This is a genomic window from Fictibacillus fluitans (genome assembly GCF_030418125.1).
GTDB classification, from domain to species: domain Bacteria; phylum Bacillota; class Bacilli; order Bacillales; family Fictibacillaceae; genus Fictibacillus_C; species Fictibacillus_C fluitans.
Window position 1 is genome coordinate 1 of the sequence record NZ_JAUHTR010000002.1, and the last position, 115,343, is coordinate 115,343.

The window sequence follows — 115,343 nt, forward strand, 5'->3', positions numbered from 1 at the left end:
GTGCTGTTTTTTTTTATGAAAATGACGTGATATGCAACTAAACTCTGTCGAACCGCAACTAAACCGGGCTCCAATTACTAGTAAATATAATTGGTAAAATATTTAGTAAAATGTTTATTGACACTTTTACTCTGTAACGTTACTATACTTGTAAGCGTTTACTAAAAAGGTTTGAGGAGGATATACATGAAAAAGAGAATGAGTCTTATCTGTTTTGTCATTGTAATGGCTCTAGTTCTTTCAGCGTGCAGTTCCAATAGTTCAGGCGGTGGTTCGAACGGGTCTTCGAAAAAAGAAGTAACCGCATGGGCATGGAACATCAATGTACCGGTGCTGAAGAAGGCTGCAGAGCTTTATGAAAAAGAACATCCCGGATTTAAGCTGAAAGTCACCGAGCTTGGAAGGGAAGATGTGTACTCCAAGCTTACAACAGGGCTGCAGGCTGGCGGAAAAGGACTTCCTGACATTGTCCTTGTGGAAGACGACCATTTTCAAGGCTACATGAATGCATTCCCAAAAGCTTTTGTAAACCTCTCGGATAAAGGCTTTGACAAAAGTAAGGACAAGTTCCCTACATATAAAGCCGACCTTCTTTCCAAAGACGGAAAAATGTATGCCTTTCCGTTTGACAGCGGTCCGACCGGCGTATTTTACCGAAAAGATTTCTTTGATAAGGCAGGCGTGAAGGCAGAAGACATTAAAACGTGGGATGACTTCATCGCAGCCGGCAAAAAGATTAAAGCCAAAGCAGGCGTTGACCTTCTAGGCCTCGACAAGAATGGCGATGACGGATTGTACCGCATGATGATGAACCAGCAAGGCGCGTTTTATTTTGATGAAAAAGGAAAATTGGATCTCACATCCAAAGAATCACAGGCTTCCATGGAAACGATCAAGAAAATGAAGGATGCCAACCTCCTGAAAAATACAGTCGGCTGGGATGCCTGGATTTCGGCGATGGCGAACGGAAAGGTAGCGACAGCACCATCCGGCGCATGGCTGACCGGGTCCATCGAGCAGCAGGCCAAGGATACAAAAGGCAAGTGGGGCGTAATGCCGTTGCCTGCAATGAAAGAAGGCGACAACCGTGCGGCCAACCTTGGAGGAAGCAACTATGTCATCACTTCTGCAAGCGGAAACCAGGACAAAGCCTACAAGTTTATGGAGTTCTTCTCCACATCAGATGATGTTCAGCTTGAAGCGATGAAAGGCGGATTATTCCCGTCCCTTTCCACGGTCTATGACAACGAAATGTTTACCAAACCTGATGAGTTCTTCAGCAACCAGACCATCTGGAAAACCTTCGCTGATGAAATGAAGGACATTCCGGCTGCCAACTATACCGGCGATTATGCGCTCACACAGGATGAAGTGGAGAAAGCGCAGTCTGAAACCCTGGGCGGCAAGGATGCGGCAAAAGCACTGAAGGAAGCGCAAGACCGGGTAGCCAACCGAATAGGCCAATAGAAAAAAACGAAAGGGTTGAATGCACGCATATTCAACCCTTTTGAATTACAAGGGGAGGTATTATGAGAAGCCAAAGAATCTTTTCTTACACGTTTTTAGCACCAGCGCTCCTGTTGTTCGCCGCATTTACGATTTATCCCGTGATCTCTTCGTTGATCCTGAGCTTTCAAAAATCAAACGGAGGCGTCTCCACCTTTATCGGGTTTGCCAACTACACCCGTTTGTTTCATGACGATATCTTCTGGAAAGCCCTGACCAATACGTTCATTATATTTATCATTCAAGTTCCACTCATGATCATTTTGGCGTTGATTCTCGCCAATCTGTTAAACCATCAGCTTTTAAAATTAAAAGGATTTTTCCGCGTTTCCTTCTTCCTGCCGGCGGTCACGTCGCTTGTGGCCTACTCGATTCTGTTCAGCATCATGCTGCAGGAAGACGGCATTATCAATAATGTGCTTGGCATGATTGGAATCGGGCCTGTCGGCTGGCTGTCCACGCCGTTCTGGGCTAAAACGTCCATCATCCTGGCGATGACGTGGCGCTGGACCGGATACAACATGGTCATTTTCCTTGCGGCTCTGCAGAACGTGCCAAATGAAATCTATGAAGCGGCATCGATCGATGGAGCGGGCAAGGTAAGACAGTTTTTCTCCATTACCATTCCAAGCTTAAAGCCGGTCATCTTGTTTGCCGGAATTCTGTCAACGATCGGAACACTGCAGTTGTTTGATGAACCGTACAACCTCACAAAGGGCGGACCTGCCGACTCTACCATGTCCCTTGGTTTGTATATCTACCAAAACGGATTTAAGTACTTTGATTTTGGCTATGCCTCGGCCATCGCCTATGTGGTCGTTGTGCTGGTAGCCATCTTGACCTTCATTCAATTTAAAGTAACAGGAGATGAGTGATATGAGCATGACCGAGCGTGCGGCATCAGGGCCGCAAGTAAGTGTTAAGCCGCGGCGCACCGTGAAAAAACGGGGAGGTGGAGTCGGTAAATACGTTCTTCTTGCTGTGTTTACCGTCGTCTCCATCTTTCCGTTCTACTGGATGCTGATCGGGGCGACGAACCATTCCAGCAAAATGTTTGCCGATACACCGACCCTTCTGCCGGGCAGTGAGTTTTGGACCAACTTCACGAACCTGAACAACTCGATCGGCATTACCCGTGTTCTGGCGAATTCACTGATCGTGTCGCTTCTTTATTTACTGTTTGCTTTAATCGTCTGCACGTGTGCAGCCTACGTGCTTGCCAAGTTTCAGTTTAAGGGACGCAATTTCATTTTCACGATGTTTTTGCTGTCCATGATGATTCCCAACCAGGCGACACTGATTCCGCTGTTTAAAATGATGTCGGATCTTAATCTGTTAAACACGTACTTTGCCCTTATTGCACCGATGCTTTGCTATCCGTTTGCCATCTTTTTAATGAGGCAAAATTTCCTGGCCTTTCCTACCGAATTGCTTGAAGCGGCACGACTGGACGGAGCCGGAGAGGTTCGGATTTTCCTAACCATTGTTCTACCGTCGATGAAACCCGCTCTGGCAGCAACGGCGATCTTTTTATTCATGACGCAGTGGAACAACTTCATGTGGCCGCTCGTTGCCACAACATCCAGTGACATGTATACGTTCCCTGTTGCCTTGTCCAGCTTGATGGGACTATCCATTATTGACTACGGACAGGTGATGACTGGTGTGACCATTGCCACAATTCCTATCATTATTGTCTTTCTTGCACTGCAAAAACACTTTATTTCCGGCATGCTCGGAAGTGCCGTGAAATAGGAGGGGTACCGATGCTAGAAACAAGAAACCAATCCTTTTACCTCAACGGAGAACCATTCAGAATTCTGTCCGGGGCGATCCATTACTTCAGGGTCGTGCCCGAGTATTGGGAAGACCGCTTGAAAAAATTAAAAGCGTGCGGGCTGAATACAGTGGAAACCTACATCCCATGGAACGTGCACGAACCGCGTAAAGGAGAGTTTGTATTTACGGGGATGGCGGATCTGGAAGGCTTTGTTACGGCCGCCCAAAAGCTGGGATTGTATGTGATTCTTCGCCCATCTCCCTACATTTGCGCGGAATGGGAGTTTGGCGGTTTGCCTGCATGGCTCCTGCAGGACAAAAATATGGAACTGCGCTGCTCCCACCCGGCCTTTTTAAAGCATGTGGAAGACTATTACGATGTACTGATTCCCAAGATTGTTCCGTATTTGATTGAAAAAGGCGGACCGGTCATCGGGCTGCAGGTTGAAAATGAATATGGCGGGTATGGTAATGACGCATCTTACCTGCTTTTTTTGAGAGATGCGATGCGTAATCGCGGAATCACAGGGATGCTCTTTACGTCTGACGGACCCGATATGCTGAAAAGCGGTTCTCTGCCGGATGTTCTGCCGACCGTGAACTTTGGCTCCAGACCTGAGGAAGGATTTGAAAAGCTAAAACAATTTCAGTCCGATGCTCCTGCCATGTGCATGGAATACTGGATCGGCTGGTTTGACCATTGGGGCGGGGAACATCATACGAGGGGAGGGGAGGACGCAGCTGAAGTACTGGACGAAATGCTTCGGGCCGGCGGCTCCATTAACTTTTATATGTTCCACGGAGGAACCAACTTTGGATTTATGAACGGAGCGAACCAGTACGAAAGCTATTCCCCGACCATTACAAGCTATGATTATGACGCCTTGCTGACAGAGTCGGGGGATTACACTGATAAATATTGGAAATGCAAGCATATCGTGGGCCGATACACCGATATCCCTGACATGGAAATTCCGGAGATTCCAAAGGTGGCTTATGGCGATGTATTGCTTAGCGATATGGGGAGTTTGTTTGACTATCTGCCAGACACTAATTCCAAAATGAACAGTGCCTATCCATTGACCATGGAGCAGGCCGGCCAGAACTACGGGTATATTTTGTATAAAACGGCTGTCGAATTTCCGGGGAAATATGAGATGGATACAAGAGGCATACATGACCGGGCATTCATTTATGTGAACGGGGAACATCAGCATACGATCTATAGAAATGATGAAAAGCAAACGGTGACTCTGTCATTCTCCCAGTCGGTGAACACGCTGGAAATACTGGTAGAGAACATGGGGCGCGTGAATTACGGCAATAACCTGAAGGATCCAAAAGGGATTACACAGGGGATTTGGCTTAACAATCAGTACATTTATAATTGGGAAATTACCAGCTTCGAACCTGAAATGTTCCTTGGTAATACTAAGGAGTATAAAGGAATGCCGGATGAGCGGTATCCAAGGGTTTTTAAAGGAACATTCACAGCCGATACGGTCGGCGATACGTTTGTATCGCTTTCTGAATGGACAAAGGGCAATGTGTTTGTGAACGGTTTTAATCTGGGAAGGTATTGGTCAGAAGGTCCTCAGGAAACGCTCTACCTTCCAGGGCCGCTTTTGAAGAATGGAGAAAATGAAATCGTTGTGCTTGAACTGGAAGGAAACGAAGGAGCAACCATTACCCTGCTCGACAAACCGCAGCTCGGTTAATACATAAATAAGGGAGGGATTACATCACATGTATTTAGGCGTTGATTACTACCCGGAGCATTGGGATCACAGCATGATCGACAGCGACTTATCACGGATGAAGGAAATGGGTGCCAATATGATCCGCATTGGCGAGTTTGCCTGGCACCTTATGGAGAAATCGGATGGTGAGTTTGATTTCCATTTCTTTGATTATGTCCTAAACAAAGCCAGGCAATATGGTATGATGGTGATGTTTGGAACGCCGACGGCCACCTTTCCTGCCTGGCTTGGCAGGAAGCATCCCGACATTTTTATCGTGGATGAAAACGGACAAAAAATGGCGTTCGGAGGAAGACGGCAGTATTGCTACAATTCGCCGGAATACCGCAAGTACTCGCTTCGCATTGCGGAAAAGCTTGTTTTTCATTATCGGGAAGAAGAAGCTATTGTTTCATGGCAGGTGGATAACGAACTCGGCCATGAAGGCAGCGACATGTGCTACTGCGGTGAATGCCATAAAGGTTTCACGAATTACCTTGAGAACAGCTATGAAAGCATAGATGAACTAAATGAAAAATGGGGAACTATTTTTTGGGGTCAAACGTATAACTCCTTTGACGAAGTGCCGCTTCCTACGAAAACGATTACGGTCCATAATCCAAGCCTTCTGCTGGATTGGGCGCGGTTTCGTTCGAAGTCGCTCGCAGACTTTGCGCACGCCCATATCGAGCTTGTAAAGGAGCGAAAAGGCAGCCATCAAACGGTGACAACCAACCTGCCCGGCGGCTTTTTCCAAAAGTGGTTTGACCACAACGAATTTTCGCGTTCGCTGGATTTTGTTTCTTATGATAACTATCCGGTTTGGGGCGGCATGAAGGAGCCTGTTACGCCGGCTTTCCTTTCCATGTCCCTCGACTATGTCCGGGGATTGAAAAAAGAGAACTTCTGGATTGTGGAACAGCTTATGGGAGCGCAGGGCCATGATGTGATCGGTTATCTGCCGCGCCCAAACCAGGCTAAAGCCTGGTCGTATCATGCATTCGCCCATGGCTGCACCAACATGCTGTACTTTCGATGGAGAGGCATGACGCGCGGAGCGGAGCAGAACTGCTACGGCATTTTGGACGGCAACAACCAAAAAACAAGAAAGTTTCATGAAGTGAAGTCGTTTTTTAATGATATTCAAAAGTATGAAGATATTTTAAATACACCATACCAGGCTGAGGTTGCCGTCCTGTATGACTTCGACAACATCTGGTCGTGGAGGTCCCAGCGGGAGAATCCGCAATTCGATTTCACGTCAGAGCTGATGAGGCTGTACACCCCGTTCCATCGCCTGAACGCAGGGATTGATGTCATCCGGTATGACCTCGATTTTTCCCAGTACAAAGTGGTTGTTGTGCCGGTAATGAAGGTCATTGACGAAGAACTGGCAGCCCGTTTGGAAGACTTCGCGAAAAAAGGTGGAACGGTCATCATGTCCTATCGCGCAGGCGTGCGGGACAAAACCAACAACCTTCGCTTTGGCGAGATGATTCCCGGGCCGTTATCCAGTCTGCTTGGCATTGAGGTCCATGAAGCCGAATCGCTGCATGAAGGACAATCAGCATCTCTTTTGTTCAGCGGAAAGGAATACAGCTGCACGCATTGGCGCGATATGGTTCACCCGACAGACGCCATGAGCCTTGCGAGCTATTCCGATTCTTTTTATAACGAATACAGCGCAGTGACGGTGAATTCGTTCGGTAAAGGAAAAGCCTACTATATTGGGGCTGGTGTGGAGGAAGATTTGTTAAACGTACTAGTCTCGGAGATTGCTGGAGATGTTAACCTAAACGTTTTGGAAACCAATCCGGGCGTGGAAGTGGTGCGAAGAACGTCAGAAGAGCAAGAGTACGCGATTGTCATCAACCACAACGGCACCGCAGAAGAATTTAATGGGGAATCAATTGAACCCTATGGATGCTCCTTCTATCATTATCGTGAAGAAGGAGTCTGGACGAAAATTGAAGCAACGGAACGCTCGCAGGAAGCTGCGCATCTTTAGCTGACAGGCTGCCAGCACCCTGAAAACCGCGCGTTTCTGAATGGAGAGAAAGAGTGATAGAGAATGGCAACGATTAAAGACATTGCAGAACAAGCGGGCGTCTCCCAGGCGACGGTTTCCCGGGTGCTGAATTATGATCCTTCCCTGTCGGTGAGTGATGAGACGAAACGCAGGGTGTTTGAAGCGGCAGAAGCTCTTTCCTATAAAAAGGGCCAGAGCCGGAAAATGAACGGTGCCAAGATTGCCATCTTAAGCTGGTACAACGAAAAGGAAGAGCTGGACGATTTGTATTACATGTCCATCCGGATCGGCGTGGAAAACGAGTGTCAGACCAACGGCATGCAGTGCATCAAATATACGTACAACAGCAACAGCCTGACCCGCATGCAGAATGAGGATATTCAGGGCATGGTGGCGATCGGCAAATACAGCAGTGAACAGGTCAAAAAGCTGCAGCAAATTACCAGTCATATTGTTTTTGTCGATTCATCACCAAATGAAGAGGTCTTCGATGCGGTCGTGGTAGATTTAAAAAAAGCGACAGAGAAGGTGCTGAAGCATTTGATGGAGAAAGGCCATGAGCGGATCGGCTATTTGGGCGGATTTGAAAGTCTGGTCTACGATACCGCACAGACCGAAGACCTTCGGGACCGGGCCTTCAAGGATTATATGGAAGCTGCCGGCATGCTGGATGAACGGTACATCTACCTTAGTTCATTTACCGTGGATGAAGGCTATGCGCTCATGAAAAAGGCCATCGCCGAGCATGGAGATGAGCTGCCGACTGCCTTTTTTGTGGGGAACGATCCAATGGCCATCGGCTGCCTGAAGGCTCTTCACGAGAACGGCATCTCCGTGCCCGCACGTGTGAACCTGATCAGCATCAACGACATCAGTGTTTCCAAGTTTGTGTACCCGTCGCTCAGCACGGTGAAGATCCACACCGAGCTCATGGGAGAAACCGCCGTCGGTCTTCTGCTTGAGCAGGTGGCCGGGCGGAAAGTACCGAAGAAGATTTATGTGGGCACCGAGCTGATCATTCGGGAGAGCAGTTTTTAAGTTTGGGCTTCGGAATGATTGTGTCGAAATTAGTCGAAACCTACTAGGGGTAAACGGTTTGAAAATAAAAGGTGGGTTTTTGAACATGAATTCGGGTTTTTAAAAATAAATCGCCTTTTTTGAAAATAAAATCGCATAATTTGAAAATAAAATCGCGCAGACAGCTTATCCCCACCTAAAAAACCGCGCCGGAACCCAATTCCGGTGCGGTTTTCATCGTTTTATCTGAAATAATACTGATCCTGGAGGCTGATCCACCAGTGGCCGTCCGATTTTTCGGTAAAAAGGACAAGATATCGTCCTTTTATATACGATAATGAATCCTTCGTCTCTTTCGCCGGCTTACTTTTCATCGCTTTTTTAATATCTTCTCGGGAGCTGTCGTACTGCACCTGCATTCGGTTGATTACTCGGCTCATCCCGGAAGAAATGATGATCTGGTAGCCGCCATCCTTATAATAATAGTCGGTCCGCTTCTCATAATCTTTCACTTTCAGCGGCTTGCCATAAACGCTGTTGATGATCGTACGTTCCATCGGACCGCCAAGATAGTACTCCCTGACACCATTGATCATTCCGTCCTCAAATTGGCTGATTGTGTCATCATCCAGATCCACAATTGGCGTTTTTTGTTCCGTCGCCACAGCTTCATGTGCAGCGGCTATTTTCTCTTTTCGGTCAAAGTCCTCCGAAAACTTATGAACGGCAAAGAAACAAAAGCCCACAGCCACAGCAACGATAATGGCAGAAGCGGGATGAAAGTGCTTCTTTCTTCGCCACTGCAAATCTTCAATGGCCCTCTTCAGTCCCTCGAGCATAAGATTCACGCCAAAAATGGATACAGCGAAAAACAGGACAGGAATGACGAGAAGGTACGGACGAAGCATCATTTGCCGGTAATAGGAACCGATGAGGCCGGACCACTCATTGGACATGGACTTCGGTAAAAAATCTCCGCCAAAGACCGTGTATTCTTCACGAACGGTGCCGCCAAAGAAAATTTCGAGCAGCCCGAGGTGTGCAAACAGAATAAGGACATACATGATTTGCTGAATATAGATGAACCACAATTTCGGCAGCATATGCGGGAGGATGTGCCTGGTAAACACATGAAAGCGGCTGCCCCCGAGCACTTTTGCGCTGGTTACAAACTCACGGTACGAAATCAGCTCCATTTCCGAGCCGATCATGACAGACACCGCTGGGACGGCAACAAGCGTTAATATCAGTATGTAAAAGGTGCCTTTTTCCCAGAACGTCAGTCCCTCTGAGAGAATAACCGTAAACAGAATAAAATAGCAGAGCAGCGCAACCGGTATGTAATGGGTGGAATCCACAAGCCCTTTGATCCACTCCTTCAACTTTTGATTCATGATGAAAAACAAATAACCGCCAACAAAGGATAGGAGAAGACGGGCCAGGCTGATGAAAAAGGCAAGTCCGAGCGTATACTTGGCACCTGACGCGATTTTATAAAGCAGTTCATATCCAAACTGGTCCGTGCCAAACCAGAAACGGGAAGAGGGCTCGAATGGCGCGCGTTTAAGAGCGTTGAATCCGTCCTTGGCATAGAGGACCTGGGTTTGCAGGATCTTGTTGTCAAACGCATAATTATGGATCAGGCTTATGACCAGAATGGAGCCGATAATGCAGAACCCTGCCACAAAGAGCGGCTGTGCCCCAACATATTGCAGCGGCCGGATGATTCGAACAAACACATGTTTCAGCATTCGCCATAACGGCTCCAGGTTCAGGCCCGATTGTGCCGCTGCGGTCGCTGCGGCCTCACTTTGCAGGGCCCACCGGCTGGTAAACCATGATCCGAGAGTGAAAAATGCATACATCGGAAGGAAAACGAGCAGGGAGGCGACGGTGAAAATGGACGGATCTCCGTGCTGGTATACAAAATTGGTAATTCCGCGAATGTTGAACAAAATTTCAATGACAAGCAAATTTGAAAGCATGAACCATAGAATCATTTTAGACTGATGAAAAAAGTGAATGAGCGTATTCGGCATGATGTGGTGAATCAGGATATAGAGCCGCGATAGCCCTTTGCTCCTTGCATTTTCGATGTAAGGTTCTTCCCACTCTTCCTCCATATGAAACAGCAGAATGCGCAGGGAAAGGATGGTGGGCATCACGCTTAAACAGAGAATCGGGAGCGTGTACGGCTGTGAATCGCCATAAGCGACTACATCAAAAAGAAGCACATTGGTTTTTTTATAAATCCAGATAATCAAAAACTGGATCAGCACCGTAATTAAAATATCTGGAAAGGATTCAAACAGAAACAGAACCGACTTTGCTCCCCGGTACAATGATTTTGGAAGCAGGGAAATCAGGATGCTGAGCACGATCGCTGCGAAAAGGGCCAAAAAAAGTGCGGCAAACAGCACCGTCATGGAATAGAGGTAAGGCTCCCACAGATCAGGAAAAAGGCCTCGCCGGGCAGCCTCTGATGAATAGGTAAGATCTCCCGGATGAGCCAGCTGACCCAGTAAAGCTTTCAATCCATCCGTATACTTGCTGAATTCAAAAGACGTTCCGTTAAAGGCAAACGGAATGGCCCCCATCAGCACAATGCCAATGATGGATGTAACAAATGTGATGAATATGCGTTTTATCAACATAAGATGAAATAAATCCCCCGTTCAAAAAGGTATATAAGGACACAGTGTATGAGTACCTCTCCCTACAATATGTTCCATTAATTTACACTAATCTCCTTCTTTTGACGCGGGAGTTTTTACGTAAACAATTAATTGGTTTGGCGTATTGTCGAAAACTTACAACCTATTACCTGTAAGAATTGCTACAATTAGCCACTATTTATCTCAATATCTTGTGATAATCTAATAGTGAGTATATACATACAGAAATATGGGGGGATTTTACATTGTCTAGTGAAAAAGAAGCATTGCTTTTCCGATTACAGCAGATGGAGGAGAAGGAACGTTTTTTCATGAAAGAGCTTCAAAAGGAGAGAAATGAAATATATGACCGGCTGCGGGAGATCGACAGCCAGCCAAGCCTTTCCTCATTGAGTGCGTATAAAGAACCGGTGAAGGTGAGGGAAGAAGCTGCAGCTGCTGTAGACCCAGGAGTACTGGAGGAGGAAGCGCCGGCCGCAGTTCCTGAAAAAGAAGAGGTGGTGGAGTCTTTACCCTCAGCAGGCAGCAGTTCTGCTGCAGCTGCTCCAAGACCAAAGGTTTCAAACGTCCAGGCCGTAAGAGATGTTCTGAAAGGCAGCCGCAAGAGTCTGACCATTTCAGAAATCAGACATGAACTGGACAAGCAATTCGGCCTGGCGCCAGCCAACCTGACGACCATCCTTTACAAGCTGAAAAAAGAAACAGATGCCATCACAAGCCCGGGCAGAGGTATGTACTTTTATCAGGAACCTGTAAACAAAGGATCCGAAGAGCTTCAAGAGGAAGAATAGGAATGACGAGGGAAACCCCATGCTGACAGGTGCTGCATGGGGTTTCATCTTTTCTGAAAATGATGTGTTTGGTGAGTAATGAGTTAAAAACGGTGAGTAAAATTTGAATTTCCGAGAGTAAAGTCTTTAAAACGGCGAGTAAGCAAGGTATTTCCGGGAGTAAGCACAGGAAAACGGTGAGTAATCGTCAAAGTCTCCTGCCGGCAAACAAAAAAAGCCGCCCGGGAGGACAGCTTTCTTCGTGTTCTATGAAGAAATCTCCAATTGTTCCTTCAGCATGGTGTGGATGCGGGTGCGTTCTTCGTCAGGGACGATCAGGTAATAGATGCCGTTGATCATTTGGCCGTTTCCTTTGACCTCTACGCTTTCCACGTTGTTGCGGGCACCTTTGTATTTGGACTGGATGTCTTTCATTTCATCAAAGGTCATGTTTGTTTTCACGTTGGATCCGATCACGTTCAAGATGTCGCCCATTTTTGTTACGGAAGAAACCTGGGCTCCTTCGTTCACAATTGCTGAGATGACCTGGCGCTGGCGCTCGTTACGGCCAAAGTCGCCCTGGGGGTCTTCTTTTCTCATACGGGTGTAGGCCAATGCTTCTTTACCGCTCAGCTTCAATTCACCTTTCGGAAAGTTAAAGCCATCGTATTTAAACGCGAGACGCTGGTTGTTGACGGTCACACCGCCAAGCGCATCCACCAGACCCTGGAAGCTTTCCATGTTAACTTTTACATAATAGTCGACCGGAACATCAAGAAAGTTTTCCACCGTCTTGATGGCCATCTTTTCTCCGCCAAACGCGTACGCGTGGTTAATCTTGTCTTCTGTCCCTTTTCCAACCATCTCGGTGCGCGTGTCACGCGGAATGCTGGTCATTACCATTTTGTTTGTTTTCGGATTGACGGTAACCAAAATCAATGTGTCGGAGCGGCCGCGGTCGCCCTGCCGTTCGTCGACCCCGAGAATCAGGATGGAAAGCGGGTCGCCTTCTCCTGGTGCCAGTTTGCCGCTTCGCTTGTCTGAACCACTCCAAGCAGAACCTTCGTGCATTTTGTTGGCTGTGCTTTTAACAGAACCATAGACATAGTAAATTCCGCCTGCGGCTATCAGCACAATTACCCCTATAACGATCATCGCAATCTTGAAACCAGAGCGCTTCTTCTTGCGCTTTCCTGAACGAGTGTCCATTTTATCAACCTCTTCTTTATTAGTAACAGCTAAAATTCCTGGCATAGTAATATCGGATTAAATGCAATTTCTTTTATAATATAACAGAAAATTACAAGTTTGCTAGAGAATATTTAAAGATTGGTACAGCAAAAATTTTATTTGCACACGAAAAAAGCCGACTCTCACTATGAGAATCGGCTTAGGTATAAATAATTATTTAGCGAAAATATGATTGCCGATGCGTGTAACACTTTGACGTGTGAAAATCCACTGGTTGGTTGCGGTATTAGGATTATAGTAGAAAACAGAACCATATGTAGGATCCCAGCCTTTTAAAGCATCAACGACTGCACGATAGGAATCGCTGCCGGGAGACAGATTGTATTGGCCGTCATGAACGGCGGTAAAGGCGTTTGTCTGGTTGACCACACTGTAGGCGTCCTTTGGAAAACGGCGGTCTCCCAAGCGGTTCAGGATCACGGCAGCAACAGCGACTTTTCCAATATAAGATTCTCCGCGTGCTTCTCCGTTGACCACCCTTGCCATAATGTCCAGATCATTTAATTTTCTCAATGTTTTAGGGCCGGCTACACCATCAGGAACAAGACCGGCAGCCTGTTGGAAGTTTGCCACGGAGTTTTTGGTAAGAGGACCAAAATATCCGGTTACCGGGCCATTAAAATAGCCGGCATTTTTCATAGTGTGCTGCAGGGCGGTTACTTCACGGCCGGAACTTCCTTTTCCCAGCATTTGAGCGTACGACAAGCTTGGTGCGGCTACTAGTGCGAACCCAATGACGACTAAAACTGCAATTCTTTTTACAATTTTCATCAATCTACTTCACCTCTCGCTATTTTTTTACGCTACCGTTTCACAGTAACAGACAAATTATACTATAAAATCCAACTTTAGGTTTATTTTGGAATGAGCAGGAAGTACTTTTTTTCTTTTTATCCAGGGACCCAGGCACTATTTACCACGACAACGGAGGCAGGAAATGGTAATCATTACTTTTTTGCTGTAGGCTTAATTGCAAAGAACGATTAAATGATAAAAAGCAGGTGATTAAATGGTTCATCCTATTCGTTTTAGTATCATTGGCGGAGGGAGTTTTCGGGCACTGTACTATTTGCGGATCGCCCGGATGCTTCCACAGAAATTTCACATTGCCGGAATGGTTGTACGGGATGAAACAAAAGGGCGGGAGCTGGAGGAGCGGTGGAACGTAAGAACCTACCGTAACCTTGAGCAGCTTCTGCAAAGTGAACATCCTGATTTTGTGGTTACATCGGTTACCGGCAGTGTAAACGCCAGGTATGTATTGGAACTTGGAGATATGGATATCCCCGTTTTAACTGAGACTCCGCCTGGCAGCACGCTTCAGGAGCTGTATACGCTTCACGATGAACTGACATTGAAAAAGAAAAAAATCCAGGTCGCCGAGCAATATCATCTGCATCCACTCCATGCGGCACGTCTTTCCCTCATTCAGTCGGGAATGCTGGGCAAGGTAACAGAGACAACTGTATCCATTTCCCATTTTTATCACGGTGTAAGCCTGATTCGTAAAATGCTTGGGATTACGTTTGAAGATGCAGAGATTACCGCAAAGCGATTTACCACCTCCATCCTGGCCGGACCTGGACGGGAAGGTCCTCCAAAAGAGGAGAAACTGATTACAGCCGAACGCGATCTCGCCTGGCTTCAGTTTGGTGAAAAACTGGGTATCTATGATTTTACGAAAGACCAGCACCGCTCATGGATCCGTTCCAATCATCTGTCAGTGAGAGGAACAAAGGGTGAGCTCTTTGACGAGCGCATCAGTGTTCTCACAGACTATCAGACACCGCTTCCTCTCACGTTCCAGCGGGTCAACAAGGGTGAACAGGAAAATCAGGAAGGATATTATCTCGATGGAATCCTTGCGGGTGAGCGCTGGGTCTATAAAAACCCGTTTTCGCCCGCCAGGCTGTATGACGATGAGATCGCCATTGCCACCTGTTTGCAAAAGATGGCGGACTACGTTACAGGCGGACCGAATTTTTACAGTCTGCAGGAAGCCTCACAAGATCATTATCTGGGTCTCATGATCCAGGAGGCCATTGAGACGGGCCAAACGGTGATGACGTCCAAACAGCCATGGAGTGAAGAATGATCACCTCATGTAAGAAGCCAGGCCGCTTAAATGGCCTGGCTGTTCTTTACTTCAATACTCCTTTTAGTTCACTGACTACGGCCGATGGCTCCTTGCCGGTTATGGCCGCAACCAAATTCTCAGCGGCAAGCATGGCCATATCAAACCTCGTCAGGTAGGTGGCTGATCCGATATGAGGAAGAGTCACCACATTCGGCAGCTTCAGCAGCGGGTTGGTTGGCGATACCGGTTCCTGGTCGAAGACGTCGAGGCCGGCGGCAAGAATTTCCCCGTTTTGAAGGGCTTCTGTCAGTGCCTGTTCGTCCACCGTCTGTCCGCGCGATGTGTTAATAAAAATGGCCGACTTTTTCATTTGGGAAAATTGCTCACGGCCCATCAGATGCTTCGTTTCCTCAGTAAACGGAACCATCAGCAGCACAAAATCCGATTTCTGCAGCAGCTCTTCCTGTGAAACATAGGACGCATCCAGTTCCTTTTCTGTTTTTGGCTTTCGGTGGCGGTTGTGATACAAAATGTCCATGTTGAACCCAAATTTTGCGCGGCGGCCGATCGCCTCCCCAATTCTTCCCATGCCGATGATGCCCAGTGTTTTGCCGTGGACGTCCACCCCAAACAGCGGCTCATCACCTTTTTTCTCCCATTTTCCTTCCTTCACGAGCTTGTCGAGTTCAGGCACACGGCGGGCGGCAGACAGCATGAGTGCGAGGGCAAGGTCAGCCACGGTCTCGTTCAGCACGTCCGGTGTGTTGGTACCGATGATGTTTCTTCGCTTCATGGCATCGGTATCAAAATTGTTGTAGCCGACGGAGATGTTGCTCACCACTTTTAAATGGGGAGCATGATCTAAGAGCTCATCATTAATCTTTTCCCCGGTAATCAGCAGTCCCTCTGCTTCTCCCAGCTTTGTCAGCAGCTCGCTCCGGGTGATCGGCTCCGAGCTTTCCCATTTATCGTAGAAGCAGTGCTCGGCAATATAGTTTTCTACTTCTTCTGGTACAGGTTTTGCCAGGTAAACATACGGTTTCAATGGTGTTCCTCCTTTTTAGTTTTCAATCGGTTTGTTCACGATGAACCAGTAGCACAAGGCCGCACAGCCCGCAATTACGCCTCCGGAAATAAAGGCAAGGGAGTAGGAGCCGGTCTTGTCGACGATCAGGCCAGCGATGACAGGAGAAAATGCGCCGCCAAAATATCCGCCGAAGTTTTGAATAGATCCGACAGAAGCGACCATGGACGGCGGGGCAATGTCCCCGGCAAGTGCCCAGGCACTGCCAGTCATCGCTGAAATAAAGCAAAGTGCAAGAGTAAGCAAGGCGATGGTCATGGCAAGGCTCTCCACGAACGGAACAGCACACACGACGACAGCAGCACAAATGGCACTGATACTGATGGCGATGCGCTTTGCCTTGATCGGAGTGGTCATTTCTTTATCTACCATCTTTTTCGTCAGGTAGCCTCCGAAAATGTTGCCGAAGATGCCGCCAACCCAAGGAATACCCGCATAGATTCCCAGTTCTTTTAGTGTAACACCATGAACATCTGTCAGGAACAAGGGAAGGAAGACAAGGAAGATGTTCCAGATCCAGATGGTGCAGAAAAAGCCGAGAATCATGCCCCACACACTCCGGTATTTGAAAAGCTCTCTCCATTTGATTTTGGAGGTTTGGAGGCTTTGTTCAGAACCAGCCCCATCCGTCCGGATATAGTCAAGTTCCTGCTTGGTCAGCTTGCGGCTTTGCTCAGGATTTTTATAAAAGATGTAGAACCCGATGGCGAAGATGATGCCCAGCACACCGGTGATGTAAAAGAGGGCTCTCCAGCCAAACGTAACCATGATGAAGACGAGCAAAGGAGGAGCAATGGCAGGGCCCCATTTGGAGGAAGAGTCCCAAATCCCTGTTGCCAGTCCGCGTTCCTTTTTCGGAAACCAATAAGACGTAATCTTTGCCATCGTCGGAAAGCACGGCGCTTCACCGACACCGAGCAAAAGACGTGCGAAAATAAACGAACCCATCTTGGATACGGCGCCTGTCAGCATCGTCGCGCCGCTCCACCAAATCAGCGCAAGCGTATACACTTTTTTCGTTCCGAACCGGTCGATCAGCCAGCCGGCCGGAAGCTGCATGAGGGCATAACTCCACGAAAAAACAGTACCCAGAAGTCCGATTTCCGTCGCAGTCAGCCCCAGCTCTTTCATCATTTGCGGGGCAGCGATTGAAAGGTTTGCGCGGTCCAGATAGTTAATAATTCCCCCAATTAACAGCCAGATAACGACCGTCCAACGAAACTTCTTTGCCAGATTGGCGGTCCTTACCGGCTTTGTTTGCAGATTTGCATCCATAGCCATACCTATCCCTCCTAGAATTATTTATTAAAACGCCTTAATTGGCAGCGCTTTCAAACCATGAAAAGCAAAGGTATTCTTCTGTCAGGACAAGGATGCACATCCTCAAAAGTTTTATAATGTAAAACTAAGTTTTTATACAATAACAAAAAAACAGATAATTCTGTCGATAATCTTATTATGGTCATAAAAGTTTGTCAATCCTTCTGGAAAGAATGGGCAGAAAGACCCGGATTCCTTTAACTCTCAGGATGAAGCCTTTTATACTCTTTAATGATTTCGTCGTACAGCTCTTCAACAGGCTGGGAGCTATCAAGCTTAAGAACAGGGCTTTTTGAAATTTTCATTAGATAAGAATGCTGGGCAAATGTGCCTGCATCGCTTTTATTTTTCGCAGTGTAATAGGTTTTGCACCATTCTAAAAAGTCGTTTGTAAATTCTCCATTTTCATCCTTCCACCAGGGTTTATTTTGGTTTTTCCGTTGGCGCTCTCTATCTCGTAACCGCTTCAATCGAATGGTTTCATCCAGTGAAAGGAAAACCAGGAGCTCCCGGTCGCCAAATCCATTGGGATACCATAAATCAATAGAACCCGAGACCGCATAACTGCTGAAAGTCTCTATGTCTGTCTGATACATTTCAATACGCTTTTCAATCGGGTTGTTTTCGGTAAAGGTATCATCTTTCCATAGGTATTGATCTGTATCAATCCACTTTATCTTTTCTTTTTCACTGATGTATTTGGCCAGCGTGCTTTTTCCGGTCCCCGACCCGCCGATGATTTGTATTTTCACTGACGTCACCTCTTGTTTTTTAAATTAATTTTACGAGATAAGAGATGTTAACTCAACCCGGTAAGCCGGCTGTATTTTTATGAAAATGACGTGATATGCAAGTATTTTTTGTCGAAGAGCAAGTAACAATGGTTGCATCGCAAGTATTTGTTGTCGAACCGCAAGTATTCAAGCCCATACCGCAACTAAATCGTGTCGAACCGCAAGTAAACGATATTCACAGCCCCAAATCTAATCATAATTTCTCTTTGACTTTTATAAAAAGAATAATTATACTGTGTGTAACCGGTTACACAAGAGAAACCGCTTATTTATTTCAACAACATGTAACCGGTTACACATAATTACGGGGTGTTCAGTATGGCAACCATCAGAGATGTCGCCAAACAAGCGGGTGTTTCCGTGGCGACGGTATCCAGGGTGCTTAACAGCAATGGATACGTAAACAATGAAACGAAGAAAAAGGTAGACGAAGCGATCCGGCAGTTGAATTACAAGCCGAATGCGGTTGCCAGGAGCCTTTATAAAAAAACATCAAAAACGATCGGACTCATCGTGCCGGATATTGGGAACCCCTTTTTCCCCGAACTGGCAAGAGCGGTGGAGGATACGGCTCACAAAAAGGGCTACAACGTGGTCTTTTGCAACACAGACGAAAATGTGGAGAAGGAAGAGCACTATCTCGAGGTTCTGCTGCAAAAGTATGTGGACGGTGTAATCATTGCCTCCAACACACTGACCGCCCAAAAAGTGAAAGAGTTGAATATACCGGTTGTCAGCATCGACCGTAAGATTACAGCGGAAATTCCAACGGTGGTCGTAAAAAACAAACAGGGAGCACGCAAAGCGGCAGGCTACCTTAAAGAAATTGGCTGCCAGCGCATCGCCCATATCAGGGGTCCTCACCATATTGATAACGCAAATGAACGGGTCGACGGCTACCTTGAAGAAGTGGGGAGCGAGCCCTGGTTCAAACAAAGTTATATAACGGATGGTAACTATGTGATGAAGACCGCGATTCAGGCAACACTGGAGCTTTTGGAGCGCCACCCCGAGATTGACGGAATTTTCGCGGCGAACGATGTGATGGCAATTGGAGCAGTAAAGGCCGCATATCAATTGGGAAAAAAGGTGCCTGAGGAGCTGGCCATCATCGGCTTTGACGGCATTTCCATGGCCGAGGCGACGACACCGGAGCTCACCACCATTGCACAGCCGATTTACGACATGGGGACAGCCGTTACCGATTTGCTTGTAAAACTCATAGAAAAGAAGCCGGTGGAAAACACCTTCCTTGAACTGGACGTTGAGCTGATCGAGCGGGAATCCACCAGAAAACAGAAGAACAAGGGAGGTCGATAAATATGGCACCAAGGATCACGGTAGTAGGCAGCATTAACATGGATCTGGTCACTCTTTCAGAAAAAGTGCCGAAAATGGGAGAAACCCTTCTTGGCCAGGAATTCAGGACCATACCTGGAGGCAAGGGAGCCAACCAGGCGGTGGCAGCGGCTAAGCTTGGAGCCGATGTCCGAATGGTAGGCTGCGTCGGTGATGATGTGTTCGGAACGGAGCTGCTGAATCATCTGAACAAGCAAGGCGTAGATGTTACTCATGTGGAACAGGTTTCTGGTTCTACGGGAACAGCCACGATCCTTGTTTCAGAGGGAGATAACAGCATTATCGTTGTGTCCGCAGCCAACCATAGCGTGACTCCAGAGTTGGTGGAAAAGAAGCGGGAGGCCATTGCCGGAAGTGATTTTCTGCTGGTACAGCTTGAAATACCGCTGGAAAGCGTGCAGAAGGCGGTAAGCATCGCCAAGGAAAACGGAGTAAAGGTCATCCTGAACCCCGCTCCCATTCAGGAGTTGTCTGAAGAACTACTAGATCAGACGGACTATATCACACCCAATGAACATGAGCTGGAACTGCTGCTTCAGGGCCGTGATTTAGCATCACTTCAGGACAAAATCATTGTAACCAGGGGATCGGAAGGCCTAATGTTTTACCAAGACAATGAGGAAGTAAACATCCCTTCTTATAAAATTGAGGTTAAGGACACGACTGGAGCAGGTGATTCGTTTAACGGCGGATTAGCCGTGGGATTAAGCCAGGGCTTGTCGTTGCAGGAAGCCTGCCAGTACGGAAACGCTATCGCCGCACTTTCCGTCACAAAACTCGGTGCCCAGACCGGCATGCCAACAAAAGAGGAAGTCGAGCGGTTTATTGCCGCTAATAAATAATCATCTTGGTTAGTTGATTGAAGTGGAAAGCGAGCCCTTTGGAACGGAAATCAACCCCCAACAAACAGCACGAAAAAGAGGTGAGGCAATTGAAAAAACACGGAATGCTGAACAGCGAGATTGCGGCTGTTCTTGCACGGCTCGGGCACACAGACACCATCGTGATCGCAGACTGCGGGCTGCCGATTCCTGACGGCGTGAAGCGGATCGACATCTCACTGACCATGGGAACGCCAGGCTTTCTGGAAACCTTGAAGGCTGTCGTGGATGACATGGAGGCAGAAGAAGTTACGCTCGCCGAAGAACTTCAGGAAAACAGCACGTATCTCCAGCAAGTTCTGGACACGGTGCCGGCAGCCAACCAACTGATGGTGCCACACGAAACGTTCAAGCAGTTAACGAAAAATGCGAAAGCCGTCATCCGTACAGGTGAAACTACACCTTACGCCAACATTATTTTACATGCGGGGGTGATTTTCTGATGAATGAAACACCACTTGTTGAGTTAAGCGGAATTTATAAATCGTTTTCAGAGGTACATGTATTAAAAAATGTGAATTTTGAAGTGAGGCCCGGAGAAGTTCATGCTCTTATGGGTGAAAACGGTGCCGGCAAATCAACGTTAATGAAAATTATGGCTGGCATCTACCAGAGAGACAAGGGAACAGCGGTGGTGAAAGGAAAAGAGGTTCATTTTTCCTCACCGAAGGAAGCGGAAGAAATGGGAATCGGCGTGGTCCATCAGGAGCTGAACATTATTCCTTATCTGACCGTCACCGAAAATCTGTTTCTCGGAAAAGAACTGACCTACGGCAAAAGCGGCATTTTACGGACGGGGGCCATGCGGAAGCAGGCAAGAAAGGCACTGGAGGCATTGGGAGTGAATATCGATCCCGATGCGGTCGCCGGCGAGCTGTCCGTCGGGCAGCAGCAGATGGTTGAAATTGCAAAAGTGCTCGAGACCAATTCAGACTGCATCATTATGGACGAGCCGACTGCCGCACTCACCGATAGGGAAATCGAAGCCCTTTTTGAGGTCATAGAAAAACTGAGAAATCAGGGCGTGGGCATTGTGTACATTTCTCACCGCATGGAAGAAATCTTCCGGATTTGTGACCGGATCTCTGTGCTGCGAGACGGCAATTTTGTCGGGACAAAAACAGTCAGTGAAACGAACTTCGATGAAATTGTTTCGATGATGGTCGGCCGTGAGCTTGGTGAACGGTTCCCGGAACGGCAGGCCACGGTCGGACCGGAGCGGCTCAGGGTGGAAAACCTGTCGCGAAACGAGCACTTCAACGACATTCATTTTGATGTCAAACAGGGAGAAATCCTTGGCGTCGCCGGATTGATGGGAGCGGGCCGGACGGAAATCATGGAAGCCCTTTTCGGATACAAGAAAAAGGACCGCGGGACCATTTATCTCGACGGGCAGCGCTTGAACATTTCCAAACCAGCGGATGCGATTGCCGCAGGACTGGCCTTTGTCACGGAGGACCGCAAAGACAAGGGGCTTGTGACCGGGATGACCGTCCGGGAAAACTTCACGCTCACCAATTTGAAAGCGGTCTCAAAAAATGGAATTCTTTCTGCGAAATCGGAACAGGAAGAAACAGACCGGCTGATCAAAAGGCTTCACGTGAAAACATCAGGGCGGGAACAAACCGTCAAGTCACTGAGCGGAGGAAATCAGCAAAAAATTGTCATCGGCAAATGGATTAATAATCAGCCGAAGGTGCTCATTCTCGATGAGCCGACGCGCGGAGTCGACGTTGGCGCCAAGAAGGAAATCTATCAAATCATGAATGAACTGACCGAACAGGGAGTATCGATCATCATGGTATCATCCGAGCTTCCCGAAATCCTTGGCATGAGTGACCGGATTCTTGTCATTCATGAAGGGAAGATCGCCAAAATCTTAATGCGTGAGGATGCCGATCAGGAGAAAATCATGCATGCTGCAACAGGAGGGATGTAAGAATGTCTGCATCAACAAGAAAAATCAGCATTTTTCAGAAACTGGGTCCGCTTATCGGATTGGCTATTATCTTAATCGTTCTATCGATCTTAAGTCCGCAGTTTTTCACATTGGCGAACATTTTAAACGTGCTGCGGCAGGTGTCCATTAATGCGTTGATTGCATTTGGACTCACCTTTGTCATCCTGACGGGAGGCATTGACCTGTCCGTCGGGTCGATGCTCGCACTGTCCGGAGCCATAACGGCCGGACTGATGGCGGGAGGCACCGATCCGGTACTCGCCATGCTTGCCGGATTGGCGGCAGGAGCCGTCATGGGTGCCATCAATGGTTTGATCATCACGAAGGGAAAAGTGGCGCCGTTTATCGCAACCCTTGCCACCATGACCGTATTTCGCGGACTGACCCTTGTGTATACCGACGGAAAACCGATCACAGGTCTGTCTGATAACATGAGCTTTGTGCTGATGGGGCGGGGTTACTTCGCAGGGATCCCGATTCCGGTCATCTGGATGCTGGTTTCCTTCGCCGTTCTTTGGTTCCTTTTGAAAAAGACGACCTTTGGCAGAAGAACGTACGCCATCGGAGGGAACGAGGAGGCTTCACTGCTGTCGGGGATTAAAGTTGACCGCATCAAGGTGATGATCTACTCGCTCACCGGTTTGCTTTCAGCCTTTGCAGGAATCATCCTCACATCCCGGCTGAATTCCGCACAACCTACAGCGGGTACCGCATATGAACTCGATGCGATCGCAGCGGTTGTGCTTGGCGGAACGAGCCTGTCCGGAGGCCGGGGATGGATTTTCGGAACGCTGGTCGGTGCCCTTATCATCGGTGTGCTGAACAACGGGCTTAATCTGTTAAACGTTTCATCCTTCTATCAGCAGGTTGTAAAAGGCGGAGTCATCCTTCTCGCCGTGCTGATCGACCGCAAGAAAGCCGCTTAATTTTTAGTCAAAATAAGGAGGAATACTTTTATGAAAACCATGGTTAAAAGTTTTGTTCTATTGCTGGTAGGGGCTTTGCTCTTGACTGCCTGTTCGACAAAAGCACCAGGATCTGATAGTGACAGCAAGAAAAAAGGCAAAGGTGATCTAAAAATTGGTCTTTCCATTTCCACGCTTAACAACCCGTTCTTCGTTACGTTAAAAGAAGGCGCCCAGAAGGAAGCGAAAAAAGCAGGCGTGCAGCTTAAGTCAGTGGATGCACAGGACGATTCGGCAAAACAGGCCAATGACATTGAGGATTTGGTTCAGCAGGGTGTGGACGTGCTTCTTGTGAACCCGACGGACTCTGCAGCCATTTCCGCAGCGATTGAGTCTGCAAACAGCGCCGGCATTCCGGTCATTACGGTGGACCGCAGTGCGGAAGGCGGAAAAGTAGTCTCCCATATCGCTTCAGATAACGTGGAAGGCGGTAAAATGGCAGGCGAATATATCGCCAAGGAATTGAAAGGCAAAGGAAATGTAGTTGAGCTTGAAGGGATTTCCGGATCTTCTGCCGCACGTGAGCGTGGAGAAGGTTTCCACAAAGCGGTTGATAAAGAAAAGGGAATCAAAATTACAGCGAAGCAAACCGCAAGCTTTGACCGTGCCAAAGGCTTGAATGTTATGGAAAACATCCTTCAAGGCAACAAGAACGTGGATGCCGTATTCGCGCACAACGATGAAATGGCGCTTGGCGCACTTCAGGCACTGGAAGCTGCTGGCTTAAAAGATGTTATTGTCGTCGGATTTGATGCAACCGATGATGCGCAAAAAGCGATCAAAGACGGTAAAATGGCCGCAACCGTTGCCCAAAAGCCAGACATGATCGGTTCAGAGGCCGTACAAACCGCTGTAAAAGTGAGCAAGAAAGAAAAAGTAGAGAAGTTTGTGCCGGTTGATCTGGATTTGATTACAAAATAATCATGCCGGGGTTATGAAAATGACGTGATATGCAAGTATTCTTTGTCGAACCGCAAGTAAGTCTTGTCGAAGCGCAACTAAAAGTTACGGAACCGCAAGTATCGTCAAGAGTACCGCAACTAAATCGTGTCGAACCGCAACTAATCATTCAGCAGGACCCTTTGAAGATTTTCTTCAAGGGTCCTTTTTGTATTTTAGGAAATAAAATGCTCAAATAGTGAAACTTTCCAATTAGTTGCACGTCTAATATAGTGAGTACACAACTTTTATCACGGAAATTAACTAGGGCGAATTGCTACAATAAATGTATTATTTATGTAAAAATTCCTGTTATACCAGGGAAGCACGACTTTAGTTACCGAAATAAACATAGACTATTTAACTATAAAACTAAAAACACAGGTTATTACGTCCTATTTACTGGAATTGTGTAATTATTTATACTTATGTGGGATTAAAACCCATAATTGTAATTCGTTAATAATGATTTTACATATGCATGAGAAAGAAGGAAACGGTCTACTCAAATAAATGAGGAAAGTGTGATTTTCTGAATGTGCGGCTTTATCAGTGTCTTAAGCAATTCCCCAATGAACAGTATCGATCAAAACATTGAGCAGTTTAAAGATATGACCAAGATCATCTGGCACCGGGGTCCGGATGATGCAGGTTATTATTTTGATGATCATGTGCTCTTTGGCTTCAGAAGGCTGAGCATCATTGATATTGAAAGCGGAAAACAGCCAATCGGTTACGAAGATGACCGGTATTGGATGATTTTTAATGGTGAAATCTACAACTTCATTGAAATAAGAGAGGAATTGCAGGAACTGGGCTATACATTTCAAACAGAATCAGATTCCGAAGTGATTGTTGCGCTATACAGCTATAAGCGTGAAGCGGCACTGGACGATCTCAGGGGCATGTTCAGCTTTGTCATCTGGGACAAGAAGGAAGAAGAGCTCTTCGGTGCGAGAGACCACTTTGGCATCAAACCCTTCTTTTATCTGGAAGACCGTGACCTTCTATATTGCGCGTCGGAAAAAAAGAGCATCCTTCTGGCGGCCGATGGCGGAGAGCTCGACAGGGAAAGTGTGCAGCACTATCTTACCTATCAATTCGTACCCGAGCCTCATACGCTGTCAGAAAAGATTAAACGCCTGGAGCCCGGCCATTATTTCAAGAAAAAAATCGGCCAGAAGCTGCAGATCAAATCGTATTGGAAGCCGAAGTTCACGCCAAGAATCCAGGAGCTCGGTGCAGCAATCCAAGACATCCGCCATGTATTGAGGGATTCGGTCAGCCTGCATATGAGAAGTGATGTTCCGGTGGGAGCATTTTTATCGGGTGGGATTGATTCATCAAGCATTGTCGCTCTCGCAAAAGAGCATCACGATGCCCTGAAAACCTTCACGGTTGGATTTGAACGCGAAGGGTTCAGTGAAATTGATATCGCCAAAAAAACCGCTTCAGAACTAAATGTTGAAAACATCCACTACGTCATTCAGCCGGAGGAGTTTCTTAAGGAACTCCCCAAAATCATCTGGCACATGGACGAGCCGGTCGCCGATCCCGCAGCTGTTCCGCTCTACTTTTTAGCGAGAGAAGCGAGAAAGCATGTGACCGTCGTATTGTCAGGGGAAGGCGCGGATGAACTGTTTGGTGGATACACCATCTACAATGAACCCCATTCACTGAGGCATTTCCGGTATCTGCCTTCACCGCTTCGCAGAGCGCTGCCAAAAATCGCCAATGTTCTTCCCGAGGCGATGAAAGGCAAAAGCTTTTTAGAGCGGGGCGCCATGAACATTGAAGACCGGTATATCGGCAACGCAAAAATCTTTTTGGAAGAGGAAAAGGCAAGGCTTCTCACGAGCTATAACGAGAAATGGCCGTTCCAAAAAGTGACGCAGCCTCTTTATCAGAAGGCGCAGTATTATGATGACGTTCATAAAATGCAGTACATCGATATGCATACATGGCTGCGGGGGGACATTTTGGTGAAGGCCGATAAAATGACGATGGCCCACTCCCTTGAGCTCCGTGTTCCTTTCCTGGATAAAGAAGTGTTCAAGGTGGCATCCCGGCTGCACCCGTCTCAAACCATTGCGGAAAAAACAACAAAGTATGCACTGCGCAAAGCGATGGAAGGTACGGTGCCGAATTCGGTGCTCTATAATCGAAAACTGGGCTTTCCGGTGCCTATCCGGCACTGGCTGAGAAACGAGTGGGTAAGCTGGGCGGCGGAACTGATTGAAGAGAGTGAAACCGGTTATTTGTTTGATAAAAACGTCGTGTTTCAAATGTTGAAGGATCATAAAGAAGGCCGGCGCGACAACAGCCGCAAGCTTTGGACCGTACTGACTTTCATGATATGGCACCAAGTGTTTGTGGAGAACAAGTATTCGTTCGGATCCGAGGCGCTGGAGAGAAAAGAAGCAATGGTGCCTGTCTTTAATAGCTAGTTTAAAAAGGGAGCAGTCTGTGGGCTGCTCTTTTTTTTTGTTTCTTTAATTTCAAAAATGAAATTAAGATTTCAAAAATGAAAGACCAGCTCGATCTAAAATAAATAAGAAAATTCTAAAAAGACAATCAAGTAAGCGCTTTAGTCGGATTTCCTCCCTTTTTGCCGGGTTGGCACGAAAGTTGCATAACATATAGTGGGTGAACGCTAACTAACCATGGGAGGTGCAAGATGGCTGAGCAAAAAACGTCCTCGACCCGCTATGAACTTGGCGGTGATGAGTTTATTTTTGTAGAGTTGTCGGAATCCATGAATTTAGAGGCCATGTTTAAAGGAATGGCTATAACCAATGGACTGGCAGAGGAAAAGCTGGATGGCATTATGGATATCTGCCCCGGCAATGCTTCTTATATGATCCGGCTGAATCCGGAAGTAATTCATCCGCAGGAGGTCATTGAAAAATTAAAGAAGCTCGAAGCATCCACTACCGATTATGAAAATATTGCGATTGAGTCGCGCGTTATTGATGTTCCCGTTCTTTTTGAGGATCCGTGGACACATGAAGCTTTGATGCGATTCAGAAAGAACCATCAGGATCCCGACTCAACAGATTTGGAATATTGCGCACGAATCAATGGATTTGATTCAAAGCAAGACCTGATCCGCTCGATTGTGGATTATCCATTTCTTGTGTCGATGGTGGGATTTGTGCCGGGTCTGCCGTTTACGTTTCAGCTGACCAGCCAGGAAAAGCAGATTGAGGTTCCCAAATATGTAACGCCTCGTACCTTTACTCCAGAACGGGCCTTTGGCTTTGGCGGTGCGTTTGCGGTGATCTACCCTGTGCAGGGAGCGGGAGGCTATCAATTGTTTGGAACAGCGGCTGCACCGATCCTCGATGTTCAGCAGCAGCTGCCTGATTTTAAGGAATCGATGGTTTTCCCTCGTCAAGGGGATATCCTGAGATACCGTGATGTTGACAGAGACGAGTATGATTCGATCCGGCAAGAGGTAGAAGCCGGAACGTTCCGCTATAAGACCGAAGAACTTTCCTTTACACCGGGAGAAGTGATGTCTGATCCGCAAGCTTTTGCAGAAAAGGTGATGAGGAGGCTGTACCATGATTAAGGTATTGAAACCAGGATTGCAGACGACAGTGCAGGATAATGGACGAAACGGATATTATGCGCTTGGCATGCCGCCATCCGGTGCGATGGACAAGTTCTCCTTTCTGGCCGCCAACCTGCTTGTTGGGAATGACGAAAATGCCGCGGTCCTGGAAGCGACCTATTTAGGTCCCGAACTTGAATTCCAGACCGACGCAGTCATTGCGATTGCAGGCGGCGAGTTTCCTCCGAAGGTGAACGGACAATGTGTGCCGCTGTGGACAACACTGGCGATACGCGAAGGCGATGTTCTTTCGTTTGATTTTGTTAAGCAGGGAGCCCGCGTTTATATTGCGGTAGCCGGAGGGATTGAAGTTCCTGTGAAAATGGGATCCCGATCCACATACACACTGTGCGGCATCGGAGGATTTGAAGGACGCGCCCTTCAAAAAGGGGATGTTCTCGCTATTGGAGAGCGAACCGGCCCATCACCTGTGGAAGGGACCGCTGTTCCGGTCTATCTAAGAATGAAGTTCAGCAAAAGCAACGAAATCCGGGTGGTCATGGGGCTGTGCAGCTACCGTTTGACAGAAGAGGCCCGGAGGAAGTTTCTAAGTATAGACTGGACGGTTACGCCGGATGCCAACCGGGTCGGCTACCGGTTCAAGGGTGAGCCACTTGATTTTGTACCGAGAAAGCAGCCGTTTGGCGCAGGAAGCGATCCTTCCAATGTGACCGATTTGGGCTATCCGATCGGATCCATCCAGGTTCCGTCTGGGATTGAACCGATTGCCCTGCTGCATGACGCGGTAACAGGGGGCGGTTATGTGACTATCGCTACCATTATCAGCACCGATTTAAATAAAATGGGACAAATTAAATCCAATGAAACCGTCCGTTTTGTCGAAGTTACACTGGATGAAGCGATTGAAGCGAGAAAAGAACTCAACGCAAAGCTGGACGAAATCAAACAAATCATTAGTTAACGGAGGAAAAAAGATGAGCGAACAAGCAGTAATTTCAGAAGTGCCAGGTGTGTTTTACCGAAAACCGAGTCCGGATGAGCCGGTCTATGTGGAGGAAGGACAAAAAGTAAAGGCCGGGGAAACCATCGGATTGATCGAGGTCATGAAAAACTTTTATGAGGTGACGGCTCCGGCAGACGGAACGGTCAAAGCATTCAAGGCGGAAGAAGGAGATGTGGTAGACGCCGGCCAGGAGATTGCAGTCATCGAATAACATCCATGTAAAGAGGAGGCTGGAGAAGTGGGATATTTTAATCGTATGTTAATTGCAAACCGCGGGGAAATCGCGAGAAGGATCATGCGCACATGCAGGGAGCTCGGGATCGAAACGGTCGCTGTTTATTCTGAGGCGGATAAGGATGCTCCGTTTGTAAAAGAAGCGGATCATGGCGTTCTGATTGGCCCTGCACAGGCGAAACAAAGCTATCTGGATGGAGAGAAAATCATTGAAGCCGCAAAGGAAAAGCAGGCAGATGCGATTCATCCGGGCTATGGGTTTTTGTCGGAAAATGCAGCGTTTGCAGAGCGGTGTAAAGAAGAGGGCATCTGCTTTATTGGTCCGCAGCCTGAAGTGATGACGATGATGGGGGACAAGATTCAGGCCCGTAAAAAGATGGATGAAGCGGGTGTGCCGATCGTACCGGGCTATAACGGAAAGCTTGAATCCCTTGATGAAGCGTTGTCGGTTGCGGAATCCCTTGGCTATCCGCTCATGCTGAAGGCGAGCGCAGGCGGTGGCGGCATCGGCATGGAGCTCGTCCGGGATGAAGAAGAACTGAAGAAGGCCTTTGCATCCACAATGAAAAAAGCCGACTCCTTTTTCGGGGACGGAAGCTTGTTTTTGGAAAAATGGATACAGAACCCGCGGCATATTGAGGTGCAGGTAGTGTGCGACCAGCACGGAAACGGAATTCACCTGTTCGAACGGGAATGCTCCATCCAGCGCAGAAACCAAAAAATACTGGAAGAGAGCCCTTCACCGTTCCTGGATGACGCGCTGCGCGCGGAGCTTTGCGAAACGGCACTAAAGGGAGCGCAAAACATTAACTACACGAATGTCGGAACGATGGAGTTTATTTTTGACGATCATCAAAACTATTATTTCCTGGAGATGAATACGAGACTGCAGGTCGAGCATCCGGTTACCGAGGAAATTACGGGAGTAGACTTGGTCGCGCTGCAGATCAAGATTGCTGCCAATGAAGTTCTCGTACTTCAGCAGGATGACATCAAAATAAAGGGCCACGCGATCGAAAACCGGCTTTACGCGGAGGACCCGAAAACCTTTTTCCCTTCCCCGGGATCACTGGAAACGCTGGAGCTTCCAAAGGATGGGGTACGTCTCGATTTTGGCGTGGAGCAGGGAAACAAGGTGACTCCTTTTTATGATCCGATGATCGGGAAAATTATTACGTTCGGAGAAGATCGGAAGGCCGCCATTGAACAGATGAAGAAGGTGCTTGAAGAGATTAAGGTACAGGGCATCAAGACAAATCTGCCGCTGCTCCAGGAAATTCTGGACAGCAAGGCGTTTAGAGACGGAAACTATACCACGAAATTTGTTGAAAACCACTTAACGCTTCAAAACGTTTAAGAAAGGGTGAGAGGATGCTTGCAGTCGATTTAAACTGTGATATGGGAGAAAGCTACGGTCTCTATCAGATGGGCAATGATGAGGAGATGATGAAGTACATTACTTCGGCCAACATTGCCTGCGGCTACCACGGCGGCGATCCTCATATTATGAGGAAAACGGTCGAGCTTGCGAAAAAGTACGAGGTTGCCATCGGTGCCCATCCGGGTTTTCCCGATTTAGTCGGTTTCGGACGCCGCCCACTGAAGGCTACTCCGGAAGAGATAAGAGATTACGTGATCTACCAGACCGGCGCGCTTCGGGAATTTGCAGCTTACCATTCCGTACAACTGCAGCATTGCAAGCCGCACGGCGCACTGTACATGATGGCCATGGAAGACGAGGCGATTGCCAAAGCGATATTGGAAGGGTTGTACAAAATCAACCCGGAGCTCATCGTCTTCGCGCTCAATAACTCTGCTGTTTTGGAAGTAGGCAGGAAAATGGGAATGCGCGTCGCGCTGGAAACGTATGCGGATCGCGAGCATACCGCTTCCGGGTCTATCGTTATGACACGTGCCGGATCGGAGATTAAGGATTATGACGGGATGGCTGACCGCGTGGTGCGGATGGTGAAGGAAGGAAAGGTTCTCACGCATTTGAATGAAGACGCCTCTCTTACAGCGGAAACCATCTGTATTCATGGCGATACACCGGGCGCTTCGGTTCTTGCCCAGAAGATCAGAGAAGCCTTAACGAAAAACGAGATTGAGGTCAAGCCGATCAGCGAAATCCTTTGAATCTTCTTTCTGTGTGATTCCCCAACTAATAATGGCAGCCAATTGTGATAACATTAAGATGACCAAGCAATTTGCCAAGGGGGAATGACTGTGGTGCTGTGGAGAAACCTGCTGAAGCCGATTTCAATTAAATTGGATAAAGATCTGACCAATTCCCAAGTAGTAAACAAACTTATCACCAACAAAAGCGCCATCGGTTTTATTTATGAAGCAGGCGAAATCACCGGCTATGTTTCTTTGCTGTCTTTGATGAACGCCATTCAATCCCCGGCGGATTTTGAGCGGACGGTTGAAGGCAAGACAGACATTTTAAAGGTGCCTGAAAATGCTGCAGTGGAGTTTTATTACCATTGCTCGGTTTTTCTGGGACTGAATGAACAAGAAGAAATCACCGGCTATACGACCGCTGATGAGGCCGAGCGTCTGCTCAACGAGAAGCGGCTCACCGAGATGAACGAAAGCATGGATCATGCCCAGATCGGCATCATCACGACGGACGAAAATTTTCGGATTACGTTCATGAATGAAACAGCAGAAACGATCATGGGTCTGCCGCGTACCTTTTTAATGGAACGCAATTACCGGACCCTGGTCCAGACTGACCGGGATCTCAGTGAGGTACTGGAGGGCAAGCGTCTCTTAAACGTCAAGTCCTCCTTTAACTTCAAGCAGATGAGCGGCCATTTTTCGCCCATTTACAAAAAGGATAGTATTAAAGGAATGGTTCACGTCTTTTTCCTGCAGGAGCAGTTGGAGGAAATTGCGCGTGAGCTCGCCTTTGTTAAAGAAATGAACGAGGACCTGCAGGCCATCTATTCCTCATCCAACGAACAGATACTTACTGTGGATGCAGAGGGAACAATTGTTACGGTTGCAGGTTCTTTCCTCTGCCATTTTTGGGATGCTGAAAACTCTGAAGACATCATCGGCGCCAATGTGTTCCAACTGGAAAAGGACGGGCGGTTCACCCCGAACATTGCAGACCAATGCATCAAGCAGCAGAAAAAAGTATCTCTTGTTCAGCGTACGGATGAAGGCTATGAAATCTGGTCAACGGCCACACCGATATGGGATGAGAAAAACAAGATTAAAAAGGTGATTGTCATCTCCCGTGATATTACCGCCCGGGACAAGGAAAGCAGGAAGGATGAGGAAGCTGTTCTGCCTGCAGATTCCCCATTCACAGCCAGCCATAAACCGAAAAAGCAGCTCATTTACCGGTCCTCCTCTATGACGGAACTGGTGGAAGAGATGAAGCATGTGGCCGGAGTGGATTCCACGATCCTGCTGCTGGGGGAGTCAGGTGTCGGGAAGGAAGTCTTCGCCCAGCATCTGCATTACTACAGCAAGCGAAAGGAAAAGCCGTTTGTGAGCACCAACTGTGGGGCCATCCCGGAGAACCTGCTGGAAAGCGAGCTTTTTGGCTATGAAAAAGGAGCGTTCACGGGGGCGCAGAACTCCAAAAAAGGCATGTTCGAGCTGGCTGACGGCGGAACGCTTCTGCTGGATGAAATCACTGAGATGCCGCTGCTGATGCAGGTGAAGCTTCTTCGCGCCCTTCAGGAGCGGGAGATCATCAGGGTCGGCGGAACCGCGCCGATTGAGGTGGACGTCAGGGTAATAGCCACCACGAACCGCAACATAAAAAAGCTCGTGCAGGAGCAAAAATTCAGGGAGGACCTGTATTACCGGCTAAATGTTGTTCCCATGAGAATTCCGTCTCTCCGGGAAAGGAAGGACGATATCGTGTCACTATCTCTTTTCTTTTTGGAGCAGTTGAACGATAAATACGGAATGGAGAAAAATTTGTCCAGGGATGCCATTCTTTTGCTGGAAAGCTACCGCTGGCCCGGCAATGTACGTGAGCTGCAAAACATGATCGAGCGCCTGGCGGTCACAACGAAAGAGCAGGCAATCAAACACAAGGATGTGTATGACGCGCTCTATAAAACAACCGATTTGCCGACCCAGCCTGTTGTCGTGGAAGGCATCCTCCCGTTAAAGGAAGCCGTTGAGCAGCTGGAAGACCAGTTGATTCAGATGGCTGTGGAAAAATACGGAAAAGCGGCGGATGCAGCCAAAGCACTGAAAATCAGCCCTGCCACCATCAGCAGGCGGATGTCCCGTTTTACGAAGTAAGGAGGATGTCGATTTGTTCACCCTGCCAAAGACCCGCTTTCATTTTAGCGGAGACGAATTTATAGTTGCCGAAATTTCCAGGGAGATGAACGCGGAAAGCAATTTTAAAGCCCTGGCCATAACGAATGAAGTTCGGAACAGAAACATTCCGGGAGTAATTGAGGTCTATCCGGCCAATGCCTCCTATTTGGTGCGCTATGATCCTGATGTGGTCAGTCCGTATGACCTGCTTGATTACCTGAAGGACATCGATATAACCAAAAGCGATATCGGCCAACTCAATTTTCAAAGCAAGATGATCGAGGTTCCTGTCTGGTATGACGATCCGGTTTCGGCCGAGTTCTCCAGAAGGTTCAGCGACCGTAACCCGAAGGACGCTGCGGATGTTACCGATTTTGAATACACGATGCAGCTCAATGGCTACCGTGATAAAGAGCGGTTCATCGAGGCCCATTCCAAGTACCCGCATCTTGTGACTATGCTGGGCTTCAACCCAGGCTTGACCTGGTCATATCCGCTTGGGCCGGCAAAAGAAGAGGTCATCCATGCGCTAAAGTATGCGAGTCCGCGCACAGATACGCCAAAAGGCGCGCTCGGCATCGGGGGTGTGTTTTCGGTTATTTATCCCCTTTCTTCTCCCGGCAGCTACCAGCTGATCGGGGCATCTGCCGTTCCGGTCTATGATCAGAAACAGCAGCTGTCAGATTTCAAGTCTTCTATCATTCTGGTCCGGCCGGGGGATCTGTGGAAGTTCAAATCTGTTGACGAGAAAGAGTTTGTGGCGATCAAAAAGCAAGTAGAGGAAAAGAGCTATCGATACAAGGTTAAAGAAGTAGCTTTTTCTGCAGAGGATTATGTCAGGAGCGGGCGATCGTATATTGAAAATATGATGGAGGGGTTCTAATGTGTTCAACATCATTAAACCAGGACTGAAAACCACGATTCAGGACAATGGGCGCTACGGGTTTTACCACCTTGGTGTTCCTCCTTCAGGTGCCGCGGACAAGTTTTCCTATAGGATTGGCAACATACTGCTCGGCAACCCCCTGGATAGCGCGGCTCTTGAAATGACTCTGCTCGGACCGGTTATTGAAGTAGAGAAGTCTACGGTTATTTCGGTAACTGGAGCGCCTGCCAGGGTTCTTTTGAATCAAAAAGAGATTCCCATGTGGGAGACCGTGAAGGTTGTTGAGGGAGATTTATTGGAGTTTTCGTACCACAGCAGTAAAGCCGGTGTGTATACCTATTTATGTGTGTCGGGAGGGTTTTCGCTGCCGGAAGTTCTGGGCAGCCGCTCGGCCTATTTGCTTAGTGACTTTGAAGGTTACTTGGGAAGGAGGCTGGCGGCAGGAGACGAGGTTGCGGTTAGTGAACCGCTGCCTGGTGCCTTTAAAAGGGCAGGCATATCGCTACCCGATATGCATATTCCCGCTTTTTCAAACCATGTGAACGTGAGAGCGGTGATGGGTCTGACGAGCGACCTTATTACTGATGAGGGAGTGACAGGGTGCCTGAACAGTGAATGGACCACTCAGATGGAATCCGACCGGGTGGCGTTGCGCATGAAGGGAGCGATTGTTCCAAGCGAGGAGTTTCCGCCTCCATTCGGTTCAGGCGGGGGATTCGCCAGCGTAGTGGACATGGCGTATCCGATTGGTGCCATTCTCGTGCCCAATGAGGAGGAAATCATTGTTCTGCTGAATGACGCAACGAGCGGCGGAGGGTTTATTTCCCTCGGTACCGTGATCAGTATGGATCTGGATCTTATCGCACAGGCCCGTCCGCTTACTACGATTCGGTTTCATGCGGTTACAATTGATCAGGCACTGGTTGCGCGCCGTGAGCGGAAGAAGAAGTTGGCGCTAATTTCCGAGATGCTTGGATAAATCGTTCGACTTATTTCCGGGGAAATTGCAATAAAGAGGGGGGCTTCTTGATGGAAGTCTCTTTTTGGTGTGGGCGCTGGGAGATGAATGTAGCGAGTTTTGTCGATATCGGGTGGGGTTAAACGGATTGAAAATAAAAGTGGGGTTTTTGAACATGGATTTGGATTTTTGAAAATAAATGATACAGTTTTGAAAATAAATAGTGCTGATTTGAAAATAAATGAGCGGGAGCGTCAAATTGAGGGCTGAGGATCTTATCGAAAGGCACTTTACATTGACTGTTCGCGGATAATAGAGAGTTTTTCGCTGATAAAGAAGCTCAATTCGCGGATATATCGAAATTTTCGCGGATAAATAATTAAAATTCGCACCTAAGTTAAGATCTGGAAGGTAATAACGCCACGAAACTCTATTAACTTCCTCAATTTGTCTCTCAAAAGGCTAAATATATCCTGTTTAACCTCTCTGCTCATTGATTAACAACTAAATGATCCCGAAATAACCAACAATACAATACAAATTAGTCCCTCTCCCTCACACCAACGTCACTATACCTGCATATTCTATTACTATTACTGGAGCCTTTCTGGACAAGTATAGCGAATATATCAACACGAGGTGATTATCATTTCCAAGTCATCAAAGAAATGCAAAAGATGTGGACATGGCCATTGCTCCTGTACCACCATTATACCGGTTCCTTTACCCGGCACTCCGGGTGCGCCAGGTGCACAGGGTCCACAAGGGCCAGCCGGAACGGCAGCATCCACTGACTACGCCTATATTTATCAATCGGCTGCCGAAAATGTGGCGGCGGGTACCGATGTAACGTTCGACAAAAATGGAACTATTTTTGGAGCGATTGCTCATACGGTGGGGGATGCAGCTATTACACTTAATACCCCTGGAAACTATAAGATTTTCTTTTCTGTAACCGCCCAGGAGGTAAACCAATTTGCGCTATTTTTAGATGGTACTCAGGTACCGGGAACGATATATGGATCGGCGGATACAAGCCAGCAGAATACGGGTGTGGCCATTATTAATGTTGCCGCACCATCTGTCCTTACGCTACGGAACCTCTCAGACACTGCTGTTCAACTGGAAACAATCGCAGGGGGAACGGCGTTCAACGTAACAGCGTCCATTCTCATTCAGCGATTATAAGAAAGGAGTTCCTTACTTGAAGAAAAAACGAAAATCAAAACGCAGTAGTTCTTCTTCTTCGCACTGTTCACTGGCCAGAGGTGAGGTTTGCGGAAGTATTGAACATCGTCCAGTTCTCCCGGCAGTTGGAATTCCAGGTACTCCAGGTGCGCCTGGCCAGCCAGGACCACCGGGATTCTCCTCGGATCATGCGTTTATCTATAATTTAATTACCCAGGCACTGACTGCTGAAGAAGATATCCTCTTTGATAGCAATGGAGTAAATTTTGGAACCATTACGCATACACCCGGTACAGCGGAAATTGTAATCAACGACCCCGGGGATTACTATATTTCTTTTTCCGTAACAGGGGACATTAATAATCAGTTTGGATTATTTAATGGAGGAATTCTTGTTCCCGGAACGATTTATGGATCGGATGATGTTAATCAGCAAAATTTGGGACAAACCATACTCACAATAGATACTGTACCTGCAACATTGACCGTCCGCTATCATACGAATGTTGTTCCGCTGACAGTTACCCTTCAAACGCCGGCCGGGGGAACGCAGACAAATGATACCGCGTCAGTATTTATTCAAAAATTAGGTATGCAAACGACTGCGACAGTGGGCACAAGTGCCGACCTGCTGGTGGCGCTTAACGACAATACGATTAGCCGAATCATTTTAACTCCTGGAACTTATGATATCAGTGCTAGTGCTTTTGTACGGACAAATGCTGTAAGGCTTATTTCAACTGCAGCTACAACTGTGATTTTCAACACCAACCAGGCGTTTAACTTTATTACAATTGGTGAAAATATTGATCCCCAGGCCCTTCGAATTCAGAATATCAGAACCAGGAATACTTATGCTAATATTCGTGCAGCGATTGATGACCCGTTGACACAAGATGGGGACACAATTGAATTATCACCAGGGACCTATACTGAACCCGTTACGCCAGCTTCCCCACTATTAATTAACAAACAAATAACGTTAAGAGGAATATCTGCGCAATTAACAGAAGTAAACTTTACCACCCCACCTTCGAACACTTCATATATGGTTATTTCTGCTGATAACGTCACTGTCGAAAATATTCACTTTATCGGACCTGTAGGGACAACGGACAATGCCCTTTTAAGTGTAAGACTGAAAAGCTCTTCACCCTTTGAACAATATACGAACGATATTATCCGATATAATATACTGGAAGGGGGAAGATATAGCTCACTCCTTGATGTTGAAAATTTTCAATACATTGGAAACACAGTATTATATAATGGAAATACTTACGCATTGGTCCTTCAAACTATCAATAACGGACTCTTTTTGGGAAATGTTTTGAACGGGAACGTAAATGCTGGGCGGGCATTCTCGATTGAGGGCTCACTAGCAACAGGTACTCTTCAATTTTCGAACAACAGTATCTTTAGCTTTCAACAAGGCTGGCTTTTAAACACGAGGACGGTAGCTCCTTTATCGTTCATTGTGACAGAAAACTATATGGACCATAGGGACGCTAGAAGTGGAAGCACGGTTATCTTCGATATGTATCTTGGAGGTGTACAATTTGACAGCTTCCGAGAGATTTTAATTGAAGGTAATACGTTTATACAACCAAAACCGAATCGACTTGCCGTTTTTATTGATTATAGAAACGGTGGTACTTCTACTCCAGTAGAAAAGCAAATCAAAGTCTATAATAATTTCTTTCGTTATGCCGAGCCTTGGGGTGTATTGGGTAGAGACGAGCTTTACCCTGGTTTTCCCGTTGGTTATTCAACACCAGCTCCTGCAGGAATGTCAATTGCTGTTTTTGATATGATTGGGAATCAGAACTTTTAAAGAAAAAAGCACTCCGCTTTATGTGGGCCGGTTGCTTTTTTGTTTTTAGCTATAATAACGGCCCTCCTACAAAACAACATCAGCAGCCCAATTCTTCTCAACAAACCGCTCAGCAGGCTCTAAATCAGTCTCATTCGCAATCTCAATAAGAGCGGGAACGGCGGTTGGATCGGTCTTGGAGAAGTTGGGGATGCGTGGATCCAGCCGATAGAAGCGCTTGCCGAGCAGGTTTTTACTGACCATAGATTCATAATAGGCGGAGCTGCTGCTGGTAATTTGAAGAAAGGGCAGCAGCGGTTCATTTTCGGAATGATCCTGGAGGACTCCCCAGTTCGGAGGCAGGTCCTCCAGGTTTTCGGGACGGATGTTATCTGCACTCACCATTCCCCAGCCTCCGGTGTCTCTTCTTAACTGTGTTGGCTGTTCGCCCGTTCCAATGGATAAAACCGCGATCTTATTTAAAGGAACGCACGCTTTGCCCACTGCAAACGAGATGCAGGCGGTACTGGGATTGGTTGCGACGAGATAACCATCCACATAGTTCTGGTAAGCTCGCTGTGCCGTGGGAGCAGCGCTGCTCCGGAGGACAACATCGCTCACTTTTTCATTTAAATAGGGAGAGCCGGGGAAGTTATTGAACAGCACAGGATTCCAGCGATCCACCTCCGGGTCGTACAGGTGAAACGAAGGGATAACTACTTTTGGATTTAAGTCTTTAAGCCGAAGGTCATCCGGGAAAAACTCCCGTATCGCTTTAATAAAGCGGGAGAGCGACAATTGCTGGTTAAAAACAGGACCTCCAGGCAGCGGATCACTGAATGCCGGCAGAATTTCTTTCTTGAAAAAACGGAAGGTTTCTTTTGGTGTTCTCCCGCTGGCTAACGCCATAGCGGTGATGGAGCCAATGGAATTTCCGGCGAAAACATCTGTTTTTCGAACGAGTTGTGGCGTCAGTTTCGAAAGCCGGTTCAATAGCTGCAAACTCAATGCCCCCAAAACTCCGCCACCATCAAAGGTCATGATTCGGTATGTGCCCAAAGGTGATATCTCCTTTCCAGTCCGATCAAGAATATTCTTCAGTATATGATGAGACGGTGACGGAGTATGAACCTTGGATTTTTCTGTTTTTCTTCGTTGCTGAGAATGTAAAAGAGCGCTCGGAGTTGAGCGCTCTTTTTTAGTGTGCATGCCTTTTAATCGCGCATGGATCCAGCCTCACGGGAAGTTATCGCACCTTGTCCTTCGCTGACATCCTTTTGAATTTCTTGTTTTACTTGTTGTGCATCAGTTCCGGAGACATTTGTTTCCTTCGAATCTTTTTTAGCCTGTGGATCTTGCTGCATATTGTTTCCTCCTCAATTTCTTATTTAAACAAACTTATTATGTTCAAAAACACATTCTGTATGTCCCGAATATAGCAAAAGCCCTCCAAAAGGTCCTGAGTGGAGGGCTTTCTATTGAGCTAATGTGAGCAACCCCAATTTTTCTCTACAAATTTAACAGCAGGCTTTAAATTGGTCTGGTCTGCAATTTCGATGACAATGGGAGCGGAGGCAGGGTCGGTGAGGGAAAGGCTGGGGATGCGCGGATTCAATCGGAAAAAGCGTTTGCCCAGCAAATTGCCGCTCATGATGGTTGAATTATACGATGCACTGCTGCCGGTCACTTGAAGAAAGGGCAATAAAGGTTCATCCGCTGCATGGTCTAACAGGACGCCCCAGTTTGGAGGCAGATCCTCCAGGTTTTCGGGACGGATGTTATCTGCGCTTACCATTCCCCAGCCTCTGGTGTCCCTTTTTAAGCGTGTCGGCGCTTCGCCCGTTCCGATGGATAAAGCCGCGATTTTCTCCAGGGGTACGCCGGCTTTACCTACTGCCAGCGAGATGCTGTCTGCACTGGGGTTCGCTGCGAAAATATATCCATCCACATAGTTCTGATAGGCGCGCTGGGTAGCGGGAGCACCGCTGCTCCTGAGAATGACATCGCTCGCTTTTTCATTTAAATAAGGAGAGCCGGGGAAGTTGTGAAACAGTACCACGTTCCAACGGTCCAGCTCCTTGTCGTACAAGTGAAACGCAGGCACTACTACTCTGCGATTTAAGTCTTTCAGGCGGACGTCATCCGGAAAAAACTGCCGTATCGCTTTTACGAAACCCGAGTACGGTAACTGTTGGTTAAAAACAGGTCCACCTGGCCGGGAAACACTGAAGGCTGGTAGAATTTCTTCCATAAAATAACGAAAGGTCTCTTTTGGCGTTCTTCCGCTGGCCAGCGCCAGGGCAGTGAAAGAACCGACGGATGTGCCGGCGAAAAGATCCGTTTTACGAACGAGCTGTGGCGTTGCTTTCGCCAATCGGTTTAAAAGCTGTAAACTTAACGCCCCCAAGGTGCCGCCCCCATCAAAGGTCATGATCCGGTATTTGCCCAAAGTTGATTTCTCCTTTCGAGTCCGGTCAAACGTATTCTTCAGTTTATGTGAGTATTGCGGGAGCTGTATGGGCAAATTGGGGGCTGGATTTATGAAAATGATGTGAAATGCAACTAATCTTTGTCGATCTGCAACTAAAGTCGCCAATCCCGCAACTAAATCGTGTCGACCACTATAACCATAAAGAGCCCACGGATCACTTACAAAAGGATTCCTTTATCAGGTGTTTTGGCACAGCGATTGCCTTAAAGTTTATAATGGACAATAAGTAGTGTGCCATTATTTGTGCCAAAGGTGGAGATCTGTTGACTTATATTAAAAATATTGGGCGTTTTTGTTTGATGAATGACAATGGTTATATAATAAACGACTCACATTTAGAGAAAGTTAAACCAGAATTTTACAAGGTAATAGAAGAAGTAGTAGAAAATTACCAAAAACACTTGGGCTCCGATCTGCACAGTGTATATATCAGGGGCTCAGTTCCCCGTGGATTGGGCATATATGGGGTTTCAGACATAGATACAATAGCAATAACGAATAGAGAGACGAATGATATCGACTTGAAATGGGTGGATAAAGCAGAAAATGATTTGAATAGAAAATATGATTGTATAAAGGGTGTAGAGTTTAGCTTCTATTACATTGAAGATATTATAGAAACCATCAACTTTTCGATCATTCCGTTTATGATTAAGACTCATAGTATATGTGTATATGGAGAAGATATAGCAGCTCAATTACCTAACTACAAGGCAGATAAAACACTAGGGAACCAACATCTTGTTAACCTAAAGAATCAAATCAAACAAGCGAAAGAGGACCTTGCAGGCAATGATGATAAAGAAGATATATTGGATTGTTGCACTTGGATTATGAAAATTATAGTTAGGGCAGGTCTCGCACTTGTCATTGATAAAGAAAAACAATATACAAGAGACCTATACCCAGCGCATAAGATATTTTCGAAGTATTATCCAGATAAAGAATCTGAAATGAAACAAGCAGTTAAATATGCTATTAATCCTACAGAAAACCGGAATGTGATCATTAATTTTTTAGATAATATGGGAACTTGGATGATAAACCAAGCTGATATATGGTTACAGGTTCATAACCCCCAAAAGGTAAGTAATATGAAAATGATGTAAAAAAATATTTCAACGAGGTATTGAGCGCCCAAAGGGTAATCTATGTTCCCGGGTAATTTTGTTCTTGTAATATGTATCCGAAAGTTTACAAATATCAAATAATCACCTTACTCTATCTTAATATCTTTTGTGTAAGGTTAGTAAGACAACATGATATTAGTAAACTGAGGAGGATGGATAATGAAAAAAGCAATTCTTGCAATAGCAGCCACACTTACTATCAGCACTCTATCAACTGCGTTTGTCTACGCTGATGCACATAATTCGGGGAAAGAAAAAAGTGAAATGGTTGATAAATTCCAAGGTCTTACACGAGATAATGCCTGGGAACAAAAAGGGAAAATCGACCTTAAATTTAATACTTATCATCCACAAGGAATGACGAAAGTTGGAGACGTTTATTATATGTCTTCAGTAGAAATCTTAGAAAAACCTGTGAAATTCAATCAGCCTCAAGAAGGTTATGACCGCACGCCGGGTAAAGGCGTTGGCCACCTTTTTGTATTTAATAATCAAGGTGAACTTTTAAAAGACATTAAGCTTGGCGAAGGCAGTATATACCACCCCGGCGGTATTGCCTATGATGGTAAATCGGTTTGGGTTCCCGCTGCGGAATATCGCCCAAACAGCAAGTCAATCATCTATAAGATAGATCCTCAAACAATGAAATCCAAAGAAGTGTTCCGTACAAATGACCACATTGGTGGAATTCTTCGTGATGGAAAACATGGAGCTTTAAAAGCTGTAAGCTGGGGTTCAAGATCTTTTTATACGTTTAATGAAAAGGGAAAAGTGCTCAGCAAATCAAATAACCCCAGTCATTTCATCGATTACCAGGATTGTGAAAATGCAGGAAAAGACAGCATGATTTGCAGCGGCATTACTGAACTGCCACAAAAAGGATCTGCCACTGATAAATATGAATTAGGCGGACTAGCTTTACTTGATATGAAAACGATGGATATGGTTCACGAATTGCCTACTACTCTGTTTTCGCCTCAGGAACATGTTGTGACACGGAATCCAGTATTTCTTGAAAATACGAAACAGGGAATAAAAATGTACGCTGTTCCCGATGACGATCAATCGTCTATGCTTATATATGAAACAAAAGTTACTAAAACGACCGGGCAGGATAATTAAACAGCGTATGGTGTTATTTTTGTTACAAGAGAAATCTGCAAAACGATAGAAAAAAAGACCAACCGTGTGAAGTTGGTCTTTTTTTCTATTAAATTTATTTCAACAAATTACGTCCCTTAAGCAAATCCTTTTCCAATTTCACCGTCTTACCATCACTTTTAAACACCGCATACTCCACAGCTGGCTGCACCACCACGTTATCTAGCAGCAATTCTTCACCAGTAAACTTCAATTTCAGTTCGTGCACACCCTTGCCCAAATAAACAGGGTGTCCCGCATTAACCAACGTCAGAAAATCGGTATCAGGGGAAGGCTGTACCTTCACATAGCTCACATTTCGGCCATCGACCTGCACATCGAGCTTGCCGGCAGAACTCGCTTCCCGAACCAGCGCACCAGACAACAGGTACAAGCCACTCTTACTAACAGTTACCTTCTTGGAGATCACATCTGAACTTCCTAATCTCACAATCTTCCCGCTGTAGGATGCATCTCCGGTCCATGAACTTTCCGGGGTTAACGTCTCCGGCTTGCCGAGCACTGCGTCAAAATCTTCAGCTTCTTCTACAACGGCTGTATGCCGCTTAACGGTTTTCGCCTGTAAAAGCTTCTCTGCTTTGGGAATGGAATTCACCGTTTGCAGCGCCATCAAAGCCTCGATGGTCGACTCTGCGCCGGAGTTCCAGTTTACTTTTCCAGTTACGCCGTTCAGGCCATCATACCCGCGGCCGGTTTTGGCATCATACATGACAGCATTCGCATCATTATTCCCAGTAAACCAGGAGGCTGCCAACCCTGCATACTTTGCGTACTTCGGATTATGTGTTGCTTTGTACACTTCAGCAAAGCCTTGTGTCAGCATGTTCACGCCATAGGCGATTTGCTCATCCTTCGCCATGGTTGGCGCCATTTCCTTGATCATTCCTGTAACAAGCAGGTGGGAGAAGAGCTGATCCGCTTCCTGCTGTGCGGATTTTACCCATTTCTTTTCATCGAGCACCCGGCCGGCTTTTGCCAAAGCAAAGGATTGGCCGCTGCCCCATGCATGCCAGAGGGTAGGGGAGCCATCCCAGTCCAGATGGGCGCCGTACGGATACTTTGTATAAGAACCATACTGAAACTCATCAAGTCCGCGGCCCACTTTTTTCATCGAATCCTTCACACTTGCAGATGGTGCAGCTTCATAAAAATAAGCAAGACCGAGCAATGCATTGGACATGGCGTCATAGCCGCCGATCCAGGCAGGAACTTTGTAACCGTGTACATTTTTGTATTCACCATAGTTTTCGTTTACTTTTTTCTGCAATGCCTTGTTCGCCAACATAAAGCTATCCTTCAATTGGGCAGCATAAGCGGGATCAGCCTTCTTAAACACGCTGTATCCTTGCCCCATGGCCCACATTGCTCGAGCAGCCCACCAGTCAAACGACTTTTTGCTTGTTCCGCCATCTTTATTGATGGAAAGGTCTTCATAAACAAAGTTATAAAACTCACCGTCATCAGCCTGCATGTGCATGACAAAATTCAGTGCTTTCTTTGCGCTTTCAAGGGATTTCTTATTCCCATTCTGTTCATAATCGTTCAGGTACACGACCGCTGCACGGGCCACATCGTCCACGCAGGCAATCCCTTCACCTGACGCGTCAACCCATTTGTAATCCGGGGCTTCCGAATAGATGTGGGTGATCAGCATGTCCACCCCATCGATCGTTACATCCTCGTTTAAAAAATTGAGGTGCTCCAGATTCACCGGTGTTTCTTCCTCCGACGGTTTCCCCGCCGCATGTGCATACGCCGGTGACGCCAGACAAAAGGCCACCACAAACGCCAAAAGCATTCTAAATCTCTTCATGATCTTCCTCCTTGGTAAAACTTTATGATGTCTTTATAAAAGGTTGTTGCTTTGGAATGTAGGATCTACTTTGATAAGTTGATTGGAGTGGAAGGTGCGAGACTGCGCCCGCTCCGCGAAAGTAGGCGCTCGCGCCGGTAAAAGCGAGCAACCTGAAGCGGAAATCAATTACTCCATTCCGTCAACAGTCAACCTTTTAAAAAGTTAAAGCCTGAATTCATGAAAGCGGTTCCGCAAATCCTCAAGAATCTCTTTTGGTGACTGGTTCGTGGTGTTATATAGATAACGCCGGTTGGCGGGATCATTTTCGAGCTGGTTCAGTAAAAACAGCGACCGGTCAATCAGGTCCGCATTTCCTCGTTCCTGCAGGCGCTGCACAAGCACGTCCTCATCTGCCCGCAGCACAACATAATAAATCTCAACATCATACCCGGACAGCCCGCGGCAAAACCATTCCAGCTCGTCCTCCACCACATAATCGAGCACGATATCCAACCTATGCTCTAGAAAATTTTTCGTGATGGAGAGGGTGTTTTGCCAGACGATGGACAGCTGCTCATCCCAGGGCGGCTGATTTTTCCCGGTAAACATTGAATGAATATCATCCCCATGCACGAGGACCACGTTCTCCATACTCTCAGCCAGCATTTTAGAAATCGTGGATTTACCCACCCCGCACGGCCCGGAAAAAATGTAAATCCGGTTCATGAGCCGGACCGAGCCTTTGCCGTCGACTCCCGCACGATTAACTCTGTCGGAAGAAGCAGTTCGATGATCGGTTCGTCCCGGTGCTGCATGCGCCAGATCAGCTGCTCAACCGCTTTACGGCCGTACAGATCAAGGTCGATGTTCATCGTTGTGATTTTCGGAGTGGTCAGCCGGGAAAGCATACCGTTGTCAAAACTAACCACAGACGCTTCATCCGGTACAGAGATGCCTTGCTGCTGCAGGGCGGACCGGACGAAAAAGCCAAACCCGTCGTTGACGCAGAACCAGGCCGTCGGCTGCACATCCAGCCCCTGCACGAGCGCATTCACATCCAGTTCATCTTCTTCCATAGAACTAAAAACAAACTGATTCTTCCGCTCAATCCCATGCTCGGCGAGCGCCAAATCATAGCCTTCCAGCCGTTCCTGATAGCTTGGTGACAGCTTCGCGTTTCCGACATAAGCGATGTCGCGGTGGCCAAGTTCAAGCAAATGCTTGACCGCGCTATAGGCGCCGAACCGGTTATTCGTTAAAATGGCGTCCGCGTGAATGAGAGGATGGTGATGGTCAATCATAACCGTCGGAATGCCGGTTGCAATTACGGCGTTCGTGTACTCGTTGCTGATATGGGAAAGGATAAGCACACCATCAACTTTGCCTTCAGCGATAAAGGACGGAAGCACAAGGTTGTCACGTGCTTCAGTATTCACCGACTGAATGAGCAGGTTCATGCCGTGCACCGTTACTTCTTTTTCAATACTAAGGTAGATTTCACCGAAAAAGCTTTTCAGCGAAAAGGCGTAATCCGACGCGATCAATCCGATATTGCCGGTGCCCCGGCTGGCATTTTCAATAGATAGAGTCTGCTTTTTCATCCGATAGCCAAGCTCGTGGGCTTTCTGTTCAATGCGTTTCCGGGTGGCGTCACTTACGCCCGGCTTTCCGGATAGAGCCTGGGAAACGGAGTTTTTCGATATATTCAATGCATCTGCGATATCCTGCATGGACACTTTTTTAGCCATAGGGTCTCAAACCTTTCAGTGGATAATGACAATTTAAGTTTGTCACGTTACAAAGTAATCATAACCTAACTGAGAGTACTGGTAAACAGCAATGACGAAAAATCATCCAATAGACTCAGGTTAAAAAGAGTTGACAGAACTTTTGTAATCATGTAAAACTGTAATTGTAAGGTTATTAATTACATTACAAAGTTACAAATAGAATAAAATGTAATGTTTTCCAGCAAGGAAAAAGAAGGCGCTGGATTTTTTTCTACTATTGAATGATAGCGCTATCAAAAAACGTATTGGGGGATATTGTGATGAAAATGAAAAAAGCAGCATCACTATTGCTTGGAGCGTCAGTATTGGCTGGTTCACTTGCAGGCTGTTCAACCGGAAACCCGGCAGGCGAGGATTCGACGTCCAAGAACGGCACGACCACGATTGAATTCTGGGCTGCGCCAAACCCGCCGCAGCAGGCATATTGGAAAGAAACCGCTAAAGCGTTTGAAAAGGACCACCCGAAAATCAAGATCAAGGTGAGCCCGATTAAGGAAAGCCCGACATCCGAAGCAAGCATCCAGTCCGCCATCGCGGGTAAAGAAGCGCCAACCATGTCGGAAAACATTAACCGTGGATTTGCCGCACAGCTGGCAGAAAGTAAAGCAATTGAGCCGCTGAACAAGATGAAAGGGTACGACGATATCCTGAAATCACGAAGCATGACTGACACGATCAAAGGCTGGAAGTTTGCTGACGGCAACCAGTACGTATTGCCGATCTACTCCAACGCCATGCTGTTTGGCTGGAGACTGGATATCCTGAAAAAACTAGGCTATAATGAGCCGCCAAAAACATACAGTGAAGTACTTGATGTAACTAAAAAACTGAAAGCGAAATATCCGGACAAGTACCTGTGGGCAAAGCCTGACCTTGCCGATCCAACCGCCTGGAAGCGCTGGTTTGACTTCTTCATGCTGTATGACGCGGCATCCGGCGGAAACAAATTCATCGAAGGCAACAAGCTTGTCGCGGACGACAAAGCCGGTGTGGATGTCCTGAACTTCATGGACAACATCCGCAAGGAAAAAGGTATCCTGACTAAGCAATCCAAGGATCCATTTGAAACCGGTCTTGGCATCTTTACCGACATCGGACCATGGACCCTTCAATACTGGGCAGAGAAATTCCCTGAAATGAAATATAACAAAACCTTTGCGTTCTCTACGCCTCCGGTTCCGGATGGCACTGATACAAAAAATGTATCCACATTTGCGGATACAAAAGGTCTTGTGATTTATTCCTCTGCTCCTGAAAATGAGAAAAAAGCAGCGATGGAATTCATCAAGTGGGTCTACTCAAAACCTGAAAATGACGTGAAGTGGATGGAGAAAACGAACCTTCCGCCAGCACGTGACGATTTGGCAACGAACGATGCGTTCAAAGAGATTTATGAGAAGAATCCTGCGCTGAAGCCGTATGCCGAAGCGATTCCGAACGCTGTTCCGTCCATTGATAATGCGAAATACAATGAGCTTCAAACGTACATTGGCCAATATGCCGTCAACCCTGTCGTAAAAGGGGAAGTACAGCCGAAGAAGGGCTGGGAAAAGATGAAAGAGGCCATTGAGGGGGATCTCAAGTAATGAGAACCAAAAATAACAACGGTATGGGCTGGCTATTTGCCAGTCCTTACCTTTTATACGGGCTGATCTTCTTTCTCATCCCGCTCGGCTGGTCGTTCTATCTGTCGATCACCGACTGGAACCTGATCGCCCCGGTATTTCATCATGTTGGGTTAGATAACTTTATCAAGGCACTGAAAAGTCCAGGCGTACATGCGGCATTTTTCGTCACCTTCAAATTTATGATCGTGTTCGTGCCGATGGTCATTGCGTCCTCTCTGATCGTGGCACTCGTCGTTCACGGCCTGCCGCGATTCAAAGGTTTGTTCCTGATTGGCTTCTTCCTGCCATATCTTGCATCAGGCGTTGTATCATCTTTTATCGTGAAAGGCTTTCTTTCCTACAACAGCCCGGTGAACACGTTTTTGAGAGGGCAGCTTGGGCTCGACATCAACTGGCTCGGCACGCCATTATCCGCGTTGCTTCTTGTCGCGGTCATTATCGCCTGGAAGTTTACCGGCTATTACGCGTTGATTTTAACGTCAGGCTTTGAATCGATTAACCAGGAAATTTACGAAGCGGCCGCCATTGACGGCGTCAACGGCTGGCAGCGCTTTTGGAGAATCACCCTGCCGCTGTTGTATCCGGCATTGTTCACGACCTTGATCCTTTCCATTGGCGTCACCTTCGGAATTTTTACCGAGGTGTACCAGCTGACAGGCGGAGGACCGAACTTTGGGACCAATACATGGCAGATGGAGATCTACAAGCAGGCGTTCCAAAACCTTTCTGCAGGCTATGCTTCTGCCGTTGCTTTGATCGCATCCGTCGTGACTTTCATCTCGATTTTTATCATTCGAAAATTCTTGGAAATGTGGGGGAAACGAAATGGTTGGACATAAGAAAAAATCACTTACAATCCGCTATATTATCGCGTTCCTTCTGCTCTTGCTTATGATATTTCCGTACCTGTACATGGTGCTCAACTCGTTTGCCGACTGGAGCCAGGTGGACCGCAAGCTGATCCCGACGAGCTTTACGCTCCATTCGTATGAATGGCTGCTGAGCGGCGGGCAGTCCGCAGAGCCCCGTCCGTGGATCCGGGCCTTCTTTAACAGCCTGATTGTTTCTTCCGGCTCGACCATTTTAATGATGATTACCGGTGTGGTGGTTGCCTACGCGCTTGCCAAGCTGCAGTTCCGCGGCCGCAACTTCCTGAACAATGCCATCCTGTTTCAGATGTTTTTCCCGGCGATCATCCTGCTTGTGCCGACGTTCCTGATCATTCAGCGCCTCGGTATGTATGACTCCTACCTGGGAATGATTCTTCCGAAAGCACTGAGCCTGTGGGCGATCTTCATGTACACCAACTTCTTCCGGGCGATTCCGGATACGTTTATTGAAGCGGCAAAACTGGACGGCGCATCCGACTGGCAGATCATCTTCCGGATCATTCTGCCGATGTCCAAATCCATCACGATCGTCGTGTTCCTGTTCTTGTTCATGGAACGCTGGACCGAACTTTTGTGGGATATGATCGTTGTCAAAAGCGACAATATGCTGACACTGAATGTGCTCCTGTCCCAGATGTTCGGGCCGTACGGCGGCTATCCGGGACCAATGTATGCGGCATCCGTGATCCTGACCGTGCCGATCATCATTCTGTTCTTGTTCTTTGCCAAGCAGTTTAAGGAAGGCATGCAATTTACACTGAAATAAGGAGGGTGAATCCTTTGAAACTAACGAAAACCGATATCAAAACGTGCAGCGAGCTGCTGAACCAATATGAGAAAAAAGACAAGCCGGGTTTACCGGAAAAACTTACTTTTGAAGGCGTCGGAAATAACGACGTATACAACATCACCGCACCGTTTGAAGACGACGGCCAGCTCGTGATCGCCGGCCGGGTGGAAGCCCGGGACAGCGAGCAGTCCGAGGTACATTTCTTCATTCAATCCGGTGAAGCCTGGGTGCCAAAAGAAGGCGCTCCGGTTTTGAAGCTGCAGGATCCGTTTTTTACCCATATTGCGGGTGAACTGGTTCTTGGCGGTGTGCAAACCTTTCCGCATCCGACCATTGAAAACGCCCTTGGCTGGCGGACGGTCTTCTATAAAGGAAGCAGCATCAACGACCTTCAGGAATTCTTTAAGGGGCCGGACGGCATGAAGGACCTCCGGATTGCCGAGCTTCTTAACGGTTCAATCGCTATTTTCACAAGGCCGCAGGGCGAAAAAGGCGGCAGAGGGAAGATCGGGTTTACGACCGTTCCTTCATACAATGATTTGAATATCGAAGTGATCGACAATGCGCCATTGCTGGAAAACCAGTTCACTGACGACGAGTGGGGTGGGGCGAACGAGCTTCATGTCCTCTCCAGCGGACTGATTGGAGTCCTTGGGCACATCGCAAGCTTTGATGAACAAGGCGACCGCCACTACTATCCGATGCGCTTTATCGTTGATCCGAAAACAGGTGCACATTCGGACATCGAGCTGATCGCTGTACGAAATGACTTTTTGCCCGGCGATACGAAGCGTCCGGACCTTGTCGATGTGGTGTTCAGCGGCGGATTGGTGCGAAAAGAAGATGGAACGGCCGATCTATATGCGGGCATCTCGGACGCCGAGGCCCATAAACTTACCATTCAAGACCCGTTCCTACCCTATGAGAGATAAGGAGACTGCAGCATGAACGTAAATCGATATGAAGAGAACCCCTTAGTAACACCTAGTGATGTTAAACCTCACCGTGATGATTTTGAAGTGATCGGTGCGTTTAATGCGGGTATCGCCCGATACAAAGATGAAGTCATCATGCTGCTTCGCGTGGCAGAGCGCCCGCTGAGCGACGATCCTAATATTGTGAAGGCGCCGATCTTTAACACAGAAACAAAGGAACTTGAAATTATGGAGTTCAATATATCGGATAAGCGATACAATTTTGATGATCCACGTACAATCCGGAAAGCCGATGATTTGAGCCAATTCGCCTTTCTGACGTCGTTATCGTATACTCGGATTGCCCGAAGCAAGGACGGTCGCAACTTTACGATCGACCCTGCGCCATTCTATTATCCTTCCAACGAGCTCGAGTCGTTTGGCATTGAAGACCCGCGCATCACGCAGATCGGGGACACGTTCTATATCTATTTCAGTGCGGTTTCACCAGTTGGGGTGGGAGAATCGATGATTTCCACAAAAGACTTCCAGACTATCGAGCATCACGGTATGATCTTTGCGCCGGAAAACAAGGACGTACTGATCTTCCCGGAAAAAGTGAACGGCAAATACTATGCGCTTCACCGTCCGGTACCAAAAAGCACAGGCAACCCGGAAATCTGGATCGCCGAATCTCCTGACCTTCTGCACTGGGGCAATCATAAGTATTTGCTCGGACTGCGCGAAGGCATGTGGGATGACGGCCGCATCGGCGGGGGAGCCGTGCCGATTAAGACCGATAAAGGCTGGCTTGAGCTGTACCACGGCGCCAGCAAGGACAACCGCTACTGCATGGGCGCGGTACTCCTTGACCTGAACGACCCGTCGAAGGTCATCGCCCGCTCGGAATCCCCGATTGTTTCACCAGAAGCAGACTATGAAGTGAACGGCTTCTTCGGCAATGTCGTGTTCTCCTGCGGCGCATTGGTTGAGGGAGACATCGTGAAAATGTACTACGGCGTGTCCGATACATCGATGGCATGTGCGGAACTAAGTTTAAGCGAGATTTTGGACTCATTAACCTCATTAATTGAAGCATAAAGAAGGAACGACCTGTAGTGGGCCGTTCTTTTATTGGTTTTTGATCTTTCACTGTTTTCGTTTTTCTCGGAAATACAGATAATCCTTCTTTGTGTGTGTTTGTATAATTATTAGAAAACCAATTACTTTGTCCCATAGTAATCGTTCTACTGTACTATTAAAATAAGAATGTGCTTTCTTCTTATAGGATGGTGATCGTTTGAAAACGGGACAAAATTGGGGGCAACGGAAGAGGTTTGTTCTTTATACTCTTATCGTTAGTATAATTTTCGGGATTTTTTCAGTGATCTCTGATCATTTACCTAACTTAAGGGATGGTGTAACTCCCCTGGAGTTCATCATCTCGTATCTGGCAATCATGATTAATTCCTTACCAACATGGTTTATTATTGCGATGGTAACGGGCTATCTATTTGCCAGTACTATTAAAGAATCAATACTATTTGGAGCGATTTGTATTCTTTGTGCCATTACATCTTATTTTGTCATCGGACAATTATACAGTGGAATCCCAGTCGCAACGTTGAAAGAATGGGTCCTAATATATATTAATTGGTTTGGGATGTCCCTATTGGGCGGCATGATTGGCGGGTGTGCTGGATTTTTACTGAAAAGAACTCCATATGTCTTACTTATCGTTCTATCAGGATTGCTTCTGCAGCTGTATTTAAACGGTGCAAGCAGTTGGAGTGACGTAGTGGGTATTGCGCAAAATGTTACCTTTTGTCTGATGATCGTAGGGATTATTCTTTATCTCGGGATGGTTACAAAAGGCAGGATGACAACTGTTCCGATGTTGAACAGAAAAGAACAATAGATAGTGTGCACATCGAGCAGAAAGAGCAGCAGGAGAGGTTTTACCCTATTGAAAGAAAACGGGGAAATTCCTCTCCTTATTTGTGTCATATTCCAAATGATCACTGCCGTTTTTTCAGCTGCAAATTCCCTTTGTTAAACATGATCAGTCCGTTCATTCGCTCGTATAGTGCATAGAGCGGATATAAGAGACCAATAAAAACAATAACGGAAGGGATTTTTTCAATAACAGGGAGTATACCGGTTAATAAAGAGGTCAATTTTTCAGTTAAGTAAATAAATAAAGGAATGATGGCGACTAACCCAATTAAAAGAAAGGGAGTTACTTTCGTTTCTTTTAACTTCGCTTTGCAGTACGGACACTTCATGGTAAAAGGGGATGAAAAATCTTCAAAATCATCAAGTGTTATTGCCTTTTCACAACTCGGACAGGGTACAGAGGTCTTCATATGAATCTCCTTAAAAAGGTATTTTTCTTAAGTATAATTGGACAGGATATCGTTCGTGAAGAAGAAATAATGATAATTTATAAAGATTTAATAGATGAATTAAAAATGCTGCACGGCAAAACTAGAATTTGTTCAACTTGTTTTGATTCTTTCCTAATTCGAGATAGCGAAGCCAACAAAGTGGTTGTCCAAATATTTAGTGGTAACACCTTGAAACCGCATTCATAATGTTGGGGTGAAGGGAAGAATTCTCTTATAATGAAATAAGAATAACCAAAGTGAGGTGTAAATATTGGGTTTTTTTAATACCATTAAAAATTTGTTTTCAACAACTACACTAGAGTCGAAAACAGAGAAAAAAGAAAACAATACAAAGCCTCCTCTAAAAAAGGAGAAGGTAACAACTAAGAAATCAATGGGAAAATCAAGTGCAGCGTCCAACCCTTATCTAAAACCGCTGTTTCTAAACAACTTTAAGCGTGAATTTAGTTTAGATTTAAAGATGGAGACCCAGAAAAATTGGGATCAATTTTTCTCTTCAGTAAAGAAAAATCCTAAGCTAATAGGTTTTGAGAATCGCTCACGCAGGAAATCCAATCTTCTTTTCCATAACGACCATCTCATGATTGTACAAGCAGCTGGAGTAATTGAGTACGTCGAGGAACATGAAGTACGCCAAATTTCGTTAAAAGAAACACCGTTTGAAAAGATGACTGCACGAGCGGCAAATGCAAAGGGAGTCGTTCTTCAAATGAAAGAAAAGCTGGCATTTATCAATATGCAAAGCCAACAAGGAGTCATGTTTCATTTCGACTGGCAAGCGTTTACGGTGGCAATGGGGGATGATTATTGGCTAGTAGGGACGCGCCAAACCATCAATGGACCAGGAGAGTTATACTGTTTTGATATGCAGGGAGACCTTAAATGGTCGACAGGCTTTAAAGAAAAGTTTGATAGTGTATATGGAGAGATTGAATTCTTCCCTTACCATCTTCAAGTCTCAACGGACTCTACTGATATCTTTGTATCCAGCATGGACCGCATCTATCGGTTAAGTGTAGATGGGACCATCAATGCGAGAGTAGCCATTTCAGAATTAAAAGCAGCAGAGCTGAAACAAAAGCAGAAGGAACTTCAAAGGAAATGGTCTACCCAACCTACAAATGAAGAAGAAGCAAGGAATAGATTAGCAGAACACTTCGCATCTCAATTCACAATCAGTATGCGAATGACGAACATGAACTCTCCGTTTGCAGGCTATGTACATGACCCAGAAACGGATATGCTTTTTGTCCTGGAAGAGGACGGCAGGGTCACTGCATGGGACCGTCATGGGAAGTTAGTATGGCTGACCGCGTTTAAAAACAACAGCAGATTTATCAATTGGGTAGATGGTCTGTTAGTTGTCTCGTTTGAAAAGGGTGAGACGTTCTGGATAAACCGAAAAGGTGAATTTGTTTATGGTGTGCAACTTCCCAAACAAGCTGCAAGTATAGCGGTTATTCCAAACCAGGAGAAGTATTTAATCGTTTGTGAAGATAACCGGCTATATGAGCTTCACAAACAGAGCGGCGATCTTATCATGGGTTCAGATGGACATCCAGGGATGGAGCTCTTCCAACTAAGCGGCAGGAATATCTTTTTTGACGGAAAGAATAATGGTCAGGGGTATTTTTGGAGAGCACATATAGACCACATATGGAGTCATTTTGAGCCTACGTTACTCACAAAAGATGGAGAAATTAACACATTGAGTGAAGTAGCTCCAGAAATATCGGAAACAAAAAGGTTCAGGAAGAAATGGTGGCTCAAAAACAATAGCAAAAATGATTGGTTCGGAAGCCGAGTAATTGATACGGCAGAAAATCGTATTTATCTTGTGGAGAAAGAAAAGTTGGATGTAAACAAATGGATGGACTTGTCCGAATCAGAAAGAAGAAAAGAAGAAAAGAAACACCACCTGGTTTGTTACGACTTTGAGGGCAACGAACAATGGAGAAAACAGATTTTATCGGCAATGTGGTCCTTATTTCTGTCACCCGATGGTGAAGTAATTTATACGAGTGTACCCGATGAACAAGAAATCACATACATGCCTGGGCATATCCTATTGATTTCAAAGGATGGACAGGAATTAGCTAAGTTTAAAGTACCTGCTCAGGGATTTTCTCTTGATTTTGTATCAGATAGTATAGTGACCGTTAACTTAGCTTTTGAACAAAAAGAAGACCGCATGAAAGGGATAATATCGAAAAACAATAACGGTGTATGGAATCTCACTCTAAAACAAGGGGGGGAAGAAAGTGGAAACCCTACTCCGTTTGGTGCAGGCATTCATTATGAAAAAACGCCTCACTTTGAAATTAGCCGTCTAGATAAGAAAAAGTATGTATTAAGAAGCAACGAAGATGAAATGGAGATGAAGGTGACGGCAGCCATTTATGAAGCGTATGAATCCAAAGATAACCTTCTCTTACTACGGTTCGGCAAACGTACGATTCAATGTTTTAATGCTTCTTTTGAGAAAGTGATTGAAATCAAAGAACAAGCAGACATTGTGGAAACGAGCCTGGGTAAGAATACTGTTGTAGTCGCTACAAAGAGTGAAGTGAAAGGATATTCCTTGACTGGCGACATTCTTTGGAAATATAGCTCAATTCCAAATACGTATAGTGCCTCTGTCACTTGGATAGGTGGTAAAGAGGTCTATTTATGGGTGGTAACCAACGATTCAGAATCCATCGTTTCATCGATATCAGAAGATGGAAAAGTGAAGAACAGCCATAAATTTGATAAGCGTTCTTACCGTAGGGAATTCATTGTATCTCCAGAGCGAGAATATTTTGTTGCCCAGACCAATGGATCCATCGAGATATACGGTATAACAAAATAGAGATAGATAAGGTATTATTTCTTTATATCGATAGACCTTTCATTTCAACACCAAGGAGGGGCTTACGCTGAACACGGAGGAATTGCTCAACCTGATCAAGATCCGGACCGAAAAGGGAAACATTCCGCCTGAAATTACAGGCATCCAAACGGACTCGCGGAAAGTGGAGCCGGGGAATATCTTTGTTTGTATGACCGGACATACCGTGGACGGGCATGACTTTATCAGCCAGGCCATTGGGAATGGAGCGACTTTGATCATCGCCAAAAAGGAAAGCGGTCTTATCGATCTTGACCACATCGGGCTTGTGCTGGTGAAGGACACAGTGAAAGTCCTGGCCCGGCTGCTGCACCATTATTGGCGATACCCCACTTCCTCCATGACAACCATAGGTGTTACGGGGACGAACGGAAAAACTACGGTATCTCACTTGATCCATGAACTTATGCTGCTTATGGGAGAACGCTCGGCGGTTGCCGGAACTCTTGGGTTTCACTTGAATGATGCTCATACTCCTACCGCAAATACGACGAGTGATCTCACCTCCAACCTTAACATGGCAAGCCAGGCTGCAGAACAGGAATGCGATGCCATGATCTTTGAGATGTCCTCACATGGCCTGGTGCAAGGCCGGGTTTGGGGAATTGAATTTGATATTGCCGTGTTTACCAACCTCAGTTATGAGCATCTGGAATACCACCAGACGATGGAAAAGTATGAACAGGCAAAAGGGCTGCTTTTCGCCCAGCTGGGACAAGACTTACGCAAGGAAAAATACGCGGTGATCAATGCTGATGACCCAAGGTTTCATACGTATTCCAGCGTTACTCCTTTTGAAGTCATCTCCTACGGGTTTAGCGAGCATGCCGATTTCAGGGCTTCCGATATGATCAGTACGGAAGAAGGAATGGAGTTTATGCTGCATACGCCACAAGGATCCTTTACGATCAGAACGCAGCTGATCGGAACCTTTAACGTCTACAATATAATGGCGGCGATGGCTTCACTTTACGCGAAAGGTGCAGAAGTGAAGGAGATGGCAAGGGTCGTTCCTTTTGCCAAAAGAATAAGAGGAAGAATGGAAAAAGTTTCGTCAGCTCCATCCTCTGAAACGTACATTGATTATGCCCATACCCCTGATGCCATTGAAAAAGCAATGGACAGCCTTTTACACTTGAAAAAAGGGCGTTTGATTATCGTGATTGGCGGCGGCGACTTCCGGGATCATACGAAGCGGCCGATGATGGCGGAAAAAGCCTCCAAGGCAGATTATGTGATTATCACCACCAATAATCCCGGCTACGAGCCGGTGGATAAAATTCTCTCCGATTTCCAGGAAGGCATGCTGCATAACCGTTATCGCATGATCGGTGACAGAAAAGAAGCCATCCATCATGCACTTGAATACGCGGGACCTGATGATCTTGTGCTGGTCACCGATAAAGGTCATCAAACCACACAGCTGGTGGGCGGCACCAAAACTCCTCACAGTGATAAACAAATTGTGATGGAGTACATGAAGCAGAAACTGCCGATGAAATAATGAAACAACGGCCCGAAAAGTAGCCGTTGTTTTTTGCATCGTTGGATTACTTTCAGTAAATATACTTTTATTCAGGGGTTATTGAATCGGTGTTAATCTGACGGTTGCTTCTGTCTGAATCGTATACTCATCGTCTGCTTCAAAGGTATAGGAGGGAGTTCCATTGCTGCCAAGAATGGTATTAACCTCTAAATCTCCGCCATAATCCCAAACCACAAAGTTGCTTCCGGATCCTACGGGCGTCGCTACATAGCGGCCGGCCGGGAGATCTTTTCCTACTGTATATTTACCTGCCTGAAGAACCTTTGGTGCGCCTTTCGCCTTTTGCACCTGCCCGGTTAATGAAGCCAGCTCTCCTTTTTTGCTCTTCACTTGTGATTGTAGATCCTTTAACTTGCCATTGGCGTCATCAATTTCGTCCTTTATGGCCGATATCTTTTCATCCGCTTTTGTCCGTGTGTCTTTAAGTTGCTGATCAATTTTGGCACGGCCATTTTTCAATTCAGTTTCCAAGGTTCCCTTGGTATCCTCAAGTTGATCTTTTGTATCCTTTAGTTCGTCCTCCACCTGGTCACGGCTATCTATAAGAGCAATCACTTTATCTTTTTCCTCTTGCTTGGATGAGACATCTTTTCCGAGAGCCTCTAATTCTCCCTGTAATTTTTCAGATTCATTTTTCTGTTTGTTTATATGCTTTTCCAGGGCAATTGAATCCAATTTGCGTTCATTAAGGGATACTTTAGCGCCTGATGACCCCCACCCGAAACCGATAAACAAAATAACAAATGCACCAATAATGAATCCCGCCACCTTCAAAGCCTTTTTAACCTTTGACACTGGTTTTGCTCGTTCCAATTCCACGTAACAACCTCCCGATTAGTAATTATTTTCCTTGCTGAAAACAGGTTTATGTACCTATGTTATAATATCGTCTTTTTACATAATTTAGGACTTTTTTCTGGTGGGAGAACACTATAAAGTTTCCACTGTTGAGGGAGTATGGTGATGCCTTTTTTTATGTTCAATTTGCTTTGGTGGTTTAGAAATAGGTGGTAAATGTATGCACGGAGTATATTTTTATTCATAGTATGTAAATTATAATATTACCTTGACAGTCACAGTACTTCATTGCATAATGCAAATAGGGAGGTAATTTTATGAGTGAAAACAAAATTACATCCGACCTGCTGCGCGGACACACCGATACGATGATTCTGCGGTTATTATCCGAGGCAGATCGTTATGGGTACGAAATCGTTAAGCTGATTGCCGAACGGTCGGACGGCAATTATGAGTTAAAGGAAGCGACAATGTACTCCAGCCTTCGCCGTCTGGAAGCAGACGGCGATGTGGAGTGGTACTGGGGCGATGGATCCCAGGGAGGGCGGCGTAAGTATTTCAAGATTACCGAAAAAGGCAAAGAGACTCACGCCAGCAACATCAGCAATTGGGAGTACGCAAAACGTGTACTCGAAAAATTATTATAAGGAGACGTGACGTATGAACGAAAAATTACACCAATACGTAAATGGCGTTTTTGCACCCTATAAAGGAGTGAAAAGCGTCGATGAACTGCAGGCTGATCTTTTGTCTGATTTGCAGGAGCGGTTCAACGAGCTCAAAAAAGAGGGCAAGGACGATGAAACAGCGCTGGAGATGACGATAGACAGCATTGGCGATATCGAACAAACGGTTCAGGAGGTTGCCAATCTGACCCGGTCATTGGAACGCCAGGTGCTCACCAACCTCAGCTCAAGCAACTTAACCAATAGTGACTTTGCAGGAGTTACGGCACACAAAGGAAAGTTTGCAGGAAGCTCATTGATCGGCTCCGACTTTTCGGGCTCCGACCTGACTGGCAGCACATTTAAATCAAGTGATGTGCGTGACGCCAATTTTAACGGCGCTAATCTGACAGACTGCACCTTCTCCACCTTAGACCTCTCCAATTCAACGTTCAACCAATCCATCCTTGTGCGCACCGTCTTCAGTAAATCGTCGCTTGCCGGCGTCACATTCAGAGATATTACCATGACTGATGTGAAGCTGACCATGACCGATCTCAGCAAAACCACCTTTGAAAATTGCACCTTTGACGGCGCAGACTTCACAAATTCTTCACTGGAAGGATTGAATCTGGATCATCAAACCTTTATCGGCGTTAAATTTGATAAAGCCGGACTGAAAGACGTGACGTTCAGAGGAGCAACCCTCAAGAATGTATCCTTTAAGGGACCTGCCTTGTCCAAGAAATTTTACCGTGCCATCAAAACCATCTGCTTTGACGATGCACGAATGGATAAACTGACCTATGCTGCACTGAAAGGCCTGGAAGCCGATTTATCCAAAGTTACTGTTATCTAAAAAGTTCATAACAGGAGGAGAAGAGGATGGAAAACCATTCGATTCAGGTAAAAGGTTTGCAAAAGTCCTATAAGAATCTTCATGTAGTAAAGGGGGTGGATTTTGAGGTGGAAAAGGGCAGTATTTTCGCCCTGCTTGGTTCCAACGGAGCGGGCAAGACGACCATCGTCAGAATCCTCTCCACGCTGCTCAAACCGGACAGCGGAAGCGCTTCCGTAAACAGTTATGATGTGGTATCAGATCCTGAAAATGTCCGGGGGTCCATCAGCCTGACCGGGCAGTTCGCCGCCGTGGATGAGATATTGACCGGTCGGGAAAATCTGATCATGATTGCCAGGCTCCATCACCTGAAGCAGCCCCGCCAAGTTGCGGATGATTTGCTGCAGCGCTTCGGTTTAAGTGAGGCTGCTGACCGCAGGGCATCTACGTATTCAGGCGGGATGCGCCGCAGGCTCGACATTGCGATGAGCCTGATCGGCAAACCGGAGATTATTTTCCTCGATGAACCGACGACCGGGCTGGATCCTGAGGCGCGCATTGAGGTATGGAAGATCGTCAACGAACTGGCGGACAGCGGCACGACCGTCTTCCTGACCACTCAGTATTTGGAGGAGGCGGAGCAGCTGGCTGACAAAATCGCCATTTTGCATGAAGGAAGGATTATTGCCAGCGGTACGCTTCAGGAGCTGAAAAAGCTGTTCCCGCCTGCAAAAGTGGAATATGTGGAAAAACAGCCTTCATTGGAAGAAATATTCCTTACCATCATTAATAAAAAGGAGGAAAAAGCAATATGAGTACTCACTTTTTCAGTGATATGGGTGTGATGGTCGGGCGTTCGATGCGCCATATTTCCCGCAGCCTGGATACCATCATTACGGTGACGATCACGCCGATTGCCTTATTGCTGCTATTCGTTTACGTGTTCGGCGGGGCAATAAAAACCGGTGCGGATAACTATGTAAATTACCTGATGCCCGGCATTTTGCTCATCGCGATTGCCAGTGGAATATCATACACGGCTTACCGCCTGTTCCTGGATAAGTCAAAAGGGATCTTTGAACGCTTTCACTCTATGCCCATTGCGCGTTCCACCGTACTCTGGGGGCACGTGCTCACCTCGCTTGTATCCAATGCCCTTTCTGTTGTTATCATCATTCTCGTAGCGCTCATCATGGGCTTCCGCTCATCCGCCGGGGTGCTGTCATGGCTCGCTGTAGCCGGAATACTCGTCCTGTTTACCCTCGCCCTGACCTGGATTGCAGCCATTGCCGGACTGTCCGCAAAATCGGTGGACGGCGTAAGTGCCTTCTCTTACCCATTAATCTTCCTTCCATTCATCAGCTCAGCGTTTGTACCTACCAAATCAATGCCATCTGTCGTTCGCGCCTTTGCCGAAAACCAGCCCGTCACCTCCATCGTAGAATCCATTCGTGCATTGTTAGCAAATCAGCCTGTAGGAAATGAGATATGGATCGCTCTTGCTTGGTGTGCAGGGATTATGCTGGTGGCGTATTTCTTTGCGATGAAGGTCTATAAAGCGCGGGTATGAAGATTCAAACGAAAAGCATAGGGAACCCAATCAATCAGGGTTCCCTATGCTTTTTTCCGGTGAACCAGATACTTCACAAAAGCAACAATCGCCACACCGGCGGTAATGCCCCAGGTCAGAAAGAAGGCAAGACCCAGCCCGATGTTTGCATCAGGAGTCGGATGTTTGTTGTCATCGAACAAGGCGTACGCAAGCGGGAAAGCAGAAACAAACAAAGCCAAATACAAAAGAAAGCTTTTCGAAAAGGTTCGGTTCCTCAGGGTCCCATGCAACACAATAAAAGACACCGCAAGCAAAAGAAACGTAAGGACAGCCATGGAGATTCCTCCTGATCCTTAGAAATACATACCTCATATTTTACGATATGTTCTAATGATTGGTGCCTTGATTTACCTTCGTGCGGTTCAGTTTCTTCAGCACCTTGATCCGGTCCAGGTGCATGCCTTCATGGAACAAATTACAGCTCAGAAACTCTTCAACAGTAGACATATAAAGTCCCTGGGAGGTGGTGTAGTCTTCTGTTGTTTTCTCCTTCAACCGGCCGCTGAATGTGGCTTCAATCCTGTCTATCTGATTTTCCAGCAGCTCCAGAATTTCAGATAGACTGACAGGCATCCTTTGCCCGTGTTCAGGCTTTGTACCGGGGCTGAAAAGGGATGGAAACACCTCAGGCATCACCCAGTCTTCCTGGGTAAAATGAAAGGCGTTCCGTTCCAGAATGAAATAAATATGTCCCAGGTTCCACTTGATGTTGTTGTTAAAATCCTCCGGAACGATCTCGGACTGTTCCTCGCTCAAGGCTTCGACCAGTTTCAGCGTATTTCCCCTGACAAACCGCAGCTGTGTAAACAGATACTCACTCATTTGTCGTTCTCCAGCAACTCCGTAATGATTTTCAAGTCCTTGAAGGTATCCATATACGCATACCGGCCGCCGTTATATTCTCCCTTTTGGAGAAGGGACATGTTTTGGCCTTCCATAAGCATTACCTTTTCCTTCATGCCCTCGATTACAAACGCGATATGATGCGGTCCTTCTCCATGCTCATCGAGGTACTCCCGCCAGGTGCTCGGCTTTTCGTCCGGCTGAATCAGCTCCAGCTGCAGGGAACCCATGTCAAAGAAGGCCAGCATTGCGCGCGCTTCGGATGGTTTGCCTCTATATTCCGTTTGGGCCAGGTCTGCAGGGTCTGTCCAGTTGCACGGCGGCTTTTCCACGCCGAAAAAGTCGGCGTACGCCTGTGCTGTTTTTTCAATGTCATGAACGAGAATTCCAATTTGCGTAATCACGTTCGTCCCCAAAATGTTAGCTGGTGATTGCGTTTGATTTTGCATGCGAAATCGCTCCCTTATGGAAATTTTATGTACACCCCTATATTCCATAGAAACCCAGCAAATCCCCCTTCTATCACACAAAAAAAGGCACTTTAAGTCTGGGTAATTGGCACCCATAATTCATGGCGCGGTTTGTGACCTGGCCCATAATAACACTCAATACAGGGCAAATTCGCAAGTTTATATCCGGATGCAGGAACCCACTCAGAATACAAATGTTTCCACGCTTCCGTAATATTGGGAAAAACAGCCCATGTGCCTGGCGGGATAAGCAATGTTTGCATGTCTTCAGGCAACTCGCCATCATACCGCACACCCATAAAATAATAGAATTCTTCATCAGTGATGGCTGCTCCATTCCCGCATACACCCAAAATGCCTTCTAATGAGCATTTCGGATTCTCCCAGGACATATCGATTAACTTCTGCATAAATCCTTCCTTTTTCGCTTTGCTCCAAAGGGTCGGAACCATTTTAAATGCTCTGTTTGTTTTTACCGGTTTACTGTTGCCTGCAATCCTTAGTTCAAAATCTAAGTTCTCAATTCGATATTCCATTTCAGTGTCTCCTTTTATTGAAATTTGAAAGGAAATGAAAAATAATGTTAGGATTTCTACTATCAGTCTGCTAAATTACTTCCTTTAACAATACCATAAAAAGTAAATTGTCAGCTTGCCTTAACTATGTAACAATGGATTCCCTAAAATGAAGGAGAGGTGAGAGAGATGAAGCCAGTTAGCGAAGAAAACCAAACATTGTCTATTGATTCTCTGAGGTCAACGCTAAGCAAGCTCGAAAATTCCTGCAAAAGTATGAGCGGGAAAAATTCCAATACCACTCTTGTTGAAAAGAGACGAGATGCCATAAAAATAGGGTTAAACTGCCTGCAAAACGCCTGGCATGGAGCGGAATTTTCATACAGCGTTGAAACTGTCCGGTCCGCCCAATGCACTCTTCAGGAATTACTTCCATCTATTCATAAACAGTATGAGAAAGTCAAAGAGGGAAGTGCACAAAAGACGTTACTACAAAGACGAATAGCGTCTATTGAACTGGCACTAGAGGCTTTAGAGGAGCATAACTAAAATTCATTATATATGTACAAAGGAACAGGTCGGAAATCCGACCCGTTCTTTTTATTTATCGACTTTCGTAACCACAAGCGTTGGATTGCGGTAATAGACTGCCTCGCCCACAAAGATGAAGGGACGTACGGAGATAACATCATTGGCCTTAAGGTTTAACAGAATCGTCTTGGATCCCGGAGAGCCAAAGGGCTCGTCTCCCGCATCTTTAAAGAAAGCAATCTCTGAAGCATCGACAATCACTTCGTTAATGAACAGAGAGTAGTTGACACCGGCAACCTCCGTGTTCACAAACTCGGTGGTTAACGAGAAGGTGACTTCGTACACGCCAGGTGTTTTCACGGTAATGGTATCCCTGTCCGGATTGGCAATCATGCCGGCTGTCGGGCCGGCCTCGACGAAATCCAGGTTGACGCCTGTCTGGGCCAGAGTTAATCCGACCGGTGTGCCATTTAACGAGCCGTAGATACTGTGCTTTGAGTGATGGCCATGCTTTGTTTTCTTGCCGTGCCCATCACATTCTGGCTTTCTAGCTTTAATCATTCTGCGCATTATATTAATGATCCCCCTTGAAAAAAATGTACCTGCAGGACACTGCCGTACCAGGAACACTATTATTTTATGCGGGGGAGGAGAAAGGGGCTTGGACAAACCTCTAGTAAATGAGTAATTTTTGCGGGACGGGCGGTGATTGCTGAGCGTTAGTTGCGGTTCGACACGGATTAGTTGCGGCTCAGCTGGATTTACTTGCGGTTCGACACGAATTAATTGCGGCACTGCTGGATTTAGTTGCGGTTCGACATGATTTAGTTGCATATCAAGTCATTTTCATAACCCCATGATCTCCACCCACAAGAAAAGCGTGCAAGTTATCCCTGCACCCCTACCTCTCATAAAGCTCCAGCGGCAAACCGTCCGGATCACTGAAAAATGTAAACTTCTTTCCTGTCCATTCATCCACCCGGACAGGCTCCACCGAAATTCCGTGCTGCTCCATATGGGAAACCACTTCTGCAATATCCTCTACTTCAAACGCAAGGTGACGGAGCCCGCATGCTTCTGGATAGCTTGGACGCTCTGGAGGGTTGGGGAAGGAAAACAGTTCGATTTGAGCGTTACCAATCTCCAGGTCGAGCTTATGGGAATCTCGTTCTTCCCGGTAGACTTCGTTGATCACACACAAGCCCAGTATATTCACATAAAAGTTTCTGGAAGTTTTATAGTCAGAACAGATGATGGCCGCGTGATGGATTTTTGTAAGCATGTAGGAGGCTCCTTTGAAATTAATTTTTTTCTGATTTACATCATACCTCCTTCTTTGATTATTTGCATTACAGTTGGAATGCTACGTGCTGAGGAAGAACAGCGATATTAACAGATAAAGACTTTATGTTTGACATATATTTTGGTTTTTGGTATGGGCATGCTATAATTAAAGGAATATAAGAATAAGAAATGAGGGATAAACGTGAGAAATGATTATATCGTTCGTCCACAAGATCTTATTGAATTTGAAGACGTATTAACTGATTTAAATAATAGAGCAACTTCTCAACCTTCAGGCAGGGGCGGAGTAGTAGTACGGGTGATTAAAAGTCACAACAGATCTAATCCTGTAGGTATTGTTGTTGAAGAACAAAAGGATGAGACTAACATGGCACCTAAAAAAAAGTTAACTATAGATGAAAAATTACAATTGCTAAATAAAATTGCAGGCAAGGCGAAACATTATGACGCGGAAACAATTAAAGAATCAGATCGTATTGCTCGTCGTGAAGATTGGAAGGACGAGGCCGAGTGAGGTTGTTAATTGACACAAATACTTGGGCTAATTTTGAAAAAGGTTATCCTCCTGTATTTCATTATTTAGATAAGAAAATAAAGGATGGATATGAACCTTGTATAAATCGAATGATTCAGCATGAATTACTTTCGGTTTATTCTTATCAAAATGATCATTTGGTAAAAGCGATTCGAGATGAAATGATTGAACTGTGCGAAGATCGGGTTTATGAGATTGATAAAGAAACCATTATCCTTTCAGCTGAAATACGACGAAAAGCAAGGATAATTAATAACACAAAAATTAAAGCTCCAGATGCTATTATCGCTGCCACAGCGATAATTCATGATTTAATTTTAGTCAGTAACAATGATAAGGATTTCGACTGGCCATCATCATTTTATGGATTTAAATATGAAAATCCTGTTACTGATGCAGAGAATTTCCGCTCATTTGATCGACATTTTAATGCGCAAATAAAGAGTAAAAATTTAGAAGATTAGAAGGAATAATGCGTTTAAGGGATTATTCTTTTTTTATGGTAAGAACGGTGTAAAAACACAGAAAACCTAGGCCCACAGTACAAAAGCCGGCTGAATCAGCCGGCTTCATCCATAACTTTTTTATTTCTGATCCACAGGATACCGCTTTAATGTCCACTGAACACACTCACCAAGGATCTGCAAAAAGTACGGATTCAGCAGCCCTTCCTGGTTATGTGCAGGAGTCAGGCAGCACACATGCCCGTCACCATAGGTGTGGTACCATCCGGCGATCGAGCTTCCATCCACCGATTCCGACTCCAAAAACACAGTGGATTGGTCCGTATCACAATGAACGAAATAATGCTCGTCCGTTAATTCAAACTCAGGAGCGGGAAAGGGACTGTTTTCCGTCTGTTTATAGGAGACGATTTGATGTTCCTGTGGATGGTAATCAAAGGAACCCCTGAGCATACCGATATACTCGCCTTCATGGTTATAAGACGCCAGACCCGCATGCCAGGCAAGCCATCCGCCGCCGTTCGCCACATAGTCGGTAATCGCTATTTCCGTTTCTTCCGTCATCCAGTGGAGGACGTCCTCATCCTGAGGGTTCAGGCGATTTTCCTTGAATAAAATAACCGCATCCGGCTGTTCGGCCAGCCAGTCTTTCAATTCCTCAGCCCGCACTTCAATGATTTCATGAACGTTCCCAGCGACGGCCCGATCCAATGCCGCCTTTGCCCACTCGCCTTTATGGTAGTAGTCTCCAAGTACTGCAAATACCTTCAATGAACAGCACCTCCAAGTGCATTAGTGTTTTTGCTGTAACGTAAAGTAATCCAGCTCAACCGCACCTCTGCTCTTGCTAAAGGAAATATCATTCTTTCCTTTTTTGAGCCTTACCTTCACCATCGTTTCCTTCCACTGGTCACTTACTCCACCTTTATAAAGAATCAGTGATTTCTTTCCATTAACACGCAGTACCTGTACCGCATTATTACCTTCAGGCTGCTTATACCGAATGTTCATCACATAGGTCCCTGATTTCTCCACAGAAATAGGGAATCGAACGGAACTCTTATGAGCGGACATCGCACCAACCTTTTGATGATTGGCGGCATCATACTCATTCACAACCTTGGCGTTCTTCAGGTACCCAAGCTCTGCTTCATACTGAAAAACCTTCGTCTTCTTCGGAACGAGATCAATCCGGTCAACCTCGGCAAAAAGGGCGCCCTTGGATAACCTGATTTTGTTTTCTCCTGCATTCAGGTGAATGTCACGCTCGGCATCCCGCCATGTATCCCAGCCATAGCTAGTGTACTGTACTTCACCTAACGCTTTTCCGTTCAAGGCGAGCTGATGGGTAGAGGTTTCACCCATGCCATTGGAATAGCGGACCTTCAGTGTATAGTCTCCAGGCGGGGCAGCCACCTTAAATTCCACATAGCTGTCGTTATAATCGATCATTCCGACCTTGCTGCCGCCGGAAGCACCCGAGTTATTCACGATAGTAGCATGATTCACTACTCCGTCTTCCGCTTCATAGGAATAAACCTTTCCAGGGAGAGCGGGTACAAGCTTACCGCCATCTTCGCCGGAAGGTGCGCGTAACAGAGTATCTGCAGGCACCGGAGTACCGAAGTTCGGTGTACCGTCCGCATTCCACGTGAACTTCTGCATCCTCACGTTCCGGTTCCAGCCGGCTCCCTTGAACTTGGCCGCATGATAGACGATCCAGTCTTCCTTGCCGTCCGGGGATTTTACAAAACTGTTGTGGCCGGGGCCGTAGATATTATCAGCAGGACTGCTTTTGAACACCGGTTCTGGATTCTTTGACCAATCTCCAGCTTTCAAAGGATCCTTCCCGGTCAGTTTCAGCATTCCCAAACAATAGTCATCTGTCCAGCTGCCGCTTGCCGAATAAACAATAAACACATCACCCTGTTTGTTTTTCAAAATTTGCGGCCCCTCATTAATTAGAGGAGTGCCGTTTTTCTCCCAAGGAAGTTCTGGCCGCGACAATTCCACACGCTTACCCGAAATGGTCCATGGATTCTTCATTGGGGCAATGTAAATCTGCTGGCTGACATTTTCATCGCCTTCCCAGCCGGACCAGAGAAAGTAACGTTTGTTTTTGTATTCAAGGACGGTGCCGTCAATGGCCCACTTGTCCGAGGGATCAGAAATTTTTCCAAGCTTCGTTCCTTTCGGATACGAATACTTTCCAAGCGGATCAGAGCCTTCGGACTGCAGCACATACATCCGCTGCTTGCCCATGTCCCCGTCACCTGCGGCGAAGTAGATGTACCACTTGCCATCAAGGTAGTGCAGTTCAGGTGCCCAGACGTTTCCGCTGTTTTCGCTGCCCGGTTCTGGAGTCCATACGACCTTTTTCTCGGCATGATCCAAACCGGTCAACGTTTTCGACTTTCGGATAGTCAGGTTGTTACCGGTTGTCTGCATGTAATAGTAGTATCCATCCGAATGCTTCACCACCCATGGGTCGGCACCATCACCAACAACCGGGTTCTTAAACAGCTTCATTTCTGATGGTGAAGCCGCAAACGATGGGGAGGGGAATAGTAAAGCTACTATTAAAAGGCTTAAAGTAAACGCATACATTTTTCTTCTCTTCAATACAAAACGTCCTTTCCTATAGGAATTTTGACTCCCTAAACACTTTCGCAGAAAAGACAGGATTCCTTCCTTTCCGAGGTTATTTTAAAAAAGTAATCAGCATTCGACAAAAAATCGTTAAAAACCGTGGAAAAGCGTCCGATATTATAACGGAACACTGAACCAAATAAAAAAAGAGCATGCAGCAGGCATCCTCTTTTCCGTTACTTCCACTTTTTCAGTTTTACTTTTAATACTTCTTTTACTTCTTCGGCTTCGGTATCACTTAAGCTCTCGAATTGATCCTGATATTTGACGACGAAGAAGGTGCTGGATGGTTTCTTTTTATTGTACGTGAGGTCGTAGCCTTCCTCAATGTTGCACACAATTTTGTACTGCCGCTGGAAACCTAAAATATCGACGGGCCCGCCTACAATCTGTTCAAACTCTTTCGTTGTATTTGGAATGTCGGTAATATACGGCCGCTTTTGCGGCATAACCATAACCACGTGAAGTTCTGACATTATCCATCCTCCAATAGACAGGTGTTCGGTAGGGTCGTTCTTTATATAGAATACTTTAGCTTATTAAAACATATTCTCTACCTAAAATAAATAGTTCATACAATATATAACAGATTATGAATCTTTTTACCTATAGTTTAAGTGATTATCATACGTCAGTTCCCTTAATATGTAAAGGGTGGTTCTTATTTCATAAAAACAATATAGACCTTTACTGAAAAAGAAAGCGCTTTACAATCAACTATAATTAACTTGTAAAATTATTATATAAAAACAATATATGAAAATATATTACAATTTTTATAAAATAGTGGCTTTAAATACCAAATACCTATGCTATAATACATCGTATGTGAAAATTTTACCTATACATATTCTCGGAGGGTATTATGGAAGAAACGATAAGTCTGAAAGACATTTACCAAACGATAAGAAAGCGGATGGTGCTGATCGCCTTGCTTGCTGTAGTGGCAGTCGCGATTGCCGGCGTAGTTTCTTATTTTGTATTAACCCCAGTTTATGAATCATCCACGCAAATTCTGGTCAACCAGAAAAAGTCGAAAGATGTTCCAGAGTATAACCAGGTTCAAACAAATCTTCAGATGGTCAATACCTATAGTGTCATTATTAAAAGTCCAGCCATCCTTTCTAAAGTCATTGACAACCTCAACCTAGATACCACAGTCGAAGCACTTAACAATAAGCTCACCATCAACAGCGAGCAGGATACCCAGGTATTAAATGTCACCATACAGGATGAAGATCCGGCGATGGCCGTCAAGCTTGCCAATGGTGTGGCAGAAACGTTCAAAAATGAAATTCCATCCATTATGAAAGTGGATAATGTAAGTGTGCTTTCAAAGGCAGTGCTGAAAGACAACCCGGCACCCGTTAAACCGAATGCCAAGATGAACATGGCGATTGCGCTTGTAGTTGGGTTAATGGCAGGTGTGGGACTGGCGTTCCTGCTTGAATACATGGACAATACATTGAAAACGGAACAGGATATTGAGAACTACCTGGGGCTTCCGGTATTGGGAACCATCCCGAAATTTAACGTGGATGACGAAAAAAAAGCACCAGCAAACAGAAGGAAAGCCGTATAAATTTGTAGGGGGAAATTGCATTGAGCCGCAAGCTGCATAAGACGATCAATCATTTAACACAAAGAAGCTTAATTACACACAATAATCCCAAGTCACCCGTTTCTGAACAATACCGTAGCATCCGGACAAACATTCAGTTCTCCGCCATTGATACCCGGCTGCAAACGATCCTGGTGACGTCATCTGTTTCAGGAGAAGGAAAATCAACAACGGTAGCCAACCTTGGTGTTGTACTGGCCCAGCAAGGAAAGCGTGTCCTGTTGATTGATGGGGATTTAAGAAAGCCAACCGTTCATTATACATTCATGGTCAGTAACATTCATGGCCTCACAAACGTGCTCACCCGTCAAACTTCCCTGGAGGGTGCCGTCGTAAAAACAGACGTAGACGGTCTTGATGTATTAACAAGCGGACCGATTCCGCCAAATCCTTCTGAACTATTAAACTCAAAAGCGATGGAAGTATTGATGGAAGAAGCGATGAGCAAGTACGATTATGTATTGTTTGATTCACCGCCTGTATTGGCCGTGACGGATGCTCAGGTGCTCGCGAACCGTTGTGACGGGGTTGTACTCGTAACAAGCAGTGGAAAGACAGAAAAAGAAGCGGCAATGAAAGGGAAGGAATTGCTGGATCATGCCCAGGCGAAGATACTGGGAGTCGTATTAAATCAAAAAGAAGCGAATGAAAACAGTTACTATTATTACTACGGGGCAAATTAATATAAAATTTTCGATTTTCGACAAAATACGCCCCTTTAAAAATTTGGTAATTATGCTACGATAGGAAACATATGATAAATCTTGGTAAAAAGAACCATTGACAGGTATTAGGATACATCTTTCGGTTCTTGGCACCTTTTTTTGTGAAGGGAGAGTAGGTCTTTTGATAGATGTCCATAGTCACATCTTACCAAACGTGGATGACGGTGCACCAGATCTCACAGCAAGTCTCGACATGGCCCGTCAAGCGGTAAACAACGGCATATCGACTGTATTTGCTACACCACATCATAGAAATGGAAGATTTGAAAACAGCAAAGAAGACATCCTGATGAAGACGGAGGAATTAAATCTGGCTTTGTCCCAGCATCAAATTCCTCTAACGATACTTCCCGGACAAGAGATTCGCCTTTATTCGGAGTTCCTGGAAGATCTGGCAGCAGGCAAGCTGCTCACCTTAAACAACATGAATAAATACATACTGATTGAACTTCCATCAAACCGCGTACCCGGATACGCCAGGCAAGTCATTTATGAATGCACATTAAAGGACATTACACCTGTTATTGTCCACCCGGAGCGAAACAGCGCCATAATGGAAAATCCGGATCTCCTGTACGAGCTTGTTAAAGAAGGAGCTCTCACCCAGGTGACGGCCTCCAGTATCACAGGGGCCTTTGGTAAGAGAATCAGCTCGTTTTCCATCAGTCTAATAGACCATCATTTGACACACTTCATAGCTTCCGACGCTCATAATAATTCGTCACGGGGCTTTTCTTTATGGGAGGCATATGAAGAAATAGGTAAAAAGTTTGATAACACCGTGGCTTATTACCTGCGAGAGAACGCACAGCTGGTAGTTAACAATCAAAGTATTTATGCAGAAGAACCAACGCGGATAAAAAAGAGAAAACGACTGGGGATTTTTTAAAAATACCAATACTTTTATATTGAAAAGGATGATAGGGATGAAAAAGGTCAGAAAGGCGATTATACCTGCTGCAGGGCTCGGAACACGATTCTTGCCAGCAACAAAGGCAATGCCAAAGGAAATGCTTCCAATTGTAGACAAGCCTACGATTCAATACATCGTGGAAGAGGCGATTGAGTCCGGAATTGAAGACATCATTATCGTAACCGGTAAAGGAAAGCGCGCCATCGAAGACCACTTCGACCATGCGTTCGAACTGGAGCAGAACCTTTTTGAAAAAGGAAAAATCGATTTACTTCAAAAAGTACAGCAGTCCTCCAAAATGGCAGACATTCATTACATCCGCCAAAAGGAACCAAAAGGCCTTGGACATGCGGTATGGTGTGCACGTAAATTCATCGGGGACGAGCCATTCGCAGTATTGCTTGGTGACGACATCGTCCAGGCGGACAAGCCTTGCCTGAAGCAGCTTATTGAACAATATGAAAACACAGGCTCTTCAGTGATTGGTGTGCAAACCGTACCTGAAGATCAAACCAGCCGTTACGGCATTGTCGATCCAACTTCTCAAGACGGAAGATTGTACGGTGTACAAAACTTCGTCGAAAAACCGGCACAAGGTGACGCACCGTCGAACCTGGCCATCATGGGCCGTTATGTACTGTCACCTGAGATTTTCCACTATCTTGACAAGCAGGAAAAGGGATCTGGTGGAGAAGTTCAATTGACTGATGCGATTCAGAAGCTAAACACCTTCCAACGAGTATTCGCTTATGACTTTGAAGGAACTCGCTATGACGTTGGAGAGAAGTTTGGTTTTATTTCAACCACATTGGAATTTGCATTGAAGGATAAGGATTTGCGTCCAAGTCTGCTTAAAGAGTTAGAACGACTAACTGCTATGTACAAAGCAAAAGCAACGAAGTAGTGAAAACATAAGGTGATGCCTCCTTACCTATATCAAAGGAGGCACTCGGTTATGCTGTGGGTGTCTTACAGCACCTTAGACGCAAGTCGTCGATAGCATGATGTGAGGACGGGTTTGATGCCCGCTTACATATTTGAAAGGGGTAGTGATAATGGGAGAACCAAATACTATATCAATATCAAATGAGATTAATAATTTAAAAAAGGAATACGGTGCACAGCGTTTTATAAAAAGAAGTATGGATATTATTGGAGCTTTAATTGGTTTAATTCTTTTTTTTCCTGTGTTTTTAGTAATTGCAACTTTTTACTTGTTCGGTGAAGCTAAAGGTCCCATATTTTTCAAACAAAAAAGAATTGGTCAGAACGGGGAAGCTTTTTATATTTATAAATTTAGATCTATGATAGTAAATGCTGAAGAGAAATTGAAAAGCAATCGTATTCTATACGAGAAATATTTGCGTAATAATTACAAATTAGAACCAGAGGAAGATCCTAGGATAACAAGAATAGGAAAATTTCTAAGGAAAACAAGTATAGATGAATTACCTCAGTTCTTAAACGTTCTTAAAGGAGATATGAGCTTAGTTGGGCCAAGACCGGTAGTAAAAGAAGAATTAAACGAGTATAAACAAAAAGAATTTATATTTTTATCTGTTAAACCGGGCTTAACAGGCTATTGGCAGGTGTGCGGTAGAAGTGATGTAGGTTATCCTGAGAGAGTTGATATTGAACTTTTTTACGTATATAATCAATCAATTTGGTTAGATATTAAAATTTTGATTAAAACTGTTTTGTTAGTAGTGATACGAAAAGGAGCTTATTAAAATGAACAAAGATTCAAAAATATATATTGCTGGCCACTGTGGTCTTGTAGGTTCAGCCATTTTACGAAAATTGGAAGAGAAGGGCTACTCAAACCTTGTCTACAGAAGAAGCGGTGAGCTGGATCTTCGCGATCCGCTACAGGTGGAAGTTTTCTTTAAGAGTGAGAACATTGATTATGTATTTCTTGCAGCAGCAAAGGTTGGGGGAATTGTGGCAAACAATGAATACCCAGCGGATTTCATACGTGACAACCTTCTTATTCAAACCAACGTCATTGATGCAGCCTACCGCAATGGTGTAGAAAAACTAATGTTCCTTGGGAGCACTTGCATCTATCCTAAAATGGCACCTCAGCCACTTAAGGAAGAGTATCTATTAACAGGTGAGCTCGAGCCAACGAATGAACCTTATGCTATTGCAAAAATTGCCGGGATTAAAATGTGCGAATCATACAACCGCCAATACGGCACTAAATACATTTCTGTTATGCCAACAAACCTTTACGGCGTAAATGATAACTTTGACTTGGAAACATCTCACGTGTTACCGGCACTGCTTCGAAAGTTTCATGAAGCAAAAGAAAACAACAAGCCGTTCGTAGAAATTTGGGGCACAGGAACGCCTAAACGTGAATTCCTTTACTCTGACGATTTAGCCGACGCGTGTGTATTCTTGATGAATACATATGAAGGTAATGAAATTGTAAATATCGGTGTTGGAGAAGATCTAGAGATTAAAGAACTAGCCTATAAAATAAAAGATGTGGTTGGGTATGAAGGCGAGTTGCAATTTGATACATCCAAGCCAGACGGCACACCAAGAAAGCTGGTAGATGTAACAAAGCTTAACTCTTTAGGATGGAAAGCAAGCACTTCTTTAGATGAAGGTTTGCAAAAAGCATATGAAGGATTCATAAAATACCTGGAAACTGAAAAAGAAACCAACTTGGTTCGATAAGCGGAGGCAAACATGAAAAAGGCGTTAATTACAGGGGTAACAGGACAAGACGGATCATTCTTAGCAGAGTTTTTATTAGAAAAAGGGTATGAAGTACACGGTATCATTCGCCGCAGCTCTTCTTATAATCAGGAACGTTTGGAAGATCTTTTAACCGAAGAAGAAGCAAATGCATTAATAAATAACTCAAACTTCCACCTCCATTACGGAGATGTAACAGATGCTACCAACATGATTAATATCATCAACCAGGTTCAGCCTGATGAAATTTACAACCTGGCAGCACAATCGCATGTACGTGTTTCCTTTGACATGCCAGCCTATACACTAGATGTCGATGGAAAAGGAACACTAAATATCCTTGAAGCTGTACGAATCTTGGGACTAACAGAAAAGACTAGAGTATACCAGGCATCTACTTCTGAGTTGTTCGGAAAAGTTCAAGAAGTACCACAAAAAGAAACAACACCTTTTTACCCGCGCTCTCCATACGGTGTAGCGAAGATTTACGGTTTCTGGATTACAAAGAACTACCGTGAATCCTATAACATGTTCGCTGTAAACGGCATCCTGTTCAATCATGAATCGGAGCGACGCGGAGAAACATTTGTAACGCGTAAAATTACGTTAGCGGCGGCTCGTATTGCTCAAGGCAAGCAGAAAAAGCTTATGCTTGGCAACCTGGACTCTCTACGTGACTGGGGCTATGCAAAAGATTATGTAGAATGTATGTGGCTGATTCTTCAGCATGACAAACCAGAAGATTTTGTTATTGCTACTGGTGAAATGCACTCTGTTCGTGAGTTTGCTGATTTGGCATTTAGACATGCTGGTATTCAGATTGAATGGATAGGCACTGGAATTGAAGAAAAGGGAATCAATAAAGCAACCGGCGAAGTGATTGTAGAAGTTGATCCGAAGTTCTTCCGTCCAGCTGAAGTAGAGCAGTTGTTGGGTGATCCTACAAAGTCTAAGACACTCTTGGGATGGAATCCTACTAAGACTCCTTTCGAAGAATTGGTCCGTATTATGGTTGAGGGGGATATGAAGAAGGTTCGAAAAGAAGATAAGGTTAAGAGAATGTTTGATTAACCTGTATTTTATTTCAGAGTAGATTACTAGCTGTTATTTTAATATAAGCTTAGAAATACTAAATTAGGGGAGATAATTTTTGAGGCTTTTGTTAGTTGTGGATAATCACCTTGGCCGGACAAAGGATGGTCAAGTTTGGAGTAAAGGAATATATGATTATTCCTTTTTTTCACGTTATTTAGATGTATTTGAAGAAGTGAATGTGGCCATTCGTATTGAAGATATAAAGGATAATATTGGATATCCGAATTTGTGCAGTGGTCAAAATTTGAAATTTCTTCCTATACCAGATTTTCATGGAGTTAATGGGTATATTAAAAATTATTTTTCTGTTAAAAAAGCAATAAATTCTTATAGTAAAGATTGCGATTGTGCAATAATTCGTATACCTAGTGCTATTGGATTTCAATTTGCATCAATAATTAAAAATAAAATACCTTATGCATTAGAAGTAGTAGTAGACCCATGGGACTTTGCGGCGCCAGGGATGCTTAGATCAAAAGTTCGCCCTTTAGTCCGCCTTCACTGGACAAACCAACTAAAAAAGTTATGCAAGCATGCAAATGGAGTTTCATATGTTACACAGTTTGCTTTACAAAAAAGATATCCAAATAAAGCGCAAATACACAAAGAATCCCTACAGCATTTTCAATCATATTATTCTTCGGCAAACATAAAAAAAGATTTTTTCGCACCTCCTAAGGTTTTTCTTCCTAGTCAAAAAGCATTCCAAATCATCCATGTTGCTAATACAATTAATTCATATGTTAAAGGTCATAAAGAATTAATTAAAGCCGTGAGTTTATTAAATAAAAAGGGACACGATTTATCGGTTAAATTTGTAGGCGATGGTGAATTAGTTTCTGAGTTTCAGGAATATGCAAAGTTATTAAGGGTTGAGGAGAAAATATCTTTTGTTGGGAGAATACCTGATAAAGACTCTATGAAAAGAGCATTAGCAGAAAGCGATTTATTTGTATTTCCAACCCATGGAGAGGGGTTGCCACGGGTACTTATTGAAGCAATGGCCGTTGGGTTACCTTGCATATCTACAAGAATTAACGGTATTCCAGAATTATTAAGTGATGATCTATTAATTAATGTGGGAGATATAGAGGAATTGATAAGAAAGATTGAATATTTAATTTCAAATTCTTCTTTAATGACTGAGGTTAGTAAAAAAATGTCATATAAAGCCAAAGAATATAGTGAGGATAAACTTCAAATAAGAAGAAAACAATTCTATATTAAATTAAAGAAATATACTGAATCTGTTTTGAAGGAAAAATAAGTTGGGCAGTCAAGCCTCACTATAATAAAAATGTTGTAGGAAGGAGAGGAAGTGAGTTTTTGAGAAAAGTTAATTTTGGAACCACCATAGTGGTAAAATCATACTTACTATTATTTTTCGGTATAATATTATTCTCCGGAATGGTAGTATTAAAACCTTTTTCCATTACTACAATATTTTTGGTAAGTATAATTGCAGTTTTTTTCTGCAGCATACTAATGTATAGCAAGAACTTTTTTAATCCATTTATTTTCTTCTTCATATTTAGTTTCTTAGGTTTTATTGATGTCACTTTAGTAGCCGCAGGTGTCCGTAATAGCTTAACATTGGTGCCGGATTACGTTTATACAAAGACATTACTAATAATGTTAATATGGTTTTTAACTTTTTCTGTAGGTTATGGATTCGTTTTTAAAATCTCGCTAAAAAAGGAATTTAGCAATAAAGCAAATTCCATCCAAGGAGCCGATATTAATCCACAAATAATTTTTTTAATGTGTGGATTTATATTTGCATACTCAATAACATCTACTTTAAAAACTTCCATAAAGCTGGGTGGCCTTATTCAAGGTATGAGTGGAGGGGGAGGAGCTTTTGCTGATCAAGGTTACCTTTTAGCGTTATTAGGATTTGCAGGATGTTTACCAGTTATGACTTTATATAGAGGTAAAAAGTTTCAGGCTATACTATACGCTCTGATGGTTTTTATTGGAATAATAATGACAGGACGCAGAAGCATGGCAATATTAACCGCCTTTATACCTTTTCTAATTTATTGGAATGCAAAGGTAAAAAGAATAAAATTATCCCAGATAGCCATTATAGCGATACCTTTACTATTTATTATCTTATTTATAGGTGCAATCAGAACAGCGGAAAACCCCAATTTTTCTCAGACTAATACAGATAATTTTTATTTATCGCAGTTATCAATCTTGGCTAGATATAATGGATATGGTGATAATATTCCCGCATTGGTTTACAAGTTAGATAGTGGAGAATTAAATTTCCAGGGATATAAATATGCAGTAACAGGATTAGAGTATTTTATACCACGGAGCTTATGGCCTAATAAACCTAAAGTTCACTCAGCTGAAATAGTCAGTAACAATGTCTTTTTCATTGGAGATACAGGAAGACCAACAGGCCCTTATGGTTGGGCTTATTTTAATTTAGGATTCCTTGGTGTTATATTAAGTGGTTTATTTACAGGGATTATCGCAGGTAATTTTTATAGAATAGTTCAAAGAAAGAAAAGTGTTATTTTATTATGTATGTATGGTCTACTTATATTACCAGTTTTAGAAGTCTTTCAGCCTGAATCTCAAATGAAAATCGTGTTATTTGCAGTTACAATAAAAATACTTGAGATGTTAAGCCGAAGGACAAAAATAAATACTGAGAAAATTGCTTTTATAAGGAGTACTAGGATGTGAGAAATATATTTAAAATATTAACACCTTTTGTAGGGAGAAAAGAGAAAATTCGATATTTGATAAATTTACAATCATGGGCTGCAACAAATAAAAAGTACATTCTTATGAAAGTAATAAACACACTTATATATAGAAAGTTCCATTGCGATATTTCGCCTTTTTCCAAATTCGGATCAAATGTAAATTTTCCTCATCCTGTTGGAATTGTTATTGGGGAGGGAGTTTGGATAGGTAATAATGTTACAATCTATCAAAATGTTACCTTAGGGAGAGCTAATGGGAGCGTCGAATTATATCCCACTGTTCAAGACAATGTAGTTTTATATGCGAATTCAATGGTGCTTGGTGATTGCACAGTTAAATCAGGTAGTACGGTAGGAGCATATAGTTTAGTGATGTCTGACACGAGAGAAAACAGTGTTTGGGTAGGAATTCCCGCAAAATGTGTTAAACCAAGTAAGAAGAAAATTGAAAAAGCATGAACAATTCACATGGTAGTTTAGCCAAAAAGAGCGGTTTGTACTTCATTGGTAATTTCGCTTCTAAAATAATAATGGCCGCTATGGTTCCATTTTATGCTTATTATGTTAGTGTGCAAGAACTAGGAGTTTTTAATTATTCGCAAATAATAATGAATATATTATCACCAATAACATATTTAGCAATATGGGAAGCTATTTTAAGGTTACTCGTAGCGGAAAAGGATAAAGAACAACGTGCTAATGTTATTGCTACTTCTTTACGGTTTGTACAAGTAGTTTTGTTTTTCCTTTTTTTATTCAGTGTAATATTTGCATTTAACCAAAACAAAGTGTTTATGTATACTATGCTAATGATATGTATTTATGGAGCAGCTCAAATATGGCAATATTATGCTAGGTCACTTGGATTTAATCATATTTATGTGGTCGGAAGTGTTACTGGTACAATTGTGAACTTTTTAATGTTAGTAATAACCATGAGTTTTTTGAATTTAGGAGCTACTAGTTTATTTTGGTCATTCATTTTGGGGCAAATTTCCATCATCTTGGTTATAGAAATGAAAGTTCATGTATTTAAGTATTCCAAAACTGGAGATTTTGATTGGTTCATATTAAAAAGGATGTTAATATTTTCAGTTCCTCTAGTATTAAATTTGACATCAAATTGGTTAATCGCAGGTTTCGGAAAAATTATTATTATGTATCAACTTGGTGCTTATGCTAACGGATTATATTCCTTTGCAATGAATTTTGGGACTATTGTAACCATGGTAGGATCCGTTATTTCAATGGCATTAATAGAAGAAGCTATTATAAAGAGTGGAGAAAAAGAAGTAGATGAATATTTTTCTAATGTAATTGAAAATGTATTTAAGTTGTTCTTATCACTATGTGTTGTCGCTATCCCTTGTATTTCAATTTTTTACAATATAATATCGAAAACTGGTTATTCAAAATCATACCAACTAGTACCTTTATTTATTTTATATGCTATTATCACTACAATGGCTACCAATGTAGGTGCTATCTTTCAAGCAAAAAACAAAACAAACCAATTATTTTACACGACTATTTTTGGCGCGGTTACAACTATTGTACTTTCGTTTTTACTAGTTAATTTTATTGGTATTCAAGGAGTGGCAATTGCTCAAATATTTGGTGCTTTAGTAATGTTAACATTAAGATGGATTTATGCAAAAAAGCTTATAAAGTTTTCAGTTAGGTGGAATAAAATTTGCATCCTGACTTTAACATATTTATTTGTAGGGATCGTATGGCTAAAAGGTACAAATCTTATGAGTTTTACTGTTAGCATTTTTGCAATAATGGTTGTTTGCTATATAAATAAGAATATTTTACTTAGGATTAAGAAGATAGGAATAAGCAAAATAAATAGTAAAGTATCTTAACATCATAGATCCAGTTGGGAATTGGAATATACTACATTGAAGGTGGGGAAAATGATTAATTATTTAAGGAACAAGACAATTTTGATAACAGGTGTAGCTGGGTTTATAGGCTTTCACTTGGCAAAACAAATTTTAGAGGGTAATGACAAAACTATAAATATTATTGGTCTTGATAATATGAGTGATTATTATGATGTTACATTAAAAGAAGAAAGGCTTTCATTACTAAGGAACATCGTAGAAGATGAGTTGAAAGGCAAGTTTATTTTTATCAAGGGGTCGATTTCTGATAAAAATCTAATTGACTCAATTTTTGAAGAATACAAACCGGAAATTGTTGTAAACCTTGCTGCACAAGCTGGGGTCCGTTACAGTATAACAAATCCTGAAGAATATATTGAAACTAATTTGGTTGGGTTTTTTAATATTTTAGAAGCTTGCCGTCACTCCTATGATAATGGCCAAAAGGGTGTTGAGCATTTGGTTTATGCATCTTCTTCTTCGGTTTATGGTTCTAATAAGAAAGTACCTTATAGTACAGAGGACCAAGTAGATAATCCTGTATCATTATATGCAGCAACGAAAAAATCCAATGAACTAATGGCTCATGCATATTCTAAGTTATATAGTATCCCTTCAACGGGTCTTCGGTTCTTTACAGTATATGGACCTTTAGGTCGTCCCGATATGGCATATTTTGATTTCACAAATAAGCTTGTTAAAGGGGAAACAATCAAAATTTTTAACTATGGTAATATGAAGCGAGATTTCACTTATGTGGATGATATTGTCACAGGTGTCATTAATATAATGGGAAGAATACCTGACATAAATGAGGATGGAGTGAAATATAAAGTATATAACATTGGGAATAATCAGCCCGAAAGTTTACTTTACTTTGTCGAGACACTTGAAAAGTCATTAATTGATGAAGGTATTATTATTAAGTCTACTGATAAGGAATTATTACCTATGCAACCGGGCGATGTTTATCAAACTTATGCAGATGTAAATAGCCTTGTAAAGGACTTTGGATTTAAACCGAGTACAAGTCTTTCAAAAGGATTAACTGAATTTGCTAAATGGTATAAGGATTATTATTTTGCAGATATAAAAAAATGAGATTGGATAATATAACTCAAAGCTGTGTCAGTTCTTTCTGATATAGCTTTTTTATTATCTGTGTTTTTAATGTTCAAGTTTTGTGAAATATTCTATAATGTTCGCTATTACTTAATAAATATTTGACAGAGGGATTATATGAAATCTAAAAAAAAAATTGTATTTGTTATAAATTATTTTTATCCAGACTTTGCTTCAACAGGTCAATTAATGACAGAGCTTTGTATGAGTCTTCAGCAGGAATTTAATATTACTGTTATTGCGGCACAACCAGGTTATGCCGGTGAAGATATAAAATCAACTAAGAAATTTGAAGTTGAACAAATGGAAAAAATGAAAATTATCCGTATAAAGTTGCCAAAGGTAGACAAAACTTCTAAATTGAGCAGGATAAAATACATAACCTCTTATTTTATCTATGCACAGGTGGTCTTACTAAAAGAGAGAAATGTTGATTTAATATATACTATTTCTCAACCGCCAATAATCGGTGGATTAATAGGGACAATAGGGAAATGGTTTAAACGTTCAAAGCATGTTTATAATATACAGGATTTCAATCCTGAACAGGCAGCAGCTGTTAGCTATACTAATAAGCAAATCGTTTTTAAGGTTGCCAAGAAAATAGATATGCTAAATTGCAGTTACGCTGATAAAGTAATAGTTGTTGGAAATGATATGTGTAAAACTCTTCACGCAAGGTATGCTAATAAACGATTACCGAGTCACGCTGTTATTAATAACTGGACGAATGAAGAAGAGATTGTACCTTTAAATAAAACAAATAGCAAAATTGAACAATTTTTAAAGGGACACAACTTGGAAAACAAATTTATTGTTATGTATTCAGGCAATATTGGACTTTTTTATGATTTAGAAAACATAATTAAGGTTACGGAAAATTTTAAAGATCAGGAAGAAATTGCTTTTGTCTTTATTGGTGAAGGTGCTGTTAAAAAAGATATGCTAGAATTTGTAAAAAGAAAAGGGATAAGTAATGTTTACTTTTTACCTTATCAATCAAAAGAATTTATCAAGTATTCATTAAATGCTGCTGATGTTCATCTAGTAGTGAACCAAAAGGGAATTAAAGGTGTCTCTGTACCTAGTAAAATATATGGAGTTATGGCTGCGGGTAAACCAATACTTGGTGTATTAGAACAAGGGAGTGAGGCCCAAATGTTGATTGAAAAAAGCAATAATGGCCTTGTAATTGAACCTCAGGACTATGAAGGAATAACGAAAGCTATAAATCAGTTTTATCAGATGGAGAAGGGTCAATTGAAAAGCATGGGACTAAATGGAAGAGCCTATTTGGACAAACATTTAAAAAGAAAAATTTCGATTAATAAATACAGAGAAGTACTGAATGACGTACTAGAAGGTTAATTAATACCCAGAAAGGAATTTGAATAATGAAAATTTCAGTTGTAGGGACTGGCTACGTTGGTTTAGTAACTGGTGTAGCCTTATCACATATTGGACATAAAGTAACATGCGTAGATATAGATCAAAATAAAGTAGAAAAAATGAATAAAGGAATTTCACCTATTTATGAGCCAGGCCTTGAAGAATTAATGGTTAAAAACATTAATGAGGGCCGGCTCTTTTTTAGTGCAAACCACAGGGAAGGATTTAAAGATTCAAAAGTAATTTATATTGCTGTTGGGACTCCTGAAAAAGCTGATGGATCGGCAAACTTAACTTTTATAGAACAAGTAGCAAAAGACATCGCAGTTAATATTGAAGAAAATGTTATTGTCGTTACTAAGAGTACTGTTCCCGTAGGTACGAACCATTACATCAAGGATATTATTGAACAGCACCTTATTAAAAACGTTAAGGTGGAAATAGTATCTAATCCAGAGTTTCTACGAGAAGGTTCATCAGTATACGATACATTTAATGGTGATAGGATTGTGGTTGGTGCTGATAATACAGAGGCAGCTCAAGTTATAAAAGAAATTAATGAACCATTTGGAATTCCTGTATATGTTACTGATGTCCAAAGTGCTGAAATGATCAAGTATGCCTCAAATGCTTTTCTTGCAACGAAAATTAGCTTTATTAATGAAATAGGAAATATTTGCGAAAAACTTGGGGCTGATATTGAAAGTGTTGCTTATGGAATGGGATTGGACAAGCGTATTGGTTCCATGTTCTTGAATGCAGGAATTGGATATGGGGGCTCCTGCTTCCCGAAAGATACTAAGGCATTAACTCAAATTGCATCCAATATTGATCATCAATTTGAGCTATTAGAATCTGTGATTAAGGTGAATAATAATCAACAGAGCCTACTTATTGAAAAGGCGAAAGATCGAGTGGGTAATCTAAGAGGAAAGAAAGTAGCCTTGCTTGGTCTATCATTCAAACCGAATACAGACGATATGCGTGAAGCAGCTTCTATTGTCATCAGTAAAAGACTGCTCGAAGAAGAAGCTGAAGTCATTGCATTTGATCCCATTGCTGTTTCTAATGCTAAAAGAATTATTGGTGAAGGTATTCAGTATACGGAAAGCCTTGAAGAAGCTCTTCAGGACAGTGATTTTGCACTTATTGTGACTGAGTGGAATCAAATAAAGGAAATTAATTTACAAACCTATGTTGATAAGATGAGCACTCCGTTAATTTTTGATGGAAGGAATTGCTATGACCTTAATGAGGTAGAAAAGTATAATCTTGAATATCATTCGATGGGTAGAAGAAGTGTGGTAGCTAAGCCTGCAGTTGCAGTTCAATAAGGAGGACGAACATGAAACTTATTCTACTTTCTGGCGGATCCGGTAAACGACTTTGGCCACTGTCTAATGACACACGTTCTAAGCAATTCCTGAAAGTCCTTGAAAATGCGATCGGTGCGAAGCAATCCATGGTTCAAAGGGTGTGGAACCAAATTGAAAATGTTGGATTAGCTGAGTCAACTGTTATCGCGACATCTAAATCACAAACAGAGATGATACACAGTCAATTAGGGGAGGAAGTTCCTCTTATCATAGAGCCTGAACGTCGAGATACCTTTCCAGCCATCGCATTAGCGGCGGCTTTTTTATTTGATGAAAAACAAACGGATCTGGATGAAACGGTTGTTGTACTTCCGGTGGATCCTTATGTCGAGGACAGCTTTTTCGCTAATGTCCAAAATGTAGAAGGTGCCCTTACAGATTCCGGTGCAAATCTTGCTCTTATGGGTGTGAATCCTACATACCCATCCACTAAGTACGGATATATTGTTCCTTACGAGGTAATTACCTCTAATGATTACTTTAAGGTAGAACGTTTTACCGAAAAACCGAGTGAAGAAAAAGCAGAGGTGCTCATTAACCAAAATGCACTATGGAACACTGGTGTCTTTGCCTTTAAACTTCACTACTTAATTGATATTTTAAAGGAAAAAGGATTGCCGCTTAGCTATAAGGAACTTTCTAAGCTGTATCACCTTCTTCCAAAGATCAGCTTTGATTATGAAGTCGTGGAAAAGGCAGAGCATATTGTTGCAGTTCCATACAGCGGTTACTGGAAAGATCTTGGTACATGGAATACCTTAACCGAGGAGATGGCGACAACACAAATCGGGAAAGGTGTCATTTCTGATGATGCTAAAAATACGCATTTGGTGAATGAACTTGGGATACCGGTAACTGTATTGGGTGTTTCAGATGTTGTGGTAGCAGCAAGCCCAGACGGGATCCTGGTCGCCGATAAAGCGTCCAGCCCGAAGATCAAGGATTTGATTGCTGGTTTTGATCATCCACCAATGTATGAGGAACGTTTATGGGGTTGGTCGAAGGTATTAGATTATGCCAAGTACACGAACGAAGAAATGGCTACCAAACGCATTTGTATCCATCAGAATAAGAATTCAACGTACCACTACCATAATTTGCGTGATGAGGTATGGACCATTATTCGTGGTGAAGGTGAGCTGATTCTTGATGAGAATGTCCGCCGTGTCAAAGCAGGAGACATTATTCATATTGCTGCTGGCAAGAAGCATGCGATCCGTGCCATTAAAGAATTGGAATTCATTGAAGTACAAACTGGGAAAGAAGTTGTTGATACAGACTTTGTTCGTCTCTTCCATGACTGGGACGACATTATGGGTCACTACTACAATTCAAAAGCCCAGGTAATTATTTAAACTACGTAAGCCCACTGGTTCTGCCAGTGGGCTTATTTGTATATGGAGAATAACATGAAAACCATTGCTTATTATATATCGGAATACGGATTTGGCCATGCCACCCGGTCCATTGCGTTGATGAGAGAGATTTTAAAGGCAGAGGAATTAAGGGTTGTTGTTTGTACAAGTTTTTCTTTGGAGTTTATTCGAGAATCAATGGTGGAGTTTGGGGAAAGGGTTGTTTATCACGGGGTAGCCACAGATGTGGGGTACATTCTTCAAAAGGATTCTCTACAGCTTGATAAGGATACGTTAAATAAAGCGTGTCATGATTATTTAATGGACTCTGACGAATTGGCTAAGCAAGAGATTGAATACTTAACTCCTTTGTATGTTGGATGTATACTCTCTGACATTGTTCCTATTGCATTTGAGATAGGTGACCGGATGAATATCCCGACGGTAGGTATATCTAATTTTACCTGGTGGAGTGCTTATGAAGGAGTAGTTGATTCCTCATTAAATGATGAGTTTAGAGCCATGTATGAGAAGATGGATCACTTCATTCAGTTGGCGGGCAGTAAAGAGCCGGAATTTGGACGAAAGAGTAATGAACAATTTGGCTTCTTTTGCAGAGAATCAGATGATAGAGAAGTGCAGAGGTTAAGACACCAGCTTAATCCTTTTGGTGAAAAGAAAATTGTATTTATTCCTATTGGGATGAAGATAGAGCTTAATATGGCTGATTGGCCACTATGGAACAATGAAGACTGTGTGTTTGTTGTGTCCAGTCATATGGATATTGAGCATCCCAATGTGGTAAAAGTGCCTGCTGAATATACAGAAGTTCAAAACTATGTAGCGGCTGCTGATTTGGTGATATCAAAGGCTGGGTGGGGAACGGTGAGTGAAGCTGTGGTTCATCAGAAGCCATTGCTGATTATTGAGCGGGAAGAGATGAATGAGGATCGGAATACGATAAATTTTTTAGTTGGTAATAATTGGTGTAGGCTAATCTTTTGGAAAATGCTTGAAAGAAATCGGAATCTATTTAATAGCGGAACCCATTTAAAGTATTACGAAAAAAGTGAATTGTTAGGCATTGTTCATTGTGTTTTAAGTATGATAAATATCAAAGTATCATATTGACTTGCTAATGGGAGTGATGTTCTTGTTTTATGAATTCAAAAATAATATTAAAGAGTTTATACAGGATTTTCAAATACCTGAATTGCAGAATATTAGAATTAAGCTTAGTGAGGCTGAGAGAAAAAATAATGAACTCCCAAGGCAATTTTTTAGTTTTATAAGAATGAAACATGGGGAGATAATGAAAGTTCTTAACGTAAATGAGAAAGAGTATTTTCTGGTATGTAATCCAGAAATTTATTCAATCAAAATTTTAAAAGAATTGGTTATTGAGTTGATTAAAAAGGGAAAAAAAGAAGAAGTAAATTTAGTATTGAACTTTTGCCCTAAAAAAGAAGTTCTAAACTTCACCTTGAATACCCATGATGGCGAACTTGCCAGAATGAGAACAGTGTATTCTTATAAAGAAAATTTATTAGAAATTGCTATATTGGAGGTTTTTAGAAAAAGGGAAGGGTTAGGGACAAGCTTAATAAATGAATTAGTTGAAGTTGCTAAATTGCTTCACGTCCCAATAATAAGAGCTAAAATTCGTCCTTTAGGGTCTGAAACTATAGATAATTTAATTGAGTTTTATCAAAGGAATGGATTTATTATAGTCGAAAGAGAGAATTTGGAGATTGAATTAAAAATAGACAATGAATAATTGCAAAGTGTTAGTACATCATTATAGGAGGGTATTATTTGTCTTTTGAGTTAATTTCCCTAATTGCTACAATAATATCAGCCCTGTTGGGATTATGGATTTATCATAAACAAAAAACAAAAAAAGAATTACATTATGAGATAATATCTGCTACATCTCTTCTTTCGGGAAGTCAATTTGGTGATTTTGGTGATCTGAAAGTCTATTTTAAGAATGAGGAAATAAAAGAAGACATTATTCTTGTGATACTTAAGATGAAAAATACAGGAAACGTTTCTATTCTCGCTGCAGATTGGGAAAAACCAATTAGAATTAATGACATCTTAGCGGCAGATATTGTAGAAAAAATGCCAAATCACTTAGAAGTTAATATAAGTAGATCAATAAATGAAAAATTTATAGAAGTTGAACCCATGCTTTTGAATAAGGGTGATTATTTCGTTATTAAATTATTAACAAAATCATTTAAGAAAAATGAATTTGTTATTAATAATAGGATAGCTGGAATAATTGACATAAAAGAAATAAAAGAGAAATTTAGACCACATTGGATAATACCAATACTATTATCTAGTTTAGGTATTTCACTAGCATTATATAAATCTTTAGTAACAAAGGAATATAATATTCAGATAGCTGTTTTTGTTAGCATAGTTTGGATTTTCTTTAGTTTTATAGTATCCGTATTTTCTGAATGGATAGAGTTTTTACTTAGAAACAGAAAGAAATAACCAAACAGATGTGAAGTAATTCAAATAAATATTGCTTCGATAATTTTCTTGGCTATGCAAAAATGCATCAATGGCACTCCCCGCTTTAATAGTTCTTTTTGTTTAGTGATCTATAATGCACAAAGGATAGGAGTCGCCCCATTTGAAGCTAGCATCCAGAGTCTAAATACGCTCACATATGGGAATTAATAGATTATGAAAATATTTAAATTTCTTATTGTTATTGCCTGGACCCTTTTCCTTGGTATTCATACGTTTACTGACAATCTTGAAGCATTATTAGGCAGCCGCATTATTGAATTCAGACTGACCTCACCTGACTTCTCTCATTTCTTCAGCTTCTCAGACATCACCCTGATACATCCTAACTTCATCTTCATTAAAACCGGGCACTTTTTAGGTTTTGCTATCCTGGATCTTTTACTTTTTGCCTGGTTAGGAAAGCATGGAAGAGCTGTAGTTCTGTCCTTTGGATTCGCTGTATTTACCGAGGTTATGCAGCTGTATTTTGGACGAGATGGCCGGTTGTATGATTTAATTATTGATACATTGGGTATTATTTCGGTGTATGTGCTGCTAATGCAATTTAAAGCGAGAAGTCATGAGATCGATGTAAGGCGAGATTAATATTTTAACAAGAGAAGCATCGATTCTTTTGGATTGATGCTTTTTTACTATCTAAGATAGGAGGACATAATGAAAACCACAAACCAAGAAATAGCGAAAGCAATCTATATTGTAAACAATCATGCGAAAAATGCACCTGAACTTTATACCATAAAGAATAGGGCGATCCAGCGGTTGCTGAAAGAAGGACGAGCAGAGAAATTAGGTTTAAACTATTCACAGAACCCGAGAAACGCCTTGCAACATTTGGATGTATTAGTCAGAGTTGATAATTTCTTATTTCATCATCCCTCCACGAAAGAAGATCGAAACAAATTAAAGATTATCGTATCTGAAACTAATCATCGTAATCCCAAAGTGAGTATGCCTTTAAGACGTGCCAAGCAAATTTTAGAGGCTTATTCGCCATTGCCAAAGCCCTCTGGTATTCCCAGGCGCTCTAACCCCAAACAATATATTCCCTACGTCGGTTTATCCACCTACTTGAATGGAAAAAGCAAATAAGTATATTCTGCTAGTCTTCGTTTAATCCGCATTCAACCAATCGTAAGTATGCACCTCAGCAACTCGTTCCCTCCTGCGCTCAACGGTCAAAATTCCATACAGAACACCATAAAAATATTGCGAGAACGTGGATTTAATCTTTCGAAGTTTGTACTGGTAAACCGTGATCTTAAAGGCTTGAATGATATCGGGAACCAGTGTCTCCAGTGGCCTTTCCATCTGCAACTTTTTATAGGCAATTCTTGCTTTCTGCCACAGTGAACAAATTTCAGCAGCGGTTGTGAAGAAGGGTTTGACCGCAGAAATAAAGTCCATGGGTATGTAGTCAGGAAGATATGAATAATCCAATGTTGTTGAAGAAAACGCGGGTTGCTTACGTATGGTTTTGGTTTTTAATTCTTTGATATTTTTTGTTTCTATGTTTTTAGTTTCCGGTGCCGGAATGTCCGGCTTTTTCATAGAGCTGCAGGGTATTTGGGGGCTTTGCCGGCCCGTCAATTGTTGGGGAAGCGGTCTGTCAAAGCGATGGAACACAAAAATGTTATGGGCATAGCCGCCCTTGTTCCGGATGGTGTGATGAATGGAAAGGACGCTACACTTTCTTGCCTTGCGCAGCATGCGTTCCACCGTGGAACGCGATATGCCGCCTTTTTCATGGCACGCAGAAACAAGCGTACCGATTCTTGCGTTGCATACGCCAATGACTTTGACACTATATCGTGTGAGCTGGTTAAAGGCGATCAACTCGCCCTTCGTAAAGTTCTCCCCATGTACCTCCAAAAAGTGTTTGTTCGATTCATTAAATTCCTTTACCGTATGAAACTCACTCAACTCTTTAAAATTTGTAATCTTTCCAGGCTCCATATCGCTCTTCCTCTCTATAAAAAGGTCTTCACTCTTTAATTAGGGAAAAACGGCGAAAAGGAGGCGTCGCTTCGAAAATTTTTTTTGAAGAACGAAAAAGGCAGCCCGGAACGTCCCTCGACAAAGATGCCGTTACAGCCATAGCCTTTGATTTTTCCATAGTCTATGATGGTGTTTCCCTGGATGAGGGAGTTGGACACGGAGCGAAAGTCCGGCACAGCCGCTTTTAATGATCGGGGTGTTTAGAATAGTAATAAATTCATGAGGTGTCCGGACTGCTGAGCGACATTGCCGACATCAATTCCATAATCTGTGGCATCGCGGACAAGGTTCCCGGATATTTCGGAACTCTGAGTCTGGAATGAAAAGTAGATGCCGTTGACAAAAATAAGCCTACAAGCTAAATATGAGTGAGAAAGTGCCGATATTTCCTATGAATGGATGCTTTCTCACGAATTTTAGAATAGGAGATGAGGGATATGACAGTTCGAGAAATAGCTAAAGCGATCTATGTTATCAACAACCATGCGAAAAATGCACCAGAACTTTATTCCGTAAAGGATAGGGCGATCAAGCAGCTGCTGAAAGAGGGCCGTGCTCACAAATTAGGTCTGCATTATTCCCAGAACCTAGGAAAGACGTTTCGACGATTGTATGTGGTAATCAGAGTTGATGATTTTATATTTCATCTCCCCTCCACGAAAGAAGATCGGAAAACATTAGAGGTGTTTGAATCTAATCCTAATCATCATAATCCCCAAGTAAGTATGTCTTTAGATCGTGCCAAGCAAATTTTAAAGATTTTTTATCCACAGCCAAAGCCTTCTGTTGTTCAAAAGCACCCAACTCCAAAGCCATATACTCCTTATATCGGGTTATCCACCTACTTGAATGGTAATAAGAAATAATTTAGACACCGGCGATCAACTCTCCCTTTGAAAACTTCTCCCCATGTACCTCCAAAAAGTATTTGTTGGTTTCATTAAACTCCTGTACCGTTTGAAACTCACTCAAGGTTTTATTATTTGTAATCTTTCCAGGCACCATATGGCTCTTCCTCTCTATAAAAAGGTCTTCACTTTTTAGTGAAAAATTATGAAAAGGAGGCGTCGGTTTGAAATTTTAATTGATCTTTTGCTAGAGGGACCGTTTGGTGGAGACGTCAGATGTATGTATTCTTCTAAAGCCACAGGAATAATAAATCTATTAAGCTGAATATACAGTTGAGTAACGATTTCATCACTGGTTGATAGCTCTCTAGTAGGGTGCTCTTCATTTTCTATAGCTGACTAAGCCTACTAATATAAAATTTCAAGCATTTATGACAGCTATCTATACATCTCGTCTTTCTATTACATATGTTATAAAAAAAGATTGGACGAGAGTTGGAGATGAAAGGTAAAGAAGCTATTATTACGATCTTAGGAAGTGCCGGTGGGTTGTCAAGATCAGTACTGGCCATTTTAAATAAATCAATACAAGATGAGAAAGATCCAATTCATCATCTTGTTTTATATGGAAAGATCCATTTAATCGATGTGAAACAAAAACCAAAAGACTATTATTCTAATCTTTTTCCTGCTTTATACGAAAAGTTTGTGTTTCATGAGTTTGATTTAAAAGATACTATCATGTTTAAAAAGCATTTAGTATCCACAAAAACAAATATTGTCATTGACCTGTCTTGGGCTGACACGGTTGAAATGTTGACATGCTGCAACGAATTAGGTGTTAAATACGTTAATTCTGCATTGGAAAACTCCTTCATTGATGACAATGAAGATTTATATGAAGGATTTCCTCTGATCGAGAGGATTAAATTCTTCGAAAAATATAAAAAAAGTTTCTCAAATACAGCAGCTGTCGTTTGCTCCGGAATGAATCCAGGAGTAGTTCAATGGATGGCTCTTGAGCTTCTCACTAAGTATTCTCAAGAAAAACCCCTCGCTTGCTATATTGTTGAACAGGATACTTCTTTTTTTAAGGATGAGAGTGATGCCAAAAAGGACGTTATTTACACTTCCTGGTCACCGGAATGTTTCCTTGATGAAGCAATTATGAGCTATCCCATGTTTGTCCAACATCGCACGCCATTGTTCCTGCACGAAAAGGTTTATGATCTTGAATTTAAGGTGAACTTAGGCAGAAAGCAATTTTATGGTTGTTTAATGCCCCATGAAGAAGTCTATACATTATGTCAGTTGTATGAGATGGAAGGCGGCTTTTTGTATCAGGTAAATGACCATACCACCCAGTTAATTCGTTCTCAAATGGATGATCTTAATCAATTATGGGACCATGAAATGCAGGTTCTTGATCCACTTGAAGCACCTTTGGCGGGAGAAGATTTAATCGGAGTACTGCTTGTATATAAAGATAAAGAACGGTACATGTACAATGTATTAAGTAATGAAGAAATCTTTTCTCAATATAAAACGAACGCTACCTATTTTCAGGTGGCATGCGGTGTCTATGCCTCATTATCTGTACTTCTGTTAGATGAAATACCAAATGGGGTTTATTATGTGGAGGAGCTTCTGTTAAATACAAAAAACCACTATACTCAATATTTGATGCACTACATGACGGAATTTGTAACAGGAGAGAATAGAGATTCGGATGGTCTTTTATTGCAGAGAATGAGAAAATTCCAAGATTAATTTCCCTGTTTTCCCATTATGTTAAATGGAATTCATAATCTTTCTTATATAAATTTGCAGGTAAATAGGGCCGCCTTTAGGCGACCCTATTTCAAATATACACATGAATAGGAATCGCCCTATTATCACTATCTCGGATAAAATAAGCGAACAAACTATCACCTAAATAAAGCTTCTTTATATTATATATAAAAGTAAGTTTTGAGAAAGGGTGCATAGGAGTAATGATACATCCGGATACCGAGATTCGGTTTGTCAGTGAAAAGATAGGTGTAGGCGTTTTTGCCACAAAAATGATTCCTAAAGGAACAATTATTTGGGCATTAGATGATCTTGACATTATTCTTGAGGAAGATGAAATAGAAGCGCTTGATTCTGTACGAAGGGAAATTATCTATAAATATGCCTATCTGAATGATGATGACCGCTATGTATTATGCTGGGATCATGGCAGATATATTAATCATAGTTTCAATCCGAATATAGTATCCACTGTTTACGAGATTGAATTGGCCTCAAGAGATATTCTTCCTGGAGAGGAAATTACATGTGACTACGCTACGCTTGGATTAGACGAGCCATTTGAGTGTGAACCTGAGGAAGGTACGTCGAGCACGGTAGTGATGCCTGATGATTATCTTCATCGCTATAAGAAATGGGATCAATTAGCTCGAGAGGCGTTCAAAAGGTTAAATCACGTAGACCAGCCATTGCGCCACTTAATTCAACCGGAATTTGTCGACAAGGTCAATGCGATTGCAGAAGGACGTGCCGATATAGATTCTTTTCTTACACTTTATGAAGAGGAGTAAAGGTTATGAAACGACCAGCGGAACAGACAGATCTACTGGTTGTTTGGTGTGGATTAAAAAGCCGAGTCAGCATAGCGCTGGCTCGGCTTTTGTCTATTCATTCTTCTTCACCGACGAAATCCCAGTCGATGTAATTGCCTCTACGGTTTCCAGGTACTTCGCTTCTCGCTCTGGTTCTGAGAGGAAATGCAGGCTGATCCGGTCGATGAGGTAAAGCATGCTCATATCGAGACCAGTCAGCAGGAAGTTGTTTCTGGCTGGATGGATCGTCCAAAGAATCGCATCCGACAAATTCGTGAGCGGGGTGTTGCCGAAGGCGGTGAGCGCGATCAGCTTGGCGCCTTTTTCTTTCCCTTTGCTTATAGATCGAAGGAGGTCCACTGTCTGTCCGGAGCGTGAAAAGGCGATAATCACATCTCCCGGCTGCTGCAAGGTGCTCTTGATAACCATTAAGTGCGGATCCGTTACGGCCTCTGACACAAAGCCCATCCGGCTGAGCCGGTAGTTCAGTTCTTGAGCGGCAAGGCCCGAGCTACCGAGACCATAGATGAACAATCGCTTGGCTTCCCGAAGAAAGGTCATCACCTGATCGAATGCCTGGTTGTCCGATAAGGAGCGGACATCGGCCAGCATCTCACGGTAGGAGGAAAGCAGGGTCTGTTCAATCCCTTCCTCGCCTGACTTCTCAGAGCCCGAGGCAAGCTTCACCTTCATTTCCACGAAGCTTGAGCAGGCCGCTTTTTTTGCGAATCGGGTGATGGTGCTCACCGATACACCTGTTTTTTCAGCCATCTCCTGGATTGAGCTGTGTGACGCACCGTCCGGATCGGACAGAATATAATCGGCAATATTTTTTTCCTTTTGGGAAAGGGAAGAATAAATACTTTGAATTTCCTTAAGCAGGGAAGCCATCAGTCTACATCCTTTTTATCTCTTAGTTTCAGCGGCAAATCGTGCGGTGATCTGCTGTGGCCGGGTTATGGCACCGCCAACCACAACAGCATGTACACCCGCATCAAGCGCTTCTCTTACCATTTCAGGTGTCATAATATTTCCTTCCGCAATGACGGGAAGGGTCACGTTCTGCAGGACTTCCCTTAAAAAGGCGAAGTCATTCTCATACAGCTTACTGCCTTTTGTTTCGTTTGTATAGCCAAATAGGGTAGTCCCCACACAATCAAAACCCAGCTCCTCCGCTTGCTTTGCTTCTTCGACTGATGAGATGTCTGCCATAAGCTGAACTTCCGGATTCTGTTTCCGTACATAAGACACAAGCTCTTTTAATGCCAAGGCATCGGGACGTTTTCGTAGTGTAGCGTCCATTGCGATCATTTCACAGCCGCTTTCAATCAGCTCGTCCACTTCTTTTTTTGTTGCCGTGATAAATACGTCACTGTCTTCATAATCTCGTTTTAAAATGCCGATGACGGGAAGGCTGACCTCCTGTTTAATGGCCACAATGTCCTCTTTCGAATTGGCCCGGATGCCAGAAGCTCCACCTTCCTTGGCGGCAAGTGCCATCTTCGCCATGATGAAGGAGCTGTGAAGCGGTTCGTGTTGTAAGGCCTGACATGAAACCACCAGGCCGCCTTTAATCTGTTCAAGCATATTTTTCCCCTGCCATTTCTTCTACTTCATTTTTGATAATCGTGACATCCGGTCCATAGATGATCTGGATGCCGTTTCCTTTCTTGATAACTCCTTTGGATCCTGTTTTCTTTAGAAGCTCTTCATCAATGAGTGCCGGGTTGTTCACAGTCACCCGGAGCCTGGTGGCGCAGCAATCCACGTTTTGCAGATTCTCTCTGCCGCCAAGTCCCTGAATAACGGCTTCGGCACGTTCACTTCCATTCGTGATGTTCACGGTGGCTTCATTCGTATCTTCCCGTCCGGGTGTCTTGAAGTTAAACTTTTTGATCAGGAAGCTGAAGGAGAAGTAATAGACGAAGAACCACGGAATACCGATTACCGGCACCATAAGCCAGTTGGTTTTCGCATTGCCCTGAAACACTCCGAATAAGAGGAAGTCGATGAAACCTCCAGAGAACGTTTGTCCGATCGTAATTTGAAAGATATGGGCCAGCATAAACGCCATTCCGTCCAAAAAGGCATGCAGCACATAGAGCATTGGAGCAACAAACAAAAATGAGAATTCAATAGGTTCGGTGATACCGGTCAAAGAGGAGGTGAGAGCAGTTGAAGCTAGCAGTCCGGCTACTTTTTTCCGGTTTTCAGGTTTGGCTGTACGGTACATCGCGAGACAGGCACCGATCAAACCGAACATCATCGTGATAAACCGTCCGGACATAAAGCGGGCTGTACCAATATAAAAGTGCTGTGTGCCTGGATCAGCCAATTGCGCAAAGAAGATACGCTGTGTGCCTTCCACCAATTTTCCGTCTACGGTCAGGGAACCGCCAAGGCTGGTCGTCCAAAACGGCATATAGAAAATATGATGAAGCCCAAACAGTCCGAGCATGCGGAGCACAAAGCCATAAATCAGCGTGCCGATATAACCGGTCGCTTCCACCAGGCCGCCCATCTGGAAAATCCCTTTCTGGATAAACGGCCAGACGAAAAAGACGACAGCCCCCAGCAAAATCGCGGAAAAGGAAGCAATGATCGGCACAAACCGGGAGCCGCTGAAGAACCCGAGGAACTGTGGCAGCTGTTTTTTGTTATAGCGGTTATGAAGCCAGGATGTCATGATTCCGACAACCACGCCGCCAAACACACCCGTTTCCAGTGTTTGAATCCCCAAACTCATTCCCTGTCCGGCAGCTGCCGGATTCTTAGCGTCCAAAGTTCCGGTGATGGTTAAGAGCGCCGAGATGGTCGCATTCATGACCAGGAAGGCGAGAACACCCGCAAGGCCGGCTGTTCCCTTGTCGCCTCGCGCCAGACCAACAGAAATACCAACCGCAAAAAGCAAAGCCAGATTCGCAAACACTACGTTTCCCGCACTCGACATGATCGTAAAGATGGCTTGAAGCCAGCCAATATCTAGAAACGGATAAGCTTTTACCGTATTCGGGTTCGACAGTGCCCCGCCAATCCCCAGCAACAGCCCCGCTGCCGGCAATACGGCGATCGGAAGCATAAACGATTTACCAAACTGCTGTGCCTTCTCGAAGAAAATACTCATCAAGTAACCTCCTTTATGAAAATGATTTTCATATTTAGTATAAGAGTTAAGGGGGAGGGAGGTCAAGAAAGGGTTTTCAAAAAAATATCTTGGAAGCATTTGCTGTTCTCATATCGACGGGATGGTGGATTGTATAATTTAATCATTGATACACTGGGGATTATTTCTGTGTATTTAATGTTGAAGTGTTTTAAAGTAAAAAAACAAGTGGCTCTTATTCAATTCAAGAAATAGATATTTTTTTGTGTTAAATCTTTGTGTCGCATTTTGGTCCTATCAGAAAAGAGGGTACTATTTCGCGTATGGTATTTTAGGACATTATGGAGTTATTTTTTTTTTTTTTTCTGGATACTCTATATTTAAGAAAAAATTTGGAGGGAAAAGTATGGCTGATAATCTTGAACCCATGATCAAACTTCAACCTGATGGAAAAGCACCTATACTAAGTTACAATGTACCAGAGCCAACAAAGTATAGTGGGAGAAATTATATCGAACTGGAGATTCCATCGGAATATTTTAAAGAACATACTAAGAAAAAACCAGAGAAGACTGTTAAGAACAAAGTTCAAGAATTAGACCCAACAGTTTTAAAAGATCGTATTGGTCGACTAATAAAAGGTGTTGGTTTTGAACCTGAGCTCTTAAAAAACAATGATTTAATAAACTCCGATAGTAATCCTATTATGGAGTTTGTAAATAAACTAAATAAAGATGCTCTTAGTGATGCCAATGAACAAAAAGAGCAAGTAATGACATCAACCGTGGTAAATAATATCACAGAAATGATTGCTTCAAGATTGGAGTATGGACAACGACTTATTCCTTATACAACGTTTTTTGGAGATATTGGCTATATTTTCAGAAATGAACCTGAAACAGCACGGCCACGTTTGCTTTTGGTTGAAACCTACCAGCTTTCAACATACTTAGGAGACTATGGTGCAGGACGTACCATAAAAACCTTTTCCCTCCTGCCGGGGGAAAAAACAAAGATTACAATTAAAACTTTTAGAAAAACTGAAATAGACGAAAAGAGTGCCTCTAGTATATTTGATTCATTTACAAAGGAAAGTGCAAATGAATTCGAAAAGGATTTAGGGAAGGAACAGTCGGATAAAGAAAATTATCAAGAGACATTTGAGTATCATGCAGAAGCAGAGGCTGATTGCAGTTGGGGATTTGGAAGTGCAAAAATAAGTGGTGGAGTTAAAGGTGGAACCAATTCTGCAAGGGAAGAATTCGCAAAAAATACATCCCGGTCAGCTGAAAAACATGCTTCCAAAGCTTCCGCTAAAAGAGATATACAAATTAATACTTCTAATGAAGCAAAAGTGCAAGAAGGTGAAGAAACATCTATTGAACGTGAAATTCAAAATATAAATGTTAGTAGAACACTGAATTTTGTTTTCCGACAAATGAATCAAGAATTTATTTCTTTGCTTCATTTGGTAGATGTGCGTGTAGCTTATTATAATGGATTTTCTTATAAAGAAGTTGCACTTCCGGATCTCGATTTATTACTTGAAGAAGTAATTATAGACAAGTCAGACACACTAGAAAATAGGAAGGATCCTTGTGAAGAAATTAAACAAGCTATTATTGCTGAATTAACCAACATATATGATTATCAAGATAAACACCATTCATTTGTACAAAATAAAACAATAGAATTAAAAGACGAGAATGGAGGGACTACAGATACATTTAATTATTACCGAGTAAGAAAAGATATCTTTTCTAAGTACACTTCTCATCCTGAGGGAAATGGATTAAAAATAACAGTGCCTGGAATAATATTAGCAGCAAAGAATCTTGTTATAAGAACTGATGGAGTTATAATAGAAGCTATGCTCGGTCAAGGGGATGGACTCGATGAGTACTCTCATGGTTTACAAGACGAAACGGTTAAAGCAAAGAATCTTGCTAATAGCTTAGTTCAAGCTCAGATAAAGAGAGAAGAACTCGGTCAAAAAATTATAGAAATCAAAGATGAAGAAGCTGCTAAGGTTTTTGAACGAGTATTTTCTCCTTTAAAGGAAAAGGAGGGGGGGCATGCCTGAAAAGGACATAACTCCTGATACTCCTCTTGGCAGTCTTGATAAGATTTTGAACGAAAAAGCAACTTCAAATAGTGATAATGTTACTAAGGCATTGGAAAATAAATCAGAGCATTTGAAAGTCCCTGAATGGACAAATAATGAACTAGCTCCTCAAATACCTAAGTGGGCAATGAATGATATTTTTTTTGTGAATGGAACGAGTTTGTATGACCCGAATGCCAGAATGTTTACAATGCGCGGAGTCAATAATCCGCACATTTGGTTTCTATCCCAATCCTATAATGCCCTCTCATCAGTACAGGAATATGGTGCAAATAGTGTGCGAATTGTTTGGGGATTTAGTAGGTGGAAAAGCAGTCCTACGGAGTTAGAGAAAATACTTAAGCGGTGCCAAGAACTAAAGTTAATTGCTATAGTTGAGTTACATGATGGAACTTGTAAAAGTCAGCCTGATTTGTATAATATGGCAGGTTATTTCGCTCAAAAAGATATTAGTTCTATCATGAAAAAGTACTCTAAATACACACTTATTAATATTGCTAATGAATGGGGCAGTGAAAATCTATCTAATAGTTCTTGGTATTCTTCTTATAAAAAAGCTATAACAATCATTCGTGATGCTGGGCTAAAACATCCTATTATCATTGATAGTTTGGGATGTGGACAATTATCCTCTCCAATTATAATTTTTGGTAAATCATTACTTGCACATGATCCACTACACAATGTATTATTCTCTATCCATATGTATGAAAAATGGAATAATACAAAAAAGATAGCTACTGAATTACAAGCCATAAATGATTTGGGGTTGTGTGTAATTATTGGAGAGTTTGGTTATAATTCTGAGGCTGTAATTAACAAAAAAAACGACAAAAATTGTAAAGTAGATGCTTTTGAGGTTATGAAGCAATGCCATTTAAAGAAGATAGGTTATTTGGCGTGGTCTTGGACAGCAAATGATTCAAAAAATGAATGGCTTAATTTAGTTGATTCGAATGATTGGGAAGAAAAAACTGAATGGGGAAAAATCGTATTCTCTACTCAGTACGGTATTGAAAATACGAGTAAAATTGCTTCGATTTTTTTATAATTAAGTTCCTCTTTAAATGAAGGGGAGCTTTTTTTGCTGTCGGTCCCAAAAGAAACTGGATGAACCCAAGGATAGAGTTAATGAGTTGGAAAAGGAATTTACTGTCTCTAACAATAAGTATTAAAATTATTCCGATTTAATGTCGCCCTTATGGAATGCCGGTTTTAGCATTCTCTATAAATTCTAGGAACATTTAACTAGTTTAATAAGTACAGGTTAGTACAAAGGATAGAGTTAAAGGTTTAGCAGAATAAGGTAAAATATTATGGTGACTAACTATTATAGGGATTTGTACGGTATGTAAGGACGAAAGGAGGATGACCGTTATGCTCGGATTTATGGATGGTGTGCGTGTTCAACGACAGATTGAGAATATTAACCGGGATTTACAGCAAATAAGAGAGGTGCAGCAAGGTCTTCTTTCCTTGCAAAAAGAGACAAACACGCTATCTCAGAATATTGCTCGTGATGTGACTCAGGAAACGCGGGAAAATGTCTGGAAGGGAAAGAAGCAGCAGGAATATAAGGACATGTATGAGTCGCTGGATAAGACCCTTTCCAGTTTTAAGGGTGACATCGGCCAGCAAGTCTATTACATGGATTACTGGATCTCCTATTTGGAAGGTAAACGATCCAAGTTAACGGTGTCCCTTCACGAAATTAAAGAAGCACTGAAGAAGCAGGAAACAACCAAATAAGGCAGGAGGGACTTCATGGAAATCAAAATAGAACCTAACCGGCTGGCAAGCCTGTCGAAACGAATGCTGGAGCACCAAAACCGGGCGAAGAACCTTCAGCACAGCTTGGAGAGAGAAACCGGAAAAGCCAGTTCCATTCTCTCTCGTTCTGAATTCCCGCCTCCGTTTTCAGGACAAATTTCCGCCACGAATGGTAGTATAAAGGCAGCCAGCCAAACGATTGTTCAAACTCTCGAATACCAGGCTGCATGGCTCTCATATTTTGCCCACCAGGCCTCTGGTGCCGATAACATTCCACTCTCGCTCACCCAGGCCACAGCCATCCTTGCCAAGTACGACGACCGGTTCAAGGATCCAGGCAAAACGGATGGCATCGACGCAGGCAAGCTTGCAAAAGACGCAGCCGGAGAACTAAGCGGTGTCTATGATGCTCAGCGCGCCGCCACTGGGATTGATCCTGCCACTGGAGATAAGGTTAATGGATGGGGAAGAGTTTTGGCCGGAGGAATGTTTGTCTTTGGTCTAACCCCTGTAGGGAAGGGCGTTAAGGCATTTAAGGTCGTGCGGACAGCTGATAAAGTGATTGGTGTGGCTAAGGAAGGACAGGCTGCGAGGAGAGTTATTGGGTCTGCGGATGTTGTTAAGGGTGCGGGTGAAATTGGTTGGAGTGTGTCAAAAGGCGGAGGAGTAATAAATGGAAGAAAGTATTCTCAGCATGCTTTGGAAAGAATGGCGCCTGAAACTCCTGAAGTAAAAGCTACTTTATCAAGTAGAGCAATTCAAAAAGCTGAAGAAGTAGGATATAAACCACAAACAAAAGAATTTAGTGAGTTTATCAAAAAATATGTTGATCCAAGAAATATTCCACCTTCAGTTATTGAAGACGCTATAATCAATACGAAAAAGATACCTGGTAATAGAAGTAACACGTTTGTTCATGAAACACAGGATGTAAAAGTAATAATAAATGAAACAGGCGATGTGATTACAGTTATACCGAAATAATTAATAAAAGGATGAATACAAATGTTTATAAAGTATGATGAATATGATCTATTAGAACTTTTTCAAAGTGAACCGGTGAGCATAACAGGCAATATCGATGATGGAGAATTAATTTATACCTACAAAGATGACCAAAATTTTAAGGTGATTTTAACTTTAGATGTATATAAGCAAACGAGTAGTCTAAGTATTACATTTAATGATTCTATAGTATTTACTGGTGATTTTAAAAATGTAACAAGCATAAAAAAAGGTGACAAAGCTATGGTTATGAATGTGGGCGGAGAAGAGAGACTAAAAGTTAAATTTTATAAACAAGTTGGAGTGGAGTTGCTTTAAAATAGCCTGATACTTGCAGATAGCTGAGATTGTGGTAAAAAATATTTCAGTCGAATGGTCTAAGGTTTATTTATATGGGGAAGTTGTTAAAGGTTCTAAGACTGCCTATTTTTGATGAGGAAGTATTTGAATTAAACAGGGTGAGCTTACAAGAACTGTTGGCTCACCTTTCGACTTTCTAGTTGCTTCTGCGCCATGAAGAAAAACCTAAAGAATAGAATAGATAATGTATTAAATGGACTTAGTAAAGCTGAGCTAGAGTATAGTACTTAAAAAGGATCCTGGTGAATGATATTGCCTTATTCTATCGATATTCTTAAAGAAAATAAAATGAATTACGACTGGAAGACTCTATATGTAGGAGTAAAGCTTGGTTTAATTGGAAATAGTGAAATCACTAAATATGCTCTCGAATTTTTGTCTACCCATGAGGAAGGCAGTCATCCCTTACCAATAGATCTTGCTTGGGGAGAAAATGATGAAGACGATTATCTGAGTAAACTCCAGATGATAGTAGAAGAATATCAGGAGAATTTAAAGGAAAATCCGGTGGAATGGAATATCGAAAAAAGAAAATGGAGATACAGCATTCTAAACCATTTAAACGCTAAGTACAAAGATACACCTAAAGAATTATTGGATAAAATTGCTGAAGTGTATGCAGACTTTGATTATCCAGAAGACATGGAAACGTTCATCACGTATATGCCTCCTAAAGATGGTTGTAACTCGTTATCATCCTTGGAAAAAGAAAAGATTAATAGATTGATCAGTCTTTTTTATGAGTTTTTACATAATGAACAAGCTAGCTTGGGGCTATAAGAAGTGGTACATAAACCATCTGACGCAAATATGTTAATTGTCTCTTGAGAACCCTCCTCAAGAAAGCTAAGGTTCTTGGGATTCCTTAGATCTTCATGCGTTGCAACAGCCAAAAAGATTTTGTTACATGGGTAGGAGGAGATACATTGCATAACCGTCCTGAATATGCCGAGATGATCATCGTTCTAGTTAGATATAAAAGTTTATATCAATGGTATGTTACAGACAAAGAGATATGGTATTTAGATTTAAAGAAATTAATATCGAGTTATCGACAGAAGGGATTTGAAGTTCATAATCCTGATGATTTTTCAGACAGATTTGATATTGCTGTTGTTAATGAAAATACGGCAGAAGAGTTTCTCCAAAGGATTAGTGGATTTCAAGTAAGTCATGAGGAGTTAAGAAAGATGCTGGTGCAGAAAACCTATCATGATGTATTAGACATGCAGCCTTCTCTTTATGTGAACTTTGACGAAAAGGAACTGATATCTTCCTTTCCCGAGCCTGCGTCCTATGAGCATTATGTACCTTATGGATGGCTAGGGAAATATGAGCAATTTACAGAAGAGGTTCCTATAAATAATCGTTACTGGATAATTAATGGTGAGAACTTATTTTTTATGCAGTAAACAATGGGCATAGATGGTGTTGTATTGAAATTGAATAGTCCTTGACAATAAGTATAGCGTGGAGGTGTTGGAACTGGTGGAGAGCCCATTTATTAAACGGGATAAAGTAGAAGAACCTGTTTTCCAGTTCTTGGCTGGTACCTTTCATCAAGATATTGAATCTCCTGAAGACGCATTACAAGAATTATTAACAGTGGAAAATAAAGAGTATTTGGAGTCTGCAGATGTTTTCTTAAGCAAGTTTATTCAAAGTGATGATTCGGATACTGTAAATACATTCAATCTTGCGCAGATGGAGTAGACTTTCTTATTCTTGGATTAGAACCACTTGAGTGGCTTAAACGAGTTATCAAACAAATAAGAGAAGCTGTTAAAAGGTAAAGAGGAGCTTGGATTGGCGATAAGTCTTTCGGGCTTTTTTACATTTCCCGTTATTAAAGAAGACTAATGGATTGAGGTGGTATCTGTGCGAAAGGAATTTGAAGATTATTTTTCTTAAATTCAGGCAGATATGGCAGCTGTCTGTCTGGAGCTTGTGGAAAATAGAGCTGATGATATTTATATTTACTGTTCCTACGAACCAGAAATGTATGTATTTGACGTGTTTTATAGGATAAACGAATGTTTGGTGCTTAAGCATCATTTGAATCATGCAGTTAGGGAAACTAAGGATTCATTTACCTATGATACATCAGAAGAAAGACAAGAAGCTGTTTTAGATATTGGGCTTAAAGATTTAGAAGACATTCATGCTTTATGTAAAGAACATGGAAGAGATATGCCAACTGAAATGAAATTACATTATCATGTAAAGCAAAACAGTCTGAAGGCACAGTATAAATATGATTTGATCTATTCGGAAAATGAAGAGTTATTACCTGATGACATCTTTGATGCATGGTTCGATGAAATAAAAAAGAGTGGTTGAAGGGGCTGCTGATGTTAAACGTATTAAAATATATAGAAGAACAGCCGGCAACTATTACATATGATCTTTATATACCAATTACTATTGAATTTGGTTCCTGGGATCGAGCAAAAGAGCCAGCGATCTATTGGAGAACTGGAGATTTTAAGAGATCCCTGCTTGAAATAGGTATGGGAAAAGCCACCGGGATTATTCGCTCAATTACCTTAACATTAAGCGAAAAGGTTTTTAAAACAAGGAAGCCTTACTTTAATCGTAAGAATTTGATGGCAGATAGAGGAACTCCAGTTTTCCAAGTGGAAGGTTTTAAGGATCAACCGTATCTCGATGAGAAGACTGACTTATACGTTAATATAGGAAACAAAAATATATGGATCGCCTTCTCAGAAAATCAAATCTCCTCTTTTATAGAAGATGATCATATAGGATTTGCTTTGGATGCTAAGAACAACCTTTGTGGCATCTTGATAAGTGGTGTACTAGAGCATGATAGGAAAAAATTAGAAAAGGCGTTGGGATAAAGGTTTAGTTTTAGTTCTTCCAAAGAGGTCTCGGGATGCGATTACTGGACTAGTTGAAATGCCGGATATGTTGGTAGTTGAAGGCTGGCACAACGTTAAAGAGAGACTTCCACATGATTCTCAAATCTTCAGTAATCTCTTAAGTGACTTTAATGAACAATATCCACTTTGGAAATGTGCAGTTGTATATAAAATAAAATGCGTTTTAAACCTTGATTGGCTTTGTCCTTTCGAGGTTTTTTATTCTTACCCAATTTTAGCTAATAAACGATTAAGTAATGCATGAAATGAGGTCTCAGTAAAACAAGCAAAATCAAATTGAATGCGAAAAATATCTATAAGGTCCATGTTCATTGGCCTTTTCAGGAAAGGGTAAAAGTACGACTGTTCCTGTAAAAATAGATTATGATTTAAATTATGTCAGGGATATTGAATCACGGACAAACAGTGTGTTACCGAAAAATCAGATAGAAAAATTGAAAGAAGCGTTAAGGACTAAAGAATATAAAAAATTAACTCCTGCTGAAACAAGAAAACACAGACGTTCATTTAATAGAGTTAAAGATAAGCTAATTGAAGAGTGGGAGATAGAGTCTGGGCAAAAATGGCCAACTTATACTGAGGAAGTAATATCTGAGAAGACAGGTGAAATTGTTCGAAAAAAGGGAGATTAGTACGATGCTCACCATATAATTGAAAATAGTTTCCAAGGAGAACATGAATGGTGGAATATACATCCCGCAAAATTCCCGAACGAACACCAATCTGGAATACATGGCACTGGTTCTCCAGCGAATAAATTATTTAAAGGTGGTAAGTAAAAAATGAGATTTGATTTTATAAAGGAGCAATTGGGCAATGAGTTCTATCCAGTAAGTGAAAAAGAAATTGAGGATGTTGAATCAAGCTTGGGTTTGAAGTTTCCTAATGATTTAAGAGAGTTTCTTTTAGAGGTTGGAGATGGTTTCCTTAAAAAATCAGAAAATAATATCAATCGTATTATGGGACCGACTTCAATAAGAGATGCTAGATTCAAAGTTAATAATCCTATTTATTATGATGAAATAAGAATAGCTAATTCTTTAGAAGAGTTTTTGAGAAAAATGATGGATGATTATAATTATTACGTTGATATGGAGTAATTCACACTATTCGACAATTTCTAGCTAGTTAACTGTAGCTTCTGTAAATAAAAACAGAAGCTACGTTTTAATTACGTGATCAAGCGAGCCGTATAGCCTATACCAATCATTCCCGCTCCTTCGGCCAAGATCCCTGTTGTTTACGGATCAATACAATTTGCCCTATGTGGTATACGTTATGCATAATTTGACGTGCCAGGCCTCCAACAAGTTCCTCATCCAGCTGACTGTTATTAACTTTTTCAAGTGATTTACGCAAGTTTTCGAAAATGTGGTGTGTTTCCGCCAAGGCAGCCTCCCATTTTTCAGTGTCTGCTGGATCCCCGCTATCTCCAAAGGTGTTCTCTGCCAATACTGCCTGCCATTTAGAATTTGGCGGCTCTCCAATATCTCCGAATGCAGCCTTGTTATCAGGTGTCTCTTTTTTAGGCGTGGTGTCATTGATTTGTCTAACAAGCAGGGCATTGTAATAATTCAGATGGTTCACCGTTTGCCAGATCGTATTTCCTCCCCCAGGAGGCTGCCAGCTTGCATTTGTGGAATTTAACCCCTTAAGAGCAGATTCTAAAGGTAAAAACCAGGTCTCAGTATTCCAAGCAAAAGTAAATTGCATACGGAAAATATCCATTAGATCCAGGTTCATTGGCTTATTCACCGCCATCACTCCTTTATATTATTATTTTAGATGGATTTAACAATAAAACAACATAGAAAAAGCAGACCCCATTGGATCTGCTTGTATTATTTAGCTATCTTGTTGCAAAAACTCCCTCATAAACGCATTGGTCTCTTCCGGCTTCTCCAGCTGAGGCGCATGCCCGACTCCGTTGAGACGATGGATTGTAATGTTCGGGGCGTATTCCTCAATGCCGTTCAGGTTGCTGTTTTCAAAGGCGATATCCGCATTTCCCCAAATAATCAGTGCCGGGGACTCGAACAGGCGGTGGGGAAGTGCAACAGGCTGTTGGGCAAGTTTTTCAAATGGATAAAATGAAGCGGCGCGATAGTAATTCAGCATGGATTTCATCGCTTCGGGCTGCTGCCAGGCTTCAAGGTATTTCTCTTCCTCTTCTTGAGTTAAATCAAGGCCCAGAGTGTTCATCATTTTTCTTAATCTTTCACTGTTGTCGGCTAATAAGACGTCGTGCGAGTCGGGTTTCTGGAAAAAGCCCATATAGCTGCTTGCTTCCCGCTGGGCGGGATTTTCTACTAACTCTCTATGGAAGGTGTAAGGATGCGGGGCATCAAAGATGATCAGCTTTTTTATATATTCAGGGTGCGTATAAGCAAAGGTCCAGGCAATCGCACCGCCCCAGTCATGGCCAACTAAAATGCATTCCTTTTCGCCGAATGCCTCGATTAATTGTTTTACATCTTCCAACAGAACCGGCATCTCGTAGGAGGAAATGTCTTCTGGTTTATCTGATGTATTATAGCCGCGCATATCAACTGCCACCACACGATAATCCTTGGAGAACTCTTCCAACTGGTTGTGCCAGCAGTGCCAGAAATACGGAAATCCATGTAAAAACAGCATCAATTCGCCTTCACCTTTTTCGACATAATGAAGGTTTACACCATTTACTTTTACATAATCCTCTTTGAACATGCTCCTCATCCTTTCTTTATATCTTAATTATCCGGCCCACACATCTTTAGCGTAGCGGCCATTTTCTTCTAATTGCAGAAGCCAATCTTTTGTCTCTTCATCGCTGACTTGATGCACTTCAGCATAGCTTTTTAATAGTGTGGCTTCAACAGACGGAGCCATTTGACTGCCATCTCCGCAAATATAGAAGTGGGCGCCTGAGTCCAGTAACCCGATCAACTTCTGTCCATGTTGTTCCATTACGTGCTGGACATAGGTTTTTGGCTGATTGGCCAGGCGGGAAAAGGCGGTATGAAGGGTAATAATGTCCTGATTCTGCGCTTCTTCCAGCTCTTCCTTGTAAAGAAAATCTTCGTGGGAGCGGCATCCGAAGTATAAATGTGCCTCACCCAGCGTTTTTCCTTCATGTTTTAATTGTTTACGAGCTTGTACGAACCCTCTGAACGGAGCGATGCCTGTTCCCGGTCCCACCATAATAATCGGTGTTTCTGGGTTTTCTGGCAGCGCAAAGCTGGATTGAGGGGTGGAAACAAAGCATGTTACCAGGTCTCCTGGCTGCAGGCTCGCCAGGTAATTTGATGCGATGCCTTTGTATTCGCCATGTCCGCTCCACGCTTCTCCTAAAACTACGCTGACCGTGATGCTTGGCTGTTTTTCATTCACACGCGGTGATGATGAAATCGAGTAATAGCGCGGACGCATGCTTGGAAGCAGGGCGATAAATTCGCTGAACTCCATTTCACAGGCCGGATACTTTTCCAACAGTTCAAGCATGGTTACCCGTTTTTGAAGGACGTGTTCTTTGTATGCCTGCTTTTCAAGCAAGGCTTCCAGCTCTACTTTATGTGGCGGACACACCGTTTTGGCAGCCATCGCTCGGAGCTGCGTGCGCGTTACAGGGTCCTGAAGTTCCACATACTGCAGCAGTTCTTCGACCGATACCGTTTGGTCTAATGGCAGGTGAGCCAGCTTTTCTTCTTCGGCATTTAAGCGGAGCTGCTGGGAGACATCCAGACCGAATCGTGCAGCTGCACGATGGATCAAGCCCTCATAGTTTCGTGGGATGATCCCTAAATGATCGCCTTCATGATAAGCTGTGCCGCTTGGAAGTTCAATTTCCAGGTGACGGGTGCTTCGTTCACTGCCCGGCTGTTGAAGTTCTTTGCTTACTGTAACTTTTGCTGAAAAAGCATCATGCATTTTAGCGAGAGGTCCGTCTATCGCACCATCGACAAGTTGCAGCGAGAGGGTAGACTTATTTTCTTCACCGTTTTCAATGTCCAGGTTAAAGTAGTCTGCCAGGTCGCTCCACATAGACTCGCGCCAATCTTCATACGCTCCGTCAAAGTCGTCGCTTGCATCTGCTTCACCGCGGTCTGCTATGTTTTCTGCGCCTTTGGCGGCAAGCGTTTCATCGATAAAAGCGGGAACCTTTTGGTACGTGCTTGCCCAGTTTTTATCGCCGCAGCCGAATACGGAGTAGCGGACGCCTTTGACCTCATCCTCAGACGCATGTTGTAGCCATTCCACGAATTGCTTGGCGTTGTCAGGCGGATGGCCGTTATATGAAGCGGTGACAATCAATACCGCTCCTTCGCGCGGAAGGTTTCGGGCATGTGAATCAAGGGTTGCGACTTGCGGTGCGAAGCCTTTACTCATGGCGATATCCGCTAAATCACGGGCCGTTCCTTCGGCAGTACCCATGTTGGAACCGTATAAAACAAGGAGTGGCGTGTTATGGGCATTTTCAATTGCCTTCCGTACTTTCTTAACAGGCTGATCGCTGCTGGAAGAAGGAACGCCGCCGAGCGGAATTTTTTTCGATTTTGCTTTTACGACAAACCCTTCCGGCTTAAGGGTTAACGTTTCTTTTACATCCAGCTCATAGTTGGTATGGTCTTCAAAATCAAAGTGCTTCAGCATCATGCCAAGAACAAGCGTGGCTTCGTGTAAAGCAAACTGCTGGCCGATGCACGCACGCTGTCCGTTCCCGAATGGTTTAAAGGCATGCTGGGGGATGGCGCTTGGATTTTCAAAGCGCTCGGGACGGAACACTTCCGCATCTTCTCCCCAAATGACCGGATCACGGTGAAGCTGAGGAATCAGAACCATTACTTCATCGCCCTTATCCAGCGGATACTCCCCTCCAAGCACCGTATCTTCCTTCGCATAGAGTGAGAAGGCAGGAGCGGTTGGCCATAAGCGCAGCGCTTCATTTAAGACCATTCCAATATATTTCAGCTGTTTGACTTGTTTATAGCTTGGAACAGGATCCACAAGAATGCGTGCTGCTTCTTCCTGTGCTTTTTTCAATACGTGCGGATTTTTCACCAGGAAATACAGCGCAAAGGATAACAGACCGCTTGTGGTTTCATGGCCCGCAATTAAGAAGGTGATCATCTGATAGCGGATATTCTCATCATCAAGCGGTTCACCTGTTTCCGGATCTTTCCCGTTGAGCATATGGGTCAGCAAATCATCGGTTTGTTCGCCGCTCGCTTTGCGGTCTGCAATCAATTTATCGACCAGGCTGTTCATCACCTTGATGTCTTCTTGAAACTGGCGCTTGTTTTCGTCGTAAACCGGATCATCCGGATTGGCACGCTGCAGCTTGTTCATGGCTTCGTCCAGCGCACGCACCATACTTATAATAAACGGATGATGCTGATCCCGATAAAAGCTGTTAAAGCGGTAATTAAACCCGCACAGGCCGATTGTATCAAGCGTTAAACGCGTCATATCTTCTGGCACTTGAATGTGCTCGTCTGGATTGAGACGCTCCCACTTTTGAATCAGCTGGATCGCGATATCCGCCATCATGGCGTGATAGCCTTTCATCGCTTGCTGACTGAAGCTTGGAAGCAGGATATTATGAGCCTTTTTCCAGTTCTTTTCGTGCGTCCAGCTCGTAAATAAACCGTCTCCTGTAAAATCACGTACATACTTCAGCGCCTGACTTAGATTTTTATCAAAGCGTGACTCGTCACATACTTCTTTTACAAGGCGCTGACTGGATACGTAACGTGTGACACGTCCGGGTGCTTCAAATTTAAAAATTTCTCCCAGATCTTTCGCTATGTTCATGAGCGCTTGAACGGGTTTATCTGTGTTTAATAACGGCAAGTTTTTAAGATCCCCAAACGTTTGTGGCTGAGGCATTTCTTTTGTTGTCATGATATCCCTCTTTCGGTTGTAAATTGTTTGCGTAGAGGTAACTTTTATTACATTAGGTTACTTTATGTAACCAATAGTAACGTTCGCAGAATAAGAAATCAATGGGACTTTTTTAGGGTTTTTGGCGTTTTCTGAAGAACTGATGATGAAGTTTATATGAAGGATGGAAACTTGTGGAATGACGAGCGGGCCCTTTAGATTTTGAGATTGATAGTATACAATAGGAATATTAAGTTACTTTAAATTGTCCTTTTGTAGTCAGGTGGGGTGAAGAGTATGGATGAGGTTGATGATATACTTTTAAAAGTACATAAAACCTTTGATATCGTGGGAAAGAAATGGAACGGCATGATTATTTATGTATTGATGAGCGGGCCAAAACGCTTTAGTGAGCTCCACAGCAGCATTCCTTCCTTAAGCAAACGCATGTTAAACGAGCGTATGAAAGAATTAGAAGAAGAAGAAGTAGTGGTCCGGCATGTTACCAATGACCGTCCCGTACGTATTGAATATTTACTAACGAAAAAAGGCTACGAACTCGGCATGGCCTTAGAGCCCATCAGCAAGTGGGCTATCAAGTGGATTAAATAAAAAATCATACCCAAACCTGAAACAGATATAAAAAAGGCCATGAATAGAGGATGATCCTCCATTCACGGCTTTTTCATTTTAAAGGTATGATGTTTCGGTTATTGAGTTTTAGCCAGTCCAAGCAAAACGCCACCTAATACGATTAAGATAATACCAATGGTTATGAAGATGAGCTGGCGTTTTGTTTTCTTTTCACCTAATAGGAAGATGCCGCCAAGTGTTGAGATGACAATTCCCATTTGTGATAAGGAGTAGCTGGTGGCAACTCCCACTTTGGGCTGGGAAATGAACAAGAACATGTTGCCTGCTGCCCAAATCAATCCTGGAATGATGTTGCGAATCGCATATTTATTAAATGGCTTGTGTTTATAGGTAAGGATCAGCCCTCCGATTACCATCCCAATGGCTTGCGGGAATAACGCGGACCAGCCGTCGACGTTAAATAAACGAGCGATGACAACGTACACTAAATAGCCAATGGTCGAAACAATAAGGGTAAGGATACCTTTTTTAAATTGCCCGGCTTGTTCTTCATTTTCCTCACCTTTAAGGGAGGTTAAGACGATCCCGGTGACAATACAAATAAGGGCCAGCACCCCTAAAATAACGGTTGCTCTGGTTGACCACTCGTGAAATACGATGACACCAAACAGTGCGGTTGCTACCAGTTGCAGCCCGGTCGAAATAGGCATGGTTTTCGATACGCCAATATAGTCAATGGTCTTTAACTGATTACTTTGTCCAACTGCCCAAAATAATCCGGAAACGATACCGACAATAAAAATCAGGGGCGTCAAAACCGGGTGAACGAACAAATAGATAATAGCAGAAAATATCAGTGCCCCTAGCGTCGTTCCGAGGGTTTGACTGTATGGGCCTCCGCCTAATTTCACATTAAACAAAACAATACTTCCCCAGAAGACCGCAGGAAGTATGGCCAGCAGAATATCCATTTCAATGAACCTTCTTTCTCAATTCTGATGATGAAATTTTATGTAGTAACTTTTAATTGATAATAAGGTTACTTTACGTAACGGATTTTAACTCCTTGGCCTAGTGAAGTCAATCAGAACGCATCAATGAAGTTGACGTGCATTCATCCCTAATTTTTAGATGAATAATCATTTAATTTTTGATGTTTTTTGCAGCAGCATATTTTGATACGGTTAAAATGAAGGGACCTCTTTCATTATTCGCTCCAGAAATCACCGCCACCATGAAGCCACAATCGCGCCCGTTAGTCGTTGTCCTATTATCACCCTTCATCATAACGAGGCGTCCGTTCACATGAATGTTTGTATTATAATAATGGTATTACTTGCAGGAGATATACTATAAAACAGCTGGGTGGGTGAAGGTGCGAACTTTTATTTTAAAACTAAAAAATAAAGTGAACGATTTTAGCATTCGAAAAAAACTGGTTTTCTCGTTTCTTATCGTGGTTTTTATCCCCATTATGATAACGGGCTATTATTTAACACATCAGCTGCGGGAATTTTCCCTGAATGATGCCATGAACAAAAGTGTAGAGGATAACAAGAGGATTGCCAAACAGGTGAACGCGTTTTTGCAGGTTCCCATCAATATATCCAGCCAGTTTTTACTGGATAATCAGCTGGAGGAGTTTGCTAACACGCAGTATAAGACCACTTATCAATACGTAGAGGCGTTTCAGCAGTATCAGCGTTTTGATCAATACATGGATCTTTACGATTATATCTCCAACATTCGTTTTTATATGGACAACCCAACGATGATTGATAATTGGAGGGTGATCCAGCCGGATGAAAGTGAGAAAAAAAAGGATTGGTACAATCAGGCGGTTAGCCATAGGGGATATATCGGATGGTATTTTACAGAGGATTTCACCAAAAAGAACAACAAATATTTAACTCTGGTCAGAAGAATTGATTTCCTTCATTACAACAACTATGGCGTACTGGTTTTGAGCCTTGATAATTCTTACTTTAATTCGATCTTGGATGAATATACGTCACCTTCACTCATCTTAAATGGCAGTGATGTCATTGCTTCGAGCAGAGAAGGCTTAATTCAAAAGGATATTACCAAACTGCCGTTAACCTCCCTGAAATCCAACGGCACATTTGATACAACGATAAATAATCATCAATATAAAGTGGTGACGACCTCTTTAAAGCCGGAGTCCAGCTACAATAGTATGAAAATTGTGACGATTATTCCTGTTGAGATGATCGTTGCCGATGCGAACAAAAGCAGCATGCTTGCCTTACTCTTTATCCTGCTGAGCAGTATCATTGCCATTCTATTAATCTACTTTTTTTCAAACATGTTATCACAGCGGATTTCGCGCTTAAGCAAACACATTCATGAAGTATCGGATGGAAATCTGGATACCAATTTGGTGTTGGCCGGCAACGATGAAATAGGCAAAATCGCCAATCAATTTAACGTTATGACGGATAACATTAAGAAGCTGATGATAGAAAGCAAGGATGCTGAACGGGAAAAAGCCTTGTTGATTATCCGGCAAAAGGAAATTAAATTTCAAATGCTGGCCAGTCAGATCAATCCGCATTTTTTATATAACGTTTTAGAGTCCATACGAATGAAAGCGCTTTTAAATGGTGAAAAGGAAATCAGCCAAACCGTAAAACTGCTGGGCCAGCTGATGCGAAAAAACTTGGAAGTAGGCAGTGCTGCAGTGACATTGAAAAGTGAGCTTGAGATGGTGAAAAACTACCTGGACATCCAAAAGTTTCGGTTTGGAAGCCGTTTTTCGTATGAAATGGATGTTGATCCTTTATCAGAATCTATTAAAATACCTCCGCTTTCTGTTCAGCCATTGGTCGAAAACGCGATCGTTCATGGCTTGAAGAATAAAGAGACAGGGGGCTTCATTTCCATCAGAGCAAGGGTGATTAACGCGGAATTGTGGGTGGAAGTTGCGGACAATGGGTCAGGAATCACCCAGGAGAGATTAAATCAGATCATGGAACGTATGAATGATGTTCATGACAGTGACGGCAAGCATATCGGATTGAGCAATATCCACCAAAGGCTGCAGCTTTCTTACGGAGAAGAGTATGGCTTAACGCTTAAAACATCCGAAACCTTAGGAACAAAAGTCTGCTTCAGCATACCAGCAGGGGGGAATTGAGCCGTGTACAATGTACTGATTGTTGACGATGAGCCGGTTATTCGTGAAGGATTAAAAATCATTATTCCGTGGGAAGAGTATGGATTTACGGTGGTGGATTCGGCCTCGAATGGTATGGATGCCATAAAAAAGTACGAGGAGCACCAGGGAAAGGTTGACCTTATCCTGGCTGATATCCAGATGCCTGAAATGGATGGGCTCCAACTCATCCAGGAGATTCGGAAAAGCGATCCGCACATCCACTTTATTATTTTAAGCGGGCATGCCGACTTTTCCTATGCCAAGAAGGCGATTGCGTGGGGAGTCGATGATTATATCCTTAAACCTCTGGATGAGGACGAGCTGATTAGCCGTTTAGTGAAGCTGAAGGGTGTACTTTCTGAAGAGGAGACCCGTGAAAGCACGGAAGCCCGCATGGAACAGCTCATAGTGGACCTCGTCACAAAGGATGATATCTCGTTTCAAAGCGAAGCTGAAAAATTAGGGCTGGTTTGGGAGTCGTATCAGGTTTTGCTTTTGAAGGAAGTGAATCATGAGGAAGCCTCCCAAGGACAACTGCAGTTGAAACAGTTTCTGGGGAGTTATTTTGCCGAACAAAACCGCGGTGTCGTTTTTACGTTCTCCTCCACAATCGCTATCCTTTTAAACAAACGTTTAACCAAAAACCAGAATTTGAAGTTTTTATCGACTGAATTAAAAGGGATCACGAAAGAGTATGGAGATTATTGTATTTTTGCCGGATTCGCAGAAAAGGAACTGTCTTTTATTAAACGATCCTTTGAAAAGGCGC

113 protein-coding genes and 3 pseudogenes (1 of these 116 running past the window's edge) are annotated in these 115,343 nt (G+C 43.4%); 82 read left to right on the forward strand and 34 right to left on the reverse strand.

Annotated features, from left to right (window positions below; all coding sequences use genetic code 11):
- Positions 1-186 precede the first annotated feature (186 nt).
- The 6 genes from QYB97_RS05285 (at position 187) to QYB97_RS05310 (ending at position 8,091) form a co-directional block, all read left to right on the forward strand.
- A complete protein-coding gene (locus QYB97_RS05285; protein WP_301164933.1) occupies positions 187-1,467 on the forward strand; it encodes an ABC transporter substrate-binding protein in 1,281 nt (426 codons plus the stop codon).
- 62 nt (positions 1,468-1,529) lie between these two features.
- Positions 1,530-2,381, forward strand: coding sequence for a carbohydrate ABC transporter permease (locus tag QYB97_RS05290; protein ID WP_301164934.1), 852 nt, complete (start codon positions 1,530-1,532; stop codon positions 2,379-2,381).
- 1 nt (position 2,382) lies between these two features.
- Positions 2,383-3,261, forward strand: a complete 879-nt coding sequence (locus QYB97_RS05295; protein ID WP_301164935.1) for a carbohydrate ABC transporter permease — start codon at positions 2,383-2,385, stop codon at positions 3,259-3,261.
- 11 nt (positions 3,262-3,272) lie between these two features.
- Entirely contained in the window at positions 3,273-5,003 is a 1,731-nt protein-coding gene (locus QYB97_RS05300; protein WP_301164936.1) for a glycoside hydrolase family 35 protein, read from the forward strand.
- A 28-nt stretch (positions 5,004-5,031) separates the two neighbouring features.
- The gene (locus QYB97_RS05305; RefSeq protein ID WP_301164937.1) at positions 5,032-7,032 is read left to right on the forward strand and encodes a beta-galactosidase; all 2,001 of its coding nucleotides are present in this window, start codon (positions 5,032-5,034) and stop codon (positions 7,030-7,032) included.
- A 63-nt stretch (positions 7,033-7,095) separates the two neighbouring features.
- Positions 7,096-8,091, forward strand: a complete 996-nt coding sequence (locus QYB97_RS05310) for a LacI family DNA-binding transcriptional regulator (protein ID WP_301164938.1) — start codon at positions 7,096-7,098, stop codon at positions 8,089-8,091.
- A 221-nt stretch (positions 8,092-8,312) separates the two neighbouring features.
- On the opposite strand, the gene QYB97_RS05315 is transcribed toward QYB97_RS05310, so the two are convergent.
- Positions 8,313-10,724: an ABC transporter permease subunit gene (locus tag QYB97_RS05315; protein WP_301164939.1), complete on the reverse strand. Its 2,412-nt coding sequence runs from the start codon at positions 10,722-10,724 to the stop codon at positions 8,313-8,315.
- A 266-nt stretch (positions 10,725-10,990) separates the two neighbouring features.
- On the opposite strand from QYB97_RS05315, the gene QYB97_RS05320 reads away from it, so the two are divergent.
- Positions 10,991-11,536, forward strand: coding sequence for a Rok-like winged helix domain-containing protein (locus QYB97_RS05320; RefSeq protein WP_301164940.1), 546 nt, complete (start codon positions 10,991-10,993; stop codon positions 11,534-11,536).
- Between the two features lie 246 nt (positions 11,537-11,782).
- Here QYB97_RS05320 and QYB97_RS05325 read toward each other — a convergent pair whose 3' ends face one another.
- Positions 11,783-12,724: an LCP family glycopolymer transferase gene (locus QYB97_RS05325; RefSeq protein WP_301164941.1), complete on the reverse strand. Its 942-nt coding sequence runs from the start codon at positions 12,722-12,724 to the stop codon at positions 11,783-11,785.
- Positions 12,725-12,919: 195 nt separating this feature from the next.
- Positions 12,920-13,537 (reverse strand): cell wall hydrolase, encoded by a 618-nt coding sequence (locus tag QYB97_RS05330; RefSeq protein ID WP_301164942.1) that lies wholly within the window; start codon positions 13,535-13,537, stop codon positions 12,920-12,922.
- A 238-nt stretch (positions 13,538-13,775) separates the two neighbouring features.
- On the opposite strand from QYB97_RS05330, the gene QYB97_RS05335 reads away from it, so the two are divergent.
- Complete coding sequence (locus tag QYB97_RS05335; RefSeq protein ID WP_301164943.1) at positions 13,776-14,861, forward strand: Gfo/Idh/MocA family protein; 1,086 nt, start codon at positions 13,776-13,778, stop codon at positions 14,859-14,861.
- Between the two features lie 46 nt (positions 14,862-14,907).
- On the opposite strand, the gene QYB97_RS05340 is transcribed toward QYB97_RS05335, so the two are convergent.
- The 3 genes from QYB97_RS05340 to QYB97_RS05350 form a co-directional block, all read right to left on the reverse strand.
- Positions 14,908-15,888: a 2-hydroxyacid dehydrogenase gene (locus QYB97_RS05340; protein ID WP_301164944.1), complete on the reverse strand. Its 981-nt coding sequence runs from the start codon at positions 15,886-15,888 to the stop codon at positions 14,908-14,910.
- A gap of 15 nt (positions 15,889-15,903) precedes the next feature.
- Positions 15,904-17,208, reverse strand: coding sequence for an MFS transporter (locus tag QYB97_RS05345; RefSeq protein WP_301164945.1), 1,305 nt, complete (start codon positions 17,206-17,208; stop codon positions 15,904-15,906).
- Positions 17,209-17,444: 236 nt separating this feature from the next.
- Entirely contained in the window at positions 17,445-17,999 is a 555-nt protein-coding gene (locus QYB97_RS05350) for an AAA family ATPase (protein WP_301164946.1), read from the reverse strand.
- Positions 18,000-18,359: 360 nt separating this feature from the next.
- Here QYB97_RS05350 and QYB97_RS05355 point away from each other — a divergent pair, with 360 nt between their 5' ends.
- The 17 genes from QYB97_RS05355 to QYB97_RS05435 all read left to right on the forward strand — a co-directional run bounded on the left by QYB97_RS05355 (position 18,360) and on the right by QYB97_RS05435 (position 38,121).
- Complete coding sequence (locus QYB97_RS05355; RefSeq protein ID WP_301164947.1) at positions 18,360-19,361, forward strand: LacI family DNA-binding transcriptional regulator; 1,002 nt, start codon at positions 18,360-18,362, stop codon at positions 19,359-19,361.
- A 2-nt stretch (positions 19,362-19,363) separates the two neighbouring features.
- A complete protein-coding gene (rbsK, locus tag QYB97_RS05360) occupies positions 19,364-20,242 on the forward strand; it encodes a ribokinase (protein WP_301164948.1) in 879 nt (292 codons plus the stop codon).
- Positions 20,243-20,331: 89 nt separating this feature from the next.
- Positions 20,332-20,724 carry a D-ribose pyranase gene (gene rbsD, locus QYB97_RS05365; RefSeq protein ID WP_301164949.1) on the forward strand — a complete coding sequence of 131 codons (393 nt, stop codon included), beginning with the start codon at positions 20,332-20,334 and terminating at the stop codon, positions 20,722-20,724.
- On the forward strand, positions 20,724-22,220 hold the full coding sequence (locus tag QYB97_RS05370; protein WP_301164950.1) for a sugar ABC transporter ATP-binding protein: 1,497 nt from the start codon (positions 20,724-20,726) through the stop codon (positions 22,218-22,220). Before rbsD ends, QYB97_RS05370 begins: the two co-directional genes overlap by 1 nt.
- Before the next feature lie 2 nt (positions 22,221-22,222).
- A complete protein-coding gene (gene rbsC, locus QYB97_RS05375) occupies positions 22,223-23,167 on the forward strand; it encodes a ribose ABC transporter permease (RefSeq protein ID WP_301164951.1) in 945 nt (314 codons plus the stop codon).
- 30 nt (positions 23,168-23,197) lie between these two features.
- Positions 23,198-24,127 (forward strand): ribose ABC transporter substrate-binding protein RbsB, encoded by a 930-nt coding sequence (gene rbsB, locus QYB97_RS05380; protein WP_301164952.1) that lies wholly within the window; start codon positions 23,198-23,200, stop codon positions 24,125-24,127.
- Positions 24,128-24,681: 554 nt separating this feature from the next.
- On the forward strand, positions 24,682-26,592 hold the full coding sequence (gene asnB, locus QYB97_RS05385) for an asparagine synthase (glutamine-hydrolyzing) (RefSeq protein WP_301164953.1): 1,911 nt from the start codon (positions 24,682-24,684) through the stop codon (positions 26,590-26,592).
- Positions 26,593-26,822: 230 nt separating this feature from the next.
- Positions 26,823-27,719, forward strand: coding sequence for a 5-oxoprolinase subunit B family protein (locus QYB97_RS05390; protein WP_301164954.1), 897 nt, complete (start codon positions 26,823-26,825; stop codon positions 27,717-27,719).
- Complete coding sequence (locus QYB97_RS05395; protein ID WP_301164955.1) at positions 27,712-28,683, forward strand: 5-oxoprolinase subunit C family protein; 972 nt, start codon at positions 27,712-27,714, stop codon at positions 28,681-28,683. Before QYB97_RS05390 ends, QYB97_RS05395 begins: the two co-directional genes overlap by 8 nt.
- A gap of 13 nt (positions 28,684-28,696) precedes the next feature.
- Positions 28,697-28,936 carry an acetyl-CoA carboxylase gene (locus tag QYB97_RS05400; RefSeq protein ID WP_301164956.1) on the forward strand — a complete coding sequence of 80 codons (240 nt, stop codon included), beginning with the start codon at positions 28,697-28,699 and terminating at the stop codon, positions 28,934-28,936.
- 45 nt (positions 28,937-28,981) lie between these two features.
- The gene (locus tag QYB97_RS05405; protein ID WP_301165301.1) at positions 28,982-30,316 is read left to right on the forward strand and encodes an acetyl-CoA carboxylase biotin carboxylase subunit; all 1,335 of its coding nucleotides are present in this window, start codon (positions 28,982-28,984) and stop codon (positions 30,314-30,316) included.
- A gap of 14 nt (positions 30,317-30,330) precedes the next feature.
- Entirely contained in the window at positions 30,331-31,095 is a 765-nt protein-coding gene (locus tag QYB97_RS05410) for a LamB/YcsF family protein (RefSeq protein WP_301164957.1), read from the forward strand.
- Between the two features lie 84 nt (positions 31,096-31,179).
- Positions 31,180-33,234 (forward strand): sigma 54-interacting transcriptional regulator, encoded by a 2,055-nt coding sequence (locus QYB97_RS05415; RefSeq protein WP_425589765.1) that lies wholly within the window; start codon positions 31,180-31,182, stop codon positions 33,232-33,234.
- 13 nt (positions 33,235-33,247) lie between these two features.
- Positions 33,248-34,138 (forward strand): 5-oxoprolinase subunit B family protein, encoded by an 891-nt coding sequence (locus QYB97_RS05420; RefSeq protein WP_301164959.1) that lies wholly within the window; start codon positions 33,248-33,250, stop codon positions 34,136-34,138.
- Position 34,139: 1 nt separating this feature from the next.
- Positions 34,140-35,120: a 5-oxoprolinase subunit C family protein gene (locus QYB97_RS05425; protein WP_301164960.1), complete on the forward strand. Its 981-nt coding sequence runs from the start codon at positions 34,140-34,142 to the stop codon at positions 35,118-35,120.
- 618 nt (positions 35,121-35,738) lie between these two features.
- Positions 35,739-36,287 (forward strand): BclA C-terminal domain-containing protein, encoded by a 549-nt coding sequence (locus QYB97_RS05430; RefSeq protein ID WP_301164961.1) that lies wholly within the window; start codon positions 35,739-35,741, stop codon positions 36,285-36,287.
- Between the two features lie 16 nt (positions 36,288-36,303).
- Positions 36,304-38,121: a hypothetical protein gene (locus QYB97_RS05435; RefSeq protein ID WP_301164962.1), complete on the forward strand. Its 1,818-nt coding sequence runs from the start codon at positions 36,304-36,306 to the stop codon at positions 38,119-38,121.
- 66 nt (positions 38,122-38,187) lie between these two features.
- Here the strand turns inward: QYB97_RS05435 and QYB97_RS05440 are convergent, their stop codons facing one another.
- The 3 genes from QYB97_RS05440 to QYB97_RS05450 all read right to left on the reverse strand — a co-directional run bounded on the left by QYB97_RS05440 (position 38,188) and on the right by QYB97_RS05450 (position 40,549).
- On the reverse strand, positions 38,188-39,159 hold the full coding sequence (locus QYB97_RS05440; RefSeq protein WP_301164963.1) for a patatin-like phospholipase family protein: 972 nt from the start codon (positions 39,157-39,159) through the stop codon (positions 38,188-38,190).
- Positions 39,160-39,314: 155 nt separating this feature from the next.
- A complete protein-coding gene (locus QYB97_RS05445) occupies positions 39,315-39,464 on the reverse strand; it encodes a hypothetical protein (protein WP_301164964.1) in 150 nt (49 codons plus the stop codon).
- A gap of 119 nt (positions 39,465-39,583) precedes the next feature.
- Positions 39,584-40,549, reverse strand: coding sequence for a patatin-like phospholipase family protein (locus tag QYB97_RS05450; protein ID WP_301164965.1), 966 nt, complete (start codon positions 40,547-40,549; stop codon positions 39,584-39,586).
- Between the two features lie 305 nt (positions 40,550-40,854).
- On the opposite strand from QYB97_RS05450, the gene QYB97_RS05455 reads away from it, so the two are divergent.
- Positions 40,855-41,700: a nucleotidyltransferase gene (locus QYB97_RS05455; RefSeq protein ID WP_301164966.1), complete on the forward strand. Its 846-nt coding sequence runs from the start codon at positions 40,855-40,857 to the stop codon at positions 41,698-41,700.
- Positions 41,701-41,880: 180 nt separating this feature from the next.
- Positions 41,881-42,843 carry a DUF6454 family protein gene (locus QYB97_RS05460; protein ID WP_301164967.1) on the forward strand — a complete coding sequence of 321 codons (963 nt, stop codon included), beginning with the start codon at positions 41,881-41,883 and terminating at the stop codon, positions 42,841-42,843.
- 94 nt (positions 42,844-42,937) lie between these two features.
- Here QYB97_RS05460 and QYB97_RS05465 read toward each other — a convergent pair whose 3' ends face one another.
- From QYB97_RS05465 to QYB97_RS05475, 3 genes are all read right to left on the reverse strand, one after another.
- On the reverse strand, positions 42,938-44,695 hold the full coding sequence (locus QYB97_RS05465; protein ID WP_301164968.1) for a carbohydrate-binding protein: 1,758 nt from the start codon (positions 44,693-44,695) through the stop codon (positions 42,938-42,940).
- Positions 44,696-44,899: 204 nt separating this feature from the next.
- Entirely contained in the window at positions 44,900-45,403 is a 504-nt protein-coding gene (locus QYB97_RS05470; RefSeq protein ID WP_301164969.1) for a P-loop nucleotide/nucleoside kinase family protein, read from the reverse strand.
- A complete protein-coding gene (locus QYB97_RS05475) occupies positions 45,400-46,425 on the reverse strand; it encodes a LacI family DNA-binding transcriptional regulator (RefSeq protein WP_301164970.1) in 1,026 nt (341 codons plus the stop codon). The genes QYB97_RS05470 and QYB97_RS05475 overlap by 4 nt, the downstream gene beginning before the upstream one ends.
- Before the next feature lie 308 nt (positions 46,426-46,733).
- Here QYB97_RS05475 and QYB97_RS05480 point away from each other — a divergent pair, with 308 nt between their 5' ends.
- The 6 genes from QYB97_RS05480 to QYB97_RS05505 all read left to right on the forward strand — a co-directional run bounded on the left by QYB97_RS05480 (position 46,734) and on the right by QYB97_RS05505 (position 52,607).
- Positions 46,734-48,053, forward strand: coding sequence for an ABC transporter substrate-binding protein (locus tag QYB97_RS05480; protein ID WP_425589767.1), 1,320 nt, complete (start codon positions 46,734-46,736; stop codon positions 48,051-48,053).
- Entirely contained in the window at positions 48,053-48,934 is an 882-nt protein-coding gene (locus QYB97_RS05485; protein WP_301164972.1) for a carbohydrate ABC transporter permease, read from the forward strand. The genes QYB97_RS05480 and QYB97_RS05485 overlap by 1 nt, the downstream gene beginning before the upstream one ends.
- A complete protein-coding gene (locus QYB97_RS05490; protein WP_301164973.1) occupies positions 48,921-49,751 on the forward strand; it encodes a carbohydrate ABC transporter permease in 831 nt (276 codons plus the stop codon). Before QYB97_RS05485 ends, QYB97_RS05490 begins: the two co-directional genes overlap by 14 nt.
- Positions 49,752-49,765: 14 nt before the next feature.
- Positions 49,766-50,707 (forward strand): MTP-1 family protein, encoded by a 942-nt coding sequence (locus tag QYB97_RS05495; RefSeq protein ID WP_301164974.1) that lies wholly within the window; start codon positions 49,766-49,768, stop codon positions 50,705-50,707.
- 12 nt (positions 50,708-50,719) lie between these two features.
- Positions 50,720-51,790 carry a BtaManbiosPhlase gene (locus QYB97_RS05500; RefSeq protein ID WP_301164975.1) on the forward strand — a complete coding sequence of 357 codons (1,071 nt, stop codon included), beginning with the start codon at positions 50,720-50,722 and terminating at the stop codon, positions 51,788-51,790.
- Positions 51,791-51,989: 199 nt separating this feature from the next.
- Positions 51,990-52,607, forward strand: a complete 618-nt coding sequence (locus tag QYB97_RS05505; protein ID WP_301164976.1) for a hypothetical protein — start codon at positions 51,990-51,992, stop codon at positions 52,605-52,607.
- A gap of 100 nt (positions 52,608-52,707) precedes the next feature.
- Here the strand turns inward: QYB97_RS05505 and QYB97_RS05510 are convergent, their stop codons facing one another.
- On the reverse strand, positions 52,708-53,055 hold the full coding sequence (locus QYB97_RS05510) for a hypothetical protein (RefSeq protein ID WP_301164977.1): 348 nt from the start codon (positions 53,053-53,055) through the stop codon (positions 52,708-52,710).
- Here QYB97_RS05510 and QYB97_RS05515 point away from each other — a divergent pair, their 5' ends adjacent.
- The 3 genes from QYB97_RS05515 to QYB97_RS05525 all read left to right on the forward strand — a co-directional run bounded on the left by QYB97_RS05515 (position 53,056) and on the right by QYB97_RS05525 (position 57,491).
- Entirely contained in the window at positions 53,056-53,283 is a 228-nt protein-coding gene (locus tag QYB97_RS05515) for a hypothetical protein (RefSeq protein WP_301164978.1), read from the forward strand.
- Positions 53,284-53,347: 64 nt separating this feature from the next.
- Positions 53,348-55,948, forward strand: coding sequence for a PQQ-binding-like beta-propeller repeat protein (locus QYB97_RS05520; RefSeq protein WP_301164979.1), 2,601 nt, complete (start codon positions 53,348-53,350; stop codon positions 55,946-55,948).
- 82 nt (positions 55,949-56,030) lie between these two features.
- Complete coding sequence (locus tag QYB97_RS05525; RefSeq protein WP_301164980.1) at positions 56,031-57,491, forward strand: UDP-N-acetylmuramoyl-L-alanyl-D-glutamate--2,6-diaminopimelate ligase; 1,461 nt, start codon at positions 56,031-56,033, stop codon at positions 57,489-57,491.
- Positions 57,492-57,569: 78 nt separating this feature from the next.
- On the opposite strand, the gene QYB97_RS05530 is transcribed toward QYB97_RS05525, so the two are convergent.
- On the reverse strand, positions 57,570-58,352 hold the full coding sequence (locus QYB97_RS05530; protein WP_301164981.1) for a hypothetical protein: 783 nt from the start codon (positions 58,350-58,352) through the stop codon (positions 57,570-57,572).
- A gap of 296 nt (positions 58,353-58,648) precedes the next feature.
- Here QYB97_RS05530 and QYB97_RS05535 point away from each other — a divergent pair, with 296 nt between their 5' ends.
- Genes QYB97_RS05535 through QYB97_RS05550 form a run of 4 tightly spaced genes read left to right on the forward strand, consistent with a single transcriptional unit; the run spans position 58,649 to position 61,404 of the window.
- A complete protein-coding gene (locus QYB97_RS05535; protein ID WP_301164982.1) occupies positions 58,649-58,978 on the forward strand; it encodes a PadR family transcriptional regulator in 330 nt (109 codons plus the stop codon).
- A 13-nt stretch (positions 58,979-58,991) separates the two neighbouring features.
- Positions 58,992-59,855, forward strand: coding sequence for a pentapeptide repeat-containing protein (locus tag QYB97_RS05540; RefSeq protein ID WP_301164983.1), 864 nt, complete (start codon positions 58,992-58,994; stop codon positions 59,853-59,855).
- A gap of 26 nt (positions 59,856-59,881) precedes the next feature.
- Complete coding sequence (locus QYB97_RS05545; RefSeq protein WP_301164984.1) at positions 59,882-60,649, forward strand: ABC transporter ATP-binding protein; 768 nt, start codon at positions 59,882-59,884, stop codon at positions 60,647-60,649.
- Positions 60,646-61,404, forward strand: a complete 759-nt coding sequence (locus QYB97_RS05550) for an ABC transporter permease (RefSeq protein ID WP_301164985.1) — start codon at positions 60,646-60,648, stop codon at positions 61,402-61,404. The genes QYB97_RS05545 and QYB97_RS05550 overlap by 4 nt, the downstream gene beginning before the upstream one ends.
- Positions 61,405-61,448: 44 nt before the next feature.
- On the opposite strand, the gene QYB97_RS05555 is transcribed toward QYB97_RS05550, so the two are convergent.
- From QYB97_RS05555 to QYB97_RS05570, 4 genes and pseudogenes are all read right to left on the reverse strand, one after another.
- Positions 61,449-61,721, reverse strand: coding sequence for a hypothetical protein (locus QYB97_RS05555; RefSeq protein WP_301164986.1), 273 nt, complete (start codon positions 61,719-61,721; stop codon positions 61,449-61,451).
- A gap of 52 nt (positions 61,722-61,773) precedes the next feature.
- A complete protein-coding gene (locus QYB97_RS05560; protein WP_301164987.1) occupies positions 61,774-62,268 on the reverse strand; it encodes a DinB family protein in 495 nt (164 codons plus the stop codon).
- The gene (locus QYB97_RS05565) at positions 62,265-62,738 is read right to left on the reverse strand and encodes a VOC family protein (RefSeq protein WP_301164988.1); all 474 of its coding nucleotides are present in this window, start codon (positions 62,736-62,738) and stop codon (positions 62,265-62,267) included. Before QYB97_RS05565 ends, QYB97_RS05560 begins: the two co-directional genes overlap by 4 nt.
- Before the next feature lie 92 nt (positions 62,739-62,830).
- Positions 62,831-63,331 (reverse strand): annotated as a pseudogene (locus tag QYB97_RS05570) (GyrI-like domain-containing protein); the annotation flags it as partial.
- 132 nt (positions 63,332-63,463) lie between these two features.
- Here QYB97_RS05570 and QYB97_RS05575 point away from each other — a divergent pair.
- Positions 63,464-63,823, forward strand: a complete 360-nt coding sequence (locus QYB97_RS05575; RefSeq protein ID WP_301164989.1) for a hypothetical protein — start codon at positions 63,464-63,466, stop codon at positions 63,821-63,823.
- 51 nt (positions 63,824-63,874) lie between these two features.
- On the opposite strand, the gene QYB97_RS05580 is transcribed toward QYB97_RS05575, so the two are convergent.
- A complete protein-coding gene (locus tag QYB97_RS05580) occupies positions 63,875-64,375 on the reverse strand; it encodes a hypothetical protein (protein ID WP_301164990.1) in 501 nt (166 codons plus the stop codon).
- A gap of 331 nt (positions 64,376-64,706) precedes the next feature.
- Positions 64,707-65,087 (reverse strand): SMU1112c/YaeR family gloxylase I-like metalloprotein, encoded by a 381-nt coding sequence (gloA2, locus tag QYB97_RS05585; RefSeq protein WP_301164991.1) that lies wholly within the window; start codon positions 65,085-65,087, stop codon positions 64,707-64,709.
- 204 nt (positions 65,088-65,291) lie between these two features.
- On the opposite strand from gloA2, the gene QYB97_RS05590 reads away from it, so the two are divergent.
- Together QYB97_RS05590 and QYB97_RS05595 are read left to right on the forward strand one after the other, a co-directional pair.
- A complete protein-coding gene (locus tag QYB97_RS05590; RefSeq protein ID WP_301164992.1) occupies positions 65,292-65,624 on the forward strand; it encodes a hypothetical protein in 333 nt (110 codons plus the stop codon).
- Positions 65,621-66,109, forward strand: a complete 489-nt coding sequence (locus tag QYB97_RS05595; RefSeq protein ID WP_301164993.1) for a PIN domain-containing protein — start codon at positions 65,621-65,623, stop codon at positions 66,107-66,109. Before QYB97_RS05590 ends, QYB97_RS05595 begins: the two co-directional genes overlap by 4 nt.
- 120 nt (positions 66,110-66,229) lie before the next feature.
- On the opposite strand, the gene QYB97_RS05600 is transcribed toward QYB97_RS05595, so the two are convergent.
- From QYB97_RS05600 to QYB97_RS05610, 3 genes are all read right to left on the reverse strand, one after another.
- Positions 66,230-66,880, reverse strand: coding sequence for a ThuA domain-containing protein (locus QYB97_RS05600; protein ID WP_301164994.1), 651 nt, complete (start codon positions 66,878-66,880; stop codon positions 66,230-66,232).
- A gap of 21 nt (positions 66,881-66,901) precedes the next feature.
- The gene (locus QYB97_RS05605) at positions 66,902-68,731 is read right to left on the reverse strand and encodes a family 43 glycosylhydrolase (protein ID WP_301164995.1); all 1,830 of its coding nucleotides are present in this window, start codon (positions 68,729-68,731) and stop codon (positions 66,902-66,904) included.
- A gap of 203 nt (positions 68,732-68,934) precedes the next feature.
- Entirely contained in the window at positions 68,935-69,234 is a 300-nt protein-coding gene (locus QYB97_RS05610; protein ID WP_301164996.1) for a DUF3846 domain-containing protein, read from the reverse strand.
- Between the two features lie 389 nt (positions 69,235-69,623).
- On the opposite strand from QYB97_RS05610, the gene QYB97_RS05615 reads away from it, so the two are divergent.
- From QYB97_RS05615 to QYB97_RS05710, 20 genes are all read left to right on the forward strand, one after another.
- A complete protein-coding gene (locus tag QYB97_RS05615) occupies positions 69,624-70,340 on the forward strand; it encodes a YveK family protein (protein ID WP_301164997.1) in 717 nt (238 codons plus the stop codon).
- A gap of 20 nt (positions 70,341-70,360) precedes the next feature.
- Positions 70,361-71,062: a CpsD/CapB family tyrosine-protein kinase gene (locus tag QYB97_RS05620; protein ID WP_301164998.1), complete on the forward strand. Its 702-nt coding sequence runs from the start codon at positions 70,361-70,363 to the stop codon at positions 71,060-71,062.
- Between the two features lie 163 nt (positions 71,063-71,225).
- Positions 71,226-71,993: a tyrosine-protein phosphatase gene (locus QYB97_RS05625; protein ID WP_301164999.1), complete on the forward strand. Its 768-nt coding sequence runs from the start codon at positions 71,226-71,228 to the stop codon at positions 71,991-71,993.
- A gap of 37 nt (positions 71,994-72,030) precedes the next feature.
- Positions 72,031-72,921, forward strand: coding sequence for a UTP--glucose-1-phosphate uridylyltransferase GalU (gene galU / locus QYB97_RS05630; RefSeq protein WP_301165000.1), 891 nt, complete (start codon positions 72,031-72,033; stop codon positions 72,919-72,921).
- A 151-nt stretch (positions 72,922-73,072) separates the two neighbouring features.
- Positions 73,073-73,747: a sugar transferase gene (locus tag QYB97_RS05635; RefSeq protein ID WP_301165001.1), complete on the forward strand. Its 675-nt coding sequence runs from the start codon at positions 73,073-73,075 to the stop codon at positions 73,745-73,747.
- 1 nt (position 73,748) lies between these two features.
- Complete coding sequence (gene fcl / locus QYB97_RS05640) at positions 73,749-74,705, forward strand: GDP-L-fucose synthase (protein ID WP_301165002.1); 957 nt, start codon at positions 73,749-73,751, stop codon at positions 74,703-74,705.
- A gap of 12 nt (positions 74,706-74,717) precedes the next feature.
- Positions 74,718-75,797: a GDP-mannose 4,6-dehydratase gene (gmd, locus tag QYB97_RS05645; protein ID WP_301165003.1), complete on the forward strand. Its 1,080-nt coding sequence runs from the start codon at positions 74,718-74,720 to the stop codon at positions 75,795-75,797.
- 79 nt (positions 75,798-75,876) lie between these two features.
- On the forward strand, positions 75,877-77,088 hold the full coding sequence (locus QYB97_RS05650; protein ID WP_301165004.1) for a glycosyltransferase: 1,212 nt from the start codon (positions 75,877-75,879) through the stop codon (positions 77,086-77,088).
- 59 nt (positions 77,089-77,147) lie between these two features.
- Positions 77,148-78,524 (forward strand): O-antigen polymerase, encoded by a 1,377-nt coding sequence (locus QYB97_RS05655; RefSeq protein WP_301165005.1) that lies wholly within the window; start codon positions 77,148-77,150, stop codon positions 78,522-78,524.
- Complete coding sequence (locus tag QYB97_RS05660; protein WP_301165006.1) at positions 78,521-79,006, forward strand: serine O-acetyltransferase; 486 nt, start codon at positions 78,521-78,523, stop codon at positions 79,004-79,006. The genes QYB97_RS05655 and QYB97_RS05660 overlap by 4 nt, the downstream gene beginning before the upstream one ends.
- Positions 79,003-80,415 (forward strand): lipopolysaccharide biosynthesis protein, encoded by a 1,413-nt coding sequence (locus QYB97_RS05665; protein WP_301165007.1) that lies wholly within the window; start codon positions 79,003-79,005, stop codon positions 80,413-80,415. The genes QYB97_RS05660 and QYB97_RS05665 overlap by 4 nt, the downstream gene beginning before the upstream one ends.
- Before the next feature lie 51 nt (positions 80,416-80,466).
- On the forward strand, positions 80,467-81,537 hold the full coding sequence (locus tag QYB97_RS05670) for a GDP-mannose 4,6-dehydratase (RefSeq protein ID WP_301165008.1): 1,071 nt from the start codon (positions 80,467-80,469) through the stop codon (positions 81,535-81,537).
- A gap of 138 nt (positions 81,538-81,675) precedes the next feature.
- A complete protein-coding gene (locus QYB97_RS05675; RefSeq protein ID WP_301165009.1) occupies positions 81,676-82,926 on the forward strand; it encodes a glycosyltransferase family 4 protein in 1,251 nt (416 codons plus the stop codon).
- Between the two features lie 26 nt (positions 82,927-82,952).
- Positions 82,953-84,281, forward strand: a complete 1,329-nt coding sequence (locus QYB97_RS05680) for a UDP-glucose dehydrogenase family protein (protein ID WP_301165010.1) — start codon at positions 82,953-82,955, stop codon at positions 84,279-84,281.
- A gap of 11 nt (positions 84,282-84,292) precedes the next feature.
- Entirely contained in the window at positions 84,293-85,678 is a 1,386-nt protein-coding gene (locus QYB97_RS05685; protein ID WP_301165011.1) for a sugar phosphate nucleotidyltransferase, read from the forward strand.
- Positions 85,679-85,732: 54 nt separating this feature from the next.
- Positions 85,733-86,809: a glycosyltransferase gene (locus tag QYB97_RS05690; RefSeq protein WP_301165012.1), complete on the forward strand. Its 1,077-nt coding sequence runs from the start codon at positions 85,733-85,735 to the stop codon at positions 86,807-86,809.
- 22 nt (positions 86,810-86,831) lie between these two features.
- Positions 86,832-87,455 carry a GNAT family N-acetyltransferase gene (locus QYB97_RS05695; RefSeq protein ID WP_301165013.1) on the forward strand — a complete coding sequence of 208 codons (624 nt, stop codon included), beginning with the start codon at positions 86,832-86,834 and terminating at the stop codon, positions 87,453-87,455.
- Positions 87,456-87,493: 38 nt separating this feature from the next.
- Complete coding sequence (locus tag QYB97_RS05700) at positions 87,494-88,186, forward strand: hypothetical protein (protein WP_301165014.1); 693 nt, start codon at positions 87,494-87,496, stop codon at positions 88,184-88,186.
- Between the two features lie 195 nt (positions 88,187-88,381).
- Positions 88,382-88,813 carry a VanZ family protein gene (locus tag QYB97_RS05705; protein WP_301165015.1) on the forward strand — a complete coding sequence of 144 codons (432 nt, stop codon included), beginning with the start codon at positions 88,382-88,384 and terminating at the stop codon, positions 88,811-88,813.
- 69 nt (positions 88,814-88,882) lie between these two features.
- On the forward strand, positions 88,883-89,317 hold the full coding sequence (locus tag QYB97_RS05710; protein ID WP_301165016.1) for a YkyB family protein: 435 nt from the start codon (positions 88,883-88,885) through the stop codon (positions 89,315-89,317).
- A 21-nt stretch (positions 89,318-89,338) separates the two neighbouring features.
- Here QYB97_RS05710 and QYB97_RS05715 read toward each other — a convergent pair whose 3' ends face one another.
- Complete coding sequence (locus tag QYB97_RS05715) at positions 89,339-90,181, reverse strand: hypothetical protein (protein ID WP_301165017.1); 843 nt, start codon at positions 90,179-90,181, stop codon at positions 89,339-89,341.
- Between the two features lie 479 nt (positions 90,182-90,660).
- Between QYB97_RS05715 and QYB97_RS05720 the strand changes: the two genes are divergently transcribed.
- Positions 90,661-91,089: a YkyB family protein gene (locus tag QYB97_RS05720; protein WP_301165018.1), complete on the forward strand. Its 429-nt coding sequence runs from the start codon at positions 90,661-90,663 to the stop codon at positions 91,087-91,089.
- A gap of 1 nt (position 91,090) precedes the next feature.
- Here QYB97_RS05720 and QYB97_RS05725 read toward each other — a convergent pair whose 3' ends face one another.
- On the reverse strand, positions 91,091-91,228 hold the full coding sequence (locus QYB97_RS05725) for a hypothetical protein (protein WP_301165019.1): 138 nt from the start codon (positions 91,226-91,228) through the stop codon (positions 91,091-91,093).
- A 344-nt stretch (positions 91,229-91,572) separates the two neighbouring features.
- On the opposite strand from QYB97_RS05725, the gene QYB97_RS05730 reads away from it, so the two are divergent.
- Both QYB97_RS05730 and QYB97_RS05735 read left to right on the forward strand, forming a co-directional pair.
- Positions 91,573-92,841 (forward strand): S-adenosylmethionine decarboxylase related protein, encoded by a 1,269-nt coding sequence (locus QYB97_RS05730; RefSeq protein WP_301165020.1) that lies wholly within the window; start codon positions 91,573-91,575, stop codon positions 92,839-92,841.
- Between the two features lie 224 nt (positions 92,842-93,065).
- Positions 93,066-93,653: an SET domain-containing protein gene (locus QYB97_RS05735; protein ID WP_301165021.1), complete on the forward strand. Its 588-nt coding sequence runs from the start codon at positions 93,066-93,068 to the stop codon at positions 93,651-93,653.
- A gap of 93 nt (positions 93,654-93,746) precedes the next feature.
- Here QYB97_RS05735 and QYB97_RS05740 read toward each other — a convergent pair whose 3' ends face one another.
- The 3 genes from QYB97_RS05740 to QYB97_RS05750 are packed head-to-tail and all read right to left on the reverse strand — an operon-like array spanning position 93,747 to position 96,798.
- On the reverse strand, positions 93,747-94,565 hold the full coding sequence (locus tag QYB97_RS05740) for a MurR/RpiR family transcriptional regulator (protein WP_301165022.1): 819 nt from the start codon (positions 94,563-94,565) through the stop codon (positions 93,747-93,749).
- Between the two features lie 15 nt (positions 94,566-94,580).
- Positions 94,581-95,261, reverse strand: coding sequence for an N-acetylmannosamine-6-phosphate 2-epimerase (locus QYB97_RS05745; protein ID WP_301165023.1), 681 nt, complete (start codon positions 95,259-95,261; stop codon positions 94,581-94,583).
- Entirely contained in the window at positions 95,254-96,798 is a 1,545-nt protein-coding gene (locus tag QYB97_RS05750; RefSeq protein ID WP_301165024.1) for a PTS transporter subunit EIIC, read from the reverse strand. The genes QYB97_RS05745 and QYB97_RS05750 overlap by 8 nt, the downstream gene beginning before the upstream one ends.
- A gap of 385 nt (positions 96,799-97,183) precedes the next feature.
- Between QYB97_RS05750 and QYB97_RS05755 the strand changes: the two genes are divergently transcribed.
- The 7 genes from QYB97_RS05755 (at position 97,184) to QYB97_RS05785 (ending at position 102,817) form a co-directional block, all read left to right on the forward strand.
- Positions 97,184-98,860, forward strand: a complete 1,677-nt coding sequence (locus QYB97_RS05755; RefSeq protein WP_301165025.1) for a hypothetical protein — start codon at positions 97,184-97,186, stop codon at positions 98,858-98,860.
- The gene (locus tag QYB97_RS05760) at positions 98,853-99,953 is read left to right on the forward strand and encodes a cellulase family glycosylhydrolase (RefSeq protein ID WP_301165026.1); all 1,101 of its coding nucleotides are present in this window, start codon (positions 98,853-98,855) and stop codon (positions 99,951-99,953) included. The genes QYB97_RS05755 and QYB97_RS05760 overlap by 8 nt, the downstream gene beginning before the upstream one ends.
- Before the next feature lie 326 nt (positions 99,954-100,279).
- Positions 100,280-100,651: a hypothetical protein gene (locus tag QYB97_RS05765; RefSeq protein WP_301165027.1), complete on the forward strand. Its 372-nt coding sequence runs from the start codon at positions 100,280-100,282 to the stop codon at positions 100,649-100,651.
- Positions 100,652-100,666: 15 nt separating this feature from the next.
- On the forward strand, positions 100,667-101,656 hold the full coding sequence (locus QYB97_RS05770; RefSeq protein ID WP_301165028.1) for a pre-toxin TG domain-containing protein: 990 nt from the start codon (positions 100,667-100,669) through the stop codon (positions 101,654-101,656).
- Between the two features lie 21 nt (positions 101,657-101,677).
- The gene (locus QYB97_RS05775; RefSeq protein ID WP_301165029.1) at positions 101,678-101,995 is read left to right on the forward strand and encodes a hypothetical protein; all 318 of its coding nucleotides are present in this window, start codon (positions 101,678-101,680) and stop codon (positions 101,993-101,995) included.
- A gap of 13 nt (positions 101,996-102,008) precedes the next feature.
- Positions 102,009-102,110, forward strand: coding sequence for an immunity protein YezG family protein (locus tag QYB97_RS05780; protein WP_301165030.1), 102 nt, complete (start codon positions 102,009-102,011; stop codon positions 102,108-102,110).
- Between the two features lie 173 nt (positions 102,111-102,283).
- The gene (locus tag QYB97_RS05785) at positions 102,284-102,817 is read left to right on the forward strand and encodes a DUF2247 family protein (RefSeq protein WP_301165031.1); all 534 of its coding nucleotides are present in this window, start codon (positions 102,284-102,286) and stop codon (positions 102,815-102,817) included.
- Here QYB97_RS05785 and imm47 read toward each other — a convergent pair.
- Complete coding sequence (imm47, locus tag QYB97_RS05790) at positions 102,775-102,969, reverse strand: Imm47 family immunity protein (RefSeq protein ID WP_301165032.1); 195 nt, start codon at positions 102,967-102,969, stop codon at positions 102,775-102,777. The genes QYB97_RS05785 and imm47 overlap by 43 nt on opposite strands.
- Between imm47 and QYB97_RS05795 the strand changes: the two genes are divergently transcribed.
- The 6 genes and pseudogenes from QYB97_RS05795 to QYB97_RS05820 all read left to right on the forward strand — a co-directional run bounded on the left by QYB97_RS05795 (position 102,964) and on the right by QYB97_RS05820 (position 106,040).
- Positions 102,964-103,449, forward strand: coding sequence for a hypothetical protein (locus tag QYB97_RS05795; protein WP_301165033.1), 486 nt, complete (start codon positions 102,964-102,966; stop codon positions 103,447-103,449). The two genes, imm47 and QYB97_RS05795, sit on opposite strands and share 6 nt — an antisense overlap.
- Before the next feature lie 91 nt (positions 103,450-103,540).
- A pseudogene (locus QYB97_RS05800) lies at positions 103,541-103,830 on the forward strand (contact-dependent growth inhibition system immunity protein).
- 130 nt (positions 103,831-103,960) lie between these two features.
- Complete coding sequence (locus tag QYB97_RS05805; RefSeq protein ID WP_301165034.1) at positions 103,961-104,377, forward strand: DUF600 domain-containing protein; 417 nt, start codon at positions 103,961-103,963, stop codon at positions 104,375-104,377.
- Between the two features lie 11 nt (positions 104,378-104,388).
- Entirely contained in the window at positions 104,389-104,898 is a 510-nt protein-coding gene (locus QYB97_RS05810) for a hypothetical protein (RefSeq protein WP_301165035.1), read from the forward strand.
- A 395-nt stretch (positions 104,899-105,293) separates the two neighbouring features.
- Positions 105,294-105,719 (forward strand): annotated as a pseudogene (locus tag QYB97_RS05815) (T7SS effector LXG polymorphic toxin); the annotation flags it as partial.
- Between the two features lie 3 nt (positions 105,720-105,722).
- On the forward strand, positions 105,723-106,040 hold the full coding sequence (locus tag QYB97_RS05820) for an SMI1/KNR4 family protein (protein ID WP_301165036.1): 318 nt from the start codon (positions 105,723-105,725) through the stop codon (positions 106,038-106,040).
- Positions 106,041-106,146: 106 nt separating this feature from the next.
- Here QYB97_RS05820 and QYB97_RS05825 read toward each other — a convergent pair whose 3' ends face one another.
- The 3 genes from QYB97_RS05825 to QYB97_RS05835 all read right to left on the reverse strand — a co-directional run bounded on the left by QYB97_RS05825 (position 106,147) and on the right by QYB97_RS05835 (position 110,823).
- Positions 106,147-106,695, reverse strand: a complete 549-nt coding sequence (locus QYB97_RS05825; RefSeq protein ID WP_301165037.1) for a DinB family protein — start codon at positions 106,693-106,695, stop codon at positions 106,147-106,149.
- 90 nt (positions 106,696-106,785) lie between these two features.
- Entirely contained in the window at positions 106,786-107,649 is an 864-nt protein-coding gene (locus tag QYB97_RS05830) for an alpha/beta fold hydrolase (protein WP_301165038.1), read from the reverse strand.
- Positions 107,650-107,676: 27 nt separating this feature from the next.
- Positions 107,677-110,823, reverse strand: coding sequence for a bifunctional cytochrome P450/NADPH--P450 reductase (locus QYB97_RS05835; RefSeq protein WP_301165039.1), 3,147 nt, complete (start codon positions 110,821-110,823; stop codon positions 107,677-107,679).
- Between the two features lie 276 nt (positions 110,824-111,099).
- Between QYB97_RS05835 and QYB97_RS05840 the strand changes: the two genes are divergently transcribed.
- A complete protein-coding gene (locus tag QYB97_RS05840; RefSeq protein WP_301165040.1) occupies positions 111,100-111,414 on the forward strand; it encodes a winged helix-turn-helix transcriptional regulator in 315 nt (104 codons plus the stop codon).
- Between the two features lie 98 nt (positions 111,415-111,512).
- On the opposite strand, the gene QYB97_RS05845 is transcribed toward QYB97_RS05840, so the two are convergent.
- Both QYB97_RS05845 and QYB97_RS05850 read right to left on the reverse strand, forming a co-directional pair.
- On the reverse strand, positions 111,513-112,367 hold the full coding sequence (locus QYB97_RS05845; protein ID WP_301165041.1) for a GRP family sugar transporter: 855 nt from the start codon (positions 112,365-112,367) through the stop codon (positions 111,513-111,515).
- Between the two features lie 172 nt (positions 112,368-112,539).
- Complete coding sequence (locus QYB97_RS05850) at positions 112,540-112,683, reverse strand: hypothetical protein (RefSeq protein WP_301165042.1); 144 nt, start codon at positions 112,681-112,683, stop codon at positions 112,540-112,542.
- Between the two features lie 88 nt (positions 112,684-112,771).
- Between QYB97_RS05850 and QYB97_RS05855 the strand changes: the two genes are divergently transcribed.
- Both QYB97_RS05855 and QYB97_RS05860 read left to right on the forward strand, forming a co-directional pair.
- Complete coding sequence (locus tag QYB97_RS05855) at positions 112,772-114,553, forward strand: sensor histidine kinase (protein ID WP_301165043.1); 1,782 nt, start codon at positions 112,772-112,774, stop codon at positions 114,551-114,553.
- A gap of 3 nt (positions 114,554-114,556) precedes the next feature.
- Positions 114,557-115,343 carry the 5' portion of a response regulator transcription factor gene (locus tag QYB97_RS05860; RefSeq protein WP_301165044.1) on the forward strand. The gene runs 761 nt beyond the window's last position, so 787 of the gene's 1,548 nt are visible here — the first part of the coding sequence; the start codon lies at positions 114,557-114,559; the stop codon falls past the right edge of the window.

What these genes read in the sequence shown, in the direction of transcription:
- QYB97_RS05285 (WP_301164933.1), top strand. Translation starts at nt 187, where the DNA reads ATGAAAAAGAGAATGAGTCTTATCTGTTTTGTCATTGTAATGGCTCTA.
- QYB97_RS05355 (WP_301164947.1), top strand. Translation starts at nt 18,360, where the DNA reads ATGGCAACCATCAGAGATGTCGCCAAACAAGCGGGTGTTTCCGTGGCG.
- QYB97_RS05830 (WP_301165038.1), bottom strand. Translation starts at nt 107,649, where the DNA reads ATGTTCAAAGAGGATTATGTAAAAGTAAATGGTGTAAACCTTCATTAT.
- QYB97_RS05400 (WP_301164956.1), top strand. Translation starts at nt 28,697, where the DNA reads ATGAGCGAACAAGCAGTAATTTCAGAAGTGCCAGGTGTGTTTTACCGA.
- QYB97_RS05715 (WP_301165017.1), bottom strand. Translation starts at nt 90,181, where the DNA reads ATGGAGCCTGGAAAGATTACAAATTTTAAAGAGTTGAGTGAGTTTCAT.
- QYB97_RS05315 (WP_301164939.1), bottom strand. Translation starts at nt 10,724, where the DNA reads ATGTTGATAAAACGCATATTCATCACATTTGTTACATCCATCATTGGC.
- QYB97_RS05750 (WP_301165024.1), bottom strand. Translation starts at nt 96,798, where the DNA reads ATGAGTATTTTCTTCGAGAAGGCACAGCAGTTTGGTAAATCGTTTATG.
- QYB97_RS05300 (WP_301164936.1), top strand. Translation starts at nt 3,273, where the DNA reads ATGCTAGAAACAAGAAACCAATCCTTTTACCTCAACGGAGAACCATTC.
- QYB97_RS05405 (WP_301165301.1), top strand. Translation starts at nt 28,982, where the DNA reads ATGTTAATTGCAAACCGCGGGGAAATCGCGAGAAGGATCATGCGCACA.
- QYB97_RS05410 (WP_301164957.1), top strand. Translation starts at nt 30,331, where the DNA reads ATGCTTGCAGTCGATTTAAACTGTGATATGGGAGAAAGCTACGGTCTC.
- QYB97_RS05805 (WP_301165034.1), top strand. Translation starts at nt 103,961, where the DNA reads ATGGCAGCTGTCTGTCTGGAGCTTGTGGAAAATAGAGCTGATGATATT.
- QYB97_RS05670 (WP_301165008.1), top strand. Translation starts at nt 80,467, where the DNA reads ATGATTAATTATTTAAGGAACAAGACAATTTTGATAACAGGTGTAGCT.
- QYB97_RS05415 (WP_425589765.1), top strand. Translation starts at nt 31,180, where the DNA reads ATGACTGTGGTGCTGTGGAGAAACCTGCTGAAGCCGATTTCAATTAAA.
- QYB97_RS05500 (WP_301164975.1), top strand. Translation starts at nt 50,720, where the DNA reads ATGAACGTAAATCGATATGAAGAGAACCCCTTAGTAACACCTAGTGAT.
- QYB97_RS05395 (WP_301164955.1), top strand. Translation starts at nt 27,712, where the DNA reads ATGATTAAGGTATTGAAACCAGGATTGCAGACGACAGTGCAGGATAAT.
- QYB97_RS05370 (WP_301164950.1), top strand. Translation starts at nt 20,724, where the DNA reads ATGAATGAAACACCACTTGTTGAGTTAAGCGGAATTTATAAATCGTTT.
- QYB97_RS05740 (WP_301165022.1), bottom strand. Translation starts at nt 94,565, where the DNA reads ATGGCTTCCCTGCTTAAGGAAATTCAAAGTATTTATTCTTCCCTTTCC.
- QYB97_RS05305 (WP_301164937.1), top strand. Translation starts at nt 5,032, where the DNA reads ATGTATTTAGGCGTTGATTACTACCCGGAGCATTGGGATCACAGCATG.
- QYB97_RS05705 (WP_301165015.1), top strand. Translation starts at nt 88,382, where the DNA reads ATGAAAATATTTAAATTTCTTATTGTTATTGCCTGGACCCTTTTCCTT.
- QYB97_RS05580 (WP_301164990.1), bottom strand. Translation starts at nt 64,375, where the DNA reads ATGCGCAGAATGATTAAAGCTAGAAAGCCAGAATGTGATGGGCACGGC.
- QYB97_RS05475 (WP_301164970.1), bottom strand. Translation starts at nt 46,425, where the DNA reads ATGGCTAAAAAAGTGTCCATGCAGGATATCGCAGATGCATTGAATATA.
- fcl (WP_301165002.1), top strand. Translation starts at nt 73,749, where the DNA reads ATGAACAAAGATTCAAAAATATATATTGCTGGCCACTGTGGTCTTGTA.
- QYB97_RS05575 (WP_301164989.1), top strand. Translation starts at nt 63,464, where the DNA reads ATGAAGCCAGTTAGCGAAGAAAACCAAACATTGTCTATTGATTCTCTG.
- gmd (WP_301165003.1), top strand. Translation starts at nt 74,718, where the DNA reads ATGAAAAAGGCGTTAATTACAGGGGTAACAGGACAAGACGGATCATTC.
- QYB97_RS05490 (WP_301164973.1), top strand. Translation starts at nt 48,921, where the DNA reads ATGGTTGGACATAAGAAAAAATCACTTACAATCCGCTATATTATCGCG.
- QYB97_RS05680 (WP_301165010.1), top strand. Translation starts at nt 82,953, where the DNA reads ATGAAAATTTCAGTTGTAGGGACTGGCTACGTTGGTTTAGTAACTGGT.
- rbsK (WP_301164948.1), top strand. Translation starts at nt 19,364, where the DNA reads ATGGCACCAAGGATCACGGTAGTAGGCAGCATTAACATGGATCTGGTC.
- QYB97_RS05515 (WP_301164978.1), top strand. Translation starts at nt 53,056, where the DNA reads ATGAATCTCCTTAAAAAGGTATTTTTCTTAAGTATAATTGGACAGGAT.
- QYB97_RS05615 (WP_301164997.1), top strand. Translation starts at nt 69,624, where the DNA reads ATGGAAGAAACGATAAGTCTGAAAGACATTTACCAAACGATAAGAAAG.
- QYB97_RS05720 (WP_301165018.1), top strand. Translation starts at nt 90,661, where the DNA reads ATGACAGTTCGAGAAATAGCTAAAGCGATCTATGTTATCAACAACCAT.
- rbsB (WP_301164952.1), top strand. Translation starts at nt 23,198, where the DNA reads ATGAAAACCATGGTTAAAAGTTTTGTTCTATTGCTGGTAGGGGCTTTG.
- QYB97_RS05470 (WP_301164969.1), bottom strand. Translation starts at nt 45,403, where the DNA reads ATGAACCGGATTTACATTTTTTCCGGGCCGTGCGGGGTGGGTAAATCC.
- QYB97_RS05840 (WP_301165040.1), top strand. Translation starts at nt 111,100, where the DNA reads ATGGATGAGGTTGATGATATACTTTTAAAAGTACATAAAACCTTTGAT.
- QYB97_RS05485 (WP_301164972.1), top strand. Translation starts at nt 48,053, where the DNA reads ATGAGAACCAAAAATAACAACGGTATGGGCTGGCTATTTGCCAGTCCT.
- QYB97_RS05540 (WP_301164983.1), top strand. Translation starts at nt 58,992, where the DNA reads ATGAACGAAAAATTACACCAATACGTAAATGGCGTTTTTGCACCCTAT.
- QYB97_RS05390 (WP_301164954.1), top strand. Translation starts at nt 26,823, where the DNA reads ATGGCTGAGCAAAAAACGTCCTCGACCCGCTATGAACTTGGCGGTGAT.
- QYB97_RS05565 (WP_301164988.1), bottom strand. Translation starts at nt 62,738, where the DNA reads ATGCAAAATCAAACGCAATCACCAGCTAACATTTTGGGGACGAACGTG.
- QYB97_RS05335 (WP_301164943.1), top strand. Translation starts at nt 13,776, where the DNA reads ATGGTTCATCCTATTCGTTTTAGTATCATTGGCGGAGGGAGTTTTCGG.
- QYB97_RS05725 (WP_301165019.1), bottom strand. Translation starts at nt 91,228, where the DNA reads ATGGTGCCTGGAAAGATTACAAATAATAAAACCTTGAGTGAGTTTCAA.
- galU (WP_301165000.1), top strand. Translation starts at nt 72,031, where the DNA reads ATGAAAAAGGTCAGAAAGGCGATTATACCTGCTGCAGGGCTCGGAACA.
- QYB97_RS05295 (WP_301164935.1), top strand. Translation starts at nt 2,383, where the DNA reads ATGAGCATGACCGAGCGTGCGGCATCAGGGCCGCAAGTAAGTGTTAAG.
- QYB97_RS05460 (WP_301164967.1), top strand. Translation starts at nt 41,881, where the DNA reads ATGAAAAAAGCAATTCTTGCAATAGCAGCCACACTTACTATCAGCACT.
- QYB97_RS05730 (WP_301165020.1), top strand. Translation starts at nt 91,573, where the DNA reads ATGAAAGGTAAAGAAGCTATTATTACGATCTTAGGAAGTGCCGGTGGG.
- QYB97_RS05845 (WP_301165041.1), bottom strand. Translation starts at nt 112,367, where the DNA reads ATGGATATTCTGCTGGCCATACTTCCTGCGGTCTTCTGGGGAAGTATT.
- QYB97_RS05850 (WP_301165042.1), bottom strand. Translation starts at nt 112,683, where the DNA reads ATGATGAAGGGTGATAATAGGACAACGACTAACGGGCGCGATTGTGGC.
- QYB97_RS05290 (WP_301164934.1), top strand. Translation starts at nt 1,530, where the DNA reads ATGAGAAGCCAAAGAATCTTTTCTTACACGTTTTTAGCACCAGCGCTC.
- QYB97_RS05690 (WP_301165012.1), top strand. Translation starts at nt 85,733, where the DNA reads ATGAAAACCATTGCTTATTATATATCGGAATACGGATTTGGCCATGCC.
- QYB97_RS05610 (WP_301164996.1), bottom strand. Translation starts at nt 69,234, where the DNA reads ATGTCAGAACTTCACGTGGTTATGGTTATGCCGCAAAAGCGGCCGTAT.
- QYB97_RS05480 (WP_425589767.1), top strand. Translation starts at nt 46,734, where the DNA reads ATGAAAAAAGCAGCATCACTATTGCTTGGAGCGTCAGTATTGGCTGGT.
- QYB97_RS05510 (WP_301164977.1), bottom strand. Translation starts at nt 53,055, where the DNA reads ATGAAGACCTCTGTACCCTGTCCGAGTTGTGAAAAGGCAATAACACTT.
- QYB97_RS05785 (WP_301165031.1), top strand. Translation starts at nt 102,284, where the DNA reads ATGATATTGCCTTATTCTATCGATATTCTTAAAGAAAATAAAATGAAT.
- QYB97_RS05810 (WP_301165035.1), top strand. Translation starts at nt 104,389, where the DNA reads ATGTTAAACGTATTAAAATATATAGAAGAACAGCCGGCAACTATTACA.
- QYB97_RS05560 (WP_301164987.1), bottom strand. Translation starts at nt 62,268, where the DNA reads ATGAGTGAGTATCTGTTTACACAGCTGCGGTTTGTCAGGGGAAATACG.
- QYB97_RS05665 (WP_301165007.1), top strand. Translation starts at nt 79,003, where the DNA reads ATGAACAATTCACATGGTAGTTTAGCCAAAAAGAGCGGTTTGTACTTC.
- rbsC (WP_301164951.1), top strand. Translation starts at nt 22,223, where the DNA reads ATGTCTGCATCAACAAGAAAAATCAGCATTTTTCAGAAACTGGGTCCG.
- QYB97_RS05635 (WP_301165001.1), top strand. Translation starts at nt 73,073, where the DNA reads ATGGGAGAACCAAATACTATATCAATATCAAATGAGATTAATAATTTA.
- asnB (WP_301164953.1), top strand. Translation starts at nt 24,682, where the DNA reads ATGTGCGGCTTTATCAGTGTCTTAAGCAATTCCCCAATGAACAGTATC.
- QYB97_RS05745 (WP_301165023.1), bottom strand. Translation starts at nt 95,261, where the DNA reads ATGCTTGAACAGATTAAAGGCGGCCTGGTGGTTTCATGTCAGGCCTTA.
- QYB97_RS05760 (WP_301165026.1), top strand. Translation starts at nt 98,853, where the DNA reads ATGCCTGAAAAGGACATAACTCCTGATACTCCTCTTGGCAGTCTTGAT.
- QYB97_RS05835 (WP_301165039.1), bottom strand. Translation starts at nt 110,823, where the DNA reads ATGACAACAAAAGAAATGCCTCAGCCACAAACGTTTGGGGATCTTAAA.
- QYB97_RS05765 (WP_301165027.1), top strand. Translation starts at nt 100,280, where the DNA reads ATGCTCGGATTTATGGATGGTGTGCGTGTTCAACGACAGATTGAGAAT.
- QYB97_RS05550 (WP_301164985.1), top strand. Translation starts at nt 60,646, where the DNA reads ATGAGTACTCACTTTTTCAGTGATATGGGTGTGATGGTCGGGCGTTCG.
- QYB97_RS05545 (WP_301164984.1), top strand. Translation starts at nt 59,882, where the DNA reads ATGGAAAACCATTCGATTCAGGTAAAAGGTTTGCAAAAGTCCTATAAG.
- QYB97_RS05775 (WP_301165029.1), top strand. Translation starts at nt 101,678, where the DNA reads ATGTTTATAAAGTATGATGAATATGATCTATTAGAACTTTTTCAAAGT.
- QYB97_RS05675 (WP_301165009.1), top strand. Translation starts at nt 81,676, where the DNA reads ATGAAATCTAAAAAAAAAATTGTATTTGTTATAAATTATTTTTATCCA.
- QYB97_RS05820 (WP_301165036.1), top strand. Translation starts at nt 105,723, where the DNA reads ATGAGATTTGATTTTATAAAGGAGCAATTGGGCAATGAGTTCTATCCA.
- QYB97_RS05685 (WP_301165011.1), top strand. Translation starts at nt 84,293, where the DNA reads ATGAAACTTATTCTACTTTCTGGCGGATCCGGTAAACGACTTTGGCCA.
- QYB97_RS05465 (WP_301164968.1), bottom strand. Translation starts at nt 44,695, where the DNA reads ATGAAGAGATTTAGAATGCTTTTGGCGTTTGTGGTGGCCTTTTGTCTG.
- QYB97_RS05445 (WP_301164964.1), bottom strand. Translation starts at nt 39,464, where the DNA reads ATGCAGCAAGATCCACAGGCTAAAAAAGATTCGAAGGAAACAAATGTC.
- QYB97_RS05535 (WP_301164982.1), top strand. Translation starts at nt 58,649, where the DNA reads ATGAGTGAAAACAAAATTACATCCGACCTGCTGCGCGGACACACCGAT.
- imm47 (WP_301165032.1), bottom strand. Translation starts at nt 102,969, where the DNA reads ATGCAATGTATCTCCTCCTACCCATGTAACAAAATCTTTTTGGCTGTT.
- QYB97_RS05325 (WP_301164941.1), bottom strand. Translation starts at nt 12,724, where the DNA reads ATGGACACTCGTTCAGGAAAGCGCAAGAAGAAGCGCTCTGGTTTCAAG.
- QYB97_RS05770 (WP_301165028.1), top strand. Translation starts at nt 100,667, where the DNA reads ATGGAAATCAAAATAGAACCTAACCGGCTGGCAAGCCTGTCGAAACGA.
- QYB97_RS05330 (WP_301164942.1), bottom strand. Translation starts at nt 13,537, where the DNA reads ATGAAAATTGTAAAAAGAATTGCAGTTTTAGTCGTCATTGGGTTCGCA.
- QYB97_RS05555 (WP_301164986.1), bottom strand. Translation starts at nt 61,721, where the DNA reads ATGGCTGTCCTTACGTTTCTTTTGCTTGCGGTGTCTTTTATTGTGTTG.
- QYB97_RS05735 (WP_301165021.1), top strand. Translation starts at nt 93,066, where the DNA reads ATGATACATCCGGATACCGAGATTCGGTTTGTCAGTGAAAAGATAGGT.
- QYB97_RS05710 (WP_301165016.1), top strand. Translation starts at nt 88,883, where the DNA reads ATGAAAACCACAAACCAAGAAATAGCGAAAGCAATCTATATTGTAAAC.
- gloA2 (WP_301164991.1), bottom strand. Translation starts at nt 65,087, where the DNA reads ATGCTTACAAAAATCCATCACGCGGCCATCATCTGTTCTGACTATAAA.
- QYB97_RS05755 (WP_301165025.1), top strand. Translation starts at nt 97,184, where the DNA reads ATGGCTGATAATCTTGAACCCATGATCAAACTTCAACCTGATGGAAAA.
- QYB97_RS05345 (WP_301164945.1), bottom strand. Translation starts at nt 17,208, where the DNA reads ATGGCTATGGATGCAAATCTGCAAACAAAGCCGGTAAGGACCGCCAAT.
- QYB97_RS05310 (WP_301164938.1), top strand. Translation starts at nt 7,096, where the DNA reads ATGGCAACGATTAAAGACATTGCAGAACAAGCGGGCGTCTCCCAGGCG.